Below are 115,343 nucleotides of genomic sequence, written 5' to 3'. Positions count from 1 at the left end.
GAAGATTGGATGTTTTTCTCATGAATAGCACTCTCCTTCAAGTAAGTGTGATGTTAAGTTTGTTAAGAAGAATATGTATACCATTTCAAATTGATTGTATTTCATGTTAATTAATATGACAAACAAAGATAATGATAGAGTAATCGGTTACATTCGCAGATAATGAGAGTAAAATGATTGTTTATAAGGAATTATGAAAGATTATACATTCATATAGAGATAGAAAGGAACTGATTTTAGTAGTTTTGAAGGAAAATAAGCCCTTTTAATGTTAGTTAATATTACATAATGAGTCTTTTGTCCTGATAAAACGATGTATTTCAATAAAAGAATGTCGAATTGGGACTCATATCAGAAGTGGGTAACAGAAAGAGAGGATAGTAGTAGCGCAATTAGGTAATGGGGCTCAATTATGGTCTAAAGATTGGTTTCGTTATAGAGATATGTTTATAATAGGGGTGATCAACATATGTAAATAAATATATAATATTGATTGGAGGAGAAACGATGAAACAGGCACCGAGAAAGTATGCAAATTACATTCCGATTCGGGAACTGGAGACTTTGGAAGAGAGGTTATCTCCCTTCAAGGTGTATGCAGAACTTCGTGATAACACTCCAGTCCGATATGATGAGCATCGAGAATGTTGGGATGTTTTCGGTTATGAAGATGTGAAGTACGTATTGAAAAATCCGAAACTGTTCTCTTCTGCACGTGATCGTGCCAATACGAGCATGTTGACGACAGATCCTCCCAAACACAAACAGCTACGTGATCTGGTGAACCAGGCGTTTACACCCAAGGCAATCGAAGCGTTGGCTCCACGTATTCAGGAAATCACAGATGAGTTAATTGCTCCACACCTGTCAGAAGGACATATGGAACTTATTGATGACCTTGCAACACCATTGCCCGTCATTGTGATTGCGGAATTGATTGGAGTCCCTGCGACGGATCGTCAAAAGTTCAAAGACTGGTCTGATGTGTTGGTGAAAGGCGCACGTGATGATAGTGAGCAGGCCTTCCAGGAGTTATTGGAGGAGAAAAAAAGAAATATGCAGGAGTTGCATATCTATTTCACTGGCATTATGGAAGAACGTCGGTTGCAGCCAAAGGATGATCTGATCTCGTTACTGCTTGCTGCGGAGATTGATGATCAGAAGTTGACTGCAGATGAAGTGGTAGGCTTCTGTATTCTCTTGCTTGCTGCCGGTAATGAAACAACAACCAACCTGATCACCAATGCGGTTCGTATACTGTCTGAACAACCCGAGCTACAACAGGAGTTGCGCGAACATCCTGAACGGATTACTTCTGCGATTGAAGAGACGCTGAGATATTATCCGCCAATTGTCGCGATTGGGCGGGTCGCCAAGGAAACTGTAGAGTTGAATGGTCAGACGATTCAAGCTGGAGAGCAGGTGATTTCCTGGGTTGGAGCAGCTAATCGGGACAGTGCCCAATTTGAAGACCCGGAAGATTTCATCTCTGATCGCAAGCCCAACAGGCATATGGGATTTGGGTTTGGCATTCATTTTTGTCTGGGGGCACCACTCGCTCGTTTGGAGGCACGGGTAGTTCTTCATACATTGCTTCATCACATGGAGCGTATTCAGCTTGTGCCGGAAACAGTCTTGCAACCGATACAAAGTGCCTTTGTATTTGGTGTGAAACATTATCCGATACAATTCAATCTAATAAATAAATAAATAAATAATGAATGGCACATGAATGACAAAAGCCGCTCTCAGGCCAATTAGGCGCTGGAAGCGGCTTTTTCAATAAAAATTAAGATGGACTCGTTATAGAGATGAATGGGGAATCAGGATTCCCGAATAGAAGCAGGTTTGTTATACAATTTGAATCTGACCCAAACCATATTAAGCAGCAGCAGTCCGCCAGAGACGATAAACAGACCTTCGATCCCTATGAATCCTGCCATAAAACCTCCAATGATCGCTCCAAGCATGTTGCCCAGCGCCAGAGTGCTCGTATTAAAACTGAATGCACGGCTGATCATGCTATCGGACGTATAGGAACGGATCAAGGCATTAACGCTCGGAAGCAGGCCACCCATGAACACACCCATCATGAAACGAACAAGAATGAGCTGCCACACGGTCTGAACAAATGCCTGCGGAATAAGCATGAGTCCTGTTCCTATGAGGGAGAACGTCAGCACCTTGTGAGGACCAATTCGGTCACTCAGCTTGCCGAGAATTGGAGACATCGCCATATTGGATAATCCCGTAACTGCACCGACAAGTCCTGCCCAGAAGGCCACATTTACATCCGAACCATGCAATTTTTGCACATACAGCGGCAAGAGTGACATGGGGCTAATCATCGCAAACTGCAACAGAAACGTCACAGCAAACAGTGCAGGTAGTTGTGGTGACTTGTTCAGCTCCTTCAGACCGGACAATACGGATTGTGCCGGCAGTTTAGCTGCTTCTTGACGGTCAAATTTCTCTCTCACCAGGAACATGGCGAGCATGGAAGCAACAAAGATCAGTCCACCTGTAATGTAGAAAATGGGGCGGAAGCCTACTGCATCCGCTAGCAACCCACCAATAAGCGGACCCAGGATTGTGCCGGCTACCTGCCCGGACTGACTGATTCCCATGGCAAAACCCATGCGGTCTTTCGGAGTGGTACCCGATATCAGCGCAACAGCCGCAGGATTGAAACCGGAGATTGTACCGTTAAGCAAACGCAATAAGAGAAGCTGCCAGGGATTCTGTGCCAGACCCATAAGGGCAATCACGATGGCCATCCCGAATCCTGAACGCAGCAGCATAACTTTTCGACCATACTTATCTGATAACTTGCCCCACAGCGGTTGGAACAAAAATGAGGTGAGGAAATTGGCTGCAAAAATAAATCCGGCCCAAATGCCAATTTCATGTTCGCCAACAACGCCCAGATCTCTTGCGAGATAAAGAGACAAAAATGGGGTAATCATGGTCATGCCCGAATTGACCAAAAATTGTCCGAACCAAAGCACAATGAGGTTTACTTTCCACGTTTTCAAAGTGCTTTCACTTCCTTTCAAAGATATTTCTGTAATTCTCAAAAAAACACCATTCTTTCATTATAACATAATTGGCATATGGGGGATGGGTGTAAGGAATGTCATAGTATTGTCACGTAGAACGCATCTGCATGTGGTTGTTACGGCTGTTTAAAAAGGGCATAATGGTAATTATGAGTCCAAAAACTATTGGAGGCTTCTTACATGAGCTATAATGATCGACTGATTCGGGCAAGTTTCAAACAACAGGTAGACCGTGTCCCGGTGTGGTACATGCGTCAAGCTGGACGTTACGATCCTGAATATCGCAAAATCAAAGAAAAATACTCCTTGCTAGAAATCTGCAAACAACCCGAGCTGGCGGCTGAAGTTACACTCATGCCGGTACGCAAACTTGGTGTAGATGCGGCTATTTTGTATTCCGATATTATGAATCCGGTTGCCTCATTGGGCATTGATTTTGACATTGTAAAAAATATTGGTCCAGTTATCGATAATCCTATTCGGTCTGCTGCAGATGTGGATCGGCTCCGTCCCATCGACGTAGAAGGAGATCTGTCACATATTCTGGAAACCATTCGAATTCTGGATAAGGAGCTTGATGTGCCTCTTATTACGTTTGCGGGCGCACCATTCACGATTGCGAGTTATCTGATTGAAGGCCGACCTTCGAAAGGTTATATCCGCACCAAAACGATGATGTACAGCGAGCCTGAGGTGTGGCATAAGCTGATGCAGAAGCTTGGTGATATGGTTATTACATATGTCCGTGCGCATATTGCGAATGGCGGTAAGGCATTCCAGTTGTTTGACAGCTGGGTTGGAGCACTTTCTCCCAAAGACTTCAGAACATATGTGTTGCCTACGATTACCCGTATCTTTACCGAATTATCGGATTTGAATGTACCGAAGATTTATTTCCCTGGTGTTGCATCCGGTGAGTTGTTGCCAGCACTGCATAATCTGCAAGCCGATGTGATTGGACTCGACTGGAGAGTATCCATTTCGGAAGGGCGTAAACGTCTTGGTGGCAAATTTGCAGTACAGGGTAACCTGGACCCATATTTGCTGACTGCCCCGATGGAACTGATTAAGGAGCAAGCCAAAGTGATTATTGACGAAGGAATCAAGGAGCCGGGTTATATTTTCAACCTCGGACACGGATTATTTCCTGAAGCATCGCTAGAGAAGCTCAGAGAACTAACGGCGTATATTCATGAATATTCTGCCGAAGCAATGAAGACTGGGGTGACGGTAACCAATGACTAATACTGTAGGTGTACTGGTGATGTCGTATGGCACACCAGAAAATATGGAGAGTGTTGAAGCGTATTACACACATATCCGCAGAGGACGTCCGCCTGAACCGGAACAATTGAAGGAACTGAAGGATCGTTATGAAGCCATTGTTGGCGGTGTTTTCCCACTTCGGGAGAATACAGACAATCAGGTCAAGGCCCTTCAGGAGACGTTGAACCGCGATGAGCGTGGCACTGATGTGGAATTCCGTTGTTATCAAGGACTGAAGCATGCCTATCCGTTTATTGAGGACGGCGTGGAACAGATGGCGAAGGATGGAATTCAGACAGCGATTGGTATTGTACTGGCTCCTCATTTCTCCACGATGAGTGTAGGTAGTTATATCAAACGTGCGCGTGAAAAAGCAGAAGAGCTGGGCGTTCATATGTCCTTTATTGAGAGTTATCATCTGCATCCGAAGTTAATCCAGGCGTTGTCCACACGTGTTAGTGCCAAGTTGGATGCGTTTGAGGAAGCTGGAGCAAAACGCGGAGATGTGAAGGTGTTGTTCAGTGCTCACAGCCTGCCGGCACGTATTGTGGAGATGGGTGATCCATACCCGCAACAATTGCTGGAGACTTCGGAAGTGATTGCATCACGTGTAGGCATAACCAATTGGCAATTTACGTGGCAGAGTGCCGGACGAACAGCTGAGCCTTGGCTTGGACCGGATATTCTGGATACGTTACAGGAGCTTTCGCGTGAACAGGTAGAGGATGTGCTTGTGGCACCAATCGGGTTTGTCTCGGATCATCTCGAAGTGCTCTATGATCTTGATATTGAGGCCAAATCGATTGCCAAAGAGATCGACATGCGCCTGATGCGTATTGATTCTCTCAATAGCGATCCTCTATACATGGAGACGTTAAGCGACGTTATTATAAGCCAATGGCAGCAAGGGTCGGATGAGTAATGGGTGATAAGAAACGCCGTGTTGTTGTTGTCGGCGGTGGCCTTACCGGCCTCAGCGCGGCATTTTATATCCGCAAGCATTACCGGGAAGCAGGAGTTGAACCTGTGATTACTTTGGTCGAGAAAAGCTCGTCCATGGGAGGCATGATTGAGACACTGCACCGGGATGGATTTGTGATTGAAAAAGGGCCGGATTCTTTCCTGGCTCGCAAAACAGCAATGATTGACCTGGCTAAAGAATTGGAGATTGATCATGAATTGGTCAGTCAGAATCCGGAGTCGAAGAAAACGTATATCATGCAGCGTGGCAAACTTCATCCAATGCCAGCAGGACTTGTTCTCGGTATTCCGACAGAACTAAGACCGTTCCTGAGAAGTGGTCTCGTCTCTCCGGCAGGCAAACTGCGGGCGTTGATGGATTTTGTCATCCCGCCGCGTCGTACAACAGAGGATGAATCGCTCGGTTATATGATTGAACGTCGTCTTGGAGCAGAAGTGTTGGAGAACTTGACGGAACCACTGCTCGCAGGAATCTATGCAGGTGATATGCGGCGATTGAGCCTCCAGGCTACCTTCCCGCAGTTCGGAGAAGTAGAACGTGATTACGGTAGCTTGATCCGAGGCATGATGACAGGTCGTAAACCGGCTGAGACGCATACCGGTACAAAACGGAGCGCTTTTCTGAACTTTCGCCAGGGATTGCAGAGCCTTGTTCATGCACTCGTCCATGAGTTGCAGGATGTGGATCAACGTCTGAACACCGCGGTGAAGTCACTGCAACGTCTTGATGGAGCGCAGACCAGATACCATGTTGAACTGGGTAATGGCGAAATGCTTGAAGCTGATGATGTAGTGGTTACTGTGCCGACATATGTCGCGTCGGAGCTGTTGAAACCTCACGTGGACACAGCGGCACTGGATGCGATTAACTATGTATCTGTAGCCAATGTAGTGCTCGCTTTTGAGAAAAAAGAGGTGGAGCATGTATTCGACGGATCGGGTTTCCTTGTTCCACGGAAAGAGGGTCGAAATATTACCGCTTGCACGTGGACATCGACGAAATGGCTGCATACGAGTCCGGATGATAAAGTACTGCTTCGCTGTTATGTTGGTCGCTCTGGTGACGAACAGAACGTAGAGCTTCCGGATGAAGCGCTGACGGACCTGGTTCTCAAGGATCTTAGAGAGACGATGGGTATTGAAGCAGTGCCGATCTTCTCCGAGATTACAAGGCTTCGTAAATCCATGCCACAGTATCCGGTGGGACACCTCCAACATATTGCCGCCCTTCGTGAGGAGCTTGGCAGCAAGTTACCGGGTGTGTACATTGCAGGTGCAGGTTATGAGGGTGTAGGCTTGCCTGATTGCATCAGACAAGCAAAAGAGATGTCTGTCCAGGCTACACAAGAGCTTGCAGCAGATTAAGTACAGCAAGAGAGCTGTCTCAAACGTAGAATTATCTACTGGAGAGATGGCTTTTTTTATATGAAAATATGGAAGCTAACCGAGTTCGTATCCTTTCAATCGATACAGTTCCAAGGAATGATGGAAATCCAGAATATGCCTGATATAATGGTATGTATGGCTGTGAAGAAGAAGAGGAGTTGCTTATGTATCCCCCAAGATCAGAGCGAAGTGTAAAGAAGAAAATTAGTAAACGCACCCGCAATACAATCACAATCATCTGGACCGTTAATATTGTGTTGATCATGGCAATTGGTCTGGTGGGCATTTTTTATGTCATGAATAACCGTCAGCAACAGGCAGACCAGCCGGTGAAGCAAGAAATTGTTGATCAGGATCAGCCTTCCATTGGAGACGATGCCAAAGGTGGGGATCAAGTAAGTGCTCCTGACTCGGAGTCCGATGAGACTCCGGAAGAAGAACCCGAAGTTACGGATGAAGAGACAACAGCGGATACAGATAAGACATCCGGAGTAGCGACACCTGATACTTCAGGCAATACCAACAGTGGGAAAGCCGAATCTGGAACGAAAAAACCAGCGGCGGATTCGACACCGTCCGGCACCAAGGGAAATGCAGGTGTAGATACCGAATCAGGGACGTCGAAACCTTCCAATTCAGCGAAGGATGTCACGATTAACTTTGTTGGCGATATCCAGTTTTCAGGCAAAGTTGCGGAACTGCTGGATAAGAACGGTTATGACTATCCCTTTGCCAAACTAGGCAGATTATTCAAGGATGATGATCTTACCATCGGCAACCTGGAGACACCGATAACCCTGGGTGGTACTGGTGCGGCTAACAAAACATATGTATACAAATCTTCGCCCAAAGCATTGGCGGCAATGGCCTCTGCGGGTTTTGATGCTGTCAATTTGGCTAACAATCATATTCTGGATCAGGGCGTAGAAGGTCTGGTAGATACGTTAACCTATCTTAAGGAATATGGTATAGCTCATACCGGGGCTGGCATGAACAGGGATGAAGCCTATGCACCAGCATATCTGGAACGCAAAGGTATGAAGATTGCATTGCTTGGGTTCTCCCGCGTTGTACCGGAAACGAGTTGGAAGGCGGAAGGTAATCGGGCTGGCGTGGCTGAAGCCTATGATTCCACAGGGGCAGTGCAAGCGATCCAGGATGCCCGTAAGAAGGCTGATCTGGTGATCGTGGTTGCACACTGGGGAGAGGAACGTGTAAGTACTCCGAATAGTGACCAGACCCGATTGGCTCATGAGTTTGTAGATGCTGGCGCAGATCTGGTCATAGGTGGTCATCCTCATGTGTTGCAAGGGTTGGAGTACTATAAGGGAAAGTGGATTGCATACAGTACGGGAAATTTCATTTTCTCCAGATCAACCACCGAAGAGACGTGGAAAACGGCGGTATTTCAGGCTCGCTGTAGTCAAGATGCAGCTTGCAGCATGAAAGTTATCCCTTATGAGGCCGGGCTAGGTCAGGCCATTCCAATGATTGATGAGGCGAACAAACTGCTGTTGGAACAGATGGCAAAGCTCTCCCCGGGTATTCGATATGATGGGAATGGAGTCGCTTCGCCTAATTAAAAACCTTTTTGAGGAGGGAATCGAATGAACAACCTTTGTGTAGCGCACCGTGGATTTTCTTCTATTGCACCAGAGAATACGATGGCTGCATTCCTGATGGCCATGGAGCGGCCTGAAGTTCAGTGGATGGAGCTGGATGTGCAGTTGTCGCGTGATGGTGTACCCGTGGTCATTCATGATTTTACAGTGGATCGCACGACAAATGGCAAGGGCCTGGTTCGGGAAACCGATTGGGCTGATCTGCAACGTCTGGATGCCGGATCGTGGAAAAATAAGTCTTACAAAGGCGAACGGATTCCGGCGCTAAGTGAATTGTTAGATCGCTCTTGCGGCAGAGTACGTTTGAACATTGAACTGAAAACGCAGGGAGACATGTACCCGGGTCTGCCTGCAGCTGTTATATATGAAGTGAGAAAAAGACATATGCAAAATGATGTTGTGATCACCTCATTTGAACCAGCCGCTCTGATCGAAGTGAAGAAACTTGCACCGGAGATCCAGACGGGGCTGATTATCGATGCACGACCAGGTGATTTGTTAACCGCGCTGCGGCAGATGAATTGTACATTCCTCTCGATTGGATACACCAATGTAGACAAATCTTTAATGAACGAGATGCGGAGTTCAGGTATTCGGGTGATGGCTTGGACAGTGGATGACAAGACCATTATGAAGAAACTGGCGGCAGTTGATCCAGAACTCATGTTATGTACGAACCGTCCTGACGTATGGGAGCTGGCATTTCAGGAGACGAGCAGCCGATTCTTCAGACCCTAACTTTCCTATATGCACTATTCAATCCGATAAAGGTGGTAATATACCCATGTTAACTAACATTCGCAATGTATACTGTGTAGGACGCAATTATAAACTTCATGCTGAAGAATTGGGTAACGCGGTTCCGGATGAACCAATGATCTTTATGAAACCTTCTCATGCAGTCGTGCCCCTAAATGGTGAAACGCTTGAATTGCCTGCTACCAAGGGTGAAGTTCACTATGAAGCTGAATTGGTTGTTCGAATCGGCCGGAGTTATGAGCCAGGTATGGCGATAGATGAGCTGGTGGATGCGTATGCCTTTGGTATTGATTTTACGTTACGTGACGTACAGACCGTGATTAAGAAAAAGGGCCACCCGTGGACAGCCGCCAAAGGGTTCAGAAATTCCGCTCCAGTTACTGCATTTCAGGCGTTCCCGGGTGCGGCAGCATTACTGGAGAAAGACTTTACATTGACCAAAAATGGTGAGGTAGTCCAGCGTGGTAACATTAGTAACATGATCTTCAGTTTACAGGATATTGTGGATTATGTAGGTCACCATTACGGCCTAGGGCCGGGCGATGTCATTTTTACAGGAACACCGGAAGGTGTTGGACCAACACAAGCAGGAGATGTGCTCGAACTGGCATGGGACGGCGAATCCTTGGGTGCCTGCACGATTGGGTCAGCGCAATAAGGATTACACATCACACCTGCTTGAGATGAATAGAGTACAAGAAAGGGGCGTGCATACGCTCCTTTTTGCTGTGTTATCGTGGATATATATTTATATCTTCATCGAACGGATACGCTACTAATTTACGCCAAACTGTATGCTGTATTTGCGCTCTGTGTGACCAACTCTTCCAGTTCAGCTTGTTGTGCAGCATGTTGCTCTAAACTGATACTTCCACTTGCGAGCCGTTCATCCAACTGCTCTCTGAGCTGTCTTACTTGTATAGCAATCACTTCATCCAAATTCCCGTTGTTTTCTTCCGTAATCCTCCTCAGTGATTTCCCGTTGTACAGTTCCTGATACAGATCCGCTTCTGAAGGCTGATTGAGAGCGCTGAGCAGCTCGTCATTGCTTCCCTCACGAGTATCCAAGTCAACGATGGACCACTTAGCACTAGGTATGGGGGAGATGGCGGATTGGCCCCATGCTGTTCCGGCGAAGGACATGGTGACAATCATTGTGCCTATAATAATGACTCTTTTCATATTCATATGGATAATCCTCATTTCTGTAGTTGAGTACGAACTGAATCGTAGCTTGTCGTTGATGTATTTGTAGATGTTTCTATCTGAGAATAGTGTAAACGGGAAACCTGAAGTGAAACTTAAAACAGGATAAGTAATTTCAACCTAGCTGAGAAGGAGTGTAATTAAGAAAAGAACTAAAAATAATTCACACTTGACAGGTTGGGTTAGTTGGTTATATGATAATCTCAATTATTTTAATACTCATTAAATGAACAGTGAACTAATTTGAACTGAAAACTGCATTGAGCTGATTGGACCACCAAAGGCTCCCGGGACTACTCCTCTAAGGAATGTCCTCGGGGGCCTTTTTTCGTATCTTTATTGAAGCTTCAAACGATCAAGGAGGTTATGAAATGAGCGATAGAGACTGGGAAGCGTTGGAGCGGACGGATTGGTTATTTCGCAAAATGGTCAGACGATTTGTCAAAGAGCGGGATCGCATCTCTGTAGAAGGTATCAGCCTGCCAGGCATGCTTATCCTGCACAAGATCATTCGTGAGGGAGAACAGCGACTTGGGGATTTGGCAGAACAATTGGACTTTACATCGGGTGCCATTACAGCTCTGACCGATAAGTTGGAGAAAAAGGGACTCACCATCCGCAGACGAAAGGAAGACGATCGCCGGACGGTTTTACTGGACATCACATCCAGCGGGCGGGAGATGTATGCGAGAAACAGCAATATCGGTGCCCGATGTATCACGCTTCTGTTTGAGGGTTTTACGACGGAGGAACTGGAGCAGCAAAGTCAATTCTACGAGCGGGTAGTAGCGAATCTGGAGGGATTCTCGGACACGGTGCTGGAATTGGCAGAGAACAACGGGATACAAGAACAGGATCGGTCCTCCACAAGTGACCTTGAGCAGAAGCACCGGGACAATACCGGGAAGAAGAGTAACTATCTCAGTTATTGAGGTTGAGTCAAGGTAACGACATTTGATATACCACAAACATTCTAGGGGAGAGATGATCAATGGGACACTCAACAATATATCCAACTGGAGCCACGCTATTCAATCCGAATAAGGCTTGGGGCGGTTATACCGTCTATCAGGCAGGTGAAGAAGGCGTAGTATTGATCGATATGAATGGCAAGGAGGTTCACCTGTGGAAAGGATTGTTAGGGTTTCCGGCCAAAATATTACCTGGCGGCTACGTGCTGGGCAGCACGGGTCGCAGAGATCCGAAGTTCGGTATTCAGGATAATGTCGATCTGGTTCAGGTGGATTGGGACGGCAACATTGTATGGAAATACAATAGCTACGAACACATCGAAGATCCGGGGTATGAGCCATTATGGTATGCCCGCCAGCATCATGATTATCAGCGTGAGGGAAATCCGGTAGGTTATTATGCCCCTGGCCTTGCGCCAAAGACGAAGAGTGGCAAAACACTTATTCTGGCACACAAAAATGTGAGTAACTCGCAAATTTCAGATAAGCCATTGCTTGATGATGCCATTATCGAAGTGGATTGGGAGGGGAAGGTACTCTGGGAGTGGCTGCCTAACGAACACTTTGAAGAATTAGGTTTTGATGAAGCTGCTCGAAATGTTCTGTTCCGTGACCCGAATACACGCTCTTTCGGTCATCTGGGTGGTGGTGTTGGTGACTGGTTACATATTAATTCTGCTTCTTATGTTGGACCCAACCGCTTCTATGAAGAAGGAGACGAACGGTTCCACCCCGACAATATTATCTGGGATGCAAGAGAGGCCAACATTATCGCCATTACAGACAGACAGAGCGGAAAGATCGTGTGGAGACTAGGACCAGACTATACTTCAACTGAAGCGAAACACATTGGCACAATTATCGGGCAGCATCATGCACATATCATTCCCCAAGGTTTACCGGGTGAAGGGAACTTGCTCGTATTCGACAATGGCGGCTGGGCAGGTTACGGCCTTCCAAATCCGGCTTCTCCATTTGGATTGAAACATGCGATTCGGGATCACTCCCGTGTACTGGAGATTAACCCGGTCACCCTGGAGATTGTCTGGCAGTATACCTCGGCAGAAGCAGGTTTCTCGGTTCCGACGGATTCTTATAAATTTTATAGCCCATACATCAGTTCCGCCCAGCGTTTACCTAACGGTAACACCCTGATAACCGAAGGTTCCAATGGCAGATTGTTCGAAGTCACAGCGGAGCATGAGCTGGTATGGGAGTATGTATCTCCTTACACCGATCGGCGGAATACCAATATGGTCTATCGCTCGTATCGAGTTCCTTATCAGTGGGTTCCGCAGTTGGAGAAGCCGCAGGAAGTTGCGATCGAAGCTATTGATGTCTCCAACTACAGAGTGCCGGGAGCAGCAACCAAAGGTTCTGCATCCATCGTGAGCGTAGAGACAACTCTTCCATTTGTGGAGGGTGCAGCCTGTGTGGCAACGTCGGATGAAGGCAAGTCAGGCGGTTAAGCGTCAAGAATCATGACTAGATCGAATGGGGTGTATATTGTGAGAAAACCATCCATAGTAACCGGCATATTGATATTATTTCTGGCTACGACACTCCTATTATCCGGATGCAGTTCAAACGCAGCAGGATCTGGAGCAAAAGACGCTACCGGCAAGAATACCGATAATGTAAAAATTCGAATCGCAGATACAAGTACCAACCCAACGTTCAGGGTAGCCATTGCCGAAGGTTTTTTTGAAAACAGGGGCATTGATGCAGAGAGTATTACGTTTGGCTCACCGGCTGAAGGTGTAAATGCACTATTTATCAAACAGGTTGATATTGCTTACGGTGCGGACTTCCCTGTATTAAATGCTTTGTCTAAAGGGGAATATTCAGTCATCGCTTCTGCAGGTCAGACTACGGATGAAGCGGCAGCCGCCTGGAAGCTGTATGCTAGGGAGAATATTCAGAGTGGAGCGGATTTGAAGGGCAAGAAAGTGAGTTTCATTCGAGGCACATTTATTCCGTATCTATGGGATGAATATTTGAAAGATCAGGGGGTGGCGCTGAGTGATGTGACGCAAATTGGTCAGGGGGCTTTTGATGAAGCCTACATCGCATTGAAACAGGGAGACCTTGATGCCGCTTGGGTTATAGGTTCCGCGTTAACCGATAAATTCGATGCACTCGAAGGAGTACATCAGCTGACGGATATGTCTCAGACCCCTATACGCCTTGGTATGGGACTGGTATCAAGTAATGAATTCATCCAGGCAAACCCTGAAACGGTAAGTGATTTTCTTGCGGCGCTGGATGAAGCATCCACGTATGCCCAAGCGCATCCTGAAGAGGTTGCCGATCTGATGTATCAAGAGACCAAACAGCCTAAAGATGCCACGTTGAAAGACCTTCCGATCAATCCATGGGAAGTTGGATTTACGCAGGCTGCTTATGATAGTTTGGCAGGTCAGAAGCAATATATGGTGGACACCGGAATCATTGAACAGGATTTTGATCTCGACACCAAACTCAATCTGACTTCTCTCCAGCAGGCTCTGCCGGAAAAAGTGACATACAGTAAATAATTCTTATTCAAATGGGAGGTGTCCGTTATGTCCTTACCTGCAACTCAGCATACCATTCATATTGAGCAGCTGCGGAAAACGTATCATGCCCCGACCAATGGGGATGTGCATTATATCATTAAGGATGTCGATCTGGTTATCAAGGGAGGAGAGTTCTTTGTCCTGCTTGGTCCCAGTGGGTGTGGGAAGTCAACGCTGCTGAACATGATCGCGGGGTTTATCTCCAAGTCGGGTGGACAGCTCAAGGTGGATAACAAGGAGATTGACAGACCAGGCAGGGATCGGGCAATGGTATTCCAGCAGGCGGATTCTTCTCTCTTTCCATGGCTAACCGTGAGGGAGAATGTTGAATTCGGACTTCGAATGTCCAAGGTGCCTAAGACGCAACGGCGTGAGATCTCCGATCGTTACATCCAGCTTGTGGGACTGAGTGCTCATGAGGGCAAATTTCCAAAAGAGCTATCAGGTGGCATGAAGCAGCGTGTTCAATTGGCCCGGGTACTTGCGAATGACTCGGCGATCTTGCTGATGGATGAGCCATTCGGTGCGCTGGACGCGATGACGAGACGGACCATGCAGAAGGAACTGGTGAATATTTGGAAAGAAACACATAAAACCGTTATCTTTGTCACACACGATATTCAGGAGGCGTTATTGCTTGGTGAGCGCATAGGCATTATGTCTGTAGGTCCGTCTTCGAATATCACGGATATTTACCACAACACTTTACCTTACCCGAGGAACATCGCCTCGTCTGAGTTCAACACCTTGTATGACCGAATTCAAGGCCACTTTGAAGAATAACTGAGGTGATATACAAGATGAAATGGTTGGAGAAAAAAAGGGTGTCTATCCCGCTTCTATGGGTAACGGTCATCTTAATCTGGCAGCTTGGTGCCCTTATCTATGGGCCTGACGTAATCCCTGGTCCGTGGCACACGATCCTGGGAGCACGCGAATTGATTGCTGACGGTACACTGATGGAGTATATCGGAATCAGCTTCACTCGTGTACTGGCGGGATGGGTACTCGGAAGTATCATTGCTATTCCGGTAGGGCTGATTATTGGCAAAGTTCATCTCATCCGGCTGTTCGCCGAACCGTTCCTTAACTTTATACGTTTTATCCCGCCGATCGCCTTTATTACCTTATTCCTGGTGTGGTTTGGAATTGGAGAGCAATCCAAGATCGCGCTTATTATGTACGCAACCTTCTTCATTGTTGTGCTGAATACACTGACAGGTGTGCTCTCCGTTGAAGAAGATAAAATCCGGTCGGCCCGCAGTATGGGAGCCAATGAACGGCAGATTCTGCTGCATGTGATTGTTCCGGCGACAACCCCGTATATCTTCACGGGTGTGCGACTGGCGATGGGAACCTCGTATATGGCCATAATTGGTGCTGAGATGATTGCCTCGAATGAGGGAGTCGGTTACTTGATCTGGAATTCCAGACTCTTTTTCCGAACAGATTGGATCTTTGTCGGGCTGATTTCCCTGGGTTTTATGGGATTCCTGACGGATCGATTGTTCAACTGGTTTGGTCGCAGAGTACTCTACCGATATGGTGTCATTGGCGGAGCGAAGCGGGGCTAAATTAGGACATAGGAACATTGAATTCCAGACGTTACTTGAAAAGGGAAGTTATCTTGTTTTGACGTTTGATCGATAACCTGTTTTGGCACTTCTACACGAGGCCAATACAGGTTTTTTGTGTGCTGGCGTAAGGAGTTTCGGCATTGAGATCAAACCGTGGTATAATTGAATTTCAAAAATACAATAAACGTCATGCGGGCTGTACATACACTGCATGCAGGAGAGATTATGGATTGGATTATTGGCGCCGTATGCGCTTCTATGGTGGCAGGTGCTGCCTATGCGAAAAAGTCGCTAACCCTGTCTGGCTGCCTGGCAGCAATCATGATGGGAACGATATATTACGGAGCGGGGAACCTGTTCTGGTTTGGCACGTTATTGTTGTTTTTCATTACTTCAACGTTGCTCTCCAGGTTTCGTAAAGATCGGAAGCAGGAGCTGGAGAAATCCTATGCCAAGTCAGGAAATCGGGATGCGGGACAAGTGATGGCTAATGGTGGAATGGGCATGTTCCTATGCCTGGGATACTGGATATTTCCACATCCGGCATGGGTGTATGCTTTCATTGGTGTAATGGCTACCGTTACATCGGATACATGGGCAACCGAAATTGGGAGTCTCAGTCGCAAGCCGCCGCGCTCTGTTCTCACGTGGAAGGTACTTACTCCTGGTGCTTCAGGAGGGGTCTCACTTCTTGGCACCGTGGCTGCAGCCGTAGGCGGGGCTCTGATTGGTGCGGGAGCATTCTTGTTTTCCTGGATCGCCGGGATAGAAGGGCTTAGTCTGTTTAGTTGGACTTTTGTCGGTCTTGCAGGCGGTTTGGCAGGGGCTTTTGCCGATTCCTATCTGGGCGCAACGGTGCAGATGATGTATCGTTGTACTGTGTGTGGCCGTGAAGTTGAGGTACATGAACATTGCGGGCATCCAACGGTTCGGGCTCGTGGCTGGGCATGGATGAGTAATGACCTGGTGAACGTTCTTAGCTCGGTAATCGGCGGATGTGTGGCGATTGGTTTAGGTAACATTTTGGCGTTGTAGGGGGGAGTACATTTGAGCACGGTACAGGGAGACAAATCGGAGGCTATTTTGGATGCGGCCTATGGTATTTTTGGCTCGAAAGGTTTTTATGAGACCAAAATGTCTGATATTGCAGACGAAGCCGGCATCGCAAAAGGCACCATTTATTTATATTTTAAAAGCAAGGAACAATTATTTATCGCAGTATCCAAGCGGGACTGTAACAGCTTTATCAGCCGTCTTGAATATGCTTTGAACTCGCATGAGAACACAGGTGATAAACTTGGAGCAATAGCCAAGACCCACCTTACGTATTATTATGAGCGTCGCAATCATACTAAACTCTTCTTTATGGCACCCAATAATGATCCGGATCTGATGAAATTCATGAAGGCATTCATGAATCAATACATGAGTATGGTGTGTGAGGTACTGGAGAGTGCAAGTGTACCTGAGCCTGTATTGCTCGCTGAAGCCTATATTGGAATTCTGGACCGGCTGAAGATGGATATCATGTTAAATCCGGAGTTCAATGAGGAACATCTGAACAAACGAATTGCCTTTGCAGCAGCATTGTTTTTGGACGGATGCCGTTCTTTTTTGCAAGTTTAAAGTGAGTTCGCGGATGTACGTAATATTGAATTTTATTTTACAGAGAAGTGGGTACGAGCAATGAACATAATGACGGTAGAGCAAATTACAAAAAGTTATGGCGAAAAAATATTGTTCAAGGATGCTTCATTTGGCATGGCTGATCAGGACAAGATTGGTGTCGTTGGGGTAAATGGAACGGGTAAATCCACGTTTTTGCGTGTGATATCGGGTATGGAACCGGCAGACGCGGGACAGATCTCCATCGGTAATGACGTACGTATTCAGTTCCTGGCACAAAATCCGGACTTCAATGCGGATAATACGGTACTGCAACAAGTATTCGAAGGTGACAGCATGGAAATGAAAACCGTGCGTGAATATACGGAAACGATGGAATTATTGGAACTGAATTCCTCCGATCCAGCGTTGCAGGAGCGATTGTTACGTTTGAATCAACAAATGGAGCAGCTTCAGCTCTGGCAGATGGAGAGTGAAGCGAAGAGTATCTTGTCCAAACTGGGTATTCGTCAATTCGATGCACTGATGGGCACATTGTCTGGTGGACAACGCAAAAGGGTGGCACTCGCTGCTGCGCTGATTCACCCTTGCGAACTGCTCATTCTGGATGAGCCGACGAACCATATTGATAATGATTCGGTAGTATGGCTTGAGCAGTACTTGCAGAAGCGCCGCGGCGCACTGCTTATGATTACGCATGATCGGTATTTCCTGGATCGTGTGGCGAATGTCATGCTCGAATTGGATCATGGTCGTTTGTTCCGCTATGAAGCCAACTATACACGTTTTCTGGAACTGAAGGCAGAGCGTGAAGAACGTGAAGCCTCTTCCGAACAGAAGCGTAAGAACTTGCTTCGGACGGAGCTCGCATGGATTCGTCGTGGTGCCAAGGCACGGACGACAAAACAAAAAGCGAGAATTGATCGCTTCGAACAACTTAAAGACCAACAAGGGATCCAGCGTTCGGGTTCATTGGAAGTATCGGTTGGCTCCACTCGTCTGGGTAAAAAGATTCTGGAGATTGAGCATCTTTCCAAATCCGTCGGGGGTCGCAAACTGATCGAAGATCTGAGTTATATTGCCGTACCTGGAGATCGGGTAGGGATTGTCGGACCAAATGGTAGTGGTAAGTCCACGTTGTTACAGATGATATCTGGCAAGCTGGAACCCGATGCAGGTGTGGTTGACGTTGGTCCTACGGTCAATCTGGGCTATTTCACACAGGAACACCAGGAGATGGATGAATCTCTTCGTGTTATTGAGTACATCAAGGAAGTGGCTGAGAATGTGAAAACAGCCGATGGCTCACTGATTACAGCATCCCAGATGCTGGAACGATTCCTGTTTACCCCGGCATCCCAGTGGACGCCAATCTCCCGCCTGTCTGGTGGAGAGAAGCGTCGTCTATATTTGCTGCGTGTGCTGATGGCTGCGCCGAATGTATTGCTGCTGGATGAGCCGACGAATGATCTGGACATCCAGACACTCGCTGTACTGGAAGACTACCTGGATGATTTCCCCGGTGTTGTCTTTGTCGTATCCCATGATCGCTATTTCCTTGATCGTACTGTGGATAAAGTGCTGTCTTTTGAGGGCAACGGTGCTGTACGTGTGCACGTCGGCGACTACAGTGAGTATGCGGAATGGATGCTGAAAAATGCGCCTGGAGCTAATCAAGAGAGTGATACAGGAGCGGCGAAGGTGAAGCAGTCATCGGAGAAGACGACTCCTGCAGTGTCAGCGGCTAAACCGAAGTTGAAATTCAGCTTTAAGGAGCAACGTGAATACGACCAGATTGATGAAAATATTGAGAAGGCTGAAGCCAATCTTGTCCGGATTAACAAAGAGATGGAAGAGTCATTTAGTGATTCTGCCCGTCTGCAGGAGTTGATGGCGGAGCAGGTTGAGGCTGAACGTCATCTGGATGAATTGATGGAACGCTGGACCGTTCTGAATGAACTTGCAGAGCAGATTGAACAGAGCAAGTCTTGATTTATAACTAAACATCGCCCTTTCTTCTACAGTGACTTTATGTCGCATTGGAGAAAAGGGCGATTTTTTTGTCTGCGAATTTGCGATTTTATGTGAAACGTTCTGTATGTTCATTACGTTGTATAAGTAAAGAATTCCATAGAAGGGAGAGAACACCACACTTATGTATAAAGAAATTAATGAACAGTTGGCAGTGATCAAGGAAAAGGGGAGAATTTACGAGAAATGGATCAAGCGTCTGGAAAAGCTTCAAACGGAAGAAGCCGAATGGGAAGCAAAGGTAAAACGTCGTCAGGCGCATCTTCAGAAGGAGCAGAAAGATGTTGATCGACTGAACAGTATGACATTGTCAGCATTTTTCTATCAACTGATTGGCAAGAAGACAGAGCGTCTGGAAAAGGAAGAGTTAGAACTCATGGAGAGTAAGGCTGCATACGACACCGCTTGTCGCATGTTACAAGACGTACAGGAGCAACGAATTCATGTAGAGCAGGAGTTGGAGGGCCAAAGGCAGTATCAGTACTGGCAGAGCGACTATAACGCTCTGTGGGGGAAGAAGGAAGGGCGTCTGCTGGACCAGGATGCGGAATTGCAACACATGGCTGAGAATCGGGAACATCTGGCGAGTGAGCTTCAGGAACTGGATGAGGCTTTCCGGGAAGGGGAATATCTGGTCTATGCCCTTGAACGTGCCGAGAAGGCCTTGGCTTCGGCAGGTAATTGGGGCGTATATGACATGATGGGTGGTGGGGTAATCTCCACACATATCAAGCGGGGACGAATGGATGACGCTCAGGTCGCTATTATGGATGCAGGTAAGCGTCTACGACGTTTTCAGAAGGAATTGGAGGATGTAGAGATGGCCGTACACGCCGATCTGCATCTTGGAGGTCTGCTTTCATTCGCAGACTATTTCTTTGATAACCTTTTTGTGGACTGGATGGTTCAGGAAAAAATTCGCAAAGCCGAACGTCAGGTGAAGGATGGACTGAGCGCGGTTCGGAAGACCATGCATGTGTTAAGAAATGAAATCCGTGACCATAAGGCAGAGTTAGAGATATTGGATCGTAAATATCATGCATATGTGGAACAGGCAGATTAAGAGATATGACAAAAAAGGACACTTCCGATAGCGCACCGATTTGCTGTGCTTGGAAGTGTCCTTTTTGATTAGACAAGACTTATGGATGTCACCATGATGATTTCGTAGAAAAATGATGCTTTTTTACTTGGTTGTAATGTAGGCAGCGAGCAATCGTGCCGTATTCAGGACAGCATCCTTATGCGTACGCTCCATGGAATGAGATGCGTGAACCCCTGGACCGATCAGTGCTGCTCGGATATTGTTTCCTCCGCGTAATGCTGCACTGCCATCTGAGCCATAGTGAGGATAAATGTCGACGACGTAATCCATGCCATCTTGTTTGGCCAGCTCAATGAGACGGCTAGTCATATCATAGTCATACGGGCCAGAAGAGTCCTTGGCACATATGGAAACGTCGGTTTCTTTACAACTGAGATCGTCACCCATCGCACCCATGTCTACAGCGATCATTTCACTGATTTCCGCAGGGATATACGATGCGCCATGTCCAACTTCTTCATAGTTGGAGATGAGCAGAGAGACGTTATGTAATGGTTTCCAGCCCTCGCGATGTGCAGACTCAAGGATGCCGAATAGCGCAGCCACGCTGGCTTTGTCGTCCAGATGACGTGATTTGATATAACCACTCGGAGTGATGACGGCGCGAGCATCGAAGGAGATAAAATCGCCCACAGAGATTCCGAGTTTCAACACATCCTCCTTGGAAGAGACGACTTCATCGATTCGAACTTCCATATGGCTCTCGGTCCGTTCAAAGGTGCGTGCATCTGGATAGACGTGTACAGACGGGTGAAGGGAGAGGATGGTGCCTGTGTATGTTTTTCCATCCCGAGTATGGATGGTACAATATTCGTTTTCGATACTTTGCATGGAAAATCCACCAACAGAGGTCAGTTTCAATGTGCCGTAAGATGTAATGGAGCGCACCATGGCCCCTAGCGTATCCACGTGGGCGCTCAAAGCAATTGTCTTGGACGAATCCTGCCCTGGCAATGTAAGCACTGCACCGCCCTTATTATTCAGCTCACAGGCGATGCCCAGTGATTCTGCTTCCTTGCGGATCATCTCGATAATATGATGGGTGTAACCACTTGGGCTTGGTGTATCCAGCAATTTTTTCAGAAAAGACAGAACGTATGATTCATCAATTGTAAAACTCATTGTGTAATTTCCTCCTCGGATCGTGGGTATGGTGTGAAACAAAATACAGCCTGTCTGGGGGAGAGAATGTAATACTACCATTCCTGACTCGCCAGCAGGCTGTCTCTGATTGGTTACAGTGTTCCCGTAGGGTTTCCCTTGCGCTGACTCTGGATCGAATCATTCTCCAATAGGCTGTCGGATTCATTGGAGTCAAGCGAATCCATCGATTTGAAAGAATCCAACGTAGATTTGCTTGTCGCGGAACTTTCCAATTCAGATACACGCAATTTCAATTGTTTGTTCTCGCGTTGCAGTCTGTATTGGCGATAGATGCCATATGACCCTACAATAATTCCACCGATCAGGGTACAGCCGAGAATCAGCAAGATCAGCGGGATTTGTACCGTGTTAAATAACAGGTTGACTTGTACGGAATCCACATTAATGACCGCAAAGATTCCCGTGAGCAGTGCAAAAACAAGACCTGCTATGAGTGCCCATTGCATTTTCATGGTGTTGCCTCCTTGTTGAACAATTGAGAACTAGATATGCATTACCCATATTCGGGTATGTTGCATCTAGCAATGATGATAAAATCCCCTGCCCAAACGGGCAAGGGATGCAGGTCACATGGAAAGACAACCTTATTTGGTTAATTGCTCCATCTGTTCAATCAATTCCTTGAACACACTCATTGCTTCACGAATTGGCTGTGGTGTAGACATATCCACACCTGCTTTTTTCAGAATGTTGATGGAGTAATCACTGCCGCCGCTCTTCAGGAAGCCAAGATATCGGTCAACAGCCGGTTGGCCTTCTTCCAGAATTTGCTTGGAAAAGCTTGTTGCTGCGGAGAAGCCTGTAGCATATTTGTAAACGTAGAAGCTGTTATAGAAGTGTGGAATGCGAGCCCATTCCATTTCAATTTCTTTGTCAACAGCCATGCCTTCTCCGTGATATTTAACGTTCAGATCATAATAGATCTCGGATAACAATTGTGGTGTTAATGCGTCACCTTGTTCCGCACGTTCATGAATGATTTTCTCGAATTCAGCAAACATGGTCTGACGGAATACCGTTGTACGGAATTGGTCGGCATAATAGGTCAACAGATACAATTTTTCCTTTGGATCTGTTGATTTGTTAAGCAGATAATCCATAAGCAACGCTTCGTTGGTTGTGGATGCAACCTCAGCCAGGAAGATGGTGTACTGTGCATCACGATACGGAAGTGTTGTATCCGAGTAATGTGAATGCAGAGCGTGACCCATTTCATGTGCGAGTGTGAACATGCTGTTTAGGTTATCTTTGTGATTCAACAAGACATACGGGTGAGTACCGTAAGCGCCCCAGGCATATGCGCCTGAACGTTTATTTTCATTCTCATATATATCGATCCAGCGGTTATCATATCCAGTCTGCAATGCATCGGCATAGTCCTTGCCGAGTGGTTTCAGACCGTCTTTAACCGTTTGTTTCGCTTCCTCATAGGTAATATCCATTTTGTATTCGTCTACGAGTGGAGCGAACAGATCGTACATGTGCAATTGATCCACACCCAGCAACTTTTTGCGCAGGTCCATATAACGATGCAATAACGGAAGGCTCTCGTGAATGGTGTCTACCAGATTGGTATACACATCCGTTGGGATGTTATCTCCATATAGGGACATTTCCATCACGGAAGGGTACTTCCGAACATTAGCATAGAACATATTTTTGGTTACATTTGCATTCAGGGCAGCCGCAATTGTGTTCTTCTGTTTGGCATAGGTTTCGTATACCGCTTTGAAGGCACGTTCGCGAACTTCACGATTAGGGTTCTCCAAGAACTGAATGTAGCTACCGTGAGTCAGTTCAACTTCGTTACCATGTTCATCCTTGATTCGGGGGAACTTGAGGTCAGCGTTATTCAGCATGCTGAAGATTGTCTGTGGTGCTTGTGAAAGGTTGCCTACCTGTGCAAGCAAAGCTTCTTCTGCTTGGCTAAGAACATGGGCTTTTTCGCGTTTCATCTCTTCCAATGTAAACGTGTAAGCAGAGAGTTTTTCGTTCGCAATAAATGCGTCCAACTGATCATCCGGCAGGGAAAGAATCTCCGGTGTGACAAAAGAAAGTGCTTCACCAACCCGTACGCCTAATTTCTGGGCTTTTTGGGACAGGTTTTGATATGTAGGATTCGCTGTGTCTTCATCTTGATGCATACGTGCGTACACAAAGAGGCGTTCTATTTTGAGGCTGATCTCATCTTCGAATTCGAAGCAAGATTTGAGTACATCAGGTTGATTCAGTTTGCCTTGGAATTCGGAGGCCTTCTTGGTCAAAGACGATACTTCTTCATATTCTTGATCCCAGGCTTTCTGATCGGCAAATAAATCTTCCAGTTTCCAGCTATGCTCAGCCGGCACCTCGGAACGTTTCAATAATTGACTCATGGAAATCCTCCTTTGATGATCTGATGAATGTATGGACGAAGCTGCCTTCGTCTCGCTTGCCTGTGCGGAGAGAGACGAAGGAATCAGACTAAGTACCAGGATAACAGATAGCGATTTCTGGTATTTCAACGGCCTTCCTCCTTACAATACGAATAATCTCGTATAGTATGACCTTAGGCACGATGAAATATTTGAGCATCTGGGTCCCCGTGATTAGGTTCCCATGTTATACAGAAAATAAACGATCAGGAAAAAGGCGAAACAAATGAGCAGGGTAGCAATAAGCGCCATTCCCCGTCTCAATCGATCCGGGATGGAATTGCGTCCCAAAATAAGCACAATACCAAGAGAGAAGGCAAGGATAATAAAAATGACGACATTGCTTGAGTCAAGCTGCATGGGTTAGACCCCTTTGAAGGCAGCCATCAATTGACGCCATTCATCCTCACGGTTCTCAAAATCTGCTTTTGGAAAACGGCGTTCAGCCCAGTGCATTAATGCAGGACGGCTAAGGAACGTATGGCATTCTTCGCCCCACTCTTCCGAAATTTCTCGCAGTACGAGATATTTGCCTTGAACTTCTACGGTCATCATATTCCACTTGTCTGTTTTGTATATTTCATGTTTTTTTATCATAGGTAGTCTCCAAACTAACGGTTTTGGTAAAATGATACCGTACCCTACGATTCAAAGCAAATTTTTTCGACATTTATGGAAAGATAAATTGCAAAATGGAAGCCCATACAGTATAATAAGGGTATTCGCCATAGATGGCGATATTTTTAGGAGGTTTTTCATTTGAAAGGTACAGTTAAATGGTTTAACGCAGAAAAAGGCTATGGCTTTATTTCAGTTGAAGGCGGCGAGGACGTATTCGTACATTTCTCCGCAATCCAAGGAGATGGCTTCAAAACATTGGAAGAAGGTCAAGCGGTAGAATTCGAAATCACTGATGGAAACCGTGGTCCTCAAGCAGCTAACGTAAACAAACTGTAAGAATTTTTCCGGTCAACGGACTTCTTATATATGATAAATTTATAGCTGAATATTAAGAACCTAAGCACAGTCCCCCAAGGGAGGCTGTGCTTTTTTTGATTCTAAGATTTTTCAGTGTAAATAACGGTTGAATACGGTGTATGTTCCCTGTGTGTTCAGGAGACACGATTGGTCATGCTGGACCATAACTTCAATCCGAAACCGATCAGTGCAGCCAGGGAGAAAGCCATCGCGGTGAGATAAAAGGATTGTCTGCCTGCATGTTCCAGCAGCAGCCCGCCCAACGTTCCACTAAGAAGTCCCGAAGCACTGGACCAGACAATGGTGAACAAAGCCATACCCGTAGCTCTGTAACCGTCTGGAACTAGGCGAATGATATAGCGGACCGCCGTAACGTAGAAAATACCAAAGGTAACACTGTGCATCGTCTGAATCGCAACGACAGCTGCAGGTGTATCGGATATGGACATGAGAAGCAAACGAACCGTATACATCAGTGCAGCAAAAGCAATTAGCGGCAGCTCTTTATAACGGTTTCCATACTTGCTGAGCAGTAGAAATATGGGGATTTCACTTACGGAAGAGATCAGCAAAGACCAGCCGATCAGCCCCTCGCTGGCACCCAGATCTTTTAGCGTGATGGTAAGAAATGCTTCGTTCATGCGATGTCCCATGGCAAGCAAAAACACACAGCCAAAAAAGGTGAGCACATCTCTGCGTTTCAAAATAGCCCATAACCCCGATAGATCCATTTTGCTACTGCTTCCCGAAGGTTGATCCTTCAATTGAAAACTGATCAATAGTGTAGTGGCAGCAAGACCAACACAGACCCAAATCGTCCATGCTGGACCAAAAGATCCAAGGAAATACCCGATACTTAATGCAAAGAAGGCATAACCGATCGATCCGAAGACTCGAATGGAAGTGAAATTTCGGCCGTACTTGCTGGCGGTTGTAATAGCCATCGTATCGGAGAGTGGATAGACCGGATAATAGAAAAAGTAAAACAGGGTTACGAGTACAAATACCTGACCGAAAGTTGTCGCATTAGCTAGCATGACTCCTGTGATCAATTGGCCTCCAAGCAGAATAATCATCACTTTGCGTACCGTTTGGTAGCGGTCGCTGGCCATACTCCAGAACATATTGGAGAACACGGAGATGAGTGGGCCGATCCCGTAGAGATAACCAATCTCAGCCCGACTGAAGCCCAGATGACTGAAGTAAAGCTGGAAGTAGGATACCACCAGAACAGTGGAACCGAAGATGGTGAACATGAGAGCCCGCAGCCAGTTCTGGTCCGGGCGGGCGTTGTGACTTAATTTCATGATGAGAGACTCCAATCCTGATAACAATTCAATGATTTTATTACCCTTTCAGGGATGTTGATTTACGGGCTTTCGGCACGGACATCGTAGGTTCTTTCTGTGTGCGCCGGATGACAAGCCAGACAATGATAAGTTCGGCGAGCAGGCCAAGGGATTGGGCTACAGCGCCAATCATACCGTTCCACGCAGGGAAAATACTAACCAGTATAAGCAGCACAATTACCGTGCAGATGGCATTCGCCGTTTGCGAACGAAACATCGTTTTTGTCTGACCGCGAAGCAGAATGAGGCCATTGCTGAAATCCAGAAAAGGGAAGATCAGCGGAAATAAGACAAACGCACGCAGCGTCCACAGACTTTGTTCCAACAGTTCACCCTGAACGCTCATGACATTTTCGAGTACCCAAGGTCCCAAGGGGGTATAGGCAATCGACACCATCATCGCAAACGGAATAAATCCTGTCACAAGTGCGAATTTTCGTACCAGTTTGGCGTCCACAAGGTAGAAATTCAGCACGATCTGATGGATGTATGTAAAGAAGCTTAGCATCAACTGCATCAGACTGCTTGCTATGGCAAAGGACGAAATGGCTAGTGCAATCCCTGTCGTTTTGCCCAGTACAATGTTAATAACCGGTCCTATGAACAGCGCTACAAAGCTGGATAACAGCAGCGGCTTATAAAAGCGAAATACGTCTCCCTTGCTCTCGACGGGATGATCCTCAAGCTTGGCTGGCATCTTGCGTTTGATGCTGTTTCCCTCCAGAAAGCTGACCAGCGCTTCAATCATCATGCCAGCAGCAAAAATGATAGCGCCTACACGTCCACTGTCAATGCTGTCTGTATATATGAAATAGAGGGATAGGCCGTACATGCCGGCTAAACGGAAAACCATCCCGATGGTTAACCACTTGGTGCGGTTATTCGTAATGATGATCCCCTGATAGATGTTGCGGATCACAGAAAAGATACTCACATACATGAGAATTTCATATACGTCGATGACCTTGTTCAGCAGATCCGGACTTACACCAAACAAGTATTTGAACACCCCGGTACCAACGGGAGAGTATACGATGAGAAACCCAATGAGAAGCACACAGGCAAGAAATATTTTGGTCACAAACGTGAGGGCCTGAAAGGATAGGCGATCGCGAACCAGTGCGGAACAGGTTTGCCGCAGCAGGGTGGAGGGGCGTTCCGTGAGGGTTAACAAGCTACCGGCGATGGCATAGCTGGCAATAACCGTCTCGGGATGAGCGGAACGTGCTAATGTGCTGTTTATGATGACGTGAGAAATGGTGACGAGAGAGGCGGAAATGCCAAGTGGCACAAAAAAAGAAAATAACCGTCTCCACGAAAGTGATTCACTTGACGACATGTCAACGACTCCTTTGATGGATGAAATATGCCTAGTATATCACAAAGCTTTGGGCGCGGATGCGATTTTTTATGCGGAATATGCGGCAGATCATTTGTACAATTAAGGGGATCATATTATAATAGGAATGGTTAAAAATCGCTCTAATACGTATTCAACCAAGTGGAGGCACATTTATTTTGAGCCAATCAAATCGAAAACGTCATCAATATCCGCGTGGACCGTTGGCATTGATGAGAGGGGTGTACAAATACACCATTCCGGAAACACGGAAGGCACTGAATGGATGGCGTGCCCAAGCTGAAGCGATTCCGAATGAAGAATTGCGTACGCAAGCACTTGCCAGTCTGAAGGATAAACAGTTTCACTGTGAAGGCGGAACCGTCTACGCATTAGCTGATTTGCCCAACAGACACATTCTGATTCCGCTGATCGTTTCATATCAAACTATTAGTGATTATTTGGACAATCTGTGCGACCGCAGCACGTCGATGGACCCGGATGACTTTCGTCTTCTCCATCAATCTATGCTTGATGCGGTAGATCCCGAAGCAATTCCCGTCAATTATTATGCCCTCCGTGAGGAGCAGGATGACGGCGGATATCTGCGGAATCTGGTGACCACATGTCAGGAACTGACCCGTCAGTTACCGGGCTATACGTCCGCCAAGCCCCAAATTCAGGATCTGGCAGGCCTATACACGGACCTGCAGGTATATAAGCATATCAAGCCGGAACTGAGAGAAACGGCACTGCTCGAATGGTGGTCGGAGCATCGTCATCGCACACCTCAGTTTCGTTGGAACGAATTTGCTGCTGCAACTGGCTCTACACTGGGCGTTTTCATGCTGTTTCTGGCTGCGAGTGACGATCAGTTGACTGAAGAGCAAGCGGCCTCGATCCACACGGCCTATTTCCCACATGTATGCGCATTGCACATTATGCTCGATTATTTAATTGATCAGGATGAGGACCGCATCGGGGGAGATCTCAACTTCTGCAACTATTATGAGAATGTGGAGACAATGCTGGACCGAATTGCTTTTATTGTGGAGATGGCACGCAGCGATGTGCAGAAGATTCCGGGAAGCTCCTTTCACCGGATGATCATCGAAGGACTGATTGCCATTTACCTGTCTGATCCCAAAGTCAGCGAACAACAGGAAGTTCGCGTCGTATCCAAACGTCTGCTGAAAAATAGCCCGATCACAAGAATATTTTTCTTCATTTTCAGTCGCTGGATACGGAAAAATATGTAAGTCAGGTGTGATATTGCGGAGCCTGAAGTGAAACTAGAGGAGGAAGAAACATCATGACAGCAGTAAAGAAAATCGCAGTATTAACGAGCGGTGGTGATTCACAGGGGATGAACGCGGCTGTTCGTGCGGTTGTTCGCAGCGGACTGTTTCACGGTCTCGAAGTATATGGAGTTCAACGTGGATACCAGGGTCTTTTGAATAATGACATTTTCCCAATGGATTTGCGAAGTGTAGGGGATATCATCCAACGTGGGGGAACGGTTCTTCAATCGGCACGTTGCAAGGAGTTCTATACCGCTGAAGGTCAGCAAAAAGGTGCGGACATTCTGCGTGCGCGTGGCATTGACGGTCTGGTTGTTATCGGTGGGGATGGTTCTTACAACGGAGCAAACAAACTGAGCAAGCTGGGCATTAACACCATGGGTCTGCCGGGAACGATTGATAACGATATTTCATTCACCGACTACACCATCGGGTTTGATACAGCTGTAAGCATAGTGGTTGACGCAGTAAACAAATTGCGTGACACGATGTCTTCACACGAACGTTCTTCCATCGTGGAAGTTATGGGTCGTCACTGTGGGGATATCGCTCTGCATGCCGGACTTGCTTCGGGTGCTGAAACGATTCTTGTCCCAGAAGTTCCATTTGACATGGACGAAGTAGCAGATCGGATGAAAGCTAACTTTGCACATGGCAAACGTCACAGTATTATCATCGTTGCAGAAGGCGTAGGTAAGGGTGAGGATGTAGCAAAAGAACTGATGGAACGTTGCCCGACGTATGAGCCACGTGTAACCGTTCTGGGTCACATCCAGCGTGGGGGTACGCCAACACCTTTCGACCGTAACCTGGCAAGCCGTCTTGGCGACTTCGCTGTTCGCAGTCTGATTGCAGGCGAGACAGACAAAGGTTGTGGCATTATCAAGGGTGAACTTACCCTGACGGATATTGATAAAGTGGTTAACACAAAAAAAGATTTCGATATGGAGACTTACGAGCTTGCACAACGTTTGTCCCAATAATTCGATTCATAAGCAAAGAGCACAATCCCGCTTTAACGTGGATTGTGCTCTTTTTGTTGTTTCACGGAGTGAGTATATCGATGTTACGCCTTGCGGAGTGCGGCTTGTTTTTGTACCAGGAAGAGTCGCCAGAGAAGCGCTGTTGCTCCTACAGCAAGGCCGGCAATGAGGCCGATCCAGTATCCGAAGGCACCGAGTGAAGTATACGTAGCAGTTAGATAACCTACAGGCAAGCCAATGATCCAATATGCTACGAACGTGATGATCAGTGCCGGATTAACATCTTTGTAGCCACGTAATGCTCCTTGAGTCGGTGTAGCAATCGCATCCGAGATCTGAAAGAAAATGGCGTAGATGAGGAAATGCTGCGTAAGTGCAATGACCTCTCGATCGTTTGAATACACACCTGCAATCTGTTCGCCGAACACAATCAATACGATCGCTGTCAGCAGTGAGAGGCCGATGGCTCCACCAATGCCAAGCAGACTGTATTGTTTGGCATCTCTCAGACGTCCCGCACCTGCCTCATAGCCCACAAGGATCGTAAGAGCCATACATATGCTCACAGGCAGCATGTAGAGCGTAGAAGCGAAATTCAGCGCCGCCTGGTGGGCAGCAATTGTTGTGGTATCGAAACGGCTCATCATTAAAGTCACAGCAGCGAAGATGGACGTTTCGAAAAAAGTCGCAAATCCGATGGGCACTCCAATCTTGAGTAACTCTTTCCATTTGGACAAGGATACACGGGTCCATTGACGGAAAATGCCATACTGGGCGAAAGGTTCGACTCGATGGACAAAAAAGAGACTAATAAGAAAGATCAGCCAGTATGTACATGCTGTAGCAACACCAGCACCAACACCGCCCAATTGTGGAAAGCCCCAGCGGCCGAATATCAGCAGATAATTTAGAAAAATGTTAACGGGCAGGGAAATCAACGTAATGAACATCGTAGTCCGTGTCTGGCCAAGTGCATCCATGAAGCTGCGCAGCACCGTATATCCGAAGAGCGGGATAATGCCAAAAGCAAGTGCGCACAAAAAATAGAAGGCAACTTGGGCAACTCGGGGTTCCAGAGGCATTCCGTTCAGGATAGGGCCAAGTAACAAGGCCCCGGCTCCGATAACGACGAGACTGACTGCAATCCCGAGATACAACGCCTGTATGACGTTATACCCGATCTGATCATTACGTTTGGAACCTAACAGATGGGAAACGACAGGCGTTATGCCAATTAGAATCCCGCTTAGTCCAGTTTGAACTGGCATCCACAGACTTGTGCCAATCGCGACGCCTGCAAGGTCGGCCGGAGAAAACTTGCCTGACATATTCGTGTCGAAGAACGACATGGCAGAGAGGGCGATTTGAGTGGTGAAGATGGGCAAAAATATAATCAGGAATTGCTTCACTTTTTGGGAAAAACTTGTTGTGTTCATGTTCACTGGCAGTGCCTCGCTATTCTTAATAGATGTCATCCAAGTGTCATATATGGACAGCTACTTATTGTAGAGGATTTTGTTCAATTTGAATAGGGACAGAAGCAGAGGAGGGGTGTGCAGAGAAAAATGAACACCAAAAAACCTCGCTCCCCTGAAGCAGAACGAGGTTGGATGAAATGAGAAGTATGAAAGAGTGCGGATTACTTATATTGTACACCTGATGTATAACGGTTGGACGCATTCCAGAGCAGATATTCATGTACATCCATGTCTTTCATTGCTCTAATCTGGTCTTCCACTTGTTTCTTGCCATACTTGACATAATGCCCACTGCCCAGCCAGCTTGCTGTGAAGTCCTGAATCCACGGACGAATGACGGGTTTGAGTTCTTTGGTAGGGTCTAGTTTCTTGTGTGTATCTTCCATTGAACCCTTGATGGTTGTGTAAGGATCTTTGTCAGGGTCCTTGACCCCATACCAGCCAGTAGAATAGTGACTAGGGTATACCATCGGTGAGATCACGTCTACATTTTCGGATATCTTAACAAAATCCTGTCCAATGCCTTCAGCCGCAGGTACAGAAGCGGCGTAACCGAAAATATCAACCGACACACGAACACCTAGCGGTGCCAGCTCCTTGCGTGCATATTGCACGAATTCAGCCACAACATCGACGCGTGACTTGTCGGATTTGGTATATTTCAGTACATCGGCTCGAGTTTCGAAACCTTCCGGGAAACGAACGTAGTCAAATTGAATCTCTTTGAATCCAAGCTTGGCTGCTTCCTTGGCAATCTCAATGTTATAGTCCCATACTTCCTTACTGTATGGATTCACAAAGCTGTCGCCTTTGCCATTCGCCCATACAGATCCATCCTTGTTTCGGAAGGAGAGCTCCGGATTTTTCTGGGCAAGAATCGTATCTTTGAATACAACGACACGTGCAATCGGGTAGACCTCATGTTTTTGCAATCGTTTCATCAAGGCATCGATATCCCGAATAAAAGGTTGGGATTTGCCCATTTTCTGAAGCGCTTTGTTTTCTGTGGGATAAGTTATGTATCCAAGATCGTCTTTGATATCAATGACCATGGCATTCAGTTCTGTACTATCTGTCAATTCCAGCAATTCTTTCATACGTGCGCCGCCGGCGCTGTAGGCCGTAACATAAATACCTTTGACCACAGGTGCATCAGGTTGAGGATCAATTTTGGCAGGTGGGTTATCGGCATCAATAACAACCTGGTCTTTTTGAGATTGGATAATTGCGGTATTAAAACTGTTGGTTAACGATTGGAATTGAGGGTTTCCCTGGTCCGCCACTGCGGGGGCACCACCAAAGCTTCCAAAGGCCATAGCCAGTAAAGCCCAAAACATGTTCATTCATTTCCACTCCCTTATGTGTGCATTCCATGTATGAATTATACATTAAAGCCTCTGGGCTTTTAACCATATTAATCAAGTAATGAAACACATGGAAAAAATGAAAACCGCTTCCTGCTGAGGAAATCCCCTGCAAGAAGCGGCGTGATCAATCTGAAAAAAATTATTGAATGTAAATCTCATTTTGATGCTCACAAATACTGTACTGAATGATTTCCATTGCGTCTCCCTGTTCCAGGATGCCCAGCCCATCCCGGAGGACAATCAGTGAGTCGAGTTCATTCGGTTTCAAGAAAGGGAGCATTTCCGGGCACCATCTGTTGACAATCTCAAACAGTTTTACCGTTTCCATATCCACAATAATCACCCTTTCCTACTCGAATTCCAAAATGGTAAGTCATTCGGCGCGATTCGGGAAAGCACATGGCCTGTGAAATTGAAGGGTTGAACCTGCTATACAACATATTTAGGAGCCGTACACCGTTATTATACCACAATGTTGTGAATTGTTAACCGTACAGGTGTCTCAACTTCTGCGAAATGAACCCATAACACCAACCGTTTCCACAATGTTAACAAAAGCGTTTGGATCTGTATCCTTGATAATACGTTTAATTTCAACCAACTCGTAGCGGGTGGTAACGGTCATGAGCATGTCCTTCTCAATATCCGTGTATGCTCCCTGAGTCTTAATTTTGGTAACTCCACGAGGCCGAACAAGTAATTTTTTTAACATGGCTTCGGTTTCGTTGGTAATAATGTACAGTGTTACTTTGACGTGACTGATATGGATCAGGTCAAGCACTTTGCCTGTAATGTAGATGGATACCATGGAGGCCAAGGCTGTATTCCAATTGTCACTCAGGTATCCTGCAAGCATAATGATCGAACCGTTCATGCCGGCCATCACTGTACCAATCGGAAAGTCTCGTTTTCGCGTGAAAATGGACCCAACAATGTCGAGTCCTCCTGTGGAGCCGCCAACTCGGAAGGAAACACCAGTACCCATTCCAATAAGCACACCGCCAAATACAGAACTAAGTAAAGGGTCTGTAGCCACAGCAAAAACAGGCAGAAGCGCAATGAACCAAGAAGTGGCTGCTACCGAAAGAATACTTAATGTAATGAAGCGTCGTCCAAGAATAAACCAACCTGCAATGAGCAGGGGAATGTTAAGAACAAAATACATTATACTAAGATTCAACGTTGTAAAATAACCCAGAAGCATTGAAATACCGGACACCCCGCCGCTTAAAAGCTGATGGGGGACCAAAAACCAGTTGAAGCCGCAGGCAATAGCTGCAGCACCCAAAATGATCACTAAAGAGTGCCAAATTATTTTGGGCAATTTAATCACCTCATTTATATTTAAAACCAGATTGCTGGTAATCTTGAATTGTTTTGTGATATAATAATTTGTGGATATTCTTGAGTAGGAAACTTTTCCTAAATGGAGCAATAAAATTTTGAAATGTTTCAAACACATGTATGTAGTTTTAGTCTTATGTTGGGGACCCATTCATGGAATTATATTCGTTAGTGAAAATAATCCGTCCCGTTGGGATACCCTATAAATATTAACGCTACTTAAGAATACAGACAACAAAGTGGATTGTCCACCATGTCCACCATATAAAAGGAGCATGAATAATTTTGACAAATTTAAACTTTACAGATTTCAATCTTGAACCACTGGTGCTGCAAGCCATCACTGAGCTCGGGTTTGAAGAAGCAACACCGATCCAATCCAAAGCGATTCCTTTGGCACTCGAAGGCAGAGATTTGATTGGTCAAGCTCAAACAGGTACGGGTAAAACAGCTGCATTCGGTATTCCGTTGATCAGCAAAATCACAAAAAGTGATGAGAAAATCCGCGCCCTTATTATGGCACCTACACGTGAACTTGCCATTCAAGTTGCTGAAGAAATTGAAAAACTCACTCGCTTCAAAGGTCTTCGCTCCCTGCCAATCTACGGCGGACAAGATATCGTGCGTCAAATCCGTGCACTGAAAAGAAAACCACAGATCATCATTGGTACACCTGGACGTCTCCTTGACCACATCAACCGCAAAACAATCAAACTAGATGATGTACAAACTGTTGTACTGGATGAAGCAGATGAAATGCTCGACATGGGTTTCATGGAGGATATCCAATCCATCCTGAAACAAGTTCCAGACGAGCGCCAAACCATGCTGTTCTCAGCAACAATGCCTCCTAACATTCAAAAATTGGCACAACAATTCTTGAACAATCCTGAACACATTTCTGTGATTCCGAAACATGTTAGTGCACCATTGATTGACCAATCCTATATCGAAGTACCTGAGCGTCAAAAATTCGAAGCATTGAGCCGTTTGTTGGATATGGAATCTCCTGAACTTGCGATCGTATTCGGACGTACAAAACGTCGTGTTGACGAATTGGCTGAAGCTTTGCAAAAACGTGGATATTCTGCAGACGGTCTTCATGGTGACCTGTCCCAGAATCAACGTGATGCGGTAATGCGTAAGTTCCGTGACGGCAGCATTGACGTTCTCGTTGCAACAGACGTGGCTGCACGTGGTCTCGACGTATCTGGCGTAACTCACGTTGTTAACTTTGACCTTCCGCAAGATCCGGAGAGCTATGTTCACCGTATCGGTCGTACAGGTCGTGCGGGTAAAGAGGGAGCTGCTTGGTCCTTCGTTACACCACGTGAGATTGATCACTTGCACTTCATCGAGCGTGTAACACGTCACCGTATTCCACGTAAACCACTGCCAACAATGGCAGAAGCGGTTGAAGGTAAACAACGTTTGACAGCAGAGCGCTTGCTGGAAATCGTACAATCAGGCGAACTGAACGAATACAAAGGTATTGCGATTCAAATGCTTGAGCAATATGATTCTGTTCAACTGTTGTCGGCTGCACTGAAGCTCCTGACAGGTGACAAGAAAGATGCTCAAGTTGATCTGACTCCTGAAGATCCAATTCGTGCAAAACGTCGTAAACCGGATGTTCGCTCTGGCGGACGTAAACCATCAGGTTACAGCGGTAACCGCACAAGTGGTAGCGGCGGCAGTGGTGGTGGTTACAACCGCGATCGCAACAGCAGTGGCGGCGGACGTGGCGGTTACAACCGTGATCGTAACAGCGGCAGCAGCACTGGCGGTGGAAGCAGAGAAGGTGGTTACAACCGTGACCGCAAACCGCGTCCAAGCAGTAACGAAGGACGTCGTCCAGCGAAAGATTCTTCTTTCGAGTAATATAAACGTATAATCTGATAAATGGAGCGGGCAACTGCTCCATTTTTTTATTTTCAAAATTACTGCATCATTTATTTCACTGCCAGAAGCGGCTAGAAGCGCTAGTTAAGGACAATGACGATCTCTTTTCGGGAAGTACTGGCTTTTCCTATCTATAATAAGGTATATTAATATTAGACTTCAGGTAATACGCAAGGCTGCAGAGGAGGAGAAATGTTTGGAATTTAAAGGAGCTATGGGTGGGATCTACCGGCTTACAGAGTGGATTACGAGACTGGCCGCAACCAATCTGTTGTGGGCTATTTGTTCGTCTCCGTTCTTGTTTTTCTTGATTATGAAACTGCTCGTGATGCAGCAGAACCTCGCAAACGAATCATTGCAAATGAACTGGGCTATAGCTATTGTGGCACCGCTTACACTGTTCCCGGCGACTTCGGCGCTGTTTACGGTTGTTCGTAAATGGAATATGGGCGATACGGATGTACCGATCTTCCGTACTTTCTTTGTAGGTTACAAGGAAAACTACAAGCAAAGTTTAATTGGGGGCATTTTTTACACACTGCTGTTCGCGATTATGTATCTGGATTATACAGTTTACATGACGCAGTTCCGCAACATGCAGCTCGTGGGAATCATTATGCTAGTACTGCTTCTCTTGTTATTTGTATCACTCTTTAACTTTTTCTCGATGGTTGTACACTATCATATGTCCATCGGACTCATTATCAAAAACGCGGTATTGCTTACGCTGATCAGACCATTCCGTGTATTTTCCACATTGCTGGGAAGTGGATTGTTGTTCTACATCGGTTTCCGTTATCCGGTCTTGTTCGTTTTCTTCATTATCAGCATCATTGCTTGGTTCGCATTCTTTAACTTCTACGCAACCTTCAACAAGATGCAGGAGCAGATGGAGAAGATGCAGCTGAAGAAGGAAGAAGAGGAAGCTGCCGCGCTGGCTGAACAATCAGCAGAGAATGGTGAAACACCTGAGCCATCAGACGACAAAAACATTACATTGCAAAAATAAAACATGATGGATCGCCATTTACTTTTTACACAGTTAGGGATATAATAATTGTACATCCTGCGATGTACGTTTCGGTTATTCGTTGTTTTGAACCAATGATGATGTCTTCGGGAGATCAACACAGAATGTTGCTGAAAAGCCCTGTCTATACGACATGGGGACTTCAAAAAGCATTTTTGCGGTCACCCACCTGCCAAGCAGGTTCATAAGACAATGTAGCCGGACGGCATAGGCGGGTTCCTAAATCTTCATGTACAGCACCCTGACTTTTCCTCTTTCGAAGGAATTTCAGGGTGTTTTTAAGTTGTGATGAATGTTTTTGATTGGTTTTACGATAAATATGATGCTTGCCCTTTTGTTACTACTTGAACAATGTTACACTAAGATACATAAATGGAACGGTTACATTCAAAGGAGGAAGGGTCTTGACCTTAAAGAGAACGCTCGTCGGTATCATCCGCAGCATGGAGGGGACCAGCGATCGAGCCAAGGATCCCAAATTAAAAACACGGTATTATAACTTATCCAAAGACAGAGCTTGGGAAGAGGTCTCTTCGACACTCAAAAAGATTCCGGGTTATAAAGTGCTGCATGAAGTGCCTTCTGTTGGAGAAGTTATTCTGGAGAAGCGGACTACCTTTGGACGGACGATGGATATTACAGTTTCCATTATCTCGGTAAGTCCTGTTCGTAGTGCGGTGGATATGTATTCAGCTTCACGTGGTTCACTTGGAGACTTGGGTTCCAATTATCGCACGATTATGAATTTATTCTCTGTACTTGATAAAAAGCTAAGCAAGTATAAAGCAAATGATTGAAATAGATGATAAATAACAAAAAGCGAGTGAAGGTTAACCTTCCTCGCTTTTGTTCTGAACGTATGATAACTTCTACAGCAAAGCTTTTACAGCAGCAATTGCTTGTTCGAAGTTAGGGGAGTCTGTCATTTCAGGCAAATACTCCACATATGTAATCCGGTCTTCGGCATCCAAAACAAAAATGGAGCGCATGTCGAGTTGGAATTCTTTGATCAGAACGCCGTAGTCTTCACCGAAAGAACGTGTTTTGTAGTCTGACAATGTAACTACGCGGTCAACACCAGCTGCTCCACACCAACGTGCTTGAGCGAACGGAAGGTCAACGCTTACTGTCAAGACAACAACATTGTCTCCGAGTTCTCCAGCTTCCACGTTGAAACGACGAGTTTGCGCATCGCATACGCCAGTATCCAGGGAAGGAACAACGCTGATTAATTTGATTTTGCCTGCGAAGTCCTTCAGGGAAGCATCCTCAACCAGGTTTTTGCTCAGGGTAAAATCAGGTGCTTGATCGCCCACTTTCAGTTCGGGTCCGATCAATGTAATAGGGTTGCCTTTAAATGTGGCTGCGCCTGTACGTTCTTGTGTCATAATAATGTTCCTCCTTATAAATTGGTGATCCGTGCCAAAATCCATTATAATCTTTTATGAAAGGCATTGTCCAATTCGGACATGTACCATTACGATGGATCAGAGATGTAAGTCCGATCTGAACAGGGTGGAGTGAAAGAAGAAATTTATGATATTTATTCGCTATGAGAACTGGAAAGGTTATTTGAAGTATTTCCCTTTGACGTCGCTTTTTTTAATTGCCAATGTAGTCATGTTTATTGTGTTAACGGTGAACGGTGGATCAACGAACAATATGGTGCTGTTGAAATTCGGGGCACTTACGAATCATGAACTGTTCGCACATGAATGGTGGCGTTACATTACATCCATGTTCCTGCATGCGGGCTTCAGTCATTTATTATTTAACAGCTTTGCGTTAATCGTATTTGCACCACCGATGGAACGGTTGCTCGGGTCGGTAAGGTATGGTGTATTGTACCTGGGTGGCGGTGTATTGGGTAATATTCTTGCTGTTGCATGGTACAACTCGGTTGGGAGCATTACCATCTCGGTAGGGGCTTCAGGAGCGATCTATGCCGTCTATGGTGCGTTCCTGTATGTAGCACTGTTCCAGCGAACGATGATGGACGAGGCTTCGCGCAAAACGATGTACACATTGCTTTTGTTCGGAATCATATTCTCCTTCGCCATGTCAGGCATCAATTGGATGGCACACCTCGGCGGATTGTTGGGTGGATTCTTTATTTACGGACTGTTGATCAGATTGTGGAAACCTCGCAGCTTAAAGCGGTAGTCAGAACGTTCTCAAGATGGAATGCAATCAAGGATAAGTAGGGTATAACAGATTGGAGCGATCAGGCGAGTGGAATTAAGACAGTTGCATTACTTTTTGAAAGTAGCACAGAAGGAACATGTAACACAGGCTGCTGAAGAGTTGCATGTGGCACAGTCGGCGGTGAGTCGTCAGATTCATCAGCTGGAAGAAGAACTGGGCGTGGATCTTTTTATGCAAAAGGGGCGAAATCTGCAGTTGACTGCAGTGGGGCAGCTTTTTTGCAAACGAATTGAAGGCATATTAAAAGATTTGGACAAGGCAGTTGGGGAGGTTCATGAGTTTCTGGACCCGGAGCATGGAGAGATTCGAATTGGATTTCCACATAGCCTGGGGATTCATCTCATTCCTTCCGTGGTGGCTGCTTTCCGTCAGCGCTACCCCAACGTGAAATTCAGATTCAAGCAGGGGATGTTCCCTACACTGATTCGTGATGTGTTATCCGGAGAGGTAGACTTGGCATTTATTTCTCCTTTTCCAGAGAAGCATGATCAAGTAGATGGTGATATTGTACTCACGGAAGAATTACATGCCATCCTTCCTCCTAATCACCCGTTAGCTGGTGAAGAGACAATTGCACTTGAACAGCTCAAGGATGATAAATTTGTATTATTCAGCAAAGGTTATTCTCTTCGTCCTATTGTGTGGCATGCCTGTCTGGAAGCTGGTTTTACACCTAAGATCGCTTTTGAAGGGGAAGAGACCGACACCATCCGCGGATTGGTCGCTGCGGGCATGGGGGTCAGTCTGCTGCCTGAGATGGCGTTATTCCAGACGAATCCGTTGCAACCGGCACATGTGGCTATCTCCCATCCAAAAGTAACGCGAACTATCGGGTTAATTCATCGTGCGCATGATAAACTGCCGCTGGTTGCTCAGTCCTTTCGTTCATTCTTGCTTGATTATTTCGGTTTACAACAAAACAATACCCCATCCGATTAACGGTGGGGTATTGTTTTTTGTTTTTGTTGTATTAAGTATCCAATTAATCGCGGCTGTTGAAGATTCCGATGTAACGAATCAACTCAAGCAGTGAAATCAACGCGGCAGCAACGTAAGTCAAGGCTGCGGCATTCAGAACTTTTGCAACACCTTTTTCTTCTTCATTACGGATGTACCCTTCGGATACCATAATCTCTCTGGCACGATTACTTGCATTGAACTCAACCGGTAAAGTGATGAGTTGGAATGCTACAGTTACGGAGAAGAAGATGATACCGATACCTACAAGGTTCATGGCATTGAAGAGAAATCCTGCAATCAACAGGAATGGAGCTAATCCGGATGCAAAGTTCACAATTGGGAAGATCCGGTGACGCAGTGCCAGCATCGGGTAACTTTCTTTATGCTGAATGGCGTGGCCAACTTCGTGACACGCTACCGAAACAGCTGAGATTGAGTTTTCGTAATATACTGGTTCTGATAAACGTACAACCCGATTGATCGGATCATAGTGATCAGAGAGCGTGCCGCGTACAGGTTCAATTGGAACATCGTGCAGGCCGTTAGCATCAAGCATCTGGCGAGCAGCATCGTAACCAGTCATTCCGTTCTGGTTCGGTACCTCCGACCAACGTCTAAACGTACCTTTAACGCGAAATTGCGCCCATAAAGAGAGCAAAAAGGCGATAATGATCAATACGAACATACCGTTATTAAAACTCATATTCATTCCTCCGCTTTCTAAAAATAAGCTACATCATGGTGTTCTCAAGCAAGATTTTTAGTGCCTCCATTGTGCCGGCACTTTTGGTGAGGAGTCCTGCCATCATTTTACGTGCTTGTACAGGTTTCATCTCTCCAAGTAGCGGTTTGAGTTCGTTAACCTCTCGCTCAAGTTGTTGTACGTGAAGCTCCAGTGTTGTTAATTTGCTGGCAACTTGTTCTTCTGTACTAACCAGACGCCACTTCTCAAGAGATTGCTTAATCTCGTCGAGACTATACTTCTCTTGTTTCATCTGTACAATACGTTCAAGCCTCGTTAAAGTTTCATTACTATAGAGACGATAATTTTTTTGTGTACGTTCTTCGGGAGCGATTAGTCCAAGCTTTGTGTAATAATCAATCGTCCGTTCACTAACACCAGCGGTCTTGGCGAGTTCGCCAATCCGAAAAAGTTTCATATCCCCAATGATATTCACCTCGCTTGCAAGTTCAAATGTAGGGAATTGTAGTTTCCACTTGTGAATTTCTAGACTACGCCCAATTTTCTTACTAATAAGTATGATACATGATCTTTAACCGTACAGTCAAACGTTATGCTTTGGCAATCAGCATACTGCATTTCTATATCTATGTACTCATAGAATGTGATTATGTACTTAAGTGCAAGAAAAAGACGTATGACTTTATTCCCAGAAATAATTTTCAGTTTTGATGAAAATACTCTTGTCAACTTTCCTCTCTTCTGCTTATAATGACATTAAGAGTTTCACGTTATGTGAAGAAACTTAACATAAGAGGGAGTGGGGTATATGAGAAAGAAATGGTTGGTTTCCATGTTAGTAATGCTTACTTTGTTCGCTTTTCCGGTCAGCGCATTTGCGGCTGCGGAGGGTCCGACTAACATTGAACTTCAAAGTGGTTTGAACTCAGCCTTTACGTTTCTGGCTGTTGTACTGGTGTTCTTGATGCAAGGGGGATTTGCTTTACTCGAAGCGGGTTCAACACGAATGAAGAATGCAGGACACATTGCGGGTAAGACCATCCTGACATTGGGAATTTCAGTTATTGCCTTCTGGGCTTTGGGTTTCGGTCTTGGTTTCGGTAATGGTAACAGCTTCTTTGGAACAACAGGATTCTTCCTGAGTGGTGACAAGATGGCTGCTTCCTTCGAATCACTGGCTTTCTCCGATGTTCCACTGACTATTAAATTCGTATTCCACCTCGCCTTTGCGGCGGTATCTCTGGCCATTGCCTGCGGTGGTATGGCTGAACGTGCAAAGATGAGCGTATATATTGTTTTCGGTACTCTTTATACCATTATCATGTATCCGGTTGTTGCTCACTGGGTATGGGGCGGCGGCTGGTTGGCTGAGCTGGGTATGCAAGACTTTGCAGGATCGACGGTTGTTCACTTGACTGGTGCGACTGCAGCATTGGTAGCGACCATCTTGTTGAAACCACGTATTGGTAAATATAACAAAGACGGCAAACCTAACATCATTCCAGGTCACAACCAAGTGTATTCCGTACTCGGGGTTATTATCCTCTGGATCGGTTGGTTCGGATTCAACCCAGGTAGTACATTATCTGCCATGGGGGATGGATTCTTCGGTTATGTTGCATTAACTACTAACGTAGCTGCTGCAGCCGGTGGTGTTGCTGCGCTGTTGATCTCATGGGCAGTACTTGGTAAGTCTGATATTCCTAGCATGTTAAACGGTGTGCTTGCGGCACTCGTTGCAATTACAGGAGCATGTGCATTCGTTGAACCTTGGGCAGCGCTGGTTATCGGTGCTCTGGCGGGTATCATCACATTCTTCACAGCACAGTACTTCGATCGTAAAGGAATTGACGATCCAATCTACGCTTTCTCCGTGCATGGTATTGCGGGTATGTGGGGTGCGATCTCCACGGGCTTGTTCGCTACTCCTGAACTTGCCGAGAATGCTGGTGTAGGTCAAGCGGGTCTGTTCTATGGCGGTGGATTCCACCAATTGGGCGTACAGCTTCTCGGTCTGGCAGGTGCTTTTGCCTTCGTACTGGTAATGTCCTTCATTATTCTGGGCGGAATGAAAGCAATCATGGGCATCCGTGTTACTGAAGAAGAAGAAACAATGGGTCTGGATATCAGTGAGCATGGTACTTACGGATACCCTGAACAAATGAAAAATGTAGATTCTAAATCCAATGGTGGTACGTTCAGCTCCTGAGGTGAATGATGCTGAATCATGCTTCAAGGAGGCTTGACATGATGGAACCCATCTCGTATACAAACTATTCCTGCTCTTATCAGGGAATCGATAGTGCGGTGTCTTCTCAAGAACTGCGTCAGGCACGTGTGATATTACAGAACGAGCTCCAGGAATTGTTGTCCGCTTCCTTGTCGCCGATCGAGTGGTACCAAACGGTAAATGAACTGCATGACCGGATTGCACGGAAAGCAGTAGAGTTATGCATTCAGGGGATGGTTGAGGAAGGCTTCGGCCAACCTCCCGTCCCCTATGCCTTTATCGTATTTGGCAGTTCCGGCAGGGAAGAAGCAACGTTATGGAGTGATCAGGATAATGGCATGATCATTAGCGATACTCCGCATGAAGGTAAAGAGGAATATTTTGCTCAGCTCGGACAGCGAATGACGGATATGTTGGAAGAGCTTGGTTACGCCAAATGCGAAGGCAAAGTCATGTGCTCTGAGCCACTCTGGAGAAAAACGCTGGCGTCATGGAAGCAACAATTAGCAGATTGGAGCTCGGATCTGAATTGGGAGCCTGTTCGTAATCTGATTATTGCTTCAGACATGCGTTTTGTTGCAGGTGAGCAAAGTCTGGCAGAGGAATGGATCACGAGTTTTTATGAACAGTTCAGACTGGTTCCTGAACTTTCGGATGCAGTTCTTCGCAATACGGTTAAACATAAAGCTACATTAAATGTACTTGGACGTGTGGTTACTGAACGATTTGGTGAACATGCAGGCGGATTTGATGTCAAGTATGGATTGTACATTCCGCTGGTGAACAGTGCCCGTTATTTGGCTTTGCAACATGGGATCAAGGAGTCATCCACGTTAAAAAGAATGGAGAGACTGACAACACTTGAAGCTGTTCCGTTTACATTACTGGATGCAAGCCAGCGAGCCTTTTTAGCCGCTTTGAAATTTCGCAGAAGTACACCGGTTGTCATCCAAGGGGATTTGCAACATAGCAGTGGGTTCCTGGATGAGAAACAGATGAAACAAAAGCAAATTCATTATGAGCTCAGGGATACGCTCGGGTTGGTACGACGAGTGCATCGTGCTTTGCAAAGACAGTTGCGTTTTGCAGAAAGGAGACGTCCATGAGAGAGCCGGCAAGGGGCAATACAGGATTCTGGAATTCGCTGCGTCAGGGAGGGGTTCCTTCCGCCATCGCTTCCATTATGGGAGCCCCTACGGCGCAACACATGGCGTTTATCCGCTCTATGATGAGAGAACAGCGCAGACCTGAGGTTCTGCATACGCCTCTAAATGAGCTTGACGCAGTTGTATTTGATCTGGAAACGACGGGTTTTTCGCCCCAGCATGGGGATGAGATTATCTCATTTGGTGCGGTCCGTATACATGGTGGTGCGGTACTGGAAGGGGAGCAGTTCTATACGGTGGTGCAGTCCAAGACTGCGGTTCCGGAACATATTACTGAACTTACAGGTATTACGCAGGAGATGACGCTTGACGCACCAACTTTGCTGGAAGGGCTGCATGATTTCATGTCTTTTGTAGGTGGAAATGTTCTGATTGCACACGCAAGTGCGCATGACCGTGCTTTTCTGAATGCAGCTCTGTGGCGGACTTCAAAGGTAAGACTGACACATCGTTTAATTGATACGATGATGTTGGCCCGCTGGCTTGAACCGAGCAGGCCGGGGTATGGTCTGGATGAATTGCTGGAATCCAGAGGGATTCCGATCCATGGACGTCATCATGCACTGGAAGATTCAAAAATGACTGCACAGTTATGGTCCTGTTATCTGGAGGACATGATGCGTAAAAATGTGGAGACCTTGGGTGATTTGTATACCCAGCTAAGTCACGCATAACGGAACGGGAAGCAGATTGTATGAAGGCACAACGCGGTGTGCCGGATCTTGCGGTTTCTTCGAGGGTTCAATCAGATAACCGTTCAAATGCATATGAGATCGCGACCCACTTGTTAGGTCGGGTGAGCCGATGAGGTACATCTGAAGCAAACCGGCGAAGGCCGGAAGAGCTTGCAAGTCCTCTAAGGAAGGAACAGGCCTGGTCTGCGGATGAGAATGGAAGATACCAATGAGCTTAGGCTCGGAGAATACGCACCGAATCCATTCGGCATCATCCAGAGTAAAATGGTGCAGCGGGTCAGGTGCTACGTTACGAATGGGCTGAAACCGACTGATTCGTATACCGCCCGCTGCGGTTTCACCCAGCATAACCCCGCAGGCTTCTTGCGGCAGCGAAAGGAACATGTGCTTTGACATCTCTTGTTCTACGGCAGAAGGGATGTAGAAGACGTTTTGCTGCCCGTGAAGTGCTGCCATTTGTATTCACCCCTCTCTCTTTGGCTCCTGCTTAGGCAGGAGTCCTTTTTCATTTTATTTTCTGTAATGTGGATTGTAAAATTTTAAAGGAAAAGGGTACAATAATAAAGAGAACATTTGGCAATCATGTTCTGGTGAACTGTGATAGAGCGTGATAAACACTTAGCATGTGCAGAAATTACTGTTTCAGTTTCAAATATGCTAATTATATAAAAGGGTGGCTGGTTATGAAACGAAACATATACATACTCCTTGGTGTTGTCTTGCTGGTTGGTATTGCACTGGCCCAGAATGCGGGTGACGGCATTGCAGCTGTCTTTAAGCAGGAAGAACCGATGCCTACAGAGACGGGACCACGTGCGGGTCTTCTGGCGCCTGCTTTTTCTCTGACAGCAATGGATGGGAAAACGTACAGTGTGGGCGGTGCCAAAGATAAGGCCACATTCGTCAGTTTCTGGGCATCCTGGTGTGAGCCGTGTAAGCAGGAAGCTCCAGAGCTGAACAGAATGGCTGCGAAATACAAGGATAAGCTTGACATGTATGGGGTTAATGTAACTTCATACGATAAACTCAAAGATGCCAAAGCTTTTGTGGATGAGTACCAACTGACATTCCCTATTCCCTTGGATGAGAAGGGGACAGTGTACGCTCAATACAATGGGGTGGCTTTTCCAACGAATGTTCTGATTGACTCCAGAGGAGTTATACAGGAGATTGTTCTGGGCATACTGCCCGAAAAAGAGTTGGAACGTAAGATTAAAGAGCTAGTTGCAAATTAATTTTCATGTAAACAAAGAAGCCTCTGCATCCATGGTTCATGGATGCAGAGGCTTCTTTATATTTTCCGGGAAATAAGCGTTATTAGTGGTTGCTTATCCCATGAGCAGGAATAGGGAGTGTGCCCGGCTCATCCTGCAATTTTTCTTGAAGCAAAGCATAGCGGAAACTGTGTACAAGAGCTTCCCAACTTGCTTCAATTACGTTCTCGGATACACCGACAGTGTTCCATGTGTTCTCCGTATTTTTGGATTCGATCAATACACGAACTTTGGCGGCTGTGGCATCTTTCTCATCCAGTACACGTACTTTGTAGTCCGACAGATGCATGTTGGCAAGTGAAGGGAAATATTGTACCAGCGCTTTCCGAAGGGCGTTATCGAGTGCGTTCACCGGACCGTTACCTTCAGCAGCGGTATACACACTTGTTCCAGCTACATTAAGTTTGACAAAAGCTTCAGAAACAACGGATTTGCCCGCCGTTTTCTCCACAAGCATTTTGAATGATTCAAACGTGAACAATTCTTTCATGTCACCGTTCGCTTCACGAATTAACAATTCAAGCGAAGCATCAGCACCTTCGAACTGGTAACCCTGATGCTCCAGGTCTTTGATCTTCTCAATAATCTGACGTGAATTGGCACTGCTTGGATCGAACTCAAGCCCCAGTTCCTGAGCTTTGGATACAATGTTACTTTGCCCGGCAAGTTCCGAGACCAGTACACGTTGCTTGTTACCAACCAGTTCAGGCACGATGTGTTCATAGGTACGTGAATCCCGCAGAATGGCAGAGACGTGAATCCCACCTTTGTGAGCAAAAGCAGCATTGCCGACATAAGGCTGATTAATCGGCATATTTACATTGGCAATCTCGCTAACATAACGAGCCACGTTTGTAAGTTGTCTCATGGAATCTTCAGTAACACATTCATAACCAAGTTTCAGTTGCAGGTTCGGGATAATGGATGCGAGATTGGCGTTACCGCAACGCTCCCCATAACCGTTCATCGTTCCTTGAACCTGACGGGCTCCGGCTTGTACAGCGCTGAGTGTGTTGGCTACAGCCAGTTCACAATCATTATGTGTATGGATGCCGAGATGTGCATGAGGCAGGCTTCTATGCAGTGTGGATACGATCTCATGTACCTCGTTTGGCATCGTCCCGCCATTGGTATCACACATGACGAGCCAGTCCGCGCCAGCCTCGTGAGCCTTGGTCAAGACAGCTTGAGCATACTCCGGATTATGTTTGAATCCGTCAAAGAAGTGTTCTGCATCAAAGATCACTTCCATGCCATTCTGTTTCAGATAGGCGATGGAATCATAGATCATGGACAAGTTTTCTTCCAAAGTAGTCTGCAAAGCGGTATGTACATGGAAGTCCCATGATTTACCGACCAGGGTTGCAGCCTGAGCACCAGATTCGATCATGCGCTTCAGGTTGGCGTCTTCACTAGCAACGCTGCCTTTACGGCGGGTGCTGCCAAAAGCAACAACCTTTGCGTTCAGGTTTAATTCCTTGACTCTTTTGAAAAACTCGATGTCCTTGGTATTGCTGCCGGGAATTCCGCCTTCAATATAATGGACACCCAGGTCATCAAGCTTCTTGGCAATTTTGAGTTTGTCGTCTGCCGATAAGCTGACACCCTCCCCTTGTGTGCCGTCACGTAAAGTCGTATCGAAGATGGAAATGGCCTTTGACATGAAGATCCTCCTTTGAGATAAAGCGCTCTTTTAAAAGTTTGGATTGTAAGTTGGGAAAAGCTGTTAAGTACGTTAGTGCGCGAATCCTTCGATTCGGCAACGCTACACTGTGTTAAACTCAATGTGCTGATTTGTCCTAAAGTCGTCAATTTGTATAATTAATTATTATAGCACCATTATAGCCAAATGCTACATAGAAATCGCAGTTTCATGTAACAATTAACGGATTTTAGAGCAAAAAGAAGGATGTTAATCATAATCCGGATGTATGTTATAATCTATTATTGAGTTTTAATTGGAATATATGGAAGAAAAGGAGGGTTGATTTTGACTTTTATATGGGAAAATACGATTATTGCCTTGATCACTTTGATCCTTTTTGTGAGTGTTGGTTGGCTGATTATTCGATCTTTAATCAATTCTCGCAGAAAATAAAAGCCCGTGACTGAATTTACATAACGGGTTTGATATACTATAGAAGAAAGCGAATTACGTTTCATTAATTAGTGTGCATGAAAGGGCGGGGGTTCATGATGTCTTCAGACGGCAATCCTCCAGCGAATGTGGATCAATACTACCCTACAGCCGGACGGGTAATTCTGCATGTCGATATGAATGCTTTCTACTGCTCTGTACATGAAGCCGAGGAACCAGATTTATATAGAGGAAAAGCAACGGCCGTTGCGGGCAGCAGTGAACTGCGAAAGGGTGTAATTGTAACCTGCTCATATGCCGCTCGTAATCGAGGCATCTCAACAGGCATGGTTGTTCACCAAGCCATGAAAAAGTGCCCTGATCTCATTGTGATTCGTCCTGATTTTCATTTATATCGTCAATATTCAAGAGCTTTCATGCAGATTGCGTATAGTTATACCCCTCAACTTGAGGCAACGTCCATTGATGAATGTTATCTTGATATTACAGGTTCAAGGCAATTCGGGAATCCAATGGAGATTGCGGAGAGCATTCAGCGTAGAATCAAGGATGAATTGGGGCTGCCATGTTCCATTGGCATTGCACCCAACAAATTATTGGCGAAAATGGCTTCGGATCTGAAAAAACCGAACGGTATCTCCATTTTACGCATGAGGGACGTACCCCGGATTCTTTGGCACAGACCATGCAACGAGATGTTTGGTATTGGCAAAAAAACGGCTGAAAAGCTGAAAAAACTGGGCGTTGAAACGATTGGTCAATTGGCCAAGTCGGACGAGAACATGTTGACCGAACTATTCGGAGTTAATGGAACATGGCTCAAAAATTCTGCGAATGGCATTAACCATTCCGCAGTTCACGCGGAACGGGAAGCTAATAAATCCATTGGGCATACAACCACTCTACCGGCGGATGTATCGGATATGAATGAGATTCATCGGGTATTCCTCAATATAAGTGACCAGGTAGCCAGAAGATTGCGCAAGCACGAAATGTTCAGCCAGGGTATTCAGATTACGATCCGCACACCGGATATGAAGACAATCACCCGATCACGTCTAATGGAAGTTCCTACGGAGGATGCGACGGTCATTTACCGTGAAGCCTGTAAACTATTTGAGAAGCATTGGGGTAGTGGCAAGCCTGTCCGTATGCTGGGTGTGACACTTCAAAACCTGATTCCAAGAGAAGAATCCGCTGTGCAGATGGACTTGTTCGAATATGAGCAGAAGCCCAAGAAGGACAATCTGATTCGGATTATGGATCAGTTACGTGATAAATTTGGTGAGAATGCTGTTGTGACCGCTGGCATGCTTGGAGATGATCCTTCCGTGCTGCTTCGCAATCATAAAGTGCGCGGTACTTCCCTGCAAAAAGATAACTTGCAAAGTCTTGATTAAATAAGGGATAATAGAGACTTGTGGTTGCAAAATGATTTGTAATTATCCTTACTTTGTATTAATATGTTTCTAGATAAAAACACTGTACGTTTCGAATTTTAGGAGGAGAGAATGTAAATGAGTAAATATACTTGGGTTGAAAAAGACACATGCATCGCATGTGGCGCTTGTGGAGCAACAGCTCCTGACATCTACGATTACGATGATGAAGGTTTGGCAGAAGTTATCTTTGACGGCGATGCTAACCATGGTATCAAAGCTATTCCAGACGACTTGTTTGACGATATGCAGGATGCATGCGATGGCTGCCCTACAGATTCAATTAAAGTAGCGGATGAGCCTTTTAATAAAGAGGGTTAAGTATTTCTTGCATGAACACAGAGCACTTTCTTTTGTCTTTACGACAAGGGAAGGTGCTTTTTTTGTTTTCATTTAACTGTGATCTTATGACCTGTGGATCAAGGACGATTATTGTCGAAAACCCTTTTTTCCACCGGGTACTCAAGTCCTATGGATTCAACGCCATGTTATGCCGATATATATGGATATACGGAAAAAGGCGAAATAGTGGAGGATCGGATGCAAAATACTCATCTAAGAACATATGTCAAGAAACATCCCGACAATAAAATGGCTTGGTACTTGCTTGGAAAGGAGTATTTGGGCGAAGGACAGGAGGCCAAAGCCAATTATTGTTTTCAGCAAGCGGGCGAGGTTTACGAAGCATTTGAACGCAGTAAAGCTCCTGCTGACATCTGGGTAGACTATCAGGAGAAACTGGTGGAGATGTCTGAGCAAAAAGAGAAAAAACAACGTAGACGCAAAATGTGGCTTACGTTGTTCATGCTGCTTGTGCTGGCAGGTCTGCCACCTGCGGACGCTCCGGGGTTCAGTCGTGAAGCGGCCGACGCACTGTCAGCAGCACTGGAATCCACAGATGACATCGAAGCGCCTATAGAAGCGGATAAACAGGCTGTGACTGCATCCGCGCCACCAAGTAATGTGTTTACTGCTGCGGCATTTGGTGGAGGCAACGATGGCGAGACTGCGCTCGCAGCTGCCTGGTCCGGGTCTGGCCCAAAAGTAGAGACCTCTGCTGTACTGGGTATGCAAACCTCGGATGACTGGTCTTTGTGGAAGCGAAATATGCCTGTGAAATACATAGTACAAACCAATACAAAAGGTAAATTAACTGCACAGAGTTATGATGCCAAGCAATGTAACTGTGAACCTCCTGAAGTCACGCCGAAAATCAAAAAGATGGCTATGGCGTGGACCGCCAAGCAGGAAGCGGCTGCATCATTATCAAGTGCAATCGTTGCCTATCGCAAAAAAAATGACGCTTGGCCCAAGAGTGTAACGCAAATGGCCCAGCCATTTCCGAATAATATTCTGGGCGAGACTGCGCCAGGGATGACCGAGATGTTTCCGAAGCTGTTAGCTTTGCATCAAGGAAAGGCACAGGAAGGAAAGAGCGAAGCGAGCGGTAAAGAGAACGGTTCAACATCTTCGAATTCGTCTCAAGGCAAAAATGCCGCTTTTGCAGATACGCTGGGAGGTCAGCCTTTTTTGCAGGAACTGCTGGAGATTGTCATTGATAAGGATAAACATAAACTTGCATTAATTAGTGGAGATACCATTGTTCGTATGTATGATGTGGGACTAGGCGGTGATCGAACCCCGGAGGGTTCATTTATCATCACAGATAAAGTGGTCAATCCGAATGGGCGCTCGAACGGTGAGTTTGGAAGCAGAGGTATGCAGCTCTCGAATACAAATTATGCCATCCATGGGACCAACGAGCCAGACAGTATCGGACTGGATGAGTCCCTTGGATGTGTGAGAATGCGTACAGGAGATGTAGAAGAGTTATTCGCTCTTGCTCCGCAAGGCACTCCGGTACGCATTGGAGAAGATGTACTGCCAGATCTGACGCTTGTTCCAGAAGCAAAGCAGCGTTATCAGCATACGCTTGTTCCAAAGCAGAATAATCCGAACAAAACGTATCACTGGCTGAATTGATCTGTTTGATATGTAGAATCAGATGGATTCAGCCTGAATCATCTACATGTTGGCAATAATGATAAGAGCACCAATGATGATGATCAAGCCGCCTACACTGGCTGCTGTCCATGCAATGGCTTTGCGATTCACTTCTTCTTTCTTTTGCTGTAATGCAGGTGGTTTACGTTTGGGAGCCATGAGTTATTCCTCCTTATTTGGAATAGAACTGGTGTAGAGTAACCATGCTCTCATTGTAAAGAATTCAACTCGTCATTTCCAGTGGGCGGGTGGATTTCTTGTGAGCATTTTGTATTATTCGATTTGTGCTGTCTATGCGCAAACTACTTTCCTTTTTAATAAGAAACAGATAGACTTGTGTGTAGAGTGTTTTTTACATATGAAAAGACGGACAACGGCTTTTTGGCGTACCGGACCAGAACGGAGTGAGTGATTTGTTATACAGAAGTCTTGCTAAACCTTTGTTGTTCAAAATGGACCCTGAACAGGCCCATCATCTGATTATTGGCGGCCTTAGTGGCGTGGGTAGCATCCGTCCGGTTCCTTCCGGACTACGTGTGATGTACGGCGTTCGTGAAACGTCTGATCTGGCTGTTGACATGTTTGGGTGTCATTTCCCTACACCTGTTGGTCTGGCTGCGGGTCTGGACAAAAACGGGCAGGCCGTAACGGGCTTTTCTTCCATCGGATTTGGATTCATGGAAGTGGGAACCGTGACACCACTTGCACAACCAGGTAACGATCAACCACGACTGTTCCGTTTGCCTCCAGATGAGGCTTTGGTGAACCGAATGGGCTTCAACAATCTGGGTGCGGAAGCCATGGCAGGAGAACTTTCACGTCTACAGGATCGGCGTATTCCAGTGGCTGTTAACATCGGCAAGAATAAGGCAACGTCTAATGAGGAAGCTCACTTGGACTATTCGAAGTGCATTCAGGCACTATACGATTATGCTGATCTGTTCGTGGTTAATATCAGTTCACCAAATACACCGGATTTGCGTAATCTGCAACATGGGAATGAATTGAAGGAACTGCTCGCTGCGGTTATGAACGAGATGAACGTGCAGCATGCACGAGCGGGCGGAGCGGCCAAATCCGTTCTGGTGAAGATCGCACCGGATGTGAATGATCAGGAACTTGAATATATGGTTCGCACAATTGCAGACAGCGGTGTTGCTGGCATTATTGCAACGAACACAACCATCAGTCGTACAGGACTTTCCCACCAACATGCAAAAGAGACTGGCGGTCTGAGCGGTAAACCTCTGCGTGAGCGTTCTACGGAGATTATTCGCCAGATCTATCGCCAGACCGAAGGCAAACTTCCGATCATCGGTTCAGGTGGTATTTTCACAAGTGAGGATGCTTATGAGAAAATTAAAGCCGGAGCAAGTCTGGTCGAAATATATACAGCATTAATCTACGAAGGACCTGAGGTGAATCGGCGTATTCATGCCGGACTGCGTGAGTTATTGCGCAAGGACGGTTATCGTCATATCTCTGAAGCGGTTGGTGCGGAGCATCGTTAAGAAGGAATGTGGATCCCCGGATTGAAAATATAGAAGCATGGAAGAGCGTAAAATGGTTCGGGACTCTTCCCCCCACCAAACATCATGTATAATGGAATAGAACAGGGGACGCTATAGAGACAGGAGGCATAAGCATGGACGGTAGAGACTGGGGTACATTTTTACTTCCTTATGAACAAGCGGTAGAGGAATTAAAAGTCAAGTTTAAGACAATGCGGGCGGAGCTGAAAAAACGGGAAGAGTATGCCCCGATTGAATTCGTTACCGGTCGTGTCAAAAAAATATCCAGTATTCTGGAGAAATCCAGACGACTGAATGTGTCGCTTGATGACGTGGAGACAGGCATTGAGGATATTGCAGGTATCCGTATCATGTGCCAATTCGTAGATGATATCCGTCGGGTTGCCGAATACATTCGAGGCCGCAAGGATCTCACGGTACTCATTGAGAAAGATTATATTACGAATTTCAAAGAGAGCGGTTATCGCAGCTTCCATATGATTATTGAGTATCCCGTTCAGACGGCTCTGGGACAAAAGATCGTATTAGCCGAGATTCAGATCCGGACACTTGCCATGAATTTCTGGGCTACCATTGAACATTCTCTGAGTTACAAATTCCGGGAGAGCTTACCGGATGACATGCGAGCCAGGCTGAAAAAAACAGCTGAGGCCGCTTTTGTACTGGATAATGAGATGTCTGCAATTCGTCTACAGATTTTGGAGGCGCAGAAGGCATTTGAGGATGATTCCAATATCGTGTCAAGAACATTGAATATCATTCATCAATTATACTTCTACCACCTTGTCAGTGAAGCGATTGAAGCTCAGAAGCGTTTTAACGATTACTGGGAACGGCATGATATGGAAGGGCTCAAAGATTTGCTGGATGACGTGAAGAAACTTCTGAACAACGCCAGAAAGGGCGAAAACCCGGATGAGCATCTATGAGCCACTGTACATTGACTACTTAATCTACTTCAATCGGGATCAGGATTATTTCGAGTGCCATGAGGTGCTGGAAGAATTGTGGCTTGAACGTAACCGGGATTCTCTCTATAAAGGGTTGTTGCAAATTGCGGTTGGTTTATACCACTTCAGGAATGGCAATCTCCGCGGAGGAACGATGATGTTACAGAGCTCACTTGATCTTCTGGAACCTTATCCTGCTACAATTCTGGGCATTGACCTTGGGACTTTGGTACGGGATGTACAGGAAATCGTGAAGGAACTGTCCCAATCAGATGTTCAGTCTGTGACTTACAGGGATTTGTCCATACGAATTGTTGATGAGGTCTTAGAACAAGAGATATCTAGAAGATCGCTTGAGCTAAAACCTAATATTCCGCAACGGCGCAGTCCTACCAGAGGGCGAATATACGAAGAGAAGATGAAGGCGATGGATCAGGGTAAAAGTTAAGCCGTAATCAGCGTTAACATCCAAATGAGCATCCCATGGATATGAAGTTCCATGTATATGAAACACCCCGACGATTCCTGTAAAGGGAAAGATCGGGGTGTTTTTGAATGTTGCGTCATATTCAGATGATTGCAGGTGGCACAGCCTGTCCTTCAACAGAACAGTGTCGGTGATACAAATACCTGATTGTAGATACTTGTGGAAACGGATCTATCAGTTAGCTTGCCGAAGGAGCGGCACTGCCTTTATATTTTTGGAAAAATTGTTTGTAATCATCCAGTGTGTAGCCTTGGTCACTGCCATTCTCTTTCAGTCCGCCAACCATACGGTCTTTCTCGACACCAGCCTCATAATAGACGAGTGTAGGTGTGAACTCGATATTGTAATCGGTCCATCCTGCTTCGAATTCACGCAGATTGAACTGCGGAAGCTCAATACCTTCACTGTCAACCAGTGGCATCAACTGAGGTGTTGTTGCACGGCAGTGCGAGCAGTCGGAAGCAAAGAAATAAACAAAAAAGCTGTCTTTGTTATCGATTTTGGCTTTGAGATCAGTGGGTACAATAATTTGTTGATAGTTGGGATCACTCAGTAGCTCGCGTGTAGCTGGATTAAGCTTGGAAGCAGCGATGCCATAAGCATTTTCGACTGAATCCATCTGTTTCTTGGATTGCTGGTCTACGACAACCAGTGCTGCAATCATAATGATTAAAATACCCAGGAATATAAGGATCGCAGCACTTTTCTTTTTCTTCTTGGATTTCATTGGACATCCCCCATCGATCATATCGAAATATAGTTTGGGCAAAAATAAAGGTTGGGATTATATGCATAAACACCCGAATTTTTGCTCAGGAATCAATCTACTTGCCATTATACTACATTACACGCTGTAGTGGAATAGATACGATATGATAGGAAAGCAAAGCTTGGATATGATAAAATAAAACGATATTGCAATCTTACCAAGACAGGATGAGTGGGAATATGGGTGTAAAGTTACCTTTGATATTTGCTGAGCGAATGAAAAGTTTGCTGGGTGATGAGTTTGAACAATTTATGAAATCGTATGAACAGTCTCCCCATGCGGGACTGAGAGTGAATACGTTAAAAATATCGATGGAACAATTCGATGAGATTGCTCCGTTTGATCTAAGACCTATTCCGTGGTGTGAGACAGGATTCTATGTACCTCATGGTGTTAAACCGGGGCTGCACCCTTATTATCATGCAGGCCTGTATTATATACAGGAACCAAGTGCAATGGCTCCAGTTGAATTATTGCAGGTGGAGCCTGGAGATCGCGTGCTTGATCTGTGTGCTGCTCCGGGAGGGAAAACAACACAGATTGCTGCAAAGCTGCAAGGCAAGGGTGTACTTGTGACGAACGATATCCATGCTGAACGCACAAAAGCACTGGCCAAGAACGTGGAATTGTACGGGGTGCGGAACGCCGTTGTTTTGAATGAGTCGCCAGAGCGGATCGCAAATGCATTTCCGCATTATTTTGACAAAGTATTAATCGATGCGCCTTGTTCAGGTGAAGGTATGTTCCGCAAGGATGAAGACATGGTGAAATCGTGGGAACATCATTCGGTGGAAAAATGTGTACTCATGCAGCGCGATATTCTTGAAACTGCGGCACGATTGCTGGCTCCGGGAGGTACGATTGTATACTCGACCTGTACCTTTGCACCGGAGGAAAATGAAGCGATGATTGCGGAGTTCCTGAATGTAAACCATGATTTCGTAGTAATGGACATTCCTGATGAGACAGGGTTCGCTCCAGGACGTCCGGAATGGGTACGTCAGATGATGCCTGAGAAGGCCGATGAGACGGAAGCTGTGCTGGATCAAACGCGTGGTACCGCAAGATTGTGGCCTCACCTTTTGGAAGGGGAAGGACATTATGTCGCTGTATTACAGCATCGTGTAGGGCAAGAATTAGAAACAGATCAACCTGGAGTAGTTAAAGAAGGAGCAATGGAGTATGGACAGGTCGTGGATGTGTCCAGGATTGAAGTAGAGGGGAACAAGGATCACTCTATTGCTGCTTCTTCAATTGCTATGACCAAGGCTGATCGCAAAAAGGAACGTTTATTGCGAATTGAATCCCGAGAGTCCCATGACAGACAGGCTGGTGGCAAGAATTCGGGTAAACAGAGCAAAAAAGGTAAAGATCACGGCGGACGTAAATCGGAACGGGGTCAGGGACGTGGAGCTGATCCGGCAAGTATTGATCCGGTTGCGATCTACACTCAGTTTATGAAAGAACAATTGGAGATTGAGTTAACTGGAGAAACGGTATGTTACGGAGATCGTGTGTATCAATCCTCGGTTGGTGCAGCTCGGTTGGAGGGACTGAAAGTCATTCGACCAGGCTGGTTTATGGGAACGATCAAGAATGGAAGATTTGTCCCGTCCCACCCGCTTGCTTGTGCTCTGAATGCATCTGAAGCACGGCGAAGCGTGAATCTGTCATCTGCTGATGGCGAGGCTGTGAGGTACCTCAAGGGTGAAACGTTAAATATTGAAGAAGAACGAGTGGTGCTCAAGGCGGATACGTTTGCCAAAGGGTACGTTCTTGTATGTGTAGATGGTTATGCTGCTGGCTGGGGAAAATGGCTGGATGGTGTACTGAAGAATGAATATCCGGCAGGCTGGAGGTGGACATCGGTATGAGTGGAAAAGGCAAACAAACGTTGCGTCTGGACAAAATATTAAGCCATATGGGTGTAGGAACACGAAGTGAACTTAAAAAGATGGTGAAACAAGGCAGAATCCATGTGGACGGCAAAGCGGTGAAAGACAGTGGTGTACAGGTGAATCCCGAGGTCAACGTCATTGAAGCCGATGGAGAGCGGATTGTGTATCGGGAGATGATCTATCTGATGCTGCATAAACCTCCGGGTGTTGTGTCTGCTACCGAGGATAATAGAGATAAGACGGTACTGGATCTGCTACGCAAAGAGGATCGGGTCTTCAATCCGTTTCCTGTGGGACGACTGGATAAGGATACGGAGGGACTGCTCATTCTTACGAATGACGGTCCACTTGCCCATGATCTGTTATCTCCACGCAAACATGTACCCAAAACCTATGAAGCTCGTGTTCTGGGAAATGTGGATGAAGCGGATGTGCAACGTTTCAAGGCGGGCATTCAATTGGATGACGGATACGAAACGCTGCCGGCCCAACTGACTATACTTGGTCAGGAAGAAACGGAAGAAGGCATGATCTCGTCGATCTCGCTTATTATTCACGAAGGGAAATTTCACCAGGTAAAACGTATGTTTCAGGCGGTAGGCAAGCGAGTGATTTATCTGAAACGCGTAGCCATGGGTGAGCTGGAACTAGCTTCCGATCTTGCTATCGGAAGCTATCGTGAACTAACCGCAGATGAGTTGAGCCTTCTGCGGAAGTAAAAGCTCCCGTCCTTCGCGAAGCGGAGCAGGGAGTTGTGGAGGGAAGCGAAGCCCCGATACTAAACGCCGAAGGCGAGAGAGCTTCCTGCTTCACGAAGTGAAGCAGGGAGCTGTGGAGGAAAGCGAAGCCCTGATACTAAACGCCGAAGGCGAGAGAGCTCCCTGCTTCACGAAGTGAAGCAGGGAGCCGGGCAGAAAGCGAAGCCTTGCCCGTAATGGTCCCGGTTAAGCTTGGGCGGGAGCGCCGCTAACCAGCGGTGTGCCCGGCAACAAGCGTTCCTACGCCAACCGTGACATAGCAAGACCCGACCTAACACCGTTGAGCAAGACGGGAGTCCAGAGGGCAGAGCCCTCTGGGGTCCTCCCTCGGAAGGGAGGGTTTGGGTGGGTGCGACTACTAACAGATGAGGATGAAGCTAGAATGACCTATAAATTAATTGCACTTGATGTAGATGGAACACTGCTGAATGATCATCATGAACTAACCGAATGGACTCAGGAGACCTTGATCCAAGCTTCCCGTCAGGGAGCAGAGATCGTTCTGTGTTCAGGTAGAGGTCCTGCCAACACGATTCCTTTTATGGAGCAGATGGGACTGGATGGATATGTGATTACACATAATGGTGCCGTAACGGCGCAAGTGGATACCCGTGAGGTGGTTCATCATTTTGCATTAGATGGACAAGGACTAGAGCCGATCATATCGTACTGTCGAGCCAATGGAGTACATTTTGACATCAATACGGCATTTGGTCTATATGTGGATCAACCGGAAGGTTTGGGTTTGCAGGTGCGTGAGATGTATTACAACTTTATGGCCGAGCCACTGGAGTTACCCAAGTGGGTTGATATGACAGAACCGCTGGCGAAGTTCACTGCATTTGGTCCGATTGAACAGATGGATGCAGTACTTCAGGAATGGTCTACCTGGAATCTGCCTTATTATATGACACGGAGTGGTGACTTTTTTATTGATCTGATGCATCCCGAAGCGTCCAAAGGCGCTGCGCTTAAAAGGCTTGCCGAATCGAAGGGAATCTTGCCTTCGGAGATCATGGCGATTGGTAACTACTTCAATGATATTACGATGCTGGCCTTTGCGGGCAAAGGCATTGCCATGGATAACTCACCGGACGAGGTGAAAGCTGCTGCGGACGAGGTTACACTCTCGAATAACGAGCAGGGTGTGGCACATGCGATCCAAAAATATGTCTTATCCGTCTAACCTTACATCTAATATTTGAAATGCACGCTTCCCTCATAATCTACCGTCCTCAGGGGCATCCTAAGAGAATAACATTAGGAATGGAGGAGGACGCGTGATGAAATATGATGTGGAATTGGTTGCAGACCTGCGGACATCAGGTGGAGAAGTACAGGACGTGATGGTCAATGGTCAATATGCAGGCTCACTTTTCCTTGTGTACAGAGAAGGAGATCGTTTATCAGGTAGTCTTCAGATCGAGCAGGAGTCTCTGCCAGATGATACAGAGCAACGTATCGTGGAAAAAGTGCATGCCTATGTTCGATCTCTTGCAGATGCGTTGGAAGCTGCGTATTATGAAGTGCTGGTTAGTTGTGGCTCATTACATACGGTTCTGCATATGCCTGAGTCAGAGACAGTGTGGCCGTCTGAAGAGAGGAATCATGACGAAGGCAGCTATGACGATATAGGTAGCAGTGGAAGTAAGGTAATCCCTGTTTCACAAGCCGAATCGTTTACATATGAAGATCGGGATCAGGTTCTGGAGATGGAAATGGTAAGCGCAGGACGCAGCATATCGACGTATATTTTCAATGATGTAGAAGGGCAGGAACTAGCAGAAGCTTCCTTAAAACAATATGGCGCTGATGTACAAGGTGAAATACACTGGTATGACGAGCCGGAAGAGAATCAATTGGAAGCTGCGGCAGAGTTGCTGGTCAGAGAGCTGGATGAAGATGTCATCGATACGATTACGATTCGCATGTGGCATCAGGGCAACGAACTCGAAACGCTAGAGTGGGTACATCGCGATTTCTCCGAGGAATTTGAGGATACCGATGAATCGGATCTGGATGAGTTGGAAGCTGCTGAAGAAACATGTTATGTCATGCTAAAGCGTAAGGATCGGGAGTTCCGGGTATATGAGCTGTTTCTTCAGGAACGAGGTGGATTGCCTGTGGGAACAGCAACAATAGACACTTCTCATTCCGATCTGACGGGATACATTGATTACGAGGTTCCTGGTACCAGTATTCAGCGAAAGAGCCTGGTCGAAGTGTTGATGCAGGAGTTGGACAAGGAAATGGAGTTTGATACTCTGCACCTTACGATGTTGTATCGAAATCAGATTATTGATGAAGCCAGAATAGATGGGTAAAAGGCAGCTGCCTTTTACCTTTTTTTGTTCTTATTTTGACGAAAAATCCATTTCCCGGTATAGTACCATTAGTTTAAAAGAGATCAGGAAGCGGAGGAGAACAATGATGCACTCATTCAAGATTAGTAGCGAATATATTAACGATGGTTTTCAAGCGGTTCAGGCGAAGCCGGAAGACACGGAGGATGTGATGTCCCTGCTGGTGGAGACAGCCGAATGGTTACAAAGCCAAGGTTCTTCCCAATGGAATGCTTTGCTTAAAGGTGAAGATTCACATGATACGGCAGGGGCGATTCGGCGTGGGGATGTGTTTGTATTTAAAAAAGGAGCGGACGTAGCGGGGATGGTCATCCTTTTGGTTCAGCCAAGCCCTTGGGATATTCATCTTTGGGGTTCAAAAGCTCATGCCGAGGATGGTGCAATTTATCTGCATCGGCTAGCGATTCGAAGAAAATATGCTCAGAGCGGTCTGGGACGGTCCATTTTGCAATGGTCTAGCAGTGGCATACATTTTGAAGGCAAACATACTGTTCGGTTAGATTGCGGAGCGAGCAATGCTACGTTGAACGCCTTTTACGCGCGGAACGGATATACTTTTTTGGGAGAGACCGATGGTTACAGTACATATGAGAAGCCCGTGGAGCTACTGAGCTGAGAATTCTGACTACCCAATGAATATGATGACAACAAACGCGAGCGGTTAACTGCTGAATTAAAGCTTTTGCTTCTGAGGGGCACGTTTCATGAATATGTTGTATATACGAGTTATTGACAAAAGCTTGGTCAGTTTAGCTTTGATTGAGCTGTTTAAATAGCCAAAAGTTTGCAGTATCTTACGTAATATAGATGTTCCGGCTTCCCTATGTCATAATGGATAGTAGATCAGTACGTAAGTTAGAAAGGGGGAAACTAACGGTGAGATTGCTGCAGGCGCTTTTCTTTCCTCCGGAGCAGCCCGGAGGTGTATCCTCTATGATTCCGTATATGCAAGAGAGATTTACAACCCCGAGGTGGGAAATGGATCTGTTCTCGTTGCCAAAGCGAATTCGCAACAAGGGCAGAGAGGAAGTTCAGTTCGAAACGTTTGACTGGACGGAATATCAGGATAGTCCTGTTGTCCAAAAATATATTCAAACTTATCGTGATTATCTATGGTGGACCAAACTGCGTATTCAGAAGCCCTATGATCTGATCCATGCCCACCACCCAATTGCAGGACTTGCGATGAAAACGGTTTTCCCGGATACACCCCTCATTCAGACGATTCACTCCAGTTATGAACGAGAATTAATCCTTAATGGACGCATTGAAACGGATGGACCCGAGCATCGATTCCTGCTTGCGATATATGGTGAGCTGGAACACCAGGCAGAGCGTCTCTTGACGGTGTCAGATTCGTTCCGTCGTTATCTGGCTCCCTACGTGAAGGAACCTGATGTCATCGGTGTGATTCCCAATGGATTTGATGAGAAGCGGTTTAAGCCGATCCCTCATGATAATGCGATACCACAACTGGTCACGGTATGTCGGCTTGTTCCGGCGAAAGGGTTGGATATTCTTTTCAAAGCTTGTGCGGAACTGAAGGGCCGAGGTCATGATTATGTGTTACATATTATTGGAGATGGACCAATTCGTCCTGATTTGGAAGAATTGGCGCAGCGATTGGGCATCTATAATGAGACCATTTTCTATGGTTACACACTGCACCCTGAGGAATTCATGCCATTCTTTGATATTTTTGTACTTCCTTCACGGGCAGAAGCATTTGGTTCCGTCTTCGCTGAAGCGGCGCTGAGTTGTCTTGCCCTTGTGGGTACGGATGTAGGTGGTATACCGGAACAGATCGAGAACGGCAGCAATGGGTTGCTTGTACCGGCAGAAGATCCTTCTGCACTGGCTGAAGCACTTGAAAAGGTGATGCTGGACCCGGCTTATCGTTATGAACTTGCCCGTTCAGCGTGTGAAAAAGCCAAGACACATTACTCGCTCGGCAGATCGGTCAATGAGTTGAAAAAGATGTATCTACAGTTTCCTAGCCAAGCCTAATATGTAGAGCGAAAAGTGCGAGCCGCTGTGATAAACAGCGGCTTTTTGTCATGTTTAACGAAAGAGTACCCGCGGTGACTTGTAGTTATAAGGCAAACGGATGCTCATATTCATGAATTACATGGACCGTGAGATTTTATATATTGTTGCGTTTACGAAAGGTGCCCCAGCGGTTCAGTACCAATTTGGCAGCCCAGATTAATGCCATACTTCCAAAGATGGGGTAAAGGATGGACAGCAGGGAACTGAATCCAAACTGACTGAGTGAGTAACACAACAGCATAATGGTTAATGTAATGAAACGGGGATGGACGCGTATATGTTGTCTGAGTTGCAAGGTCATTCCATAGATATCGGCTACAAAGGTACTGAATATTTCCATGAAAATAAGGGATACATATACAGATTGCACTGCCCATCCAAGTTGAAAGGCAATGCTACCCATCGGGATTTCGAATTGAATGATGCCGGGCATCTGAGCTGACATGGCAAAATGAGCTGCCATCAGCATGAAACCAACACCAATTCCACCCAATACTCCGCCCCATTTCAGCACACTCCGACTACGAATCTGGTTACCTACAGGCACAAGAACAGCTTGAGCCAACACCAGATTGAATGAAGTATACAACAATGGAGACAGCCACACTTGAATAGGGTTTGAGTCTGTCGTCAGTGTGATGAATCGGGAAGCGCCTGGATGATGGATGGTACTGGTGATCATGAGCAGAGATAACAGGAGCATCATGGGCACGACGATGCTATTCATTTGTAGGATGGCCTGAATGCCTCGACCGAGAAGCAGATATGTCCCTACAAGTGTGACGATCAGACCTGTCTGATAATGCAAACCCAGATGTTCGACAAAAACGGAACCTGCTCCGGCAAGCATGACACTGTTCACGCCAATGAGAATGAGAAGGGTCACCCAGGTGATCCATTTTCCCGCCTTGAGGCCGAATAAATGTTTGTTCAGATCCTCATAAGAGCGGGACCCGGTATCGTGAGCGATCAGCATCATTTTGGTACCTAACCAGACAAAGAGCATGGTGGATAAGCCTATGGTGATGGTGGCCCATTTGCCATACTGGGTAAAAAACTGCAAAATTTCCTGCCCTGTAGCGAAGCCGGCTCCGACAACCGTTCCGATGTATGTAAATGCGATCTGCAGCACCCGAAATGCCTGTTTCATGTGTTTCCCCTCTCAGGCCCCTGTATAGTTTGGACATGCGGGTACCATGGTACAAGGTATGCTTGACCCACGAAAGTCATGACAATCGATAATGAGCTTTGGCTTGAATTGCGTCTCAAGGACAGCGCCCAGGCAATTTCGCTTGAACTTATAGATAGATATATGATACTTTTACCTCATAGGATAGGCTTGGGAGGTCAAATCATGGAATTATTGAAACAACGAATTTTACAAGAAGGTGTGGTTATCTCGGATCAAGTATTAAAGCTGGATGGTCTGTTGAACCACCAGATTGATCCTGCATTAACGATGGAGATGGGACGTGAGTTCGCTGCCCGTTTTCGTGAAAGTGGAGTGACTCGGGTAATCACGGTAGAATCCTCAGGGATTCCGGTTGCTTTTGCCGCAGCCTATGAACTTGGGGTGCCCCTTGTATTCGCCCGTCGCAAAAAAACACTTCTGGCTGATCCTGATGCTTACTGTGAACGTGTACCGTCCTTTACTAAAGGAATTGTAACTGACATTATGGTATCCCGCGAGTTCATTCATGAGAATGACCGTATTTTGTTCATTGATGATATCATTGCCAATGGAGATGCCGCTCGTGGCGTCATCAAAATTATCGAGCGTTCCGGTGCGGAACTCGTCGGATTCGGTGTTGTGGTCGAGAAAAGTTTCCAGGCAGGGGCACGCACGATTCGTGAACAGGGTATTCCGGTGGAAGCCTTGGTACGCATTCGTTCCCTGAACGATGGTACGGTACAATTTGACGATAACGAAATGTGACATTTTAAAGGAATAGGGCCTATTTTTTGAACTATGCCTTTGCATGACCGCGGATTTCATTTATAATGGGATTATGTTAGGGAGAGGAGGCAACACCATGGGGAACCAACCGGCAACAGAACAATTTTTCAATGATAAGCTGGCGGAATCGAAAGTTCATTTTGAACGTGCCCTGGATTGTAAACATACGGAATTCGATGACCTTTATCCCTATATGATTGAACATCCTCAATTTTTCTGGTACAAACGCTATGTTGCCTGGTCAGAATTACTGACGATTGTAGGCTTGTGCGAAGAGTTGTCCTTCTCTTGGAAAGAACAATTTACACCGCATCAAGTGGAGTACCTTGAAGAACGTGTGATGTCCGCCAAAGTGCTTGATTTTTGGTTCGAGAAGAACGACAGCAAAGAGCACGCGCAGCGGTAACTTTCAGTCGGGACATAATTTCGAATGACATGACAGTCCAATACAGTCACGTGAGACCTAAATGACATTTCATTTAGGTCTCTTTTTGTAAATAAATTTGGAATATAGGAGCCATGAAGATGATCAGTGATACAGAACTGGACGCCCTGCGTCTGTCAGGTGAGAAAGTAAGAGTAGTACGGGACGAGCTGGAATCTAACGATGTAACCGGGATTGTTGTTGCCTGGGATGGCGAGCAGGTACTTATCCGTCGTCAGAATCGACGTGTCGTCAAGCTGGATCGCGGTTACCGATATCAGCTGTTCAGCGAGCCGCGCCAGAGTCCACTTAGTGAGTAACAGTTTATAATTATGGCAGAGCCATGAGCGTTAAATGTTTAGAATTACCATGATTTGTTGGCATAATTGACTCACTCGGGAGAGAAGATAGGTACAGTGAGGAAGATCTGTAACTATAGCCGAGAGGGTGTGCTACAAGCCATGACATTGATGAATGATAAAGTTCATGCCTACAAGGATCAGATTGGAGCATTAAGCGATGTACTGCCAGGTGTGGTGAAGTCATATCATGAGTTTACGGGAGAATGTTTCCAACCTGGCGTGATTGATGCCAAGACAAAACAGCTCATTGCGCTCGGCATTGGATTGTTTGCCAACAATGAGGTATGTACTTTCTACCATGTAGAAGAAGCCCGTGCCAAGGGCGCTACAGATCAGGAGATCATGGAGACCGTAGCCGTGGCCGGAGCTGTAGGAGGCGGACATGCTCTGTCTCAGGGCGCGATGCGAGTGCAGAAGGCGCTACATTAATATAAAAAACATTGTGAAAAAGTAACAGGGTTATACTTCCCTTCAATATGGGAGTATAACCCTGTTTTTTAAAGATCGTTTTTACTTTCTTTACTGTTTGCTTTTTTATTATACTTGTCCACATCAGCAAATTTCTCCATAACGGAGTAGTTTGCTGTATAGTTTATTGTGGAGTACCGTTCAGGACGAAATTCAATCTTAGAGCGATCAGTATCCCAGAGATATATAATGGAATTATCGAAGGTCTTGCTTCCAGGCTGACCATATTTATTCGTTAGCTCTTCCAGAATTTCATCAGAATCCTGACTATTTAACATGCCAAAATAATATGTGGCCTCGTGGAGCAAGAAGTCATCTAATGGATATTCATCTGCTGCATTTTCCATTTCTTCAAGGCGCTGGTCCATTATTTTGTATATCTCTTCTTTCCTTGTTTCTGTTGTATTGGGGTTATTTAATTCCTCTGATAATTCCTTTCCTTCTTCCATCATTTCCAGAATGCTATCATTGTCTAATAAATCAGTGAAAACGTATTTAGCATCTGCTTTCTTACCCAGAACTACAAGATTAGAATATTCGATACTTTTCTCATGTTCATTATGTACGTCCTCTTCATAACCTGAGTTACCTTTCTTTTCTTCAGTTGAAATGACTTTGTCGATCTTGGTACCCCATGAAACATCTCTAAAATCTTTTTCGTTCTCACTACTGCATCCTAAACTACCTATTACTAAAATAGCAAAACTTAAAACAAACATTAACTTTTTCAATTGTTCTCCTCATCTCCTTTTATTTCCTAAAACATTTTACATTGTTTAAGAAAGTAGTTGAAGACAAAAAATGGTTAAACAAAAAAGGCATTCGGTTAATAACCGATGCCTTTTTGTATGTGAATTACATTTTACCTAACATTTTATCATACATAAACTGTCCAGTTACCCGACGTGCTGTTACATAGCGGTCATTGAAGTATGGATTCGATAACTTTGTGATGCTTACACCTTTACTGCTGGAGGCATGAGCGAATTGTCCGCCGCCGATATATACACCTGTATGTGAAATGCCTTTGCCTGTTGTATTAAAGAACACCAGATCACCTGTCCGAACATTGCTTTTGGCTACCGGAGTACCTGCTTTGGCTTGCTGCTGAGAAGTACGTGGCAATTCAATGCTGTATTTGTTGAAAAGATATCTCATAAAACCAGAACAGTCAAAGCCGGCTACAGTCGTGCCACCCCATTTGTAAGGAATACCTGTCATGTTGTTCACTACGGAGTTGATACTGCTTGCCTCTGTGCTTGTTGCCCCGGATGTAAATAATACAGCTGCTCCAAAAATGGAGATAATCAGTTTTTTCAAAATCAATGTTCTCCCTTCGATGCCTACGGAGTTAGCTAAGGGTTCGGTAGAAGGTTCCCTATATTTCCTATGTATAAGAATAATTCACCCAAATTGGTTCCCCCGTTTTCAAACATGAAACTCGGCAATGAATAATTAAGTTTTTGTAACTATTTGAAACTATATTGCATAAATGCGTAATTGTCAAACCCATTTAAAACCCTTCGTAATACCTCAATGTTAGCGGAATTAAGGTTTTTATATGAAAGAAGGGATCAAGTTTGGGTATCATTCATGACAAAAACGTCATTATTGATTCGCTTAAGACGAATTTGGATAAATAAATAGGTTTGTCATGAGTTAAAAGAACTATTCCGTTATGTAGAATTAGAGATATTATATTCATTAAGTTGCATATATTGACAAAAATCGATTTTTTGCATATTATCTGAATATCCAATCCACATATTGGATTAAAATTGATTTTATTATGCGATAAATACAAATAAAGGAGGTTTGGGGACACTTATCATAGGTAAAGTAGAAGTGGCAGATTTATAAAAACGAACATAGGAGAGTGTTACATTTGAAAGCGAAGAAAATAATTACTTTTGTCCTGGCATGTACGATGGTGTTCTCAGCAGTTGGAATGGCAGTTCTCCCTGTAGGGACGGTATCTGCTGCGGATGCATCGGGTACTACAGCGAGTATTTCTGATATTTTGAAGAACCAGCTGCCGGATGGAGGTTGGAGAAAAGATTATAAACAGACAAGTGGAGAGTGGGCGAAGTCCACGATAGACAACAAGGCTACATACTCAGAAATTAGAAGATTGGCGAAGGAATTCAAAAAGACGAATGATCCGCGATACTCCACAGCTGCAATCAAAGGAATTAACTTTTTGATCAACATGCAGTATTCAAACGGCGGATGGCCACAAGTCTACCAAAGCTCCGGATATCACAAACATATTACCTACAATGATGATGCCATGATTAATGTAATGATCATGCTCGATGAAGTAGCGACACGCAAAGGTGATTTCTCGTTTATCGACAGCACACTTGCTAACCGCAGTAAAAATTCAGTTGCCAAAGGTGTGGAGGCGATTCTGAATACACAAGTCGTTTCAGGTGGTAAGCTGACAGCATGGGGACAACAACATGATTCCAGTTCCCTTAAACCAGCGAGCGCAAGAATCTACGAAGTGCCATCGCTGACAGCTGGAGAAAGTGTAACAATCGTTAAATTCCTGAAAACGAGACCTGCTAACTCTAAAATCACAGCATCCATTAAAGGAGCGGAGGCTTGGTTTAACAAGGTGAAAATTACGGGTTACAAGTATGAAAGAGCTAATGGAGATAGTAAAATTATTGCTGATTCCAAAGCTGCACCGATTTGGGCACGCTTCTATGAGATCGGAACAGATAAACCAATCTTTATTGGTCGCGACGGGGTAGTTAAATACAAATTAAGTGATATTGATAAAGAAAGAAGAGGCGGTTATGCATGGTATGGCAACTGGCCTTCCAAGCTTTAATTTGTAGTTAAAGGTAAAGCCCGAATCGATGGACGTCTGGTTCGGGTTTTATTGTTATTATTTTCAGTGTTGACATGATAGATTCCGCATGATATATTATTTCTTGTCGCCGATATTGATGGCGGAGATACAATATGCGGTCGTGGCGGAATTGGCAGACGCGCACGGTTCAGGTCCGTGTGGGCTAACCCCCCGTGGAGGTTCGAGTCCTCTCGACCGCATCTAACAAAAAGACTCCTTAAGCTAACGCTTAAGGAGTCTTTTTTGCATTTTTTGATATAACACTAACTTTAGACTTGAGTATCCAAGAGGTTAGTGCTTAGCTGCATGTACAGCAAATGTCTTCCATCACCCTAAGGAACGTTTATTGCGCTGCGGTAACATTAATGCTGTCAATATTCGGTCCTTCCGATCCGGTGGTAACCACTTTCAATGTATTGGTCCCCGTGTTCATGGGGACCTGTATTGTTTTTTCAACCCAAGTGGACCAGCTTCCCGTAGCCGGAAAGGGCTCGTTGCTGATAACTTTGGTTCCGTTAACAAAAATGTCGAGGTTCCGTGTTCCACTTTCCAGCGCATAACGAAACTTTACGTTTTTGGTACCTGTTGTAGCATTATTAATGCCGTTCCATTGAATGGCTGAACCAGTCATCGCATTGAAGTTAACATACCCGGAGCCAGTGTAACCGGGGTAGATTGTTTCAATGGCAGCTTCCGTAAGTGATGTTCCGGTCTCAGCTTCATACGTAGTGCCACTGCCTGTATTCCCGCCGCTATTTCCGCCAGTAATGTTGGCAACAAATGTTGTTACGCTCTGAGGCGGGAGCTGTGCCGTGAAGGCTCCATTGGATACGGTAAGCAGGGTTCCGCTTGCCAGGTTTCGACTGCTGTCCGTAATCCATGAGGACACAGTGGAGGCATTACCATTCTGCAGAACGAATTTTTGGCTTGTGGCTGAAGTTCCACGGTTAATTGCCACGACGACAACTTTGTTATCACCTTTGTATGCAGAAACAAATGTGTTTGTATCCGGGTTCTTGGTTGCATCCACTCTGAGATAGCCAGGGCGTACAAATTTGGAGAAATGGGCCATATTATACCCGCGTTTGCTTATGGTACCGTCCTCTTTCATCGGACCATACTGTCTGCGAATGTACCACCACACATAAGCCTGGAAATCACCTTCTACCATGGCATTGTGCATGTGATAGGAAACCTCCAGTGCTTCAGGCCAGCGGTCAGCTGAGTTGTTGTCACTGTTCGGAACATACACCTCAGTCATCCACAGTTCTTTACCGGCTCCTTTTTGCTTAAAGAGAGGGTAGGCAAAGTTCGAAATTTGGGTTCCGTACGTATGTGCTCCCAGAATGTCCATGTTGGCAAGTGCCTGCGGATCATTCAGGATTGGGTCGGATATGTTCTTTAAGTACTGGAACGATTCAGGCGCCATGACCTTAGTACCTTGAATGGACCCGGCATTTTCTTTCATGAAGCGAAGGATCTCTTGTGGAGTCCACCAGGTCCAGTCATGAGCATAATCCGGTTCATTTTGCACAGAAATGGCATACAGATCTACGCCGTTATTTTTCATGTAGGTTACAAAGTCGTTCAGATGTTGCGCATATGCGGCATATTTGTCGTATTTCAGACGTTTGGCATTGGTGTCCCCATTGCGGTTGAATGTTTCAACCATGCTGCTTGGAGGATTCCATGGGGATGCAAATACGATAGCCCCTTTTTCAATAGCCCGTTTGGCTGTGGCAACTTCACGATACCAGTTATTAGAATCTGGATCGACGTAGATCCTGAGAATTGAAAAGCCTAACTGATTCTGGTCATTACCAAATGCAGTTTCACGTTGAGCGGGAGTCAGATCACCAATCCAGGCAGGAAGGTTAATGCCCCCAAAGCCCTTGATCAGTTGTTTTTCTGAGGACAAATTAATGTTGGCATCACTTGCCGCCGAAACTTGTGTAGGACTTAACATGAGGGGCAGAGCTGTTAAGCAGGCCAATAAAACATTGATCGTCTTTTTGAATTTGAATTTCACTACTTTCATCCTCCTCGATAATGGTAAATGGTTACATAGAGAAACCGCGACCAGGAAAACAAACAAGAATAGCGGATTGACTGGCATTTATTTTATGTAAACCCTTTCAAAACCTCCTTCCATAAATCATAGGATAGAAATGAAGCATAGAACCTCTTTCATTTGTTGATTCTACTAAATAATTCCTAAACTGAAAACCTGACAAATTACAGTATTTTTTCTAATTAATCTCTATTTTCTAACTATTCAATGACAGTTCTTGTCTGATTGCAAAAGGAAAACTGGAATGATGGGGGGCTTAGCTTGAGATAGAGGTCTCCAATGGCGGGGATATTGTTATTAAGGAAGGCTTTGGCTTACATATTCCTCCCTTCATTATCAAACAATGAGATCACAGAAGTTACTGGGAGGGAATCATGATGAAGGTACAGAGAAAGATTTATCGATTCATTGCAGGTATCATGGCATTTTTGATTGTGTTTTGCGCAGGCATATCGGCAGGAGGGCCTACAGCGGCAGCTTCAGAGTCTACATCGAATCACAAACGGTTAGCGATTATCATCGATGATGTTGGTAATGACATGAAGGGTACGGCAGAGATCTTGGCGATGCCAGTTAAACTAACGGTAGCGGTCATGCCTTTTTTGCCAACAACGAAGAAAGATGCGATGGCTGCACATGAAAAGGGGATGGATGTGATTGTGCACATGCCCATGGAACCCAAGAAAGGACGACCTGAATGGCTGGGCCCTGGTGCAATCACATCCAATCTAACAGATGAAGAAGTCCGCTCACGAGTGGAGAAAGCGATTGATGATGTGCCCCACGCAATTGGCATGAACAATCATATGGGTTCCAAAATTACTTCAGACAAACGCATCATGTCCATTGTGCTCGATGTATGCAAGGAGCGGGGCCTTTTCTTTGTGGACAGCCGTACGAACTTTCGCTCGGTGGTGGGGGAACTGGCCATATCCAAAAATATGCCACCTGTAGGTAATGACATTTTCCTGGATGATCAAAACTCGAAGCAACATATTCGCAAGCAAATGGATCTGGCAGCTCAGCGTGCAATCGACAAGGATATCTGTGTTGTCATTGGTCATGTCGGTCAAACGGGAATGAACACATCCGCAGTGATTCGTGAATCCGTCTCCCGTCTGCAAAATCAGGTTCAATTTGTAGGAATCGGTGATCTGGTTCGAGATGTGTGGCAATGGCATTCTGCTCCTACACTACCGACAGATAATAAATAATGCCGTTGGCAATAGATTGGGCGATTCGTTTTTGCTCAGCGGGGTCACTCATTCTGGCTCGATCTGCCGCATTGCTCAAAAATCCAGTTTCGACGATGACGGCAGGTTGCTTCACGTAATTCAATAAATAAAAGGGCTTGCCCCATACGACCCCGTGCTCCGTTCCGTACAACTTGTTCATAGCGTCCTGAATGGATTGGCCCAGCAAATAACTCCTGCCTTCTTTCTGGTGCAATACCACCGGGCCGTGTGCGGCCGATCGGGGACTCCAGTTCGCATGGATGCTGACCACAATATCTGTACTTACTTCTTCGCTAAGGCTTTTACGTTGGGCAAGATCCCTGGTATGACGGGAGCGGCTGTTCAGCCAGCGGTTCTCATCACTAAGTGCATAATCACCAAGTCGATTGATGATAACGGCATAACCTTTGCTGCGAAGCAGGAGATAGACCTTTTCGCTAATGGCCAGGTTGATATCTTTTTCCAGCACACCTTGGGCTGATGTACCACCGTCAATACCGCCATGGCCTACATCGAGCAGGATAACGGGTGCTGCAAAGGCATGATGACTTGAGCGATAAGCATCTCCATCGGTCACCGGCAGCATGGATGGACTGTTCTGGGACGGGGCTGCTTTTCCATAAGCGACATGGGGCAGCATGGGTAGGCAATGGAAGCTTAGTAGCAAGGCTACCGAAGCGGTCAGCAGCTTATACATGGGAATACACACTCCTTAATGAAATAGGTATCGAATGCAGATTAATGACTCTATGGATACCTTTGGCATTAGACTGTGCATTCTGAGGTTTTTCATACTCCTTTCAATAAAAAAATGTTTAACCAGTAGACATCCTGCACACAATAGAACTATCGTAAGCTCCGCGAATGTGCAGGAGCGAAGGAGGCAGAATTATGGCCAAAAGTGATGAATTGGTAAAATATATTACGCAGCGTGTTGTTCATTATATTGATACGCCGAAGGAAGAGCGGAAAGGTCGCACCAAAAGGAAAGAGCCGTGGGCGATGAAGTGGTTTGGTATGATCCCTTTCGCTGTATCCCTGTGGGTGGGGAAAAAGGAAAAAGAATTCGATACACAGTCCCATAAACGAAGTTCTTCGGGTAAAGGGTGACTATCGCTTACCTATTTCACTAATGTAAAACCAAAAGACGCAATCCCTTAATAAAATGGGAAGGCGTCTTATTTGTTGTTTAACAGGTTATCTGACTGTACTGTATCTTAAGATTTTGCTGATAATCAAGGATTTACGATGTAAAAATGGCCATCTTGCTGCAATGTGCTCAAAGGGACAAAGCGTTGAATGGATGATTTTCCGCCTAACGCTACATATAGAATGGACTCTGCTTCCTGATCTGTGTGCCACAGCTGATAACCGCTAACGGGTAGAGGACCGCCGTATACGACGTTACGATCATCCGCTGAGAAAACAATCTCTTGATTCTCCCCGTGTTGTATCACATCTTGTGCCCGGTCGGCAGCAACAGGCTTGGAGGTAATCCACAACAGATTGTCAGCCGGATTGAAGACGGGTCGGAGATGAAGTGGATCGACTGATAAAGATGGCGTTGTGGATAAATCAGTTATGCTGGCAGAGTTCTTTTTGGAATCAGCCTCCAGCAGGTTTAGGAACTCTGACGGCAGTACATCTCCGTTCGTAGCATCAATATAAAGTGCAGGATGATTAGGTTGCTCCACTTTCCAATAAGCCAGCAGGGGAAGAGCATAACCAAGATGAAGCTCTCCTCCGCCAGCAAGTAATGCCTCAAGGTTCACATGTTGCCGATCCAAGGCTTGTCCAAGAAGTTCATTGTTGTATGGTGACTGTTCTCCATGACCATATTCACTAAGCATCATCTGACCCTGCTCTGTGGCTGTAATAATCATATATCCGATAGGGTTGCCTTCAAACTCAGCTTGTACGAGCCAGCTATGTGTACCTGGACCCAGAGGGTAGAAATCCAGATCGGCGTTCTTCCAATGCGCTTCGCCGTTCACTGTACCAAGTGTAACAGCTTGTTGCTCTGCAAACCGTTGCACAGCAGCGGGAGCTAGCTTTTCATTCTGAATGCCATGATGTTCGGGGCTATACTCTGTTGATGATGCGGGGGATAGCGAAGACGTTTTTTGTTCCTCTGCATTGGCTATCGACCAAAAAGAGAACAGGGCAAGACAACTGAGCAAGCCCAAGGTTATACAGGTTGTTTTCCGAGCGTTGTTCCAACATGTATGAAAGAATCGTTTCAAATTTACACCTACTTTTCATTTATCCGTTACCTGAGCGGGTTCTAGTTTCATTCTAGGGGACAGGCTATGCAAAGGTTGCCGCAACCTGTCGGGCAGCTGATCATGAATAAACACTACTTTTGCCAGCATTTGCAGGAAAAGTAGTGTCTTCGTCTATCTTAAGTGAAACATGCCGCTGCTAATGGCAGTCACTTTCACTTTGGGTTCATATTGCCAGATCATCTCGGTCCGGCGTGTCTCATACTGCAGTTTCATAGCTTCACGATCTATTACCGCCTGTTTTGCTTTCTCTTCTTCGGCATCTGTCTCGGAGTTGATCGGTACTGCGGCTTCTGCCGCCAGTTCTACATCTGCTCCAATGGGTTTAGCGTTCTTTATATCCACAACTTTTTTCAGTTGTGCAGGTGGCGTGCGGTCAGAATGGACATTCTCCGTGTCTGAGGTTACGTTACCTGGTGATTCTACCTCAGGTGTATCTTCTCGGAGTACCGCTTCATAATAGGTGTCCAACACGTCCAGCTCCAGATCAAGCCGCTCTTGGGCTTTCTCTGCCCAGCTATAATCGAGTTCCAGCAAGCGGTTCGTCAAATGAGATTCCAAAGCAGCTCCGGCATCAAATAACGAAACTTTAGCTGTCTGTACATGCATGTTCTCCGCCAGCCTCGGACTAAGATCACGTCGGTTCAGCTTGGTGCCGAATTTCTCTATAATTTCACCCGAGCGAAGGGAGATGCCGAGAAAATGCAATTCCTCCCGTTTCAAATCACAGGCGAATTCCACCTTGAAACAGACACCAAGCCAAGGCTCATATACAGCTGGCGCTGTAGCGCGCAATTGCCGTTTGGCAGCCTGCTCGAACAGATTTACGAAGGCGCCGCCTTCACGGGCTGCGCCGAAAATCTGCTGGAGTCTGCGACTACCGTATACCACTTCTTCACGCAATATTCGTCCTGGCCCCAGCTGTGGCAGAGATGGCGTAATACCGAAGTAACGGCCTAGAATAGTTTCTTTTGGTGGCTCGCCTTGAGGACTGCCATTGGTTACGCCATTTGTTCCCTCAGGGTTAGGTACAACAGGAGGTGATGCTTGCGCAGCTTTGGCTTCTGCTGCTTCAATGGCCTGCTGATAACTGTCAGGATCAAATATAAATGTAAAGGACATCGTCTCAGCGGGTGCTCCGGTTCGTTCCACGAACCCCCAATAATAGGGGCGATTGGTCAACGCTTTGTCCGCCTCAGGCGAGAGTTTGACTGTAACATGGGCGGGAGAACGCTCCATAATCTGACAATCAAGTGCTTCCAGATAGGTGAGAACATAAGCCTGCACTTCATGGGGCGACATGGTCATGAGTTAGCTGCCTCCTTTTCGAAGATCTAACAACCCGGATACGGCAGGGCCTTCATCTGAAACCTCACGTTGAATGGAGTTCAGCGATTGTCCAAGTGAGTCCATTTTACGGCGAATATCTTCATCATTTTGTGATTCCAACATGATTTTGTACAAACTTTTCTCAATGGACTCCTTCTTCTCCAGCCGTTCCAGAATGACATCCAGCCCGCCGATCACCATCTCAAACATATTGATCTTCTCATGCAATAGATTCAAGATGTGTTCCTCAATGGTTCCGCTTGTAGATAAATTGAAGATGTTCACGTCATTTTGCTGTCCAAGCCGGTGTACCCGACCGATCCGCTGCTCTACCCGCATAGGGTTCCAAGGCAGATCAAAGTTGATCATATGATGGCAAAATTGCAGATTAATGCCCTCGCCACCCGCTTCGGTTGCAATCATGGCCTGCACACGCCCGCGGAAGAGATCCATCATCCAGTCTTTTTTGCCTCGATTCATGCCACCCCGATAGGGTACAGCTGTAAGTCCGTTGTTGCGGAAATAGTTTAGCAGATACTCCTGCGTGGCCCGGTATTCGGTGAAGATAATGACTTTTTCATTCATGTTCCGAACCAGCTCCATCGTTTTCTCCGCTTTGGTATTCTCCTTGATCGCTTTAATATGGGCCACGAGTTCCCAAATTTTGTCCCGAAGGGGAGAGTCCAGCGGAAGTTTCTTCGACAGATTAACCAGTGTCACGAACACGGCATCCCGACTGCTGCACACTTCCCGCTGCAATGTAACAAGGGATAGCATGCTGCTCAGATTGCCGCCAGCTTCCTGATACTGGTCTTTAACAAAGGAAGTCACGCCATCATACAGCGCTTGTTCTTCGGGCGATAGTTGCAAGTTCACGTTGGAGACATTCCGTTTGGTAAATTGAACGGGGCCTTCTCCGCGACGGTTACGAATCATGACTTTGGATAACTCGTTCTTAAGCTGTTCCTGATTTTTCGGAACCCGCTTGTCTACAACAAAGTTGGCCGCAAAGTCACCCTGACGACCCAGTTGACCGGGCTTCAGCAGGTTGATCAGATTGAACAACTCGCTCATATCGTTCTGCACAGGTGTAGCTGTAAGCAGCAGACAATATTTTTTGCGCAATTTCAGCATGAATTGATAGTTGGTTGTTTTCTTGTTTTTGAGTTTATGAGCCTCGTCAATAATAATCATGTCGTAATCGGTATTCAGCAGCATATCTTTATGCGGGTCACGTTTGGCTGTATCCATGGAAGCTACAACCACTTCATTCTGCCAGGAATAAGCCTTTTTCTGGGCAATAGCAGGGATGCCGAATTTCGAATTCAACTCCCGCACCCATTGCAACACAAGAGATGCTGGCACGAGAATGAGTACCTTGGATACGAGACCCCGAACCATATATTCTTTCAGAATGAGACCGGCTTCAATGGTTTTGCCAAGACCCACCTCATCGGCGAGAATGGCCCGGCCTGACATTTCAAATAATACTCTGCGAGCAGTGTCCATCTGGTGAGGGAGTGGAGTAAGGCCTTGCAGATGCTTCAAACACTGGATCTCGTCAAAATTGGGAATCAGATTGGTTTCTTCGGCTTGAATGCCCAGTTGGAAGAGTCGATAATCCCCCCAAGGGCCTCCTTTATCCAGTCGTGATTCCAACTGATTGATCCAGCTCCGATCAAATTCCAACGGAACGGGCAGTTCGGCTACTGGTTGATTCATGTGGTGCGGGTTCTTCCGGTTCATGGTGCTTCCTCCCCTGCCATACGTGATGACGTTTTATTCGTAGGTAATAGTATGGACGAATGAGAGTCAGTTCATAACTATGTAAGTTGAACTACATTTTATTTGCACGAACACTACGATGACAGAACAACCTTCCAATCGCTGTTATCCCCAGATTTCTTTGATTCCCTTTTCTGGAGGGGGAAATCCGGGATTAGCGTATGCTTCCGATGCAGCTTTCTTTCAGAAAGCTTTTAGGCGAACGCTTCGCTTCTTCAGGTTATTTCTGTCCTCTCCGTTCTTGTGTAAAAAGTTTAGTTGAACCAATGTGAACTACAGTTTATTTACAAGAAGCTTGTCCGAGTATAGGGAGTCTATGAAGATGGACTGTGATAAAAGTCATATGGAAAATCAATATATGGTGTATTATACTGAATTTATATCACTATATGTGGTGTTTTATCATAATTTACTCTTGTAGTGAAAATGTAGCGTTATTCGGGGAGGTTGAACGTAGCGATGAAATCAAACCAACGATCGCATCAATTAGAAGGACTTAGCGAAAAAATATTTCTGGACCGATACGCCTGGAAAGATGCTGATCCGAATCATGCCAAGGTCGGAGATGTGGTATTGGTATTAACCAAGGATGATCCCAAGTTCCCAACCAAGGAAGTGGGCGAAATCATAGAACGTCAGGGCCAGCTTGTACAAGTAAGGATTCGAAGTGGAGAGATCATCCAGACAAACGTGGAGAAATTGACACTCAACATAGAAAAAACACCGGAAGAGATGTGGGACCGTCTTGCCAAAGCAATGGCATCTGTAGAATCCACAGCGGATCAGCGGGCAACGTGGGAGTCCAAGTTCCGCTCCGTATTGGAAGATTGGAAGTTAGTACCCGGAGGCCGTATTGCTGCGGGCGCGGGGGCAAGCGATGAGTTGACACTCTTCAATTGTTATGTCATTCCATCTCCGCAGGACAGTCGGGGTGGCATCATGAGAACCTTGACCGAGATGACGGAAATTATGGCACGTGGTGGGGGTGTTGGTATTAATTTGTCCTCTTTGCGTCCTCGACGAGCGGTGGTGAAAGGTGTCAACGGATCATCCAGCGGTTCCGTATCGTGGGGCGGGTTGTTCAGTTATACGACTGGACTGATTGAACAGGGCGGAAGCCGCCGGGGTGCGCTCATGCTCATGATGAATGACTGGCATCCGGATGTGCTGGATTTTATTACCGTGAAACAAACGATGGGGCAGGTGACCAATGCCAATCTGTCTGTATGTGTGAGCAATGCATTTATGGAGGCTGTCAAGCAGGATGGAGATTGGGATTTGGTTTTTCCCGATACAAACGATCCGGACTATGATACCGAGTGGAACGGGGATATGCAGCAATGGAAAGCCGCAGGTCATTCGGTGGTGCACTATCGTACACTGAAGGCTCGCGAAATCTGGCATACCATTATTGAATCAGCCTGGAAATCGGCAGAGCCTGGTGTGGTATTCATGGAGTACTATAACCAGATGTCCAACAGCTGGTACTTCAATCCGATCATCTGTACTAATCCGTGCGGGGAACAAGGTTTGCCTGGCTGGGGTGTATGTAATCTGTCTGCGATCAATCTGTCCAAATTCTACGATGAAACAAATCATGATGTGGCATGGGATGAACTGGCGGAAACCACTCGTATCTCGGCTAGATTTTTGGACAATGTCATCGATGCAACACCATATCATTTTGAGGAAAATAGACTGAATCAGCAGCGTGAACGCCGGGTTGGGCTTGGCACGATGGGATTGGCAGAGCTGATGATTAAGCTGCGTATACGATACGGCAGTCCTGAATCCCTTGAATTTCTGGATAAACTGTATGGATTCATGGCAAAGGAGGCCTACCTGGCATCGGCAGAGATTGCAGCAGAGAAGGGAGCTTTCCCAGCTTTCGAAGCTGAACCGTACTTACAGAGTGGATTCATGAAAAACATGGTTGCGACGTACCCTGAAGTGGGAGAGGCCATTCGTAAACAGGGCATTCGAAATGTCACACTGATCACACAGGCGCCAACGGGAAGTACAGGTACGATGGTGGGCACATCAACAGGTATTGAGCCGTATTTCGCCTTCAAGTATTTCCGTCAAAGCCGTCTAGGTTATGATGAACAGTTCGTACCGATCGCACAAGATTGGCTGGATGAACATCCGGGTGAAGCTTTACCAGACTATTATGTGACGGCGATGGATTTGTCGGCTGAGAATCACATCCGGGTGCAGGCTGCGATTCAGCAATGGGTGGATAGTTCAATCTCGAAGACGGCCAACTGTCCGGCTGATTTTACAGTGGAGGATACGGCTGAGCTGTACGAACTGGCCTTCGACCTTGGCTGCAAGGGAGTAACGATATACCGCGACGGCAGCAGGGATGTGCAGGTGTTGTCCACGTTGAAGAAGGAAGAGACCAAGGCTGGAGATCAGAACACGGCGGAAGCTGAAGAGAAGACAGTCGTATCTGCAATAGAAAACCCGAATAATGCGGAAGGGCAGGCAAGTGATGGAACTTCCAATAGCCAGGTTGGTGTTAGAACGCATTCTTCCGATCAAGTCCCTTCCTCTTCTACAGTGCTGGATAAACAATATAGAAGCCGTCCTCAGGTACTGCGTGGTGCGACATACAAAATCAATACGCCATTCGGGATGGCTTACATTACGATCAATGATCTGGAGGGAACGCCGGGTGAGATCTTCCTGAACGTGGGCAAAGCGGGATCGGACGTGTTTGCCATGGCTGAGGCACTCGGTCGAGTATGCTCTCTGTTCCTTCGATACGGAGATCATGGGCACAAGGTGGAACTGTTGATCAAACATCTCAAGGGAATCGGTGGTTCGGGAGCGATTGGCTTCGGAGCCAATAGGGTTGAATCGATTGCTGATGCAGTCGCCAAAGCATTGGAAAGTCATGTACAGAGCAATGCTCAGGAGAACGAAACTGGAGCATTACAAGAACAGAACCAAGATAAGAGCGCATATCCACAAGTGGAGGATCAGAAAACCTTTACCGAATCGAGAGATTTATGTCCTTCATGCGGCTCGGCATCCCTGATGAATGTGGAAGGATGCAAAACATGCAGCAGCTGTGGGTACAGTAAATGCAATTAAATATCTCTTGAAAAAAAGAGAAAAAGAAAGGCACTCCTGACTCCATTACGAAGTCAGGAATGCCTTTTTGTCATTTAGCTAACTAACACCAATCCTGGCATCGATCTGCAAGTGATTGCAATTCATTAAATACAACACCGGCATGGTAGCCGTCGCACACGGCATGATGTAACTTAACGGATAAGGGAAGATATACTTTATCGTTCTGTTGAACATATTTCCCCATCGTGAAAATAGGTAACAAGTAGGTTCCCTCATTGTAAATATTCAGATTAAATCCCGTAAAGTTCACCCAAGGAATACTGGAAACGGGAAATGTATTTGGTGGTTCATTGGGTTTGGCAACGAATTGTTTGTGATCTTTGTAATTCTTCATATCTTCCAGATAACGAATGTGGAATGTCTCGAAATCTTCATGGAATGCTGTCCAGATCGTTGAGAAACTTTTGTCGTCCTCATGAAAAATCGTATAACTCGGAGACATTTCGTCCCAATAGCCCAATTTCCCCTCTGCATCAAAACAGGTTCGAAATTCCCTGTGTGTATTGACAACCGTAGAGATCATGTGAATAAGAGCGGGATAGAACTTCAATCCTTTAAGCTTCAGTTCGTTGATCAATAGAGTGATATCCAGATTAGCAGTTATGCTGTAGGTACATCTGACCTGATTCAAGTAGTGGTCAAAGTATGGCTTTCGATCCCACTGATCTAACACGATTGAATTAAACATAAGTTATAACCTCCTAAATTTGAATAATGCCTTCATTTAGGAGGTATATTTGACTGATTTGACCATATCCTATCACATTCCCAGTATCGTATTTTAGAAATTGACCATCTCAGTATAACATGAGACTGAATGTGTCGCTTATAGCGAAATCCTCTGCAAAACGCTTTTTCAACCTGCTTCTTTACTTTATAATTAAAATTGTCTTTATAACGAAGAAGAGAGGGGATTAGATGCGTCAGCCGATAGAAGAACCCATATTTTATTCTTATCCTGGAATGGTAGCGGTGGTGACTTCACGTCATGAGGGAGTCCAGAATGTGATGGCGTCCGGATGGCATACATACATCGGATCATCACCAGGCGTATATGGCATCTCCCTTCGTAAGGAAACATACTCCTATGAACTCATTGAGAAGAGCGGCGTATTCGGTGTTCATTTCCTGCCAGGTCATCGATCGGAGTGGATTCAAGCTGCAGGAACGTTCAGTGGAAGAGATACGGATAAATTCAAAAGATTCGGCATTCCATATGAGGAAGGAATCAAGGTAAGTGTACCCATTTTGACAGACGCTTATTTTGCTTATGAGTGCAAGGTTATGGACATTACGACATATGGTGACCATGAATGGATTGCAGGCGAAGTGTTGCAGCGATATCAGGATCAGAAGTACTTTCTGGAGAATGGAATGGTTGATCTGGAGAAGTTGCAAATCCCAATGTACACAGGGCGTTCAGCATACCGGATCATGGATGCGAGGACAGAAGAAAAGATTCACCCGTTCCACCTCTAGGGTCCTAGGCAAGAAGAAGCAATTATGAGCAAAACTTTCAATCCGGTCTGACATAGGTTTATAATGGATATTGGCTGCTGAGCAAGTCGGCAGCCTTTTGTTATGAATTCAATTGTTTCAATCGATGTGTGCATGGGTATGCTGGTTTGCGCAAGTGGGACAGGTAATTTTAGCCACTCGATGAAAAGTACTATATTTAACGACAAAATTAGAGTATGATTTTACAGCTATATGAGCTGGCAGGAAAGGTTACATCGGTTTAATCGTTTGTAACTATTGCTGTAAAGTATGAGGCTTATTTCGGGCGTATAATGCTAAACGTGAACTCACGAATGAATATAAAGAATATTTTAATAATTAAACTTAATGGACAGGCAACTCGTCTTTTTTAAGATTATAGAATTCACACAGAATGTAGCATCATCGGATAGTGCTTCAAACAGAAGCTTTTCTTATGTTGTAAATGAAAGATGGAAGGTGCAATACGTATGTTAATGACAACCAGAACGATCAGGAGTTCCTTTATGCCCCCAACACCGATGTTGTTGACTCACAGTAACAAGGAGGGGCATGCATGTCACAATCGTTAAATCGTAAGAGACATATGAACGGACTTGACGGCTTGCGAGCCATCGCTGTACTTGCGGTAATCGCGTATCATCTGAATTTGGATTTTATTCCGGGCGGACTGCTCGGTGTAGGTATATTCTTTGTTCTCTCGGGATATTTAATTACCGATATTCTCGTGTCACAGTGGCAGGAACATGGACGCATTTCACTCGGTGATTTCTGGGTAAGACGGGTAAGGCGTTTGCTTCCAGGCATGCTGACCATGACAGCTGTGGTGATGATCTGGCTGGCCTGTACAGACCCATCCCGGCTCGCTGCGCTTCGTGGTGATATCGTTTCGGGTGTATTATACATAAGCAATTGGTGGTATATCTTTCACAACGTTTCCTATTTCGAAAGTTTTGGCCCTCCATCACCGTTTGGACATTTCTGGTCGCTGGCTGTGGAAGAGCAATTTTATCTTATATGGCCTCTTCTACTGATCGCAGCAATCATAGTGTTCAAAAGAAAGGGATGGCTGGTCGTTTTCATTGTTGTCGCAGCTGAATTGTCTGCTGGCGCAATGGCCATCATGTATAATCCGGATTTGGACCCGAGCCGTGTATATTATGGAACAGACACGCGGGCATTTGCACTGCTTGCTGGTGCTGCTCTTGCCGTGGTGTGGCCTAGTCGCAAGCTATCGAGCTCTCTGCCTGGCATGAACCGGATTGTGCTCGATGTATCAGGACTTGCTGCGCTTGCTTTATTAATCTACATGATGCTGAATAGCAGTGAATATGATCCGTTTCTGTATCAAGGGGGCATGGTGCTTCAGGCTATCGCAACAACGTTGCTGGTAGCAGTGTTGGCTCACCCATCATCTTTCCTGGCACGTATCATCGGAGCGAAGCCACTACGCTGGATCGGAGAGCGATCCTACGGATTATATCTGTGGCATTATCCTGTCATTATTTTAACCAATCCCGCGGTGGATACGGGAGGAGCACATCCTGTACGAATCATTTTACAGGTTGCTGCAACGGTTGTACTGGCCTCATTGTCCCTTAAATATATTGAAAATCCGATTCGGTACAATGGATTCCGTGATTCTTGGTCCCGATTATGGGGAAGAGGGCGGTCATCAATCGGTATACGTAACGTATGGTGGAAGCGAGCAGGTCTGTTGATGACGATTCTGCTGTTGTCCTATACGGTATCTCAGATGATGGTCTCACATGCAGCGAACTCCGATTCCCATTCGGTATCGATGTCCAACACATTGAATGGAGAGAATTCCGTAGAGGAGGAACAGGGGCAGGATGTGTTGCCAGCTATTACAGCGACGTCAGGCTCTGGCGAAAAGAACGATGCTCATACCCATAAACCGGAAGCAGGAACGAAAGATGATCCGGGGAAAAATGAGAAGCCAACAGGAGAGTCTGCTCCAGACTCAAAACCTGACGACCAAGGCAATTCAGTGAATCCTGGCAAGGACGTTCAGTCTGAAGATAAGCCGGCTAATGACTCCGTGAATAACGAGAATGATGCGCCGGATGACGCTGGAGCGAATCAATCCGATAATACGGATCATACGGATGATACACCTGATTCATCTCAGGACAATGAAGAAACAGCTCCTCCTGCCCAGGATGGAAAGGTTCATTATACCGTTATTGGAGATTCGGTGATTTTGGATGCAAAACCGTATCTGGAGCAAATTATATCGGGAGTGTATGTGGACGGACATGTCGGTCGTCAGATGTGGCAGGCAGGCGATGTATTGGAAGGTCTGAAGCAAAACAACCAAATGGGCAGCAAAGTGGTGCTGGAGCTCGGGACGAATGGCTCCTTTAACTCCAAAAACTTGAATGCTGTGCTTGATTATCTCAAGGATGAGGATCGGGTATATCTGGTTACTGTGCGCGTACCTCGTCCATGGGAACGAACGGTGAACAGGGCGTTGAATGAGGCTGCATCCAAATACAGCAATGTCTCCTTGATTGACTGGAACAGTGCAAGTGAGGGACATGACGAATATTTTGAAAAAGATGGTGTACATCTCACTACGCAAGGGTCCGAAGCTTTTGCAGAACTGGTGAAAAACAGTATCCAATAATACGCAATCCATGTTTAATACGATTTAGCACTTATTCATTATATATAGCCTGGGGTGAAGCTACCGACGGCTGCAACAAGAAAGAGCTCTCATTGTGAGGGCTCTTTTTTATATGTTATGAACAATAAGTAAGCAAAGTAAGTTCCAAACAGGGGAACCGATATTTTTCACCCCTGCATCCGTGGATCGTCACCTTACGGTATGATAGCGTTACCATTTACAATAAGTGTATTCAAATCGCCGAGGGGGAATATAGAGATGTTGAAAAAATGGCTTTCGGGTTTCCTGGCAATAACATTGTTCTCCATTATTCTGGCTGGCTGTGCTGGCGGGGACACTTCAGAAGGAGGCAGCGGCAATGACAAAGTAACCGTCACACTCTGGCACAACTGGACCGGACAGGATGCAAAGGCGGTTGCAATGCGCAAAATTATTGAAGATTTTCGTGCGGCGCATCCAGATATTGAAGTTGTGGATGAAGGCCTGCCAACAGATGGTCTCAAAACCCGGCTTCGTACGGTGGCAGCTGCCAACGAGATGCCAGATCTGTTCGTGATGTGGCCGGATGCGATGACCAAGGAATTTGTAAAAGGGGATCTGTTGCAACCCATTAATGCAGAGCTGGACGCGAAGTCAGAGTGGAAAGACAACTTTATTCCGAATGCATTAGATGGATACACTGTGGACGGAAATATCTACTCTGTGCCGATGAATCTGGCGCCGAGTTCCTTCATTTATTACAATGAAGCTTTGTTCAAACAGTACAACGTAAAAGTGCCTGAGACCTGGGCGGAACTGGAACAAGCGATTGCTACTTTTAATCAAAATAAAGTCATTCCCATGGCACTTGGCAACAAAGCCAACTGGGTAGCTCAATCAACGATATTCAGTACACTGGCTGATCGGATTACCGGCACAGACTGGTTCCTGAAAGCGGCAGCACAAGAGGGGGCAAGCTTTACCGATCCACAATTTATTGAAGCCTTGAACAAGATGCAGGAGCTTGGCAACACCAAAGCATTCCAAGATGGATTCAACAGTATCGATGAGACACAGATGATGCAGCTTTATTTCCAAGGTAAGGCAGCGATGGTCATGAACGGCGGATGGGCCTTGGCAAATCTGGTGAACAATGCACCTGAAGAGGTGCTGAACAACACACATATTACGATTCTTCCTCCAGTGGACGGAGGTCAGGGTGAACCAAGAACAACATCCGGTGTAGTAGGAACCGGGTTGGGTGTAAGTAAAAAGCTGAGCGGTGCACAAAAAGAGGCAGCGATGGAGCTGTTCTACGCGCTGGCAGGACCTGATGGTCAGAAGGCCACATTGGATAGCAGCACATTGGTGAGTTACAAGATTGATCTGGACAAAACCAAAGCACATCCATTGTTCGTAGAATTATATGATCTGATGCAGGAAGTGAAGATCACGCCAGTATACGATTCCAAGCTGGGGTCGGCAACGGTTGAGGTTATTAATAATGCATTGCAAGAGTTGCTTATGGGTGGCAAGGCCGAAGACATTGCGGCTAAAATTCAGGCGGCTCAAGCCAATGCAGTTAGTCAGTAAGCATTCGTTAAAACCCCTTCCCGGCAGGGGAGGGGTTTTAAGTATGAATGGGATAGTCAGTTGCAAGTTGGTAAAGGAATTTATCGAAGGGAAGTGAACAGATGAACGCACTGCGCAGTCGGCGTTTTATTATGCTGGGGTTGGCCCCGGCAGTCATCATTTATGCATTGTTTGTATTTGTACCGGTCATGTGGTCGGCATACTACGGTTTCTTCAACTGGTCCGGCATCGGCGCATCCAAATATATTGGTGTGGATAATTACGTGGAGATCTGGCATGATCCTGTGTTTTGGCGGGCGCTGAAAAATAACGTTATTTTTGTGTTGGCGTCGGTATTTGGACAAATTCCGTTAGCGCTTATGCTGGCGGTCATCTTACACAAAAGCAATCCATTACAGCGGTTTCTGCGCTCAGCGGTATTTCTGCCGATGGTATTATCCACTGTAGTTATCGGTATGATCTGGCAGTATATCTATCATCCGCAGATCGGGATATTGAACTTTCTGCTGGACGCACTGGGACTGGAAAGTTGGAAGCTGCAATGGCTTTCCGATGACAAGATTGCCATTTTCTCATTGGTACCACCGCTGCTCTGGAGCTTTGTCGGGTTGTATCTGATTATCTTTATCTCGGCACTACAGAATATTCCAGGAGAGATTCATGATGCTGCCAAAATAGACGGTGCTTCTGGAATCCGGAAACTGGTATCCGTCTCTTTGCCCATGATCTGGGGAACGGTTCAGGTTGCGATCATTCTATGTATTTCAGGCAGTCTGAAATCATTCGATCTGGTCTACATCATGACAAAAGGTGGGCCGGCTCATGCGACAGAATTGCTCGCTACGTATATGTATAATTCGACCTTTACAACATACCGTTATGGTTTTGGTAGTGCGATCTCAACAACCATCGTACTGATCTCCCTGCTGCTGATCGGAACAAGCCAGTGGGTGACCAGTCGCAAACGAAAAGAGAATCAATAGAGAGGAGGAGCTATCATGCGCGCGACACCTATATCCATGCCATCACCACGAAGCGGCTCGGGCCATCCGATTCGTCGTCTACGTAGCGGAATTGTTTGGACGCTGCTAACGGTCTATGGTATTTTAACATTGTATCCGTTCTACTGGCTCGTGATTAGTGCGTTCAAAACAAATGAAGATTTCTATAGCAGGCCCTTTGGTCTGCCGGCAAACTGGAACGTAGCCAATTTCAGCAATGCATGGGAAAGCTCCAGGCTGGGGACTGCTTTTGGCAATTCACTCATTGTATCGGTTGGATCACTTATTCTAACGCTGTTTATTGCAGCGCTGTCTTCATTCATTCTGGCTCGTTTCCAGTTTCGCTGGAAAGGGTTAATTATGACCTTCTTTGTTGTAGGCATGCTAATTCCGATCCATAGTACACTTGTCCCCTTATTTATTTTAATGAAACAGATGTCCCTGCTAAATACGTACTGGGCATTAATATTACCTTATACGGCTTTTGCATTGCCTACAGCTATTTTTGTGCTTACTGCTTATCTGACAAGTGTTCCACGTGATATTGAAGAGGCAGCTTTCATTGATGGAACAGGACTTTGGGGGCTGTTTACCCGGATCATGTTACCGATGTCCGTACCTGCGTTGTCGACGGTTACGATCCTGAGTTTCCTGCATGCGTGGAATGACTTTTCATTTGCGCTTGTATTCATCAACAAAACCGGATTGAAAACGTTACCGTTGGCCATTGCGAACTTTGCGGATGGGTATCAAACCGATTACGGATTAACGCTTGCTGCCATGACACTGTCGGTCATTCCAACCATTATCTTGTATCTCATATTCCAGGAACAGGTTATGAAAGGCATGACAGCCGGAGCTGTCAAAGGATAAGCGAAAGCGCATCCAGAGGAGGAGAAACGTTTGGCACGTTGGCTCACATCTTCGTTACAAAGGAAGCTATCGGTCGTCGTGACGGCTTCAATGATTGTGCCATTGCTGGCCTTGGGTCTGTTCGCCTTTCTGATCTCTTCCCGCATCACAGAACAAAAAACAAAACTATCCGGCATGGATACGCTGAAACAGGTGGAAGCGAATCTTCGTTATATGCTGCAAGATGCCGAGAACCTATCGATTTTCCTGATTGGAGAACGGGACATCCAGCAGTATCTTAGCCACAATGAAGATCATGAGCTGGACCGGGTGGATATCCTGGGCAGGATGACCAATCTGGCGGCTTCCAAGAAATATATCGCCAACATCGCCATATATCCAAGCCGCTTCGATGCCACATTGTCAACCGCTACCTGGTATGAATCCAATGAATCCAATCTTTCGTATCCCTCTGTTCCAAGCGGTGAAGCAGTCAAACAATGGACGGGGGTATACCCGGTGCAGAATTACGCGGGTATTCAAAATGTGATCACATTGGTTCGGCCAATCCGTAGTATCCATGATTATCGACCCATCGGCTGGTTAGCCATTAGTCTGGATGAGAAGGCCATATCCAAGGGATGGGCCGCTCTGGGATTAGGCAGAGGGCAAGGCAGACTGGAGCTCATCGGCAGTTCTGGAGAGATTCTGTCTTCGATGGACAAATCTCGGCTTGGACTGAAGCTGGAGCAGGCCGAACCAGGGATTACGACGTTAATTCAGGATGGCGGTAGCGGAACCACCACGTATGGCAGTGGTGACGATAAACGGACGTTGCTCTATTATCCGGAAGAACTGACCGGTTGGACGTTGGTTGGAACAGTCCCTTACGACCAGTATAAGTCCGAGAATCGGTACATTCTTATTCTGACCGGGTGTGCCGTTGCGATGTCTGCTGCGATCAGTGCTGGCTTGGTCTGGTTTACGGTGCGGCGTGTGACGAGGCCGCTTCGTGTGCTTACCCGGCATCTGTCCCGAATTGATCCGGAACGCCCGCTTCCTCTGTTTCGGTCTGAAAGTGATGATGAGATCGGCAGGCTTGGGGAGAGTTACAATCTGCTCGGTGCACATATTCAGTTATTGAAGGAAGAGATTATTCGAGGTGAAGCTCGTAAAAAAGAAGCGGATCTTCGAGTGCTTCAGGCGCAGATTAACCCGCACTTTCTCTATAACACGCTCTCTTCAATTCATTGGATTGCCTTGATGTCTGAAGAGAAGCGGATCGCGGATATGGTTGAGGGCCTAAGTGATTTTCTACGTATCAGCTTAAACAATGGTCAGGATTACTGCCCTGTGGAACAGGAGATCGCTCATATTCGCCATTATGTGCGTGTGCAGTCGATTCGTTTCCCTGATCAATTTGTGTTGCATTATATCGTAGATCCAGCGCTGGAGAAACGAATGATGCTGAAGCTGTTGCTGCAACCGCTTGTTGAGAACGCCATGATTCATGGCATTCAGCCCAAAGCAGGCGTGGGCACCATCACCATAATGATTCGCAAGGACCCGGATAATGAACAGATGAATGTGCTGGTACTGGATGATGGTGTCGGCATGGAGCCGGACAGGCTGGAGCAATTAAGGGTAAGCATTAGGGAATGGAAGGGAAAACAGCCGGAAAAACAGCTAAACCAAGGCGGTTATGGGCTCTGCAATGTGAATGAGAGGCTGCTGCTCCATTATGGAGCGGATGCACAGCTTGAAGTAGACAGCAGGGTTGGGGGAGGTACCCGGATTTCGTTTTCCATTCCAATCTTGGAGGGTTCGACATGAGACTATTAATTGTTGATGATGAAGTGATTATCCGTACAGGGCTTGCCAGCGTTATCGCTTGGCATGAACTCGGAATTGAACTACTTCAACCTGCTGCATCGGCTGAGGAGGCGTTAACACGCATGGCTGAGGAACGTCCGCATATCCTGATGACGGATATTCGGATGACGGGCAGATCAGGGCTGGAACTGGCAGAAGAGGGACTGCGATTGTTACCTGAGCTGGAGGTCATTATTTTGTCCGGATACGATGACTTTTCTTATGCGCAGCAGGCGATTCGCCAAGGTGTTACAGATTATCTGCTCAAAACAAGCAAGCCGGAAGAGATCATCAAAACCGTATTACAGGCCAAACAGCGAATCACGGAACGTTGGGCAGAGAAGTCCAGAGAGGACCAGCTTATGAGGGAGAATCGAGAGCGGTTATTTGCTGGATGGATCATTGATGGTGACACCGCTTCGGGCCATTTTCCTTCATTCATGCGATCTGATGCTGGAAAAGAGGCAGGGGTTGTTGGCCTTGATGATGAACAGATTCTCAGACAAGTCATTATTCTTCGAGCAGAGGGTTGGGATCGATCCTCGGATGCGCTATTACGATTTGCGGTGCAGAATACCCTGGAGGATATGTTACCTGGTGCCATTGCTCATGTAGAGAAACAGCAAATTATCTGTGTAGTTTCATGGCCGCCTGTGGAACATGAAACTACGTTCAGGCTGGAGAGTGCATTACGTCGGGTGGAGCAATTACTGAAGTGCACCCTGCGCGCAGCGGTAGGTCTGCCTGTGAGTGGATATGCAGATCTGCACGAGAGCTACAGTACTGCGTCAGCTGCATTCCGATATCGGGGTTTGGTGGATTATAAAGTATGGCATTATGAGCACGTTCAGGATCGCCAAGGTGGTAAAACTGTACTTACGCACGAAGAGGAGACCACGCTTGGTACATTATTGCTGGATAATGATTCAGTCACGTTAACGACATGGACACGGGAACTTGTGGCTAATTTGATTACAGAGCCGGAGGTCACACCAGAATCGTTCAATGCTTGTCTGCACTCAGCCGTCATTGCAGGTCATCGCTGGCTGACTCGCACAATGCGAGCCACAGGGCGTGAAGAACCCACAAGGCTTGAGCCCTGGTTGCCTGAACCGGATGCCGAAGCTGCTGACATCGGGGATATGCTGTTCCATCATCTGTATGGTCTGATGCATGTCTATCATAGCCGAATGGGTCAGGGACAGGCTGCGCATGTGCAAAAGGCTATCGGTTATATTGAATCTTCATTGGCGCAGGATATTAATCTGCAACAGGTAGCTGGACATGTTCATTTGCATCCAGGTCACCTTAGTGAACTGTTTAAAAAAGAAATGGGTGTGACCTTCGGAGATTTTGTCACCGATATGCGTATACGAAGAGCGATGGATATGCTGGCGGTGTCTCCAGCGAAGGTCAGTGAAGTCGCTGCCATCAGCGGCTATGAGGACGTGAAATATTTTAGCAGGCTGTTCAAAAAACATACCGGCAAGACCCCAAGTGAATATCGCGAAGAGGCGTTGTCGTTCAAGCCTTCGGGAAGTTAGAGATGAGCAGATCAGGAAACATGTCTTGCCTTTCTGCAAACGTTTTCGATGTGGTATTACTCAGGGTTATTGGAGAGTGAGGGCGTACTGATGAAGACTTATAGTTCAAGTCAGGATTTATCGGGACAATGGAAGATACAGCATTTTGAAGTTGGAGAGAAGCGGGCAATGGATGTGGCAGCAGCTGCGCTGGATGACCGTTTCTGGATCGGGGCTGAAGTGCCTGGCGATGTACATGCTGCATTGGTTGAGCGCAGTATCATTGATCCGCCCTATTACGGACATAATGATGCCAAAAGTCGCTGGATTGAGCAAAAGGAATGGTGGTACCGCTCCACATTCAATCTGGTGAGAGATGCAGAGACCGAGGAGCACTTTGAATTGGTGTTCGAAGGATTGGATACGTTTGCAACGGTATATGTCAACGGCCATGAAGTCGGGAAAACGGCCAATATGCTCATGTCACATACGTTTAATGTAACATCTCTGGTACGCAGCGGCTGGAATGCGATTGCTGTCAAGTTTGATCCGCTTCACCTGCATCACCGGGACAAAGAAACCTTTGACTGGTCCTCGTATACGAAGGAACGGCCTTGGTTGCGCAAAGCAGCGATGAACTTTGGCTGGGACTGGGGGCCACGTATGGTTACGGTGGGGATCTGGGGTGCTGTACGGCTGGAAAAACGAACAATAGCCAAGCTGGAAAGTGTGTATGCTCGCACGAAATCAGTCAGTACAGAGCTGGCTGTCTTACGCGTCACGGCGGATGTGAAATCCGTCTTGTCTTTCCGTAGCAGACAGAAACGTGAACAGGCTGTGGTTGCGTCCTGTAATATTCGTCTGCTGGATCGCAACGGACATGAGGTAGCAAGTGCCACTGAACTACCTGTAGAAGGTGATAAGGCAGATACCACATTAAACGTTATGTCACCACAGTTATGGTGGACTCATGATCTAGGTGAACCTTATCTGTATACGCTGGAGGTTACATTATTCGCAGATGGCGTTGAGGTGGATCGTTATAGCGAGCCTTATGGGTTACGAACGATTGAGCTGGCGCTTCACAATGAACGGGGTGAAGATGCATTTGCTTTTATTCTGAACGGAGTCAAAGTATATGCCAAGGGTGCCAACTGGATTCCGGCTGATCATCTGATTGGTGCCATCCCGAACTCCCGGTATCGGGAGCTTGTCGAGCTATCGGTGGAAGGGCATATGAACATGCTGCGTGTCTGGGCCGGTGGTATATATGAGAAGGATGTCTTCTACGATGAGTGTGATCGACAAGGCGTATTGGTGTGGCAGGATTTTGCATTCGCAAACGCATTGTTCCCTGATTTCAATCGTGATTTTATGGATAATGTGCGGCAAGAGGTAGAAAACAATGTCCTGCGCCTGCGTAACCGTGCCTCGCTTGCCATCTGGTGTGGTAATAATGAGATAGATTGGCTCTATGATATGAAGTCGGCAAGTGGAGATATTACCAGCCCGTTCTACGGTGAACTTATCTATCATGAGCTGATCCCTGAGGTGCTGGAACGACTGGATCTGTCTCGTCCGTACTGGCCCTCTTCACCGTTCGGGGACAGCAATGGTCAGGATGCTAATGATCCAGATGTGGGGGACCGCCACAACTGGCAGGTATGGCATGGTTCGGTCTATCCAAGGAAGTATGGAGAGCCGCCGTTGCTGGACTACAGTATTGAAGGTGTAACGTTCAAAAATTATAAAAAGGATCATGCGCTGTTCAGCAGTGAATTTGGTATGCACGCCTCGGCCAATCGCTACACACTGGAGAAAAATATGCCCGCAGGTCAGTTTTACTGGGGTAGTCCGGAGATGGCCTATCGTAACAAGGATACCAATCACCAGAAAGGCATTCTGTTGATGGAGGGTTACACAGGGATTCCGCAAAATATAGAAGAGTACATGAACTATTCCATGTTGACTCAAGCAGAAGGGTTGCGTTATGGGATAGAACATTTCCGGCGCATCAATCACCGTAACAGCGGTGCGCTTGTGTGGCAATTGAATGACAGTTGGCCAGGAACAAGCTGGTCCATGATTGATTATGAACTGCTGCCGAAGGCATCCTTTTATTACGGGAAAATATTCTTTCATCCTGTCCTGTTGTCACTGGAGCATGAGCCGGGGGAGCCGCTTGCATTGTGGGTTGTGAACGATACACGTGAAGTCTTGAAAGGGGAGCTTCGACTCAATGTCTATGCATTGAATGGAGAGAAGATCTACTCCAGCACACATGCTGTTGAAGTAACATCACAATCCTCACTGTGTATTGCTGAATTAACTGAAGCAGAGGTGTTACAGGGCAGACGTGCGGAGGAAGTAATGGTTGAGCTGGTATCCGAAGGGTTCGCGGCGCCGATTAATCGGTACTTCTTGCGTGATCCTAAGGATGTGACGTTGCCTGAGTCGCAATTGAGCGTACATGTGAACGAGGAGGAGCAGTCTGTTACGGTTACGGCCAGTGGTGCGATTGCACGATTGGTGAAGCTGGAGCTTCCCCTTGGGCGTGTACGATTCAGTGACAATTATTTCGATCTGCTCCCCGGTGAGAGCCGGACGGTAAGACTTCGTCATCCGGAGCATTCTTCTCTGCCTTTGACAGAACTTCGGGTCAGTTCCATGAACGGCAGAGAAGGATAAAATATTAATAACAGACTTCGAATCTTATGCGAGGTTCAAGGTGGTCATCCTGATCAGGGATGGCACCTTTTTTACTTTTGCAACAGGGGGAGTTCATGTCGTCGTGTCAGGTGATTTTGCCCTTATTCCACAAGCGAAACTTCCAATCGGGTTCACATCTAGGATCATTAAGGTTAGAATGATAGAAAGAAATCGTTTACAAAAGGAGGTGGATTCATGTCATTTGTCTTTTATCCGGAGATGGTTATATTCATTCTGATGTTGATCCTGCTGATTATTGGTATTGTATATATCGTTCGTAAAAGCAAACAAGTATTGCGCCGCTTAAACAATCTGGAGAAAGCAGTATATGAAAAAGATAACATTTCATCCTATCCGAAGGCCGTTGATACTGTACAAGAAGCACCCAGAGAAGACACGTTTGCTCCACGCAAACGAAAATGAAGAAGGATACGGAATTACATAAGAAAGATAAACCAACAAGTCAAACAGCCGATTCTTCTCTATGAGGAAGTTATCGGCTGTTTGGGCATATAGACATTTTATCGGTATTAACTGGGTTTAGAGAAAGGATTCATAACGCTGTTGGAAAGAGGATTCCATCTCCACTTGCCGAGCAAGTTGCTGCTGTACCTTGGCCCCGCGGATCGTCTGAAGTTCCTGAAGTTGTGCAGTGGAACTGAATTGATCTGCAGACATTTGGACAAGTAATTCGGAGAGCGCATCCGCATCTTCGAGCGCGGCATTAAGTCCAAACGCACCGGTTGGGGTCATGGTATGAGCGGCATCACCGATGAGTACAACATTGTCCTGTGCCCACGACTGGCAATAGCTGCTTTCAACAGATAATAGAACAAAATCACTCCAGCTCTGAATGTTGGCAGCTACAGAATCAGACAGGCAAGGAAAAGCAGATACAAGTTTATCTACAAAAGGAGCAATCGGCTGCTCTCGCAGCTTGGAGTAAGCTCCCTCGGGAATATTCCATCCAATCTGAACATAACCGCCGAACTGTGAGAACAGTGCGAGCTGTTGGCCATCCATGCTGGCCATCCGAACAGCGGGTTCCCAACCTACGGGTGCTGGAATGCGTGCCCAGAGCAGATCATACCCGTGCTTGCGAATCTCGGGGGTCAAACCGGAATGTTTGCGTACAGCAGAATATCTGCCATCGGCACCAACAATAACAGATGCTTGAATGGAGGCAGGAACGCCGTTCTGCCGAATGTTAATACCCACGACCTGGCCGTTTTTGTCTCGTAGCAAGCCAGTCATGATGGTATTAAACAGTACTTGTTCATTGGAATTGTGCTGCTGAGCGTGCGACACGATGGCTTCCAGGAGATGATCTTGAGGTACATGAATACCAACATGAGATTCTCCATTGCCTGGTGATACCGTATGAATAATCTGCCCATTTTCCCAATACTGAATCTGTTCCAAGAGCAGCGCTCCGCGTTCCTGAATGAGGGAATAGAGGCCGTGTTTATTCAAAATGGCTTCGCCGTCCACATTGAGCAACTCCCCGCGAAACGACTTGTGCAGGTGGGGCTGTCGCTCAATGAGCATCGTGGAGATTCCATTTTGATTCAGTAAATAAGAAAGCAAAGCACCGCCAGGTCCAGCACCGACGATACAAACATCTGTTTTGAGTTGAGATTGTATATTCTGATTCATGTGCATAAGTCCCTTACATTATAATGATGACGCTTTATTTACTTTATAACAACAGATTTATTAAAATCATTAAGTAACTAAAAGTAACTTTAAAGATATAGGTTATTATAAACAAACCCGTTGCCATAATGCAATAGGTGAAACCCGAAATAAAACAAGAGTCTTGCAGTCAACGATAGGGTGTCGGATACAAGCGCATTTTTCACAAACATCATAGTGTAAATATGTTACAATATAAGGTAGGTTATGATGAAAGGCAGGAGGAACGTTTATGAGCCCGGATACGGAGCGAAACTCTCAATTGGCAAATGTAGATCAATTGTTGGAGGCCTTCTTCAGATATAAAAATAAAGTATTGGATCAGCAGCAGAAGACCGAAACCAACTGTAAACTGAATCCGACAAAAAGTCATATATTGGGCATGATTTTACGTGAAAAAAAATGTATGGCGGTTGATGTGGCCAGACAACTCAGTTTGTCTTCCGGCGCAACCACCATTGTACTGAATCAACTGGAGACGGAAGGGTTGATCCAGCGGGTGCGCAGTGAAGAAGATCGGAGAATTGTGTGGCTGTCCTTAACGGATGAAGGCGCGCAGCTTGCCAAGACACTTAATGCGAATCGCGGCCGAATGACGTGGGAATTGTTGCAAGCACTTTCCGAAGAGGAGCAACAGCAGATGTTTGGCATGCTGAAGAAAATTGAACTGAAACTGCTGGAGAACATGAAGTCGTTTGAGCAGATCCACCGGTAGTCCATATATGACTTGATCCTTGAAGACGTCAGTCCTCATGAGTTCGTCCCTAATTGCGGGGGGATGAACCTTGAAGACTGGCGTTTTTGAGCTGATCTACAAATGAAAGCGAACCACATGATCCGTTAAGCCTTCCTGGATCAAAACTTCTTTTTGTTTGCTGCCCATCAGGTCAAAGTGGGGAAATGGCTGCCGCCGATGAATGTATCGCGGGTCCAGCCCATGATCGTTGCACCAACGTTCGAGACGTTCCAGATCTGCGCAGCCCACTTTGGTGACACTGGTGATGCCGGGGAATCGGTTGTCAATCCAGAAATGAGTGAGGTACGCAATCTCACCACGAGCCACTTGTTCCTTCCACGCAGCAAGCTCTTGTCGTTTAATTCCAAATGCCATAGATGCAAGTTCCTTTCCAAACGGGTATTGTCCTGAGCATATTGTAACATCTTATATACAGAATCCATCAGAATTCTTCAATCTATATAAGTTAACTAAAGATTATTAACACTGACACTACGATGACAGAATAACCTTCCAATCGCTGTTATCCCCTGATTTTTTTGATTCCCTTTTCCAAAGGGGAAAATCCGGTGATAAAGGCGAACGCTTTGCTTTTTCAGGTTTTTTCTGTCCTCTCCGTTATTGTGTAAATGAATAGTTCAACTTATATTGACTAGCCTGTGACCAGTTAAATGGGTATATGAATATGACAACATTTTTATAATAAAGTCTGGATTATGTTAAAATAAACCTATACAACAAAGGTATCACCACATCTATAGCGGAAAGGGATTGTCATCATGGAAATATTTATAGCCGTACTTGTTTTACTGGTACTGATCGGTTTATCGAATATCCTGAACCGGTTTGTACCTTTTATTCCTGTTCCGCTCATTCAAATTGTGCTTGGTGTAGCCATAGCTTTACTTCCAGCAGGCGTACACTTGCCGTTGAATCCGGAATTGTTCTTTGTACTTTTCATCGCACCTTTGTTATACAACGATGGTAAACGAACGCCAAGAAATGAATTATGGAATCTGCGTGCACCTATACTTCTGCTTGCACTAGGACTTGTGTTCGTGACGGTGGTTGTAGCGGGATATGCCATTCATTGGTTGATTCCTACGATACCGTTACCCGCTGCTTTTGCTCTTGCAGCCATACTGTCCCCGACAGACGCTGTGGCCGTGGGTGCCATGGCTGGGCGGGTACATTTGCCCAAAGGTATACATAGGCTTCTTGAAGGTGAAGCATTAATGAATGATGCATCCGGCTTGGTCGCCTTCAAATTCGCGATTGCAGCCACGGTTACAGGTGTATTTTCCCTGGCGCAGGCAACCTTTAGTTTTATTCTGATTGCAATTGGCGGACTTCTCGTCGGGGCATTGTTATCTTTTCTGCTAATCAGGCTCGGAATGTGGATTCGCAGGCTGGGCATGGAAGATGTAACCATTCACATGTTGCTGCAAATTCTGACGCCTTTTATCATCTATCTGGTGAGTGAAGAAATTGGGGTATCCGGTATTCTTGCGGTAGTGGCAGGTGGTATTATCCACGCCATTGAGCGTGACCGCGCTGAATCGGTTCAGTTGAAAATGCAGGTTGTATCTGCGAGCACATGGTCAGTCATTTTATTTATACTAAATGGTCTGGTGTTTGTTATTCTGGGCGTCCAGGTCCCGGATGTGCTGAGTACCATTTTTGAAAATGTATCGTTTAATAATCTGCAGGTGTTGGGCTATGTGGGCCTGATCTCAGTGTTACTGCTGGTTCTGCGCTTTCTCTGGATCTATCTGTTCTGGCAAGGAAATGAATTGCTGCGTACCCAATCTCCTATTGGCAGGCCCAGATTCAAGGATATCACGATTATTTCCCTATCTGGGGTGCGGGGGGCTGTGACATTGGCGGGTGCGTTCTCAATCCCTTATGTGCTTCAGGATGGGTCACCTTTCCCTGAACGGGATCTGATTATTTTCCTGGCGGCAGGGGTTATCCTCTTTTCCCTGATTGCGGCCAGTGTGTTTCTTCCAGTTCTGGCCAAGGATGACGGTAAATCAACAGAAGAAACACCTCAGAAGTCAGAACGAAAAGCCCATGACATTATGCTCAATGCGGCAATCCGAGCTGTCAAATCCGAAATGAATGATGAAAACAAAGCCGCTGCACTCGCGGTTGTCTCCGACCTGTCCAAATATATCAGGCAGGCCGCAGGTCAGCTCACCGCCGGTAAACGCAAAGATATTCAGAAACAAGAAACGGCTATTAACCTGATTGCCACCCGTGCAGAGCGGAAAGAAATTGAAGCGATGCTGGATGAAAATGCAATTGCTTCCGATGCCGCCTTCAAATGTGATAGTTGGTTGGATCGTAAGGAAATGATGCTGTCCAATCGGGCAAATACTCAGATGATGGCCTCAATCAACGAGATCGGGCGTGTGCTGGGTCATCTGTTCACCAATCGATCCCAGAAGCCGAGTCAACCATTCATGCTTGAAAATGCAGAACTGTTCCGTCAGGTGAAGCTACGTACCTCTGAAGCGGCAATTAAGGCTATTCGTGCCCATATGAATGATGGGAATCGAGTCGTAGCGCTGTCGGTCATCGCCAAGTATGAGCGTGTGATTGCCAAATTACGAACCTGGAACCAAGGGAAAACGGAAGATCCGTTTAATCAGGAGAAATTGGAGTTGCAGATGGTAGCTATTCAGGAACAGCGCAATACGGTTCAGCAACTGTATGAAAACGGCGAAATCACCCGTGATGTAGCTGCGAAACTGCGCCGGTTTATTAACGACGTGGAAGCAACTGCGCTGAAAAACACCTAATCCGATAAATCCGATATTTTAAATATGCTAAATGGTTTGATATAATATGTAACAAGAAACATGCATCATTACAGAGATGTACTTATATCTATCAGTGAAGGAGAGATGAGACATGGCAGAACAACAAATTCGATTGGGCAAGACGGATCTGATCGTGAATCCCATTGGATTGGGTGCGAATGCAGTAGGCGGACATAATATCTATCCGGACATGCTGAATGATGAGACAGGTAAGGAAGTGGTTCGTACAGCTTTGAAACAAGGTATTAACTTTGTGGATACGGCATACATCTATGGACCGGAGCATTCCGAACGACTGATTGGTGAAGTACTGAAGGAAACCGGTCAGCGGCAGAATACCATCATTGCAACCAAGGCAGCTCATAAATTAGTGGATGGCAAGATTGTCATAGATAACTCACCTGCTTTTCTGAAAACATCCGTGGATGAGGCGTTGAAACGTCTGCAAACCGATTACATTGATCTGTTCTACATCCACTTTCCGGATGAACATACGCCTAAGAATGAAGCGGTAGATACGTTAAAACAATTAAAAGACGCTGGCAAAATCCGTGCCATTGGCGTATCTAATTTCTCCATTGATCAGTTGCGTGAAGCCAACAAGGACGGGCATGTAGACGTACTGCAATCTGAATATAATCTGTTCAAAAGAGATGCGGAGAAAGAGCTGTTGCCGTATACGGCTGAGCATAACATTTCTTTTGTTCCTTACTTCCCTCTGGCAGCGGGACTGCTGGGCGGGAAATATAATCGTGATACAACCTTTCAGGATGGACGGGCGAAGAACCCGCTGTTTACAGGTGAAGCTTTTATTGAAAATCTCGATAAAGTTGAGCAACTGCGCAGCATAGCACAATCCAAAGATGTTGAGGTTGCTCATCTGGTTTTGGCCTGGTACCTTACTCAGCCTTCGATTGATGCATTGATTCCGGGTGCCAAGCGACCGGAGCAGGTCATTAACAATCTGCAAACATTAAATGTGGAATTAACTGCTGAGGAAATTGCAGTCGTGGATCAGATCTTTCGTTAATGAGTTCGGGTGAATCGGGAAATGCTAACAGGGAGTTTACGTATGAAGACAAAGTGAGGACACCACATGAACCTGAAGGCAGCCCGAGTCATCGGAATGTTCACGCTAATTATTTTGCTGGGTAGCAGTTCTGCCTATGCGAAGCCTGTACAGAAGAACCGTCAGTATTATGAGGAACGAGGAGAGATTGTGTGGGAAGTTCCCACACAGGATAAACTCATCGCCCTTACCTTTGATGATGGACCAGATCCGATTCAGACTCCGCAGATTCTGGCTTTGTTACAGCAGTATCATGCTAAAGGAACTTTTTTTGTACTTGGCAAATGGGCAGATAAATTTCCTGAACTGATTAAGCAGGAACAGCTCGAAGGGCATGAAATCGCCAATCATACCTATGCGCACACGTATGCAGTTCGATCTACTAGTGCGGACAAGTACATGAAGGATATGAACGAAGCAGAAAGTTCCATCATTGAAGCAGGTGCAGAGCGTCCCCTGTTGTTCAGGCCACCGGGCGGTTATTACAATGACATGGTCATCCAGGCTGCCAAACAAAAAGGGTATACCATTGTACTCTGGTCGTGGCATCAGGATACTCGAGACTGGGCTTCTCCAGGTGTATCGGCTATCGTTAACAAAGTGTTGAAGAACGCACGTAATGGGGATATTGTACTTTTTCACGATAAGGTGGAAGGCAAGTCGCATACGGTAGCTGCACTCAAAACAATCCTGCCGAAGTTACAGCAGCAGGGATATCGATTCGTGACCGTGTCCGAGCTGCTTGCTGTGAAGGCACGTGAAGCCGCGAAGGATGGAACTTCGCCTTCGTCTATTTTGAAGCATGTGCAACCCTGAACGTGGTAATCCAATTAGAAACCGTAGGTCTCAGATGATGAGATCTGCGGTTTCTTTATCTTGGTCTTCATTTAACCATGGAACCAGCCTTAGGAGGTTATTGCCGCGTCCCTTTTGTTTTGAAACCAAAACGTCTACAATAGATGGAGCTTTGTGTTTAAGGGTTATATAGTATACAAGATATGAATTACGACATAGAGGAGAGTGAATATGATGAATGGACAACAACGTGTAAATATTAAGCCAGGTCTGGAAGTGGACATTGTGCTGAAGCAGGATCAAGCTACAGGTAAGCTGACACGTGGCATTGTAAAGGATCTGTTAACCAAGTCACCTACGCATCCACATGGAATCAAAGTACGACTGACGAGCGGTCAAGTGGGACGTGTGAAACAGGTCATTACAGGAGGCTCAAACTAACTGTGGTCCAAGGCGGGGAGATGAGTACTACCACAGAAGTAATGGCACATCTGGCTTCGGGTAATACACGTCAGCAGGACGCATATCATGTGTTACAGAGCAGTGGATTGCTCGAGATATTAGCTGACTATCACCCATATCCAGCAGGAACGGTACCGATTGATATTGATATTCCGGGCAGTGATCTGGATCTGCTGTGTTATGCAGAGGATCTGGATGTGTTTGAAGCCGAGATATACAATCGAATCGGAGCCGTTGCTGAATTTCAATGTGTACGTGGTGGGGATCTTCCAGACCAACGTCCTTATGTGACTTGTAATTTGCAAGTGGGACATTGGTCTGTGGAGATTTTTGCCCAATCCGTGCCAGTTTACAGGCAGAATGCATACTTACATATGATCGTAGAGTGGAGATTGTTGCAACTGTGGGGAGACGCGGGACACCGTGAGATCCGCAGACTGAAACAGGCAGGGTGGAAGACGGAGCCTGCTTTTGCTTCTGTACTTGGATTACAGGGAGATCCATATGTGGACATGCTGCATCTTGCAGAGATGAAACGTGAAGATCTCTGGAACTGGGCCCGTTCACGCACGTCTTTTTAAAATGTCTATTTGAGATGAACTAATCATTTACACGATAACGGAGAGGACAGAAAAAACCTGAAAAAGCGAAGCGGTCGCCTAAGGCTTTCTGAAAGAAAGCTGCATCGGAAGCATACGCTATTACCGGATTTCCCCTTGGGAAAGGGGATCAAAAAAATCTGGGAATAACAGCGATTGGAAGGTGCTTCTGTCATCGTAGTGTCAGTGTAAATAACCTTTGGTCAGATCAGAAAGATGGCTACAATTGTTGTTACCGTGAGTCCCAGCAGTACAGGCTTCAGGTTGCGTCTTGCAAGTTCAAAAGGGCTGACTCCGCAGATTGCAGCAGCAGGAATCAATGCCCATGGAATCAAGGTTCCACCACCTACCCATATGGCTGCGACCTGACCTAATGCTGTCAGTACAGGTGCGGAATCTGCCGAACCTGCGAACATGGACGCAATCGAGCCAACCAGGGAAATACCCGAGAACCCCGAACCATCCATTCCGGTCACTGCTCCGGTTACCGTCATTGTAATGGCGCCCACCGTATCATTCAATGGCACCAGTCCAGCAAGCGCAACCCCGAGATCATTCACGATCCCGTGTGAACCTTCAGGAAGAGGATTGTTGAACAATTCCGTAATCGCAGCATCCCCCAGATAAAAAAATGCGGCTATAGGAATAACCGGTCCAAACACCTTGAAACCAAACTGAAATCCTTCTATTAAATAATTGGTTGTTTCCTCTGGTCCGGCATGACGATGTGCGGCAAGGGTGACAGCGATCAATATGACCACAGCGGTACCACCAATCAGAGCTGTTGCGTCGCCGCCTTGCAACTTCAATACAAACATCAGAATCACATCAACTGCGAATAACAGAGGGATAAGCAGAGCGAACGCCTTTTGCAGGCGGGGTGACATGGCTTGACGTTCAACAGGCAGATTGCCAGGTAGAGAAGTAGACACAGCCTCTGATGAGGAAGAATGTTCCATGCGCATGGTGCCTGATATATCGTTTGGGGAATGAGCAGGTGAGCCTGATTTCATCTCTTTGCGCAGCATCCAGAAGGCTGTAAGTGTAGATACGGTTCCCATGACAATAACCAAAGGAATGCTGGCCGTCATGACGGAAGTAACGGGTAGACCGGCTGCATCAGCCGTAAGTTTGGGAGCCCCCTGAATAATGTAATCTCCCGACAGTGCAATCCCATGTCCGAACAGGTTCATGGCAATAGCAGCTCCAATCGGAGGAAGACCTACACGCACGGCTACAGGAAGCAGTACTGCACCGACGAGTGCTACGGCCGGGGATGGCCAGAAAAATAGCGATACGACCAACATGATCAATCCGATACCCCAATATGCGACCTGAGGAGAACGGATAAACCGGGTGACAGGTGTTACCATGACCTCATTAATGCCGGTTCTGATCAGAACACGGCTCATCGCCACAATAATCGAGATGATGAAGATTGTACTTAACAATTCTTTTGTTGCATAGATAAAACTGCTGAAGATCCCAGCAACTGATCCGCTCAAGGTTTCGGTTGCCAGAAGTCCAATGGTCATAATACCCGCGACACAGATAATGGTGGTGTCCCTGCGCCGGATCATAACTGCGATGATCAAGACGATAAATGCAAGGTAGACATAGTGTAACGCAGTGAGTTGAATATTCATCGAACAGGCCTCCCTACATCCTGGTGACTAACCCGAGGAGTGATATATCGTATGCATGTCAAGATCGGGCGTTCGTGGAGTCCGGGGTTTGCCGCAGCATTTATTTTTAGGGAGAAGCATCTGAGCTATAAATGAAGGATTTATTTTACAACTGGAGAATTTATTACAATATGAAGCTTGTTACTCTTAAAATAGGAGCGGTTGAAAGTCACCAGAATTGATATGTGAAGGTCACGGGACCCCATAGACAATGGCAAGCAGGGGTGATTACAATAAACATGCCATCATAAGGAAGAAAATAGAAAAAATATGTTGAACTAAAAGGGCGGGAATCCATAATCCATGAATTTGATCCGTTCACTTGGTTTTAAATTTATAGTGGGTCTTACATTGATCATGCTGCCATTATTCATGCTGCTTTATTACAACAACGTCTACGCCATGAAAGTTGTACGTGACAAAGTATCCCTCACCAATATGAATCATCTCGCCAAGAGTGTGGAGCAGAATGAACGTGTATTACAGGAGACAAATCGGTATTTGTATAGTCTGGGCGAGCGGGACCCGGATATTATCTCTCTGTTTTTTCTGAAATATGGCAGCGGTGATTATATCATTGCAAAGCAACGGATTATGAACAAATTCATGACAGATATCGGTTTTTATAATCTAATCGATTCTTTTTTTCTATATGATGCCGTGAATGATGATCTGCTGCTCGCCACTTCAGGCAATTATGATGTCAAAAAGTCGGTTGTGCAGGAGAGTATGCCAGTCCAGATGCAGCAATTGGAAGGGGATATCCAGAAGCCGGAATGGAGCATTGTGCGAGGCGGGACGTGGAATGCGCTGGTGAAAACAGTGCGAATCAACCAGCAGTTCTATGCAGGCGCACTTGTTGATATGAATGCACTGAATCATACACAACAATTCACTGAATCCGGAGATCGGGGAGGCGCAGTCATTGTTGGAACAGACGGTGGGGCACTATCGGATTCCACATTAAATACTGCACAGATTCAGCTGGCTGCAGCGCATCTTCCCGGCCTGAAGAATCCGTATCAGGTTATCTCTGAAGTTGTGAACAAGGGAGAAGCACGTCAATATTTGATGTTGGGTATTGCCTCGGCCATGTCCGAGATGAATTATATCGTGCTGCTGCCTGAGGAAGACATGATGCGTAACCTTCCGTTTTTCCAGCAGATCATTCGTCTGCTTCCCATTGGTGCGGCAGTAATTCTGGTTACTGCACTGATCTTTTTGCGACATCTGTTATTCCGCCCGATGAATGCGTTAATCCGAGGCATGAGAAGGGTCAGCCGTGGAGATCTCGATGTGAAGCTGGACCCGCCATCTTCTTCGGAGCTTGAATTTATGACACGAAGTTTCAATCAAATGACCAGTGAGATCAGGCATCTGAAGATTGATGTGTATGAGGAACAACTGCGGACGCGGGAGGCAGAGTTCAAACAACTGCAGATGCAGATCAATCCTCACTTTTACCTGAATTCACTCAATATTATTCATAGTCTGGCTTCCTTGCAAAAACATGAGTTGGTGCAGCAGATGGCTGGTCATCTGGCCGATTATTTTCGATTCAGTCTGCGTGCAGGCAAACGTGTTATTCGTCTGGATGAAGAGCTCGAGCACATTCGTCATTACTTGGAAATTCAAAAGCTGAGGTTTCCAAGCAGATTCGATTTTGAACTGGATGTTGAACCGAATTTGGGACATTATGTGATTCCGCCATTAACCATTCAGCCTTTTGTGGAGAATGCCATTATTCATGGATTTCAGCGCCGGACACAAGCCTTTGTCATTCGGATCGTGGCGCGCCTCGGTGAGAAGTCGTCCGGTCAGGACGATGGGACGGTGCTTCAACTGATGATTGTGGACAATGGTGTCGGATTTGAAGAGGAATTGTTGGGGCGTCTGCAACATGGACAATACGCTGAAGACCCGAGTGGACAGCATATCGGTATATGGAACGTGGCTCATCGGCTTTTAGTGAAGTATGGTGATCAAGCCAGTTTGCAGTTTGGCAATGAGGTGGATCATGGCGCCAAAGTCATCATTGATTTACCCGCTCAGACCGAAGAGGAAGAAGGGGGAGCCTATGCGGAACCTGTTGATCGTGGATGATGAAGTGTATGCATTACAAGCAATGGTGGAAGGCGTCGATTGGCAAGCAGCAGGCATTGACCAGGTATACTGTGCTGGTGATGCCGAAGAGGCAAGAAAGATTTTAAAGGCTAATGCTATTGATATCATGATCTGTGATATCGAGATGCCTGGTGAAACAGGGCTTGACCTGCAAAGTTGGGTGTTAAAACATGATCCAGGCATACTGACCATTTTCCTGACAGGGCATGCTTTATTCGATTATGCTCAGACAGCCATTAAGCTAAGCAGCTTTGATTATGTGTTGAAGCCGGCTCCAGCGGATCAATTGATTAAGGTAGTAACTCAGGCAGTGGAGAAGATTAAGGATGGAGAGCAGCGTACCCGTACCAACGAAGTTTATGAGACCGTATACAAACGCTGGAAAACCCATAAACCGCTACTGACGGAACGCTTCTGGAAGGATGCCATCTCTCAGCGTATCACGTTAACCGAACAACGGTTGCAAGAGCTCGCAGAACTGTATGGTGCCGAGATTGATCCGCAGGCTCGTGTGTTACCCATTGTGATCTCGGTAGAGGAATGGGTACGTGATTTTGATTTGCGTGACGAAGAGGTACTGGAATATGCCCTTCGTAATGCAGCCAAAGAGATGCTGCTTGGCGACAAGCCCGGTGAGGTATTTCAGGATCAAAGTGGATTAAATATTGTGCTTGCTTATGAGCAAGATGGCATCATTCCGAGTGCGAGCGAAGTGGCACAACGTTGTCAGGGGTATATCCAGGAATGTGGTACGTATTTCTATTGTCGGTTGTCCTGTTATGTTGGTGCCCCGGTTACTGTAACTGAGCTGCAAGGCATGTTAAATGAACTGATGGATATGGAACGGCGCAATATTAAGGAGCTTGAAGAAGTTTTTGTCTATGATGAGCGGGGAAGAGATCAGGAAGATCGCTTTTTGCCTATTCCATGGTTTTCGGAATTATCCATTCTTTTTGAGACGGGTAAAGTAGGGGATTTGCGAGAACGTGTGGATGAGATTTTTGAGTTGCTTGCTGCCCAAGAGGGTTTGTCTCCTGAAATGCTGCATCTCTACTATCATGCCATGCTGCATGTGGTCTACCCGTTGCTTCATCAGAAAAACGTGTCAATACGCAGTCTGTATCCGGGTGAACGGGAGCCGGAAGAGGGTATGGTGACAAGGTCGTTGCCGCAGTTGAAGCAATGGACGTCTGATCTGATTGATCGTGTTATCCCGGTATTGTACCCGGACGATCATAGCCCCATGACCATTGTGGATCAGTTGTGCGTTTATATTGAAACTCATATTGGTGAAGAACTTATGCGAGAGGAGCTTGCAGCTTTTGCCGGATTCAATCCCGCTTATCTATCACGTCTGTTTCGGAAAGAGAAGGGGATGTCCCTATCTGAGTTTATTCTGCAGGGCAGAGTAGCCAAAGCGAAGACATTGTTGTCCCAGTCCACCGTCAAAGTGACGGATATCGCTGGCAAGGTGGGGTACTATAATTACTCGCATTTCACCAAAATGTTCAAAAAGTGCACGGGTATAACGCCACAGGAGTTCCGAAAACAGTCACGTACCGTATAGTTCAGGGCGCAGCATGCTGCGCCTTTTGTTTTGTTTAATTTGGCACTAAAGTCATAATTTGATAAGTCAACAGGTCACCACAGCAGATAGAGGTCTTACTCGCCCCGCCGTATACTTGAACCACAGGAGCCGCAACGGAGCTTCATCCTGAGGAAGAATTCAAGAGGAGTGAGGGAGAACAAGTTATGAAGACACAACCCCAGGCGGGTAAGGGAGTACGGATATCGGAAATACCGGGAGAAACAGTCCGAAAGCGCAAGTCTGTGTGGCACAATCTTGGCAAATTCAAGGTGCTGTATCTCATGTTCTTGCCAGGCGTCCTGTTTCTGCTGGTGAACAACTACATGCCGATGTTCGGCGTTCTGATCGCATTCAAAAATGTAAACTATGCTGATGGTATTTGGGGTAGCCCATGGAGTGGATGGGACAATTTTAAATATTTGTTCTCAACCAGTGATGCATGGGAAATTACCCGAAATACACTCGCGTATAACACGGTGTTCATTGCACTGAATCTCTTTGTAGGTGTCGGGCTTGCTATTCTGCTCAATGAAGTGAAGAACAAGGCAATGTCCAAGTTATATCAATCACTTATGTTATTACCGTATTTCCTGTCCATGATTGTGGTCAGTTATCTGGTACTGGCTTTCCTGGGCAAGGATTCAGGCTTCATGAACTCAACGATTCTGCAGATGTTCGGCGGTCAGCCGATCGACTGGTATTCAGAGCCAAAGTATTGGCCGTATATTTTGCCACTGGTGAACACATGGAAGAATATTGGATATTATGCCGTCATTTATCTGGCAGCTGTCGTGGGTATCGATGAAGAATATTATGAAGCAGCTGTGCTCGATGGAGCAACCAAGTGGCATCAGATACGCTTCATTACCATTCCGTTTCTCGTCCCATTAATCGTCATTATGACGTTATTGCAAATTGGCCGTATATTCTATGCAGACTTCAGTCTGTTCTATCAGGTTCCATTGGAATCGGGAGCGCTGTTCCCTGTAACGAATGTACTGGATACCTACGTATATCGTACGTTCCTTATCGGTGGAGATATCGGGATGTCATCAGCAGCCGGTCTATACCAAGCAATCGTTGGATTTGTGCTGGTTCTTGTATCCAATACCATCGTAAGGCGAATAGATAAAGATAATGCATTATTTTGAGAGGAGGCAAGTCAGCTGTGAAATCACGTGATCCACTAGCCGTATCGAAGCGTTCCGCATCCGTTATTCATGCGATGTTTCTGTTCTATGCCATTGCCTGTATCGTGCCGATCCTGCTTGTCTTCGCCATCTCATTTTCGGACGAGACAACAGTCATTGCCAATGGATATAAGCTTATTCCAGAGAAGTTCAGCCTGACGGCTTATGAGTTTCTGTTTAGAGATATGGATCAGATCATTCACTCGTATGGTATATCCTTTATTGTTACTGTTGTAGGTACCATTACAAGTGTTGCGCTGACCGCATTGTATGCGTATCCGCTCTCACGGAGAGATTTGCCTTACCGGGGCTGGTTCGCCTTTTTCATCTTCTTCACAATGTTGTTCAATGGGGGTTTGGTACCTTGGTACCTGGTCTATGTCAACGTATTGGATCTGAAAAACTCCATACTGGCACTCATTATGCCGCTACTGCTATCCCCATTCTTTGTACTGGTCATGCGTACATTCTTCGCGAACTCCATTCCGGTGTCCATTCTGGAATCGGCTCGGATTGATGGTGCGGGAGAATTGAGAACGTTTGCACGTATCGTGCTTCCGCTCTCTCTTCCCGTAATGGCAACCGTCGCGTTGTTCAGTACACTGAATTACTGGAATGACTGGTACCTTAGCATGATTTTTATATCAGATAACCGGACGATCAGCCTTCAGTACCTTATGTACCGGACGCTGCTCGATATTCAATATTTAACAACCAACTCCAACGTCTCTTCACAGATTTCGTCGCAGGGTGGATTGCTGAATCTGCCTAACAAAACTCTGCAAATGGCGATGGCTGTAGTCGGTATTGGTCCAATTGTACTGGCATATCCGTTCTTCCAGCGTTATTTCATCAAAGGTCTTACGGTTGGCGCTGTGAAGGGATAACTCTGAACCGGTTAGCAGAGTGGGCAAGGTAAATGAAGATGGACTGAAAGGGCATATACAGAAGTAGTTATCGGTTTATTTGTGAATTGGGGAATTCGGTTGTATGGTTCAACACATGACAGGAGGGGTTCAATTGGTTAGATCATTAAAGGTATGGTCACGCATGATGGCAACGGTTATGGCGCTGAGCCTGGTGCTGGCAGCTTGCTCATCAGACAAGGGTGGAACGACAACACCTGCCGCAGAAGGCGGAGGAGCAAGTGAAGGTGGGGGCAAACCCTATGAAGTGACACTGTTCTACCCAGGGACACCACAGAAGGATGTCGCTCTGGTGGAAGCCGAGATTAACAAAAAGATGGAACCAAAGATCGGAGCCACGCTTAAGATCAATGCAATTGACTGGGGACAGTGGGATAACAAGCTGAATCTCATGATTTCTTCAGGTGAAAAATCAGACATTATCTTCACAGCAGCTTGGCAGAACTACACGGTGAATGTAGCTAAAGGCGCATTCTTGCCCTTGAATGATCTGCTTGATGCACATGGTCAGGATATTAAGAAAAACCTGGATCCTGCCTTTCTGGAAGGTTCCCAGGTGGACGGCGTGAATTACGGGGTTCCTACGAATAAGGAACTCGCTGCCACACGTGGTGTGTTGGTACGTAAAGATCTGGCTGACAAGTATAAGCTGGACCTGACAGCCGTAAAAACTTGGGCTGATCTGGAGCCTCTGCTCAAAACAATCAAGGAAAACGAGCCAGCCATTACACCATTCTATATGTCCAATACCAACGGTAACGGGCTGTTGGAGAATCTGGATTGGGATTATCTCGGTGATGCTTCCGTACCTGGAGTCATCTCCAAAACAGCAGGCGGAACAACGGTGCTGAATGAAGTGGAGACCCCTGAATTCAAAGAAGCGGCTGAACTCGCTCGCAAGTGGTATCAAGCGGGATATATCAACAGTGATGCTGCTACTTCCAATGTGTTCCCGAAAGACCAGGCGAAGGCTGGAAAAGCGTTTCTCTGGACAGATGGCATGAAGCCAGGCAAGGATAAAGAAGAAGAAGGGTATGTGGGTTTCCCACTCACTCAGATTGAGATGACACAGCCGACAATCACGACGGGTGATGCGTCTGGAGCGATGCTTGCAATCTCCCGTTCCTCCGAGCAACCGGAGAAAGCGATGCAGGTCATTAACCTGCTGCATTCCGACAAAGAAATTAACAACTTGCTGAACTTCGGAATTGAAGGTACTCATTATGTGAAAAAAGATGGACAGGATAATATCATTACTCTCCCTGAAGGCGTTGATGCCAACAGTCGTACCTATAACCCAGGTGCCCAATGGCAGCTTGGTAACCAGTTCCTGAACTTCCTATGGGATAATGAAGATCCGCAGAAGTGGGAAAAGTTCAAAGAATTTAACGCCAAAGGTGTGAAGTCTCCAGCACTGGGCTTTACATTCAACAGTCAATCTGTCAAAAATGAAATTGCTGCGGTCAACAACGTGAACAAACAGTTCAAGCCGGGTATGACATCGGGCGCCGTTGATCCAAATGAGATGATTCCGAAATATCTCGAGAAATTGAAAGCAGCAGGAATTGATAAAATTATTGCAGCCAAACAGGAACAACTTGATGCATTCCTTGCCCAGAAGTAAATGATTATCAGCTATGATAGAGAGACTTGTGTTCTACAAGATATTATCGGTGGCAAATAGGGAGGACGTTTTCGGTGAACAACCGAAGGCGTTCTTTTTATTGTTGTTTTTTGATTTGGATTGTTAATCATAAATAGGAAAAATATGATATAATAAGGTGGTTGATTAGGGGGTGTTCGTGTGTCGAGAACCAGACTTGTGTTCTCAGGGGCTTTATTGCTATTTGCTATCATCTTTACATTTAACCATCACCTTGGTTTTTCTGTTGGAGATACCATGCTGTCAGCAATAGGTATATCACCGTATACTACGTCTTATTTAAGTGGTGTACATATCACACTTTTCCTGGGGATGGGAATCTTTGCTTGCGGCTTCTACCTTACACGCAAAGAAATCGGGAAATCGTTCCCCGGTCTTGCAAAAGGGTTATGGATCGTAGTTATCGCTATCGTTCTCAGTTATTCGTACATGACGGATAAATTCATGTATGTAGCCAAGTGGGGAGCTTCAGGCATTAATGCGGTATCCTATGTACAGAATGCAAGCTCTTGTACCTTTAACGTGCTGAAAACGGGTGAGACCCGAGCAACATGTGACCTGACACTCAAAAATTACGGCAGAGATTCCGTATCGGCCGTGTTATTGCCTGATCTCGCACGCAGTTATAAGTTTAAGGACGATCCACTATTGGAAGCCTTGCAGTCTGTCCAATTAAGGCCCGTACATGTTGAGATTGAACGCCATGGAACGTTTACAGGCAAGTTGGAGTTTTACGGGAAAGCGGAATCTCCTCTGTTCGTCAATGGGAAACTTATGGATATTGTACTGGATGTAGGCGTGGATGGAGCGAATACGGTATTTGATTATGATATTCCATAGTTGATATTTTCATAGAAAAAAGAATAATTACATAAACAGAAGTGGAATAAGGTTTGAGTTGAATAGAACGATTTAAGATATATAATGAAATTAGATAGAGAGCTGGCTAATCGCCGGCTCTTTTTGTGCGTGGAAGTTGCATTTAGTGCAGAAATATTGGTTTTGTCTCCTTCCCCCTTGAATTGGTAACGCTTACGCTAGATAATGAATCGGTTTGTCTCAAAAAAATAGTTTGTCTTTAGCGCTTACATCATTACAATTAATGTCACGACAAATTAAGACAAGGTGAGATGAAAAGATGTCATATCGGACAAACCTGTTTTCCAAAATGGTCATTCTTATTCTGATTATGCTGATTCCTGTAGTACTTCTGTACTGGTACTCCAATCACAAAACAACAGCTGTTCTCAGAGATGAGTTGAATCGATCGAATAGTAACCAGCTTGAATTTTTCCAAAATCAAGTGAACACACACATTGAACTGTTATCCTCATGGCCGAATCTGCTCATACATGATCCTGATATTGCCAGCTTCAAGAGAATCTATGCGGACAGTAACTACTTTGATCTGGATGCGATCAACCTGGTCAAACGTATTCAGAATAAGCTAAGTATTCAGGAAAGCTCATCCAATTGGGCCACAAAGTTATATCTGTACTCTCCTTCGCTGGGAAGGGTGGTTTCCGAAAGGGACGCACGTTCTTACGATAAACAAGCGCTAAGGCAGAATATCAGTTCCGGCTGGGATGTACGCAAAATTCAGGATGGGGAAGATGATCGGTTCATGTTTAGCTGGATTACGGTATCTCCGTACGGCATTAAAGACCCGGCTAATAATGCGGAAACGATTATTAAACTGGAATTTGATAGTGACAACATTCGGGATATGCTCGACAAATTCAAGGACGATGGCAGGCATGATCCCTTCTATTTCCGAGAAGAGTCGGGGGTTATCTATAACCGGACTTCAGATCGTTCATTAACGAATCAGTTGATGGAAGAACTGTCCGTCCATAAACTTCAGGACGTTGATAATCGTACAGTAGTGATCGGGAACGAGCCCTACATGGTCAATACCGTGAAATCCAGTACAACAGGCTGGTATTTGGTGGACTACATGCCCCTGTCAGATATTCTGAAGCCCATTCATCAATCCAATATGCTGTTTTATTCTTCCATGATTTGTTTGTTGTTAATGAGTTTTGGTGTGGCGTATTTGTTCTATGTACAGGTGCAGGTACCAGTAAAACAACTCATTCGCGGATTCCAGCGGTTGAAGCAGGAAGATTATTCCGTGAGGATTAAGCCAAAGGGCCGCAATGAATTCAGTTTCCTGTCCGAACGTTTCAACTTGATGGTTGAGCAGATCCAGCAGTTATTTGAACACGTTTATCTGGAACAGATTCATGTGCGTGAAGCCCGGTTGAAGCAGCTACAATCGCAGATTAACCCGCACTTTTTCTATAATTGTTTCTCCTTCATTACAAGTATGGCGAAGCTGAAGCGTATGGACGCGGTTGTAGCGATGTCGCATAACCTATCACGATATTATCGGTATACGACAAGACAGGAGCGGGACGTGGTACCGTTGACGGAAGAGATTGAATTTGTCAGCTGTTATCTGGAGATCCAACGGATGCGTATGGATCGGATTCATTACAAGATTGATCTGTCTGATGAGATGTTAAGACAGGAGGTACCGCCACTTATCGTGCAACCACTAGTGGAGAATGCGGTGATTCATGGTATCGAAGCGGACGCGGAAGCCGGAGAAATAAGAGTATCCGGGGAAAAACAGGGCGGTGTCATGGTTCTTGTGGTTGAAGATGATGGGCAAGGCATGACACAGGAGGCACGTGAGACGCTTCTGAATAAGCTTAGGGGAACGATGGATCAGGAGATGGGCTGTGGCCTGTGGAATGTGAATCAGAGACTCCAGCTTCGATATGGGGAGCAGGCAGGGCTTGATATAACGGAATCGGAACTTGGTGGATTACGCGTTACGCTGTCGTGGCCTGCCGAGCAGGAGTTTCTTCTGGAGAATGAAGGATAAGCACTTGGAACGTGTAGCGCATGATGAACGATGGAATCCATTTGCAGAATGAACGAAATAGGGAGTGAATCACTTGATTGATATATTACTGGTAGATGATGAGACATACGTAACAGAAAGTCTGGAACTTACAATCCCCTGGGGAGAGCTTGGAGTAACGACTGTGCTTCGTGCCGCTTCGGGTAAAGAAGCGCTGGAAATTATGGAGGAAAATGCAGTGGATATCGTGGTGACCGATATTCGCATGCCTGGCATGTCCGGACTGGATCTGATTGCAGAGGTAAGCAAACGTTGGTCCCACATTCGCTGTATCTTGCTGACGGGTCACAGTGATTTTACTTATGCGAAGAAAGCGATACAATTGCAGGCGGCGGATTATATCCTGAAACCTGTAAACGATGATGAATTTATGAGTTCCGTGTCGGCAGCCATCACATCTCTTCGCGATGAGTGGGATGAATTCGATAAATATCACCGGCTCTTGTACAGTCGGAAGTCTGACTATAAAATTTTACGGGAAAATCTTATGCATGATCTGCTGCTGGGGCGTGAGATCACGGCGCGGGCACTTCGGGAACAACTGCAACAATATGAGATTCATATTGATCCGGAACAATCGGCTGTGATGATGCTGATTCGCCTTACAGGACGCTTCTCATCAATGGACCAGCAGTCTCTGGATCTGATGGATTTTGCGGTAGGTAATATTGCAGAGGAAGTACTCGGAGAGCAATTTAACGTGTGGTTTGGTCGCGGACCGCATGAGTGTCTGGTAATGTTTTTGCAGAATCAAGAACAGATCGAAGCTCCGCAGATGAACTTGGAGACGTTGAGAATCTCAGCTGAAACTTTCCGTGAACATGTTATTCGATATTTGCAGGGAGACCTGTCCATGGTAGTTACACCGTCATTTCCCTTTAATGAATTGACAGTAGCTTATCGAAAAAGTTTGGGTTCGCTTGTCCTTTCAGGACCAGAAGAACACAAGATTATATATATGGACATGGATCAGGCACTCGGCAAAAGACCGGAGAATGATGCAACGCAGGCGCTCGAAGAGCTGTACAAACCACCTGTACTTCCACAATTGCTTGAGACCAAGCAATGGGAAGCGGCGGCGCGTAAGC

104 protein-coding genes, 1 tRNA gene, 1 other RNA gene and 1 riboswitch (2 of these 107 running past the window's edge) are annotated in these 115,343 nt (G+C 46.1%); of the genes, 73 read left to right on the top strand and 33 right to left on the bottom strand.

The genetic code is table 11. The features are described from left to right. Positions 1–22 carry the start of an asparaginase gene (locus MKX68_RS00990; RefSeq protein ID WP_338593520.1) on the bottom strand. Its footprint begins 1,190 nt before the window's first position, so only the first 22 of its 1,212 coding nucleotides appear in the window; its start codon is at positions 20–22; the stop codon falls past the left edge of the window. Between the two features lie 485 nt (positions 23–507). Here MKX68_RS00990 and MKX68_RS00985 point away from each other — a divergent pair, with 485 nt between their 5' ends. Then, entirely contained in the window at positions 508–1,710 is a 1,203-nt protein-coding gene (locus MKX68_RS00985; RefSeq protein WP_338593522.1) for a cytochrome P450, read from the top strand. Between the two features lie 113 nt (positions 1,711–1,823). Here MKX68_RS00985 and MKX68_RS00980 read toward each other — a convergent pair whose 3' ends face one another. Further along, positions 1,824–3,035 carry an MFS transporter gene (locus MKX68_RS00980; RefSeq protein ID WP_017689411.1) on the bottom strand — a complete coding sequence of 404 codons (1,212 nt, stop codon included), beginning with the start codon at positions 3,033–3,035 and terminating at the stop codon, positions 1,824–1,826. 204 nt (positions 3,036–3,239) lie between these two features. On the opposite strand from MKX68_RS00980, the gene hemE reads away from it, so the two are divergent. From hemE to MKX68_RS00950, 6 genes are all read left to right on the top strand, one after another. Beyond that, positions 3,240–4,304: a uroporphyrinogen decarboxylase gene (gene hemE, locus MKX68_RS00975; protein WP_338593526.1), complete on the top strand. Its 1,065-nt coding sequence runs from the start codon at positions 3,240–3,242 to the stop codon at positions 4,302–4,304. Next, positions 4,297–5,247, top strand: a complete 951-nt coding sequence (gene hemH, locus MKX68_RS00970) for a ferrochelatase (protein ID WP_338593529.1) — start codon at positions 4,297–4,299, stop codon at positions 5,245–5,247. Before hemE ends, hemH begins: the two co-directional genes overlap by 8 nt. Further along, positions 5,247–6,671, top strand: coding sequence for a protoporphyrinogen oxidase (gene hemY, locus MKX68_RS00965; protein ID WP_338593531.1), 1,425 nt, complete (start codon positions 5,247–5,249; stop codon positions 6,669–6,671). Before hemH ends, hemY begins: the two co-directional genes overlap by 1 nt. A 185-nt stretch (positions 6,672–6,856) precedes the next feature. Then, positions 6,857–8,275: a CapA family protein gene (locus MKX68_RS00960; RefSeq protein WP_340908432.1), complete on the top strand. Its 1,419-nt coding sequence runs from the start codon at positions 6,857–6,859 to the stop codon at positions 8,273–8,275. 24 nt (positions 8,276–8,299) lie between these two features. Next, on the top strand, positions 8,300–9,052 hold the full coding sequence (locus tag MKX68_RS00955; protein ID WP_338593536.1) for a glycerophosphodiester phosphodiesterase: 753 nt from the start codon (positions 8,300–8,302) through the stop codon (positions 9,050–9,052). A gap of 46 nt (positions 9,053–9,098) precedes the next feature. Continuing rightward, positions 9,099–9,731, top strand: coding sequence for a fumarylacetoacetate hydrolase family protein (locus MKX68_RS00950; RefSeq protein ID WP_338593539.1), 633 nt, complete (start codon positions 9,099–9,101; stop codon positions 9,729–9,731). A gap of 122 nt (positions 9,732–9,853) precedes the next feature. Here MKX68_RS00950 and MKX68_RS00945 read toward each other — a convergent pair whose 3' ends face one another. Then, positions 9,854–10,261: a hypothetical protein gene (locus MKX68_RS00945; RefSeq protein WP_338593542.1), complete on the bottom strand. Its 408-nt coding sequence runs from the start codon at positions 10,259–10,261 to the stop codon at positions 9,854–9,856. 389 nt (positions 10,262–10,650) lie between these two features. On the opposite strand from MKX68_RS00945, the gene MKX68_RS00940 reads away from it, so the two are divergent. The 9 genes from MKX68_RS00940 (at position 10,651) to MKX68_RS00900 (ending at position 20,105) form a co-directional block, all read left to right on the top strand. Further along, the gene (locus MKX68_RS00940; protein WP_315936485.1) at positions 10,651–11,211 is read left to right on the top strand and encodes a MarR family winged helix-turn-helix transcriptional regulator; all 561 of its coding nucleotides are present in this window, start codon (positions 10,651–10,653) and stop codon (positions 11,209–11,211) included. Between the two features lie 59 nt (positions 11,212–11,270). Then, positions 11,271–12,719 (top strand): aryl-sulfate sulfotransferase, encoded by a 1,449-nt coding sequence (locus tag MKX68_RS00935; protein WP_338593546.1) that lies wholly within the window; start codon positions 11,271–11,273, stop codon positions 12,717–12,719. A gap of 12 nt (positions 12,720–12,731) precedes the next feature. After that, entirely contained in the window at positions 12,732–13,787 is a 1,056-nt protein-coding gene (locus tag MKX68_RS00930; RefSeq protein ID WP_340908426.1) for an ABC transporter substrate-binding protein, read from the top strand. Between the two features lie 27 nt (positions 13,788–13,814). Further along, positions 13,815–14,591 (top strand): ABC transporter ATP-binding protein, encoded by a 777-nt coding sequence (locus MKX68_RS00925; protein WP_074094443.1) that lies wholly within the window; start codon positions 13,815–13,817, stop codon positions 14,589–14,591. A 17-nt stretch (positions 14,592–14,608) separates the two neighbouring features. Beyond that, on the top strand, positions 14,609–15,382 hold the full coding sequence (locus tag MKX68_RS00920) for an ABC transporter permease (protein ID WP_338593553.1): 774 nt from the start codon (positions 14,609–14,611) through the stop codon (positions 15,380–15,382). Positions 15,383–15,610: 228 nt separating this feature from the next. Continuing rightward, positions 15,611–16,420, top strand: coding sequence for a DUF92 domain-containing protein (locus MKX68_RS00915; protein ID WP_036609682.1), 810 nt, complete (start codon positions 15,611–15,613; stop codon positions 16,418–16,420). A 12-nt stretch (positions 16,421–16,432) separates the two neighbouring features. Then, positions 16,433–17,011: a TetR/AcrR family transcriptional regulator gene (locus tag MKX68_RS00910; RefSeq protein ID WP_017689402.1), complete on the top strand. Its 579-nt coding sequence runs from the start codon at positions 16,433–16,435 to the stop codon at positions 17,009–17,011. A 60-nt stretch (positions 17,012–17,071) separates the two neighbouring features. Next, the gene (locus tag MKX68_RS00905; RefSeq protein WP_340908424.1) at positions 17,072–19,003 is read left to right on the top strand and encodes an ABC-F family ATP-binding cassette domain-containing protein; all 1,932 of its coding nucleotides are present in this window, start codon (positions 17,072–17,074) and stop codon (positions 19,001–19,003) included. A gap of 163 nt (positions 19,004–19,166) precedes the next feature. Further along, positions 19,167–20,105 (top strand): hypothetical protein, encoded by a 939-nt coding sequence (locus tag MKX68_RS00900; protein WP_340908421.1) that lies wholly within the window; start codon positions 19,167–19,169, stop codon positions 20,103–20,105. Positions 20,106–20,228: 123 nt separating this feature from the next. Here MKX68_RS00900 and MKX68_RS00895 read toward each other — a convergent pair whose 3' ends face one another. From MKX68_RS00895 to MKX68_RS00875, 5 genes are all read right to left on the bottom strand, one after another. Beyond that, complete coding sequence (locus tag MKX68_RS00895; protein WP_338593568.1) at positions 20,229–21,269, bottom strand: M42 family metallopeptidase; 1,041 nt, start codon at positions 21,267–21,269, stop codon at positions 20,229–20,231. A gap of 113 nt (positions 21,270–21,382) precedes the next feature. Further along, on the bottom strand, positions 21,383–21,763 hold the full coding sequence (locus MKX68_RS00890; RefSeq protein ID WP_047842377.1) for a LapA family protein: 381 nt from the start codon (positions 21,761–21,763) through the stop codon (positions 21,383–21,385). 132 nt (positions 21,764–21,895) lie between these two features. Beyond that, positions 21,896–23,686, bottom strand: coding sequence for an oligoendopeptidase F (gene pepF / locus MKX68_RS00885; RefSeq protein ID WP_036609671.1), 1,791 nt, complete (start codon positions 23,684–23,686; stop codon positions 21,896–21,898). Between the two features lie 213 nt (positions 23,687–23,899). Next, positions 23,900–24,085, bottom strand: coding sequence for a hypothetical protein (locus MKX68_RS00880; RefSeq protein ID WP_047842378.1), 186 nt, complete (start codon positions 24,083–24,085; stop codon positions 23,900–23,902). A gap of 3 nt (positions 24,086–24,088) precedes the next feature. Continuing rightward, entirely contained in the window at positions 24,089–24,322 is a 234-nt protein-coding gene (locus MKX68_RS00875) for a hypothetical protein (RefSeq protein WP_017689395.1), read from the bottom strand. 162 nt (positions 24,323–24,484) lie between these two features. On the opposite strand from MKX68_RS00875, the gene MKX68_RS00870 reads away from it, so the two are divergent. After that, positions 24,485–24,682 carry a cold shock domain-containing protein gene (locus MKX68_RS00870; RefSeq protein WP_017689394.1) on the top strand — a complete coding sequence of 66 codons (198 nt, stop codon included), beginning with the start codon at positions 24,485–24,487 and terminating at the stop codon, positions 24,680–24,682. Positions 24,683–24,837: 155 nt separating this feature from the next. Here MKX68_RS00870 and MKX68_RS00865 read toward each other — a convergent pair whose 3' ends face one another. Continuing rightward, positions 24,838–26,010 (bottom strand): MFS transporter, encoded by a 1,173-nt coding sequence (locus MKX68_RS00865; RefSeq protein ID WP_340908417.1) that lies wholly within the window; start codon positions 26,008–26,010, stop codon positions 24,838–24,840. Positions 26,011–26,050: 40 nt separating this feature from the next. Then, a complete protein-coding gene (locus MKX68_RS00860) occupies positions 26,051–27,391 on the bottom strand; it encodes a multi antimicrobial extrusion protein MatE (RefSeq protein WP_338593585.1) in 1,341 nt (446 codons plus the stop codon). 179 nt (positions 27,392–27,570) lie between these two features. Here MKX68_RS00860 and MKX68_RS00855 point away from each other — a divergent pair, with 179 nt between their 5' ends. Together MKX68_RS00855 and pfkA are read left to right on the top strand one after the other, a co-directional pair. Further along, on the top strand, positions 27,571–28,650 hold the full coding sequence (locus tag MKX68_RS00855) for a tetraprenyl-beta-curcumene synthase family protein (protein ID WP_017689390.1): 1,080 nt from the start codon (positions 27,571–27,573) through the stop codon (positions 28,648–28,650). Between the two features lie 53 nt (positions 28,651–28,703). Next, positions 28,704–29,675 carry a 6-phosphofructokinase gene (gene pfkA / locus MKX68_RS00850; protein ID WP_253433325.1) on the top strand — a complete coding sequence of 324 codons (972 nt, stop codon included), beginning with the start codon at positions 28,704–28,706 and terminating at the stop codon, positions 29,673–29,675. An 83-nt stretch (positions 29,676–29,758) separates the two neighbouring features. Here pfkA and MKX68_RS00845 read toward each other — a convergent pair whose 3' ends face one another. The 4 genes from MKX68_RS00845 to MKX68_RS00830 form a co-directional block, all read right to left on the bottom strand. Next, positions 29,759–31,150: an MATE family efflux transporter gene (locus MKX68_RS00845; protein WP_445671057.1), complete on the bottom strand. Its 1,392-nt coding sequence runs from the start codon at positions 31,148–31,150 to the stop codon at positions 29,759–29,761. Positions 31,151–31,314: 164 nt separating this feature from the next. After that, complete coding sequence (locus MKX68_RS00840; protein WP_340908410.1) at positions 31,315–32,496, bottom strand: putative glycoside hydrolase; 1,182 nt, start codon at positions 32,494–32,496, stop codon at positions 31,315–31,317. Between the two features lie 163 nt (positions 32,497–32,659). Further along, on the bottom strand, positions 32,660–32,848 hold the full coding sequence (locus MKX68_RS00835) for a hypothetical protein (protein ID WP_029880762.1): 189 nt from the start codon (positions 32,846–32,848) through the stop codon (positions 32,660–32,662). Positions 32,849–33,022: 174 nt separating this feature from the next. Then, positions 33,023–33,844, bottom strand: a complete 822-nt coding sequence (locus MKX68_RS00830) for a YitT family protein (RefSeq protein WP_091017520.1) — start codon at positions 33,842–33,844, stop codon at positions 33,023–33,025. 305 nt (positions 33,845–34,149) lie between these two features. Here MKX68_RS00830 and MKX68_RS00825 point away from each other — a divergent pair, with 305 nt between their 5' ends. From MKX68_RS00825 to MKX68_RS00810, 4 genes are all read left to right on the top strand, one after another. Further along, entirely contained in the window at positions 34,150–35,745 is a 1,596-nt protein-coding gene (locus tag MKX68_RS00825) for a DEAD/DEAH box helicase (RefSeq protein WP_091017518.1), read from the top strand. Between the two features lie 217 nt (positions 35,746–35,962). Next, positions 35,963–36,775 (top strand): YesL family protein, encoded by an 813-nt coding sequence (locus MKX68_RS00820; RefSeq protein ID WP_036609655.1) that lies wholly within the window; start codon positions 35,963–35,965, stop codon positions 36,773–36,775. 51 nt (positions 36,776–36,826) lie between these two features. Next, a non-coding RNA gene (ssrS, locus tag MKX68_RS00815) (6S RNA) lies at positions 36,827–37,018 on the top strand. 182 nt (positions 37,019–37,200) lie between these two features. Beyond that, a complete protein-coding gene (locus tag MKX68_RS00810; protein ID WP_017689382.1) occupies positions 37,201–37,593 on the top strand; it encodes a DUF1499 domain-containing protein in 393 nt (130 codons plus the stop codon). A 72-nt stretch (positions 37,594–37,665) separates the two neighbouring features. On the opposite strand, the gene tpx is transcribed toward MKX68_RS00810, so the two are convergent. After that, positions 37,666–38,184 carry a thiol peroxidase gene (gene tpx, locus MKX68_RS00805; protein WP_036609653.1) on the bottom strand — a complete coding sequence of 173 codons (519 nt, stop codon included), beginning with the start codon at positions 38,182–38,184 and terminating at the stop codon, positions 37,666–37,668. A gap of 148 nt (positions 38,185–38,332) precedes the next feature. Here tpx and MKX68_RS00800 point away from each other — a divergent pair, with 148 nt between their 5' ends. Further along, entirely contained in the window at positions 38,333–38,959 is a 627-nt protein-coding gene (locus MKX68_RS00800; protein WP_036609651.1) for a rhomboid family intramembrane serine protease, read from the top strand. A gap of 69 nt (positions 38,960–39,028) precedes the next feature. Next, a complete protein-coding gene (locus MKX68_RS00795; RefSeq protein ID WP_036609648.1) occupies positions 39,029–39,940 on the top strand; it encodes a LysR family transcriptional regulator in 912 nt (303 codons plus the stop codon). Between the two features lie 43 nt (positions 39,941–39,983). Here MKX68_RS00795 and MKX68_RS00790 read toward each other — a convergent pair whose 3' ends face one another. Further along, positions 39,984–40,664, bottom strand: a complete 681-nt coding sequence (locus MKX68_RS00790) for a zinc metallopeptidase (RefSeq protein WP_338593613.1) — start codon at positions 40,662–40,664, stop codon at positions 39,984–39,986. A gap of 28 nt (positions 40,665–40,692) precedes the next feature. Next, positions 40,693–41,121 (bottom strand): MerR family transcriptional regulator, encoded by a 429-nt coding sequence (locus MKX68_RS00785; RefSeq protein WP_017689377.1) that lies wholly within the window; start codon positions 41,119–41,121, stop codon positions 40,693–40,695. Positions 41,122–41,472: 351 nt separating this feature from the next. Here MKX68_RS00785 and MKX68_RS00780 point away from each other — a divergent pair, with 351 nt between their 5' ends. Genes MKX68_RS00780 through MKX68_RS00770 form a run of 3 tightly spaced genes read left to right on the top strand, consistent with a single transcriptional unit; the run spans position 41,473 to position 44,734 of the window. Further along, complete coding sequence (locus MKX68_RS00780; RefSeq protein WP_036609643.1) at positions 41,473–42,873, top strand: ammonium transporter; 1,401 nt, start codon at positions 41,473–41,475, stop codon at positions 42,871–42,873. Positions 42,874–42,914: 41 nt separating this feature from the next. Next, complete coding sequence (locus MKX68_RS00775; protein ID WP_445671099.1) at positions 42,915–44,000, top strand: DUF294 nucleotidyltransferase-like domain-containing protein; 1,086 nt, start codon at positions 42,915–42,917, stop codon at positions 43,998–44,000. Then, positions 43,997–44,734 (top strand): exonuclease domain-containing protein, encoded by a 738-nt coding sequence (locus tag MKX68_RS00770; RefSeq protein WP_339784739.1) that lies wholly within the window; start codon positions 43,997–43,999, stop codon positions 44,732–44,734. Before MKX68_RS00775 ends, MKX68_RS00770 begins: the two co-directional genes overlap by 4 nt. Here the strand turns inward: MKX68_RS00770 and MKX68_RS00765 are convergent. Continuing rightward, positions 44,720–45,211, bottom strand: coding sequence for a M67 family metallopeptidase (locus MKX68_RS00765; RefSeq protein WP_340908404.1), 492 nt, complete (start codon positions 45,209–45,211; stop codon positions 44,720–44,722). The two genes, MKX68_RS00770 and MKX68_RS00765, sit on opposite strands and share 15 nt — an antisense overlap. 227 nt (positions 45,212–45,438) lie before the next feature. On the opposite strand from MKX68_RS00765, the gene MKX68_RS00760 reads away from it, so the two are divergent. Continuing rightward, positions 45,439–45,990, top strand: coding sequence for a TlpA disulfide reductase family protein (locus MKX68_RS00760; protein ID WP_338593625.1), 552 nt, complete (start codon positions 45,439–45,441; stop codon positions 45,988–45,990). A gap of 82 nt (positions 45,991–46,072) precedes the next feature. On the opposite strand, the gene cimA is transcribed toward MKX68_RS00760, so the two are convergent. Next, positions 46,073–47,692, bottom strand: a complete 1,620-nt coding sequence (gene cimA / locus MKX68_RS00755; protein ID WP_091017507.1) for a citramalate synthase — start codon at positions 47,690–47,692, stop codon at positions 46,073–46,075. Between the two features lie 533 nt (positions 47,693–48,225). Here cimA and MKX68_RS00750 point away from each other — a divergent pair. From MKX68_RS00750 to MKX68_RS00740, 3 genes are all read left to right on the top strand, one after another. Next, positions 48,226–49,527: a DNA polymerase IV gene (locus MKX68_RS00750; protein WP_340915237.1), complete on the top strand. Its 1,302-nt coding sequence runs from the start codon at positions 48,226–48,228 to the stop codon at positions 49,525–49,527. A 117-nt stretch (positions 49,528–49,644) separates the two neighbouring features. Beyond that, positions 49,645–49,887 carry a ferredoxin gene (locus MKX68_RS00745; RefSeq protein ID WP_091032191.1) on the top strand — a complete coding sequence of 81 codons (243 nt, stop codon included), beginning with the start codon at positions 49,645–49,647 and terminating at the stop codon, positions 49,885–49,887. Positions 49,888–50,106: 219 nt separating this feature from the next. Beyond that, positions 50,107–51,549, top strand: coding sequence for a L,D-transpeptidase family protein (locus MKX68_RS00740; protein WP_340908397.1), 1,443 nt, complete (start codon positions 50,107–50,109; stop codon positions 51,547–51,549). Positions 51,550–51,591: 42 nt separating this feature from the next. Here MKX68_RS00740 and MKX68_RS00735 read toward each other — a convergent pair whose 3' ends face one another. Then, the gene (locus MKX68_RS00735) at positions 51,592–51,729 is read right to left on the bottom strand and encodes a hypothetical protein (protein ID WP_017689367.1); all 138 of its coding nucleotides are present in this window, start codon (positions 51,727–51,729) and stop codon (positions 51,592–51,594) included. A gap of 254 nt (positions 51,730–51,983) precedes the next feature. On the opposite strand from MKX68_RS00735, the gene MKX68_RS00730 reads away from it, so the two are divergent. From MKX68_RS00730 to MKX68_RS00720, 3 genes are all read left to right on the top strand, one after another. After that, a complete protein-coding gene (locus MKX68_RS00730; protein ID WP_338593635.1) occupies positions 51,984–53,081 on the top strand; it encodes a quinone-dependent dihydroorotate dehydrogenase in 1,098 nt (365 codons plus the stop codon). Positions 53,082–53,215: 134 nt separating this feature from the next. Next, a complete protein-coding gene (locus MKX68_RS00725) occupies positions 53,216–54,031 on the top strand; it encodes a GTP pyrophosphokinase (RefSeq protein ID WP_091032183.1) in 816 nt (271 codons plus the stop codon). Continuing rightward, positions 54,018–54,500 carry a DUF309 domain-containing protein gene (locus tag MKX68_RS00720; protein WP_340908394.1) on the top strand — a complete coding sequence of 161 codons (483 nt, stop codon included), beginning with the start codon at positions 54,018–54,020 and terminating at the stop codon, positions 54,498–54,500. The genes MKX68_RS00725 and MKX68_RS00720 overlap by 14 nt, the downstream gene beginning before the upstream one ends. A 217-nt stretch (positions 54,501–54,717) precedes the next feature. Here the strand turns inward: MKX68_RS00720 and MKX68_RS00715 are convergent, their stop codons facing one another. Beyond that, positions 54,718–55,266 (bottom strand): thioredoxin family protein, encoded by a 549-nt coding sequence (locus tag MKX68_RS00715; RefSeq protein WP_036609632.1) that lies wholly within the window; start codon positions 55,264–55,266, stop codon positions 54,718–54,720. Positions 55,267–55,487: 221 nt separating this feature from the next. Between MKX68_RS00715 and MKX68_RS00710 the strand changes: the two genes are divergently transcribed. The 6 genes from MKX68_RS00710 (at position 55,488) to MKX68_RS00685 (ending at position 62,334) form a co-directional block, all read left to right on the top strand. Further along, positions 55,488–57,182, top strand: a complete 1,695-nt coding sequence (locus MKX68_RS00710) for an RsmB/NOP family class I SAM-dependent RNA methyltransferase (protein ID WP_340908391.1) — start codon at positions 55,488–55,490, stop codon at positions 57,180–57,182. Continuing rightward, the gene (locus MKX68_RS00705; RefSeq protein WP_340908388.1) at positions 57,179–57,925 is read left to right on the top strand and encodes a pseudouridine synthase; all 747 of its coding nucleotides are present in this window, start codon (positions 57,179–57,181) and stop codon (positions 57,923–57,925) included. Before MKX68_RS00710 ends, MKX68_RS00705 begins: the two co-directional genes overlap by 4 nt. Before the next feature lie 421 nt (positions 57,926–58,346). Beyond that, positions 58,347–59,150 (top strand): Cof-type HAD-IIB family hydrolase, encoded by an 804-nt coding sequence (locus tag MKX68_RS00700; protein WP_340915233.1) that lies wholly within the window; start codon positions 58,347–58,349, stop codon positions 59,148–59,150. A gap of 97 nt (positions 59,151–59,247) precedes the next feature. Beyond that, on the top strand, positions 59,248–60,288 hold the full coding sequence (locus MKX68_RS00695; RefSeq protein WP_340908385.1) for a hypothetical protein: 1,041 nt from the start codon (positions 59,248–59,250) through the stop codon (positions 60,286–60,288). A 106-nt stretch (positions 60,289–60,394) separates the two neighbouring features. After that, a complete protein-coding gene (locus tag MKX68_RS00690) occupies positions 60,395–60,943 on the top strand; it encodes a GNAT family N-acetyltransferase (protein WP_338594896.1) in 549 nt (182 codons plus the stop codon). A gap of 260 nt (positions 60,944–61,203) precedes the next feature. After that, positions 61,204–62,334 (top strand): glycosyltransferase family 4 protein, encoded by a 1,131-nt coding sequence (locus MKX68_RS00685; protein WP_340908383.1) that lies wholly within the window; start codon positions 61,204–61,206, stop codon positions 62,332–62,334. A 136-nt stretch (positions 62,335–62,470) separates the two neighbouring features. Here the strand turns inward: MKX68_RS00685 and MKX68_RS00680 are convergent, their stop codons facing one another. Next, complete coding sequence (locus tag MKX68_RS00680; RefSeq protein ID WP_340908381.1) at positions 62,471–63,526, bottom strand: YkvI family membrane protein; 1,056 nt, start codon at positions 63,524–63,526, stop codon at positions 62,471–62,473. Between the two features lie 204 nt (positions 63,527–63,730). Between MKX68_RS00680 and MKX68_RS00675 the strand changes: the two genes are divergently transcribed. The 4 genes from MKX68_RS00675 to MKX68_RS00660 all read left to right on the top strand — a co-directional run bounded on the left by MKX68_RS00675 (position 63,731) and on the right by MKX68_RS00660 (position 65,548). Next, the gene (locus MKX68_RS00675; protein ID WP_036609617.1) at positions 63,731–64,312 is read left to right on the top strand and encodes a xanthine phosphoribosyltransferase; all 582 of its coding nucleotides are present in this window, start codon (positions 63,731–63,733) and stop codon (positions 64,310–64,312) included. A 97-nt stretch (positions 64,313–64,409) separates the two neighbouring features. Further along, positions 64,410–64,739 (top strand): hypothetical protein, encoded by a 330-nt coding sequence (locus MKX68_RS00670; protein ID WP_036609615.1) that lies wholly within the window; start codon positions 64,410–64,412, stop codon positions 64,737–64,739. Between the two features lie 119 nt (positions 64,740–64,858). Next, positions 64,859–65,077 (top strand): hypothetical protein, encoded by a 219-nt coding sequence (locus tag MKX68_RS00665; protein WP_307413871.1) that lies wholly within the window; start codon positions 64,859–64,861, stop codon positions 65,075–65,077. A gap of 141 nt (positions 65,078–65,218) precedes the next feature. Then, the gene (locus MKX68_RS00660; RefSeq protein ID WP_017689352.1) at positions 65,219–65,548 is read left to right on the top strand and encodes a carboxymuconolactone decarboxylase family protein; all 330 of its coding nucleotides are present in this window, start codon (positions 65,219–65,221) and stop codon (positions 65,546–65,548) included. A 68-nt stretch (positions 65,549–65,616) separates the two neighbouring features. Here MKX68_RS00660 and MKX68_RS00655 read toward each other — a convergent pair whose 3' ends face one another. After that, positions 65,617–66,318: a hypothetical protein gene (locus tag MKX68_RS00655; RefSeq protein WP_340908375.1), complete on the bottom strand. Its 702-nt coding sequence runs from the start codon at positions 66,316–66,318 to the stop codon at positions 65,617–65,619. A gap of 124 nt (positions 66,319–66,442) precedes the next feature. Beyond that, the gene (locus MKX68_RS00650; protein WP_091032168.1) at positions 66,443–66,907 is read right to left on the bottom strand and encodes a C40 family peptidase; all 465 of its coding nucleotides are present in this window, start codon (positions 66,905–66,907) and stop codon (positions 66,443–66,445) included. A gap of 5 nt (positions 66,908–66,912) precedes the next feature. Further along, a riboswitch (cyclic di-AMP (ydaO/yuaA leader) is annotated at positions 66,913–67,044 on the bottom strand. A gap of 428 nt (positions 67,045–67,472) precedes the next feature. On the opposite strand from MKX68_RS00650, the gene pelA reads away from it, so the two are divergent. Both pelA and MKX68_RS00640 read left to right on the top strand, forming a co-directional pair. Further along, entirely contained in the window at positions 67,473–68,426 is a 954-nt protein-coding gene (gene pelA, locus MKX68_RS00645; protein ID WP_445671056.1) for a pectate lyase, read from the top strand. Positions 68,427–68,562: 136 nt separating this feature from the next. Then, a tRNA-Leu gene (locus MKX68_RS00640) sits at positions 68,563–68,647 on the top strand. Between the two features lie 143 nt (positions 68,648–68,790). On the opposite strand, the gene MKX68_RS00635 is transcribed toward MKX68_RS00640, so the two are convergent. After that, complete coding sequence (locus tag MKX68_RS00635; protein WP_445671055.1) at positions 68,791–70,485, bottom strand: carbohydrate-binding protein; 1,695 nt, start codon at positions 70,483–70,485, stop codon at positions 68,791–68,793. 410 nt (positions 70,486–70,895) lie between these two features. Here MKX68_RS00635 and MKX68_RS00630 point away from each other — a divergent pair, with 410 nt between their 5' ends. Next, positions 70,896–71,732 (top strand): divergent polysaccharide deacetylase family protein, encoded by an 837-nt coding sequence (locus tag MKX68_RS00630; protein ID WP_340908369.1) that lies wholly within the window; start codon positions 70,896–70,898, stop codon positions 71,730–71,732. Here MKX68_RS00630 and MKX68_RS00625 read toward each other — a convergent pair. After that, positions 71,707–72,450, bottom strand: coding sequence for an N-acetylmuramoyl-L-alanine amidase family protein (locus tag MKX68_RS00625; protein WP_340908366.1), 744 nt, complete (start codon positions 72,448–72,450; stop codon positions 71,707–71,709). The genes MKX68_RS00630 and MKX68_RS00625 overlap by 26 nt on opposite strands. 194 nt (positions 72,451–72,644) lie before the next feature. On the opposite strand from MKX68_RS00625, the gene MKX68_RS00620 reads away from it, so the two are divergent. Next, the gene (locus MKX68_RS00620; protein WP_091032160.1) at positions 72,645–72,863 is read left to right on the top strand and encodes a YqzE family protein; all 219 of its coding nucleotides are present in this window, start codon (positions 72,645–72,647) and stop codon (positions 72,861–72,863) included. A gap of 125 nt (positions 72,864–72,988) precedes the next feature. On the opposite strand, the gene MKX68_RS00615 is transcribed toward MKX68_RS00620, so the two are convergent. The 3 genes from MKX68_RS00615 to MKX68_RS00605 form a co-directional block, all read right to left on the bottom strand. Then, a complete protein-coding gene (locus tag MKX68_RS00615) occupies positions 72,989–73,939 on the bottom strand; it encodes a hypothetical protein (RefSeq protein WP_340908363.1) in 951 nt (316 codons plus the stop codon). Positions 73,940–74,149: 210 nt separating this feature from the next. Then, positions 74,150–75,343 (bottom strand): YqhG family protein, encoded by a 1,194-nt coding sequence (locus MKX68_RS00610; protein ID WP_340908360.1) that lies wholly within the window; start codon positions 75,341–75,343, stop codon positions 74,150–74,152. Positions 75,344–75,346: 3 nt separating this feature from the next. Further along, entirely contained in the window at positions 75,347–77,110 is a 1,764-nt protein-coding gene (locus MKX68_RS00605; protein ID WP_339784712.1) for a DEAD/DEAH box helicase, read from the bottom strand. 498 nt (positions 77,111–77,608) lie between these two features. Between MKX68_RS00605 and MKX68_RS00600 the strand changes: the two genes are divergently transcribed. Then, positions 77,609–80,248: an adenosylcobalamin-dependent ribonucleoside-diphosphate reductase gene (locus MKX68_RS00600; protein WP_340908357.1), complete on the top strand. Its 2,640-nt coding sequence runs from the start codon at positions 77,609–77,611 to the stop codon at positions 80,246–80,248. Positions 80,249–80,330: 82 nt separating this feature from the next. On the opposite strand, the gene catA is transcribed toward MKX68_RS00600, so the two are convergent. After that, entirely contained in the window at positions 80,331–80,978 is a 648-nt protein-coding gene (gene catA / locus MKX68_RS00595) for a type A chloramphenicol O-acetyltransferase (protein ID WP_340908356.1), read from the bottom strand. Between the two features lie 230 nt (positions 80,979–81,208). On the opposite strand from catA, the gene MKX68_RS00590 reads away from it, so the two are divergent. The 9 genes from MKX68_RS00590 (at position 81,209) to MKX68_RS00550 (ending at position 94,389) form a co-directional block, all read left to right on the top strand. Continuing rightward, a complete protein-coding gene (locus tag MKX68_RS00590; protein WP_249911150.1) occupies positions 81,209–81,769 on the top strand; it encodes a flavin reductase family protein in 561 nt (186 codons plus the stop codon). A gap of 574 nt (positions 81,770–82,343) precedes the next feature. Beyond that, positions 82,344–84,437 carry an acyltransferase family protein gene (locus MKX68_RS00585; protein ID WP_340908354.1) on the top strand — a complete coding sequence of 698 codons (2,094 nt, stop codon included), beginning with the start codon at positions 82,344–82,346 and terminating at the stop codon, positions 84,435–84,437. A gap of 258 nt (positions 84,438–84,695) precedes the next feature. Continuing rightward, complete coding sequence (locus MKX68_RS00580) at positions 84,696–86,009, top strand: extracellular solute-binding protein (protein ID WP_340908352.1); 1,314 nt, start codon at positions 84,696–84,698, stop codon at positions 86,007–86,009. A gap of 101 nt (positions 86,010–86,110) precedes the next feature. Then, positions 86,111–86,992, top strand: a complete 882-nt coding sequence (locus tag MKX68_RS00575; protein ID WP_340908350.1) for a carbohydrate ABC transporter permease — start codon at positions 86,111–86,113, stop codon at positions 86,990–86,992. 36 nt (positions 86,993–87,028) lie between these two features. Then, entirely contained in the window at positions 87,029–87,883 is an 855-nt protein-coding gene (locus MKX68_RS00570) for a carbohydrate ABC transporter permease (RefSeq protein WP_340915230.1), read from the top strand. Between the two features lie 30 nt (positions 87,884–87,913). Further along, the gene (locus MKX68_RS00565) at positions 87,914–89,695 is read left to right on the top strand and encodes a cache domain-containing sensor histidine kinase (protein WP_340908348.1); all 1,782 of its coding nucleotides are present in this window, start codon (positions 87,914–87,916) and stop codon (positions 89,693–89,695) included. Beyond that, positions 89,692–91,278 (top strand): helix-turn-helix domain-containing protein, encoded by a 1,587-nt coding sequence (locus MKX68_RS00560; RefSeq protein WP_340908346.1) that lies wholly within the window; start codon positions 89,692–89,694, stop codon positions 91,276–91,278. The genes MKX68_RS00565 and MKX68_RS00560 overlap by 4 nt, the downstream gene beginning before the upstream one ends. A 90-nt stretch (positions 91,279–91,368) precedes the next feature. Continuing rightward, on the top strand, positions 91,369–93,945 hold the full coding sequence (locus MKX68_RS00555; protein ID WP_340908344.1) for a beta-mannosidase: 2,577 nt from the start codon (positions 91,369–91,371) through the stop codon (positions 93,943–93,945). A 216-nt stretch (positions 93,946–94,161) separates the two neighbouring features. Then, the gene (locus tag MKX68_RS00550; protein ID WP_338593686.1) at positions 94,162–94,389 is read left to right on the top strand and encodes a hypothetical protein; all 228 of its coding nucleotides are present in this window, start codon (positions 94,162–94,164) and stop codon (positions 94,387–94,389) included. Between the two features lie 117 nt (positions 94,390–94,506). Here the strand turns inward: MKX68_RS00550 and MKX68_RS00545 are convergent, their stop codons facing one another. Next, the gene (locus MKX68_RS00545; RefSeq protein ID WP_340908340.1) at positions 94,507–95,622 is read right to left on the bottom strand and encodes an FAD-dependent monooxygenase; all 1,116 of its coding nucleotides are present in this window, start codon (positions 95,620–95,622) and stop codon (positions 94,507–94,509) included. A gap of 271 nt (positions 95,623–95,893) precedes the next feature. Between MKX68_RS00545 and MKX68_RS00540 the strand changes: the two genes are divergently transcribed. Beyond that, the gene (locus MKX68_RS00540) at positions 95,894–96,376 is read left to right on the top strand and encodes a MarR family winged helix-turn-helix transcriptional regulator (protein WP_091032120.1); all 483 of its coding nucleotides are present in this window, start codon (positions 95,894–95,896) and stop codon (positions 96,374–96,376) included. A gap of 96 nt (positions 96,377–96,472) precedes the next feature. Here the strand turns inward: MKX68_RS00540 and MKX68_RS00535 are convergent, their stop codons facing one another. Beyond that, complete coding sequence (locus MKX68_RS00535) at positions 96,473–96,772, bottom strand: hypothetical protein (RefSeq protein WP_091032117.1); 300 nt, start codon at positions 96,770–96,772, stop codon at positions 96,473–96,475. Between the two features lie 404 nt (positions 96,773–97,176). On the opposite strand from MKX68_RS00535, the gene MKX68_RS00530 reads away from it, so the two are divergent. The 5 genes from MKX68_RS00530 to MKX68_RS00510 all read left to right on the top strand — a co-directional run bounded on the left by MKX68_RS00530 (position 97,177) and on the right by MKX68_RS00510 (position 102,129). Beyond that, positions 97,177–99,201, top strand: coding sequence for a Na+/H+ antiporter (locus tag MKX68_RS00530; RefSeq protein WP_340908336.1), 2,025 nt, complete (start codon positions 97,177–97,179; stop codon positions 99,199–99,201). A gap of 112 nt (positions 99,202–99,313) precedes the next feature. Further along, the gene (locus MKX68_RS00525; RefSeq protein ID WP_340908333.1) at positions 99,314–100,252 is read left to right on the top strand and encodes an aldo/keto reductase; all 939 of its coding nucleotides are present in this window, start codon (positions 99,314–99,316) and stop codon (positions 100,250–100,252) included. Positions 100,253–100,318: 66 nt separating this feature from the next. Next, a complete protein-coding gene (locus MKX68_RS00520; protein WP_340908331.1) occupies positions 100,319–101,107 on the top strand; it encodes a polysaccharide deacetylase family protein in 789 nt (262 codons plus the stop codon). Between the two features lie 213 nt (positions 101,108–101,320). After that, positions 101,321–101,527 carry a YwbE family protein gene (locus MKX68_RS00515; protein WP_026081155.1) on the top strand — a complete coding sequence of 69 codons (207 nt, stop codon included), beginning with the start codon at positions 101,321–101,323 and terminating at the stop codon, positions 101,525–101,527. A 20-nt stretch (positions 101,528–101,547) separates the two neighbouring features. Then, entirely contained in the window at positions 101,548–102,129 is a 582-nt protein-coding gene (locus tag MKX68_RS00510; protein WP_340908328.1) for a DUF4269 domain-containing protein, read from the top strand. Between the two features lie 221 nt (positions 102,130–102,350). On the opposite strand, the gene MKX68_RS00505 is transcribed toward MKX68_RS00510, so the two are convergent. Beyond that, positions 102,351–103,793: a hypothetical protein gene (locus MKX68_RS00505; RefSeq protein ID WP_340908326.1), complete on the bottom strand. Its 1,443-nt coding sequence runs from the start codon at positions 103,791–103,793 to the stop codon at positions 102,351–102,353. Positions 103,794–104,135: 342 nt separating this feature from the next. Here MKX68_RS00505 and MKX68_RS00500 point away from each other — a divergent pair, with 342 nt between their 5' ends. From MKX68_RS00500 to MKX68_RS00465, 8 genes are all read left to right on the top strand, one after another. Continuing rightward, the gene (locus tag MKX68_RS00500) at positions 104,136–105,935 is read left to right on the top strand and encodes a sensor histidine kinase (RefSeq protein WP_340908323.1); all 1,800 of its coding nucleotides are present in this window, start codon (positions 104,136–104,138) and stop codon (positions 105,933–105,935) included. Continuing rightward, complete coding sequence (locus MKX68_RS00495; protein ID WP_340908320.1) at positions 105,910–107,523, top strand: response regulator transcription factor; 1,614 nt, start codon at positions 105,910–105,912, stop codon at positions 107,521–107,523. Before MKX68_RS00500 ends, MKX68_RS00495 begins: the two co-directional genes overlap by 26 nt. A gap of 185 nt (positions 107,524–107,708) precedes the next feature. Continuing rightward, positions 107,709–108,695, top strand: coding sequence for an ABC transporter permease (locus MKX68_RS00490; RefSeq protein WP_076208980.1), 987 nt, complete (start codon positions 107,709–107,711; stop codon positions 108,693–108,695). Between the two features lie 17 nt (positions 108,696–108,712). Next, complete coding sequence (locus MKX68_RS00485) at positions 108,713–109,621, top strand: carbohydrate ABC transporter permease (RefSeq protein WP_338593712.1); 909 nt, start codon at positions 108,713–108,715, stop codon at positions 109,619–109,621. A 133-nt stretch (positions 109,622–109,754) separates the two neighbouring features. Further along, on the top strand, positions 109,755–111,284 hold the full coding sequence (locus MKX68_RS00480) for an ABC transporter substrate-binding protein (protein ID WP_340908318.1): 1,530 nt from the start codon (positions 109,755–109,757) through the stop codon (positions 111,282–111,284). Positions 111,285–111,464: 180 nt separating this feature from the next. Next, positions 111,465–112,163, top strand: a complete 699-nt coding sequence (locus MKX68_RS00475) for a hypothetical protein (protein WP_338593714.1) — start codon at positions 111,465–111,467, stop codon at positions 112,161–112,163. A 298-nt stretch (positions 112,164–112,461) separates the two neighbouring features. Further along, a complete protein-coding gene (locus tag MKX68_RS00470; protein WP_340908316.1) occupies positions 112,462–114,216 on the top strand; it encodes a sensor histidine kinase in 1,755 nt (584 codons plus the stop codon). A gap of 73 nt (positions 114,217–114,289) precedes the next feature. Next, on the top strand, positions 114,290–115,343 hold the 5' portion of the coding sequence (locus tag MKX68_RS00465) for a response regulator (protein ID WP_340908314.1). Its footprint extends 575 nt past the window's final position; 1,054 of the gene's 1,629 nt are visible here — the first part of the coding sequence; it begins with the start codon at positions 114,290–114,292; the stop codon falls past the right edge of the window.

This window comes from Paenibacillus sp. FSL M8-0212, from assembly GCF_038004645.1.
GTDB lineage: Bacteria > Bacillota > Bacilli > Paenibacillales > Paenibacillaceae > Paenibacillus.
This window is presented reverse-complemented; position numbering and strand designations above follow the sequence as displayed.

Bases quoted from the DNA above. Each gene is read 5' to 3' on its own strand.
- MKX68_RS00985 (WP_338593522.1), top strand. From the start codon at position 508: ATGAAACAGGCACCGAGAAAGTATGCAAATTACATTCCGATTCGGGAA.
- hemE (WP_338593526.1), top strand. From the start codon at position 3,240: ATGAGCTATAATGATCGACTGATTCGGGCAAGTTTCAAACAACAGGTA.
- hemH (WP_338593529.1), top strand. From the start codon at position 4,297: ATGACTAATACTGTAGGTGTACTGGTGATGTCGTATGGCACACCAGAA.
- hemY (WP_338593531.1), top strand. From the start codon at position 5,247: ATGGGTGATAAGAAACGCCGTGTTGTTGTTGTCGGCGGTGGCCTTACC.
- MKX68_RS00960 (WP_340908432.1), top strand. From the start codon at position 6,857: ATGTATCCCCCAAGATCAGAGCGAAGTGTAAAGAAGAAAATTAGTAAA.
- MKX68_RS00955 (WP_338593536.1), top strand. From the start codon at position 8,300: ATGAACAACCTTTGTGTAGCGCACCGTGGATTTTCTTCTATTGCACCA.
- MKX68_RS00950 (WP_338593539.1), top strand. From the start codon at position 9,099: ATGTTAACTAACATTCGCAATGTATACTGTGTAGGACGCAATTATAAA.
- MKX68_RS00945 (WP_338593542.1), bottom strand. From the start codon at position 10,261: ATGAATATGAAAAGAGTCATTATTATAGGCACAATGATTGTCACCATG.
- MKX68_RS00940 (WP_315936485.1), top strand. From the start codon at position 10,651: ATGAGCGATAGAGACTGGGAAGCGTTGGAGCGGACGGATTGGTTATTT.
- MKX68_RS00935 (WP_338593546.1), top strand. From the start codon at position 11,271: ATGGGACACTCAACAATATATCCAACTGGAGCCACGCTATTCAATCCG.
- MKX68_RS00930 (WP_340908426.1), top strand. From the start codon at position 12,732: ATGACTAGATCGAATGGGGTGTATATTGTGAGAAAACCATCCATAGTA.
- MKX68_RS00925 (WP_074094443.1), top strand. From the start codon at position 13,815: ATGTCCTTACCTGCAACTCAGCATACCATTCATATTGAGCAGCTGCGG.
- MKX68_RS00920 (WP_338593553.1), top strand. From the start codon at position 14,609: ATGAAATGGTTGGAGAAAAAAAGGGTGTCTATCCCGCTTCTATGGGTA.
- MKX68_RS00915 (WP_036609682.1), top strand. From the start codon at position 15,611: ATGGATTGGATTATTGGCGCCGTATGCGCTTCTATGGTGGCAGGTGCT.
- MKX68_RS00905 (WP_340908424.1), top strand. From the start codon at position 17,072: ATGAACATAATGACGGTAGAGCAAATTACAAAAAGTTATGGCGAAAAA.
- MKX68_RS00900 (WP_340908421.1), top strand. From the start codon at position 19,167: ATGTATAAAGAAATTAATGAACAGTTGGCAGTGATCAAGGAAAAGGGG.
- MKX68_RS00895 (WP_338593568.1), bottom strand. From the start codon at position 21,269: ATGAGTTTTACAATTGATGAATCATACGTTCTGTCTTTTCTGAAAAAA.
- MKX68_RS00890 (WP_047842377.1), bottom strand. From the start codon at position 21,763: ATGAAAATGCAATGGGCACTCATAGCAGGTCTTGTTTTTGCACTGCTC.
- pepF (WP_036609671.1), bottom strand. From the start codon at position 23,686: ATGAGTCAATTATTGAAACGTTCCGAGGTGCCGGCTGAGCATAGCTGG.
- MKX68_RS00880 (WP_047842378.1), bottom strand. From the start codon at position 24,085: ATGCAGCTTGACTCAAGCAATGTCGTCATTTTTATTATCCTTGCCTTC.
- MKX68_RS00875 (WP_017689395.1), bottom strand. From the start codon at position 24,322: ATGATAAAAAAACATGAAATATACAAAACAGACAAGTGGAATATGATG.
- MKX68_RS00865 (WP_340908417.1), bottom strand. From the start codon at position 26,010: ATGAAATTAAGTCACAACGCCCGCCCGGACCAGAACTGGCTGCGGGCT.
- MKX68_RS00860 (WP_338593585.1), bottom strand. From the start codon at position 27,391: ATGTCGTCAAGTGAATCACTTTCGTGGAGACGGTTATTTTCTTTTTTT.
- pfkA (WP_253433325.1), top strand. From the start codon at position 28,704: ATGACAGCAGTAAAGAAAATCGCAGTATTAACGAGCGGTGGTGATTCA.
- MKX68_RS00845 (WP_445671057.1), bottom strand. From the start codon at position 31,150: ATGACATCTATTAAGAATAGCGAGGCACTGCCAGTGAACATGAACACA.
- MKX68_RS00840 (WP_340908410.1), bottom strand. From the start codon at position 32,496: ATGAACATGTTTTGGGCTTTACTGGCTATGGCCTTTGGAAGCTTTGGT.
- MKX68_RS00835 (WP_029880762.1), bottom strand. From the start codon at position 32,848: ATGGAAACGGTAAAACTGTTTGAGATTGTCAACAGATGGTGCCCGGAA.
- tpx (WP_036609653.1), bottom strand. From the start codon at position 38,184: ATGACACAAGAACGTACAGGCGCAGCCACATTTAAAGGCAACCCTATT.
- MKX68_RS00800 (WP_036609651.1), top strand. From the start codon at position 38,333: ATGATATTTATTCGCTATGAGAACTGGAAAGGTTATTTGAAGTATTTC.
- MKX68_RS00790 (WP_338593613.1), bottom strand. From the start codon at position 40,664: ATGAGTTTTAATAACGGTATGTTCGTATTGATCATTATCGCCTTTTTG.
- MKX68_RS00785 (WP_017689377.1), bottom strand. From the start codon at position 41,121: ATGAAACTTTTTCGGATTGGCGAACTCGCCAAGACCGCTGGTGTTAGT.
- MKX68_RS00780 (WP_036609643.1), top strand. From the start codon at position 41,473: ATGAGAAAGAAATGGTTGGTTTCCATGTTAGTAATGCTTACTTTGTTC.
- MKX68_RS00775 (WP_445671099.1), top strand. From the start codon at position 42,915: ATGGAACCCATCTCGTATACAAACTATTCCTGCTCTTATCAGGGAATC.
- MKX68_RS00770 (WP_339784739.1), top strand. From the start codon at position 43,997: ATGAGAGAGCCGGCAAGGGGCAATACAGGATTCTGGAATTCGCTGCGT.
- MKX68_RS00765 (WP_340908404.1), bottom strand. From the start codon at position 45,211: ATGGCAGCACTTCACGGGCAGCAAAACGTCTTCTACATCCCTTCTGCC.
- MKX68_RS00760 (WP_338593625.1), top strand. From the start codon at position 45,439: ATGAAACGAAACATATACATACTCCTTGGTGTTGTCTTGCTGGTTGGT.
- cimA (WP_091017507.1), bottom strand. From the start codon at position 47,692: ATGTCAAAGGCCATTTCCATCTTCGATACGACTTTACGTGACGGCACA.
- MKX68_RS00750 (WP_340915237.1), top strand. From the start codon at position 48,226: ATGTCTTCAGACGGCAATCCTCCAGCGAATGTGGATCAATACTACCCT.
- MKX68_RS00745 (WP_091032191.1), top strand. From the start codon at position 49,645: ATGAGTAAATATACTTGGGTTGAAAAAGACACATGCATCGCATGTGGC.
- MKX68_RS00740 (WP_340908397.1), top strand. From the start codon at position 50,107: ATGCAAAATACTCATCTAAGAACATATGTCAAGAAACATCCCGACAAT.
- MKX68_RS00735 (WP_017689367.1), bottom strand. From the start codon at position 51,729: ATGGCTCCCAAACGTAAACCACCTGCATTACAGCAAAAGAAAGAAGAA.
- MKX68_RS00725 (WP_091032183.1), top strand. From the start codon at position 53,216: ATGGACGGTAGAGACTGGGGTACATTTTTACTTCCTTATGAACAAGCG.
- MKX68_RS00720 (WP_340908394.1), top strand. From the start codon at position 54,018: ATGAGCATCTATGAGCCACTGTACATTGACTACTTAATCTACTTCAAT.
- MKX68_RS00715 (WP_036609632.1), bottom strand. From the start codon at position 55,266: ATGAAATCCAAGAAGAAAAAGAAAAGTGCTGCGATCCTTATATTCCTG.
- MKX68_RS00710 (WP_340908391.1), top strand. From the start codon at position 55,488: ATGGGTGTAAAGTTACCTTTGATATTTGCTGAGCGAATGAAAAGTTTG.
- MKX68_RS00705 (WP_340908388.1), top strand. From the start codon at position 57,179: ATGAGTGGAAAAGGCAAACAAACGTTGCGTCTGGACAAAATATTAAGC.
- MKX68_RS00700 (WP_340915233.1), top strand. From the start codon at position 58,347: ATGACCTATAAATTAATTGCACTTGATGTAGATGGAACACTGCTGAAT.
- MKX68_RS00695 (WP_340908385.1), top strand. From the start codon at position 59,248: ATGAAATATGATGTGGAATTGGTTGCAGACCTGCGGACATCAGGTGGA.
- MKX68_RS00690 (WP_338594896.1), top strand. From the start codon at position 60,395: ATGCACTCATTCAAGATTAGTAGCGAATATATTAACGATGGTTTTCAA.
- MKX68_RS00680 (WP_340908381.1), bottom strand. From the start codon at position 63,526: ATGAAACAGGCATTTCGGGTGCTGCAGATCGCATTTACATACATCGGA.
- MKX68_RS00675 (WP_036609617.1), top strand. From the start codon at position 63,731: ATGGAATTATTGAAACAACGAATTTTACAAGAAGGTGTGGTTATCTCG.
- MKX68_RS00670 (WP_036609615.1), top strand. From the start codon at position 64,410: ATGGGGAACCAACCGGCAACAGAACAATTTTTCAATGATAAGCTGGCG.
- MKX68_RS00665 (WP_307413871.1), top strand. From the start codon at position 64,859: ATGATCAGTGATACAGAACTGGACGCCCTGCGTCTGTCAGGTGAGAAA.
- MKX68_RS00660 (WP_017689352.1), top strand. From the start codon at position 65,219: ATGACATTGATGAATGATAAAGTTCATGCCTACAAGGATCAGATTGGA.
- MKX68_RS00635 (WP_445671055.1), bottom strand. From the start codon at position 70,485: ATGAAAGTAGTGAAATTCAAATTCAAAAAGACGATCAATGTTTTATTG.
- MKX68_RS00630 (WP_340908369.1), top strand. From the start codon at position 70,896: ATGAAGGTACAGAGAAAGATTTATCGATTCATTGCAGGTATCATGGCA.
- MKX68_RS00625 (WP_340908366.1), bottom strand. From the start codon at position 72,450: ATGTATAAGCTGCTGACCGCTTCGGTAGCCTTGCTACTAAGCTTCCAT.
- MKX68_RS00620 (WP_091032160.1), top strand. From the start codon at position 72,645: ATGGCCAAAAGTGATGAATTGGTAAAATATATTACGCAGCGTGTTGTT.
- MKX68_RS00610 (WP_340908360.1), bottom strand. From the start codon at position 75,343: ATGACCATGTCGCCCCATGAAGTGCAGGCTTATGTTCTCACCTATCTG.
- MKX68_RS00605 (WP_339784712.1), bottom strand. From the start codon at position 77,110: ATGAACCGGAAGAACCCGCACCACATGAATCAACCAGTAGCCGAACTG.
- MKX68_RS00600 (WP_340908357.1), top strand. From the start codon at position 77,609: ATGAAATCAAACCAACGATCGCATCAATTAGAAGGACTTAGCGAAAAA.
- catA (WP_340908356.1), bottom strand. From the start codon at position 80,978: ATGTTTAATTCAATCGTGTTAGATCAGTGGGATCGAAAGCCATACTTT.
- MKX68_RS00590 (WP_249911150.1), top strand. From the start codon at position 81,209: ATGCGTCAGCCGATAGAAGAACCCATATTTTATTCTTATCCTGGAATG.
- MKX68_RS00585 (WP_340908354.1), top strand. From the start codon at position 82,344: ATGTCACAATCGTTAAATCGTAAGAGACATATGAACGGACTTGACGGC.
- MKX68_RS00580 (WP_340908352.1), top strand. From the start codon at position 84,696: ATGTTGAAAAAATGGCTTTCGGGTTTCCTGGCAATAACATTGTTCTCC.
- MKX68_RS00575 (WP_340908350.1), top strand. From the start codon at position 86,111: ATGAACGCACTGCGCAGTCGGCGTTTTATTATGCTGGGGTTGGCCCCG.
- MKX68_RS00570 (WP_340915230.1), top strand. From the start codon at position 87,029: ATGCCATCACCACGAAGCGGCTCGGGCCATCCGATTCGTCGTCTACGT.
- MKX68_RS00560 (WP_340908346.1), top strand. From the start codon at position 89,692: ATGAGACTATTAATTGTTGATGATGAAGTGATTATCCGTACAGGGCTT.
- MKX68_RS00555 (WP_340908344.1), top strand. From the start codon at position 91,369: ATGAAGACTTATAGTTCAAGTCAGGATTTATCGGGACAATGGAAGATA.
- MKX68_RS00550 (WP_338593686.1), top strand. From the start codon at position 94,162: ATGTCATTTGTCTTTTATCCGGAGATGGTTATATTCATTCTGATGTTG.
- MKX68_RS00545 (WP_340908340.1), bottom strand. From the start codon at position 95,622: ATGAATCAGAATATACAATCTCAACTCAAAACAGATGTTTGTATCGTC.
- MKX68_RS00540 (WP_091032120.1), top strand. From the start codon at position 95,894: ATGAGCCCGGATACGGAGCGAAACTCTCAATTGGCAAATGTAGATCAA.
- MKX68_RS00535 (WP_091032117.1), bottom strand. From the start codon at position 96,772: ATGGCATTTGGAATTAAACGACAAGAGCTTGCTGCGTGGAAGGAACAA.
- MKX68_RS00530 (WP_340908336.1), top strand. From the start codon at position 97,177: ATGGAAATATTTATAGCCGTACTTGTTTTACTGGTACTGATCGGTTTA.
- MKX68_RS00525 (WP_340908333.1), top strand. From the start codon at position 99,314: ATGGCAGAACAACAAATTCGATTGGGCAAGACGGATCTGATCGTGAAT.
- MKX68_RS00520 (WP_340908331.1), top strand. From the start codon at position 100,319: ATGAACCTGAAGGCAGCCCGAGTCATCGGAATGTTCACGCTAATTATT.
- MKX68_RS00515 (WP_026081155.1), top strand. From the start codon at position 101,321: ATGAATGGACAACAACGTGTAAATATTAAGCCAGGTCTGGAAGTGGAC.
- MKX68_RS00510 (WP_340908328.1), top strand. From the start codon at position 101,548: ATGAGTACTACCACAGAAGTAATGGCACATCTGGCTTCGGGTAATACA.
- MKX68_RS00505 (WP_340908326.1), bottom strand. From the start codon at position 103,793: ATGAATATTCAACTCACTGCGTTACACTATGTCTACCTTGCATTTATC.
- MKX68_RS00500 (WP_340908323.1), top strand. From the start codon at position 104,136: ATGAATTTGATCCGTTCACTTGGTTTTAAATTTATAGTGGGTCTTACA.
- MKX68_RS00495 (WP_340908320.1), top strand. From the start codon at position 105,910: ATGCGGAACCTGTTGATCGTGGATGATGAAGTGTATGCATTACAAGCA.
- MKX68_RS00490 (WP_076208980.1), top strand. From the start codon at position 107,709: ATGAAGACACAACCCCAGGCGGGTAAGGGAGTACGGATATCGGAAATA.
- MKX68_RS00470 (WP_340908316.1), top strand. From the start codon at position 112,462: ATGTCATATCGGACAAACCTGTTTTCCAAAATGGTCATTCTTATTCTG.